This window comes from Pacificibacter marinus, from assembly GCF_900109555.1.
GTDB classification, from domain to species: Bacteria; Pseudomonadota; Alphaproteobacteria; order Rhodobacterales; family Rhodobacteraceae; genus Celeribacter; species Celeribacter marinus_C.
This window is the reverse complement of record NZ_FNZV01000010.1, coordinates 57,672-149,666: the sequence shown is the minus strand read 5'-3', so window position 1 is coordinate 149,666 and position 91,995 is coordinate 57,672. Positions and strand designations below refer to the sequence as shown.

The following is a 91,995-nucleotide window of genomic DNA, read 5'->3' as shown; positions in this document are numbered from 1 at the left end:
TCTGTCCGTCGTCAGGGTTTTTGGCACCAAAGGCGGCTTAAACTAAGAGAGAGTTCGGCTCATCTGGTTGGTTGCATTATGCGGCACGTTGTCTGTGATGCAAGCGTCGCGTTTCGAGCGTCTTTCGTTTGATCCTTTCCCTTTGTTGTAGAATGGCTTTGTCGCGTCCGAAGTAAACATCGGCGGGTGTGACGTTGTTGAGGCTCTCGTGATAGCGCTCATGATTGTAGTGGTCGACGAAGGCTTCGATCTGTGCTTCGAGGTCACCGGGCAAAAAATAGTTCTCCAGCAAGATGCGGTTTTTCAGAGTCTGGTGCCAACGCTCGATCTTGCCCTGAGTTTGCGGATGATAGGGGGCTCCGCGAGAATGCTTCATACCTTTGTCCTGTAGCCATTCTGCTAGGTCGCCAGAGACGTAGCTGGAGCCATTGTCGCTGAGTAACCGTGGCTTGTGGACGACGTGAACTTGGTCGCAGCCGGATGCTCGCAATGCGAGGTCAAGCGTGTCCGTTACGTCTTCAGCCCGCATGTTGGTGCAAAGCTTCCAGGAGACGATGTAGCGGCTGTAATCGTCGAGGACGGTGCTGAGATAGAACCAGCCCCATCCCAGAACTTTGATGTAGGTAAAGTCTGTCTGCCAGAGCTGATTGATCGCTGTGGTTTTGTCTTTGAACTCGCTGGCCGCTTTGATGACAATGAAAGCTGGGCTGGTGATCAGATCATGCGCCTTGAGGATCCGATACGTCGAAGCCTCTGATACAAAATAACTTTCTTTGTCAGTGAAGGTCACCGCCAGCTCTCGCGGTGACAACTCCGTCTCTTTCAACGCCAGTTTGACCATCTTGCGACGCACTTCGTCGGGAATGCGGTTCCAGACGTGCTTTGGCTTAGGGGATTGATCCTGCAACCCGGCCTCGCCGCGCTGCAGGTACCGATCGTACCAACGATAGAACGTGGTGCGGGGGATGCCCAATTTGGCCAGCGTTAGACGCGCCGACAGGTGGCTCTCTTCGACCAGGCGGATGATTTCTAACTTCTCATATGCAGGGTATCTCATTCGTGGTCGCCCCCACCGTCGAACATGCTTTTTTTAAGCAAGCGGAGTTCGAGCGTTTGTTCCGCCACAACTTCCTTCAGATCACGCGCTTCACGGCGCAGATCCTTCACTTCGTCAGTGTTCGCGGCACGTGCCGTATCACCAGCAAGCCGCTTCTTGCCAGCTTCCATGAAGTCCTTGGACCATTTATAATAGATGCCTTGGGAGATGCCCTCACGTCGGCACAGTTCAGCAATGCTGTCCTCGCCACGCAGCCCGTCCAGCACGATCCTGATCTTCTCTTCAGATGAATAGTGTTTGCGCGTGGCGCGCTTGATGTCTTTGACGATCTTCTCGCCGGGGCTCTTCGTTGTCTGTCTCATCGTCCACTCCTCAGTGGCTATGATGAACAACAAACACTCTCTTAGTAAATAACTCTATTTGGACCCATTGGCGCTGACGTCAGACAGTGTTTCCATCTGCGGCAGCTGCATGCATGACATCAAGGTCAGCTGCGCTTGCATCTTCAGATTTGGCTTGGCGCAAGGCTTTCCTCGCAGCTTTAAATTTTTGAATAGCAGCTTTTGCATCAGCCTCTGCGTCAACTTGAATGTCGGCATCATTTTGCACGGTAGCCATCGTGTCAGATGTCGTATCAGCTTGGGCTAATGCTAGCATTGGAGAAGTTGCAAAGGTTGCCGTCAAAACAAGGGCAAGTGTATAATTTTTTTTCATGAGGAGTATCCATGGAGTTAGATCAAAAGGCTGCACAAAACTATTAAAACCTGATTTTGGCCAACACTCAAGGGGTCGAGTTGGACTGAGCGCCGAATGGGAATCTAAGGGTTTACTGTCGATCATTTCGCCATAGATATTTGCCTGTGGGGTGAAGCCAAATCGCACTCGCTTGCATCACGCGTACAACGCCAGGCTGGCCGGCGACGCCCATGTGGGCAAAGATCTGTTTTGAGGTACTGCGTGCCGTCTCAAGCGTCCAATCCAATGTCTGGGCTGCGTCCGACAGGCTCAAGCCATCACACAACGCCGCCGCCAATCGTGCTTCGCTGCGGTTCAGATCAAAAGCAGTCATGATCCGTGACAGGGGCAGAGCGCCCGCCATTACATCGTGACGAACCCGCCCCACCAGAACGTCAATGCCAGCATGTTGTTCTGTCGTGAGGATCATTTGCACCCGTGGGGATGTGGAAAGCCACAGGCTGTGTGGATCAGCACTTCCATTTGCCATTGCGTTTAAGACGTCGCGCAAATTCCGCGCAGTCGTAGGGGCAAGACGCAGCCGCCCGTCGGCGCTCAGCTTAATGCCAGCCGCAACCTCAAGCCGTGCGGCCAAGCCCACAGCCATGGCTGTGACTTGACCTGTCGGGGCAAATAGAATCCACCCTGCGCCTAGATTGGCGCAAATTTGATGAGCAATATCTGCTTGCGCTCGGTCACGCGTGAGGCTCTGCCATCCGCGAACAGCAGGAGCGAGATAGGGCAGTAGATTGGACAGATGTTGCCCGTCTATTGCGCGAAAATCATCGGCGCGCCGTCTGAGGGTGAGTATGCCCCAAGCATCATTCCCATTTCTCCACCGTATGGCCCGCAGTGGAAAATCCAGTTTGAGATCGCTGGGAAAATCGGATTGGGAATACACGCGACTGGTGCGCATGCGATCACTTGCTGCGATGTCCACTGCGCCCAAATCATCGCCCACTTGCCAGTGCTGCACACGACCGTTTTCGATCAGGTGCAACTGTACAGTGTCTGCGTGGGTGATCTGGGCCAAAATTGTCAGGAAGCCGTTCCAGGTGTTTGGCCAGTTGTTTGGCCAATTTTGGGACCGCGCCGGATCTGGCTTGATCGCATTTTGCGTTCCCTCAGCTTGGCCAAGTGCTGCCGTAAACAGGGCTGTAAGAAGTTGGGTTTCGTCGGACATATAGGCTCATCTCTAGAATACCCCCCATATGGGGGGTGATTGGTACTGTAAGCAAGGGTAAATATGGACAACAGTTAATTCAGAAAATTTTAGAGAGGGCCTATGGCCAACAAAACCCTCACACACCTTCAGCGTTTGGAAGCCGAGAGCATCCACATCATGCGTGAAGTCGTCGCCGAGACAGAAAACCCAGTCATGCTTTACAGTGTTGGCAAGGACAGTGCTGTCATGTTGCATTTGGCGAAAAAAGCCTTTTACCCATCACCGCCGCCCTTTCCTTTGCTGCACGTAGATACAACTTGGAAATTCCAAGAAATGTACAAACTGCGCGACAAAGCGGCCAAAGATGCTGGCATGGAATTGTTGGTCTACCAAAACCCTGAAGCGCAAGAACGCGGAATCAACCCGTTTGATCACGGCAGCTTGCACACAGATATGTGGAAGACTGAGGGTCTAAAGCAGGCGCTTGATAAATACGGGTTCGATGCGGCCTTTGGTGGCGCGCGTCGTGACGAAGAAAAAGCACGAGCCAAAGAACGGGTGTTCTCATTTCGCTCTGCCAATCACCGTTGGGACCCAAAGAACCAGCGCGCTGAACTTTGGAACATCTACAACGCACGCAAAGCCAAGGGCGAAAGCGTTCGTGTTTTCCCGATTTCCAACTGGACCGAATTGGACATCTGGCAGTACATCCATCTGGAAGGGATCGAAATCGTTCCTTTATATATGTCTGCGATGCGCCCAACCGTGGTTCGTGATGGCTTGACAATTATGGTTGATGACGACCGCTTCCCGCTGAACGGCGAAGAGCCCGTGATGCGCTCTGTGCGGTTCCGGACCCTTGGGTGCTACCCGCTGACTGGCGCAGTGGAAAGCGAGGCGACAACGCTGCCCGAGATCATTCAGGAAATGCTTTTGACCACAACATCCGAGCGGCAGGGCCGCGCCATCGACCACGATCAAGCGGCCTCGATGGAGAAGAAAAAGCAGGAAGGCTATTTCTAAGCGCCCAGTGCGCCAGATATCGCCCTCCTTTTTCCCCTATTAGTTCAGGTGCCTATTCATGACGACCCCGGATCCTATCTATAAAACCGACGCTCTGATCGCTGAAAATATCGATCAATATCTCGAAACGCATCAGCACAAAACCATGCTGCGCTTTATCACCTGTGGGTCTGTCGATGACGGAAAATCCACGCTGATCGGGCGGCTTTTGTACGACTCTAAAATGATCTTTGAAGATCAACTTGCCACCTTGGAGGCGGACAGCAAACGCTCAGGCACCCAAGGCGAAGAGATCGACTTTGCCCTTTTGGTTGACGGTCTAGCGGCTGAACGCGAGCAAGGCATCACCATCGATGTAGCGTATCGTTTCTTTGCCACTGAAAAGCGTAAATTCATTGTGGCCGACACGCCGGGCCACGAGCAATACACACGCAACATGGTTACTGGTGCCTCGACGGCTGATCTGGCTGTAATCTTGATCGATGCGCGCAAAGGCATTTTGACCCAAACGCGTCGTCACAGCTATCTGGTGAAACTTCTGGGCATTCGCCACGTTGTTTTGGCTGTGAACAAGATGGATTTGGTCGATTACGATCAAGACACCTTTGACACGATCGTTTCTGATTACCGCACCTTTGCGGATAGCATCGGCATTGAAGAATTCACTGCGATCCCAATCTCGGGCTTCAAAGGCGACAACATCACGGCGCCGAGCGACAATACCGCTTGGTATAAAGGCACAGCCCTGTTGCCGCATTTGGAAACCGTCTCTGTTGAGGACAGTTTAGAGCAAGCGGAACCGTTCCGTATGCCTGTGCAATGGGTCAACCGCCCAAATCTTGATTTCCGTGGGTTTGCCGGTCTCATCGCCTCTGGCACTGTGCGCCCGGGTGATGAAGTGCGCGTGTTGCCATCAGGCAAAACTTCTACGATTGCCAAGATTGTCACCTTTGATGGTGATCGCGATATCGCCGTTGCGGGTGAATCTGTCACGCTGACGCTTGCTGATGAAATCGACTGTTCGCGTGGGCAAGTGATCGTGGCCTCAAAATCGCCGCTTGAGGTGGCTGATCAGTTCGAAACCACGCTGGTCTGGATGGATGAACAAGAGCTGGTTCCGGGGCGCGCATATTGGATGAAAATCGGTACACAAACCGTTTCAGCCACAGTGCAAGAGCCAAAATACGAAGTGAATGTGAACACGCAGGAACATCTTGCGTCTAAGACATTGGACCTGAATGCCATCGGCATTGCCAATATCACAACGGACCGTGAGATCCCTTTTGCAGCCTACAAAGAATCGCGTGATCTGGGTGGTTTTATCCTGATCGATAAGATCAGCAATCAAACGGTTGCCGCGGGGATGATCCACTTCTCGCTGCGTCGTGCGCAAAACGTCCATTGGCAAGCCACTGACCTTGGTCGCGACCACCATGCGTCGATGAAGCACCAAAAAGCTACCGTGCTTTGGCTCACAGGTTTGTCTGGCTCAGGCAAATCCACCATCGCCAACATCGTTGAGAAAAAATTGGCACGGATGAACCGCCACACCTTCTTGTTGGATGGTGACAACGTGCGTCACGGGTTAAACAAAGACCTAGGCTTTACCGAAGCGGACCGCGTGGAAAACATCCGCCGTGTTGGGGAAGTTGCCAAGTTAATGACCGATGCGGGTCTAATCGTGATCACCGCGTTTATCTCGCCCTTCCGCTCAGAACGCGACATGGTGCGTTCAATGATGCAGCCCGGTGAATTTGTCGAAGTCTTCGTGGACACACCTTTGGAAGTTGCCGAAAGCCGCGATGTGAAAGGGCTTTACGCAAAAGCGCGCGCTGGAGAGTTGAAAAACTTTACAGGCATCGACAGCCCTTATGAGCATCCTGAAGCACCAGATATGCACATCGACACCACAATTCTGTCACCAGAAGAGGCCGCAGACGCAATCATCGCACGCCTTATTCCGTAAGGCGCGCGCATTTCCGCCCCCCCACAGGAACCTTCGCCCATGTCGCCTGACCTCACTCGGATCGAGAGTTCCCACTTGTCACTGACTGTGTCCGCTTTGGGGGCGGAAATGCAAAGTCTGTGCGATCACGATGGTGACGAGTGGCTTTGGCAAGGGGACCCTGATGTTTGGGCAGGTCGTGCACCTGTTTTGTTTCCGATTGTTGGGCGCGCACCGGATGATTGTATAGCGATTGGGGACCATACAGCGCAAATGCAGCAGCATGGCTTTGCCCGCAGGTCACGCTTTCACTTAGAGCAGTCAAGCGCCAGCATGTGTCGTTATGTACTGACCGCAACGCAAGACACCCGCGCGCTTTATCCTTTCGATTTCAGTCTGTCGCTGACCTATTCACTCGATGGCCCCAAATTGACAGTCACGGCAGAAGTGAAAAATTGCAGCACAGATGATATGCCTTTTGGGTTCGGTTTCCATCCTGCGTTCAGCTGGCCTTTACCGGGGGGCGAGGGTCGCATGCATAGCGTGACATTGGCCAATGGTGCAGAGCCACTGATGGCCCGCTTGGAGACGGGGCTGTTGACCGAGAAACGACACCCTTCGCCTTTTGTAAACGGTATGCTGTCGCTAGAGGGAGGGCTTTTTAACGAAGATGCGATGATCTTTCCCCAAGGGGCTGGAACGGCGCTGTCTTACGGGATGGTAGATGGGCCATGTCTAAAGTTTCATTTTGAAAACTTGCCCAACCTTGCCTTATGGAGCAAACCCAAAGCGCCTTTTATTTGTGTCGAGCCGTGGCATGGAATGGCAGCAAAAATTGGGACAGATCGGCAAATATCGAAGCGTCCTTTTAGTATGATACTAAAGCCCACCGAAGCATCTCTTTTCAGCTATAGTGTTTGTGTGGCCACAGGTTAGAAGTAGGCATCCCGCCCAGTATAATCACCTCATAAGCCTAGTCTTGCCACATTTTTTGCATATGTTTCATAGAAAACTTATGCAACAGTCTGATGGCGTTAAATATCTTGGTGTTATCTAATAAAGGGTTAGTTCATGAAAATAGCTGTAGCAGGAATTGGGTATGTTGGATTATCCAATGCAGTTTTATTGGCTCAGCATCATGAAGTGACGGCCGTCGATATTTCAAAAGACCGTGTCGATCTTGTGAACGCACGCAAAAGCCCAATCGTAGACGTCGAACTTGAAGAATTCTTGACCAACCAGCCACTTAATTTAACGGCCACTTTGGATGGCGCGACAGCCTATAGAGATGCAGATTTTGTCATTGTTGCGACACCCACGAACTATAATGTAGACACCAATTACTTTGATACGTCCTTGGTTGAACGCGTGATCCAGCTGGTTATCTCGGTAAACGAAACAGCGACCATTGTGGTTAAATCTACGGTGCCCGTTGGCTTTATAAAGCGCATTCGAGACGAATATGATACTGACCAAGTAATCTTTAGTCCTGAATTTTTACGAGAAGGCCGTGCCCTTTACGACAACCTGCATCCCAGCCGTATCATTGTTGGTGAACAATCTGATCGTGCGCGCACCTTTGCCAACTTGCTGCTAGAAGGTGCGATCAAAAAAGACGTCGATGTATTGTTTACAAACGCTGATGAAGCCGAAGCAGTCAAACTGTTTGCCAACACCTATCTTGCCATGCGCGTCGCGTTTTTCAACGAGCTAGACAGCTACGCAATGGCAGGCGGTATGGACAGCAAGCAGATCATCGATGGCATCGGCTTAGACCCACGCATCGGCATGCATTACAACAACCCAAGCTTCGGTTATGGCGGCTACTGCCTTCCGAAAGACAGCCGCCAATTACTGGCAAATTATTCTGAAGTGCCGCAAAACCTGATCAGAGCGATCGTTGATGCCAACCGTACCCGCAAAGATTTTTTGTCCGATCAAGTTATTGCACGCAAACCCAAAGTCGTTGGTATCTACCGCTTGGTAATGAAAGCTGGCTCCGACAATTTTCGTCAGTCCTCCGTTCAAGGCATCATGAAACGCATCAAAGCTAAGGGCATAGAAGTCATTGTATATGAACCAGTGATGCGCGATTCTCATTTCTTTGGCTCGCGGGTGGTGAATGATCTGGCAGCGTTTAAAGTTGAGGCTGACGTGATTGTCGCAAACCGCGTCACCGATGATATTTCCGATATGAGCGATAAAATATTTACCCGCGACCTGTTTGGCGCGGATTGATTTAAGGGTCTTCTCAAATGCGTACTGCTCTTGTCACTGGTTCAGCTGGTTTTATTGGGTATTTTCTATGTCGCCGTCTGCTGGATGATGGATTCCGCGTTATCGGCATAGACTGCATGTCTGATTACTATGATGTAACGCTGAAAGAACGTCGTAATGCGCAGCTTTTACAATCCGAAAACTATCGCTTCATTCAAGATAAAGTCGAGACGCCTGATCTGCTAATGTCGCTATTCGCAGATGAAAAACCTGACGTAGTTGTGCATCTCGCCGCGCAGGCTGGCGTGCGATATTCGATTGAAAACCCGCGGTCCTATTTAGAAAGCAACATTATTGGCACGTTCGAATTACTTGAAGCTGCCCGTGCCTATCCGCCTCAACACATGATGCTGGCGTCGACCTCATCTGCCTTTGGGGCTAACACCCAAATGCCTTATGCGGAAACCGATAAAGCCGATCATCAAATGTCATTTTATGCGGCCACGAAAAAATCGACTGAAAACATGGCACATTCTTATGCACACTTATTTGACCTACCAATCACCATGTTTCGCTTTTTTACAGTTTACGGCCCTTGGGGGCGCCCAGACATGGCGCTATTCAAGTTCACTAAAGCCATTTTAGAAGACACACCAATCGACGTTTATAATCACGGCGATATGAAGCGCGACTTCACTTATGTCGAAGATCTCGTTCATGCCATTCGTCTACTCATCAACACGCCCCCTGTACGCCCCGCAGATGGCATCGTTCCCGAAGGGGATAGCTTGTCGCCTGTGGCACCACACCGTGTGGTTAATATAGGTAATTCATCCGCAGTTCAGCTCATCGACTTCATTGAAGCGATTGAAATCGCCACAGGAAAAACCGCCACGCGGAACCTCATGCCGATGCAAGCGGGGGATGTACCCGCGACTTGGGCCAACGCAAATCTTCTTAAATCCCTCACAGGATACAGCCCTAAAACGGGAGTCCTAGAAGGCGTCAAAAAGTTTGTCGACTGGTATCGTGAGTATTATCAAGCCTAGGGCATTGTTGGATCCCGTAAGGGCAGTGTTCCGCTCAGCACGTAGTGTTCCGATCTCATCCAGGAGTCGGATAACGATTGATCTAGGTTTTAAGGCCTCATTGATAATCTTTGCTAAAATAGGACCCGATCCAGTCGCTTTGGGCGTATTGCGGTCAAGCCCAGAATATTGGGGACAGGCGGCCCCTTCCCAAGAGTCTCTTTGAAAGCAAGCAACTTGGAAAAAGCAGACTTTTTAGTAGCTGTCCGCTGGGCACGGAACTTTACGATGCTGTGATGCTTCCCAAGAATGCTGCCCTCGCGTTGTATGTAAATAGAGTTCAAACTTCGGGAATGGCGCATAAAGCACTAACATCGTCTGGCTTTGTAGCGACGAAGTGCAAACAGATTGCAGAGTTTACTATATAGATTGTCGCCGTCCGCGTTTTTCAAACTGCACTGCAGAGCCGTACCACACATGTCCGCTTGATCTGACGCTATTAACCGATTTGCCTAGCTTTTGGCAATTTAGTTAATGAGAGAGAGGACACGTCACGTCGAGGGCCGGTATCGGCCACATGAGCTTTTACTGCCATTCATAGGCAATGGCAGAATTTAGCTCATCACGCATCGAGTCAAATAAGACTGCACGACTTCTTTTGTCTAAGTCGCCGATAAGAGGAAGGTAATATTGATTTTCGCATTCTCGTGGCGCGCAAAGTTATGCGCGCCACGCAATTTTATGTGCTTCCCTACAAATCCTTAAGCGTCTAGGTTTTCAACATTCAGTGCGTTGTCTTGAATGAACTCACGACGCGGCTCAACCACATCCCCCATCAGTTTTGTAAAGATGTCATCGGCCTCCGCAAAATCTTCGATCTTAACCTGTAACAAAGTGCGTGCTTCGGGGTCTAGAGTCGTTTCCCACAGCTGATCAGGGTTCATCTCGCCCAATCCTTTGTAGCGTTGCAAGGATAGACCTTTTTCGCCCTCTTCTAAGATTGCATTAAGCAAATCAATCGGCCCGTGAATAAGGCTAAACCGGTCCTTGCGCATCAACTGTGATGGATCATCATAAACACCAGATGTGGCTTGAACTTCTTGGTTAATCCGGCGCGCTTCACCGCCACGCAAGATCGCACCATCAAGAGTGCGAACCTCTTCAACACCGCGCAAAACGCGGGTCAAACGAATGCCCACATCTTGGGTCGGGCGACCTTTCCAGCCGCGCTCAAATTCTGGTGCAATCATATCAAGACGCTTGGCAATTATGTCGGCTGTGCCTTGCAAATCACCATCCACACGGCCGGGCTCAAATGCGCCAGCCAGAGCGGCTTGTTCAATGATATGACGTGGGTAATGCGTTGGAAATGCATCCAAAATACGTTTAAACGTCCGCGCCCCCTCAACCACACGCGCAAGGTCAGCACCGGCAATTTCTTCACCGGATTTCAAACGCAAGACAGCACCATCTGTGCCTTGCTGAATAAGATACTCATCCATCGCGGCTTGGTCTTTAAGGTAAACTTCGGATTTACCACGGGCCACTTTATACAACGGCGGCTGCGCAATATATAGGTGCCCAGCTTCGATCAAAGATGGCATTTGACGGAAGAAAAACGTCAAAAGAAGCGTCCGGATATGCGCGCCATCAACATCCGCATCGGTCATAATCACGATTTTATGGTAGCGCAATTTACCAAGATTGAACTCATCGCGCCCAATGCCGGTACCGAGCGCCATCACAAGGTTCCCAATTTCTTGAGATCCCAACATCCGATCAAACCGTGCGCGTTCAACGTTAAGAATTTTACCTTTGAGCGGCAAAATCGCCTGCGTTTGGCGATCACGCCCTGTTTGCGCAGACCCTCCAGCGGAATCACCCTCCACGAGGAAGACTTCGGTTTTAGACGGATCTTTTTCAGAACAATCTTTCAGCTTTCCAGCCAAGAAATTGACATCTAAAGCCGACTTGCGGCGCGTCAATTCACGGGCCTTGCGCGCAGCTTCACGGGCCATCGCGGCCTCGCAAATTTTGCCCACAATCATCTTGGCAATTTGCGGATTTTCATCAAACCATTCTGTGAGTTTTTCACCCACAAGATTTTCAACAGCGGGGCGTACCTCAGACGATACAAGTTTGTCTTTGGTTTGAGATGAGAATTTCGGGTCAGGTACTTTAACAGAAAGCACACAGGTCAGACCTTCGCGGGCGTCATCGCCTGTAAAGGTAATTTTCTCTTTCTTAGCAATCCCACTTTCTGCCGCATAGCGTGTCATCGTGCGTGTCAATGCGCCCCGAAAACCCGCTATATGCGTGCCGCCATCGCGCTGTGGAATGTTGTTGGTGAAGGGCAAAACGTTCTCGTGGTAGCTATCATTCCACCACATCGCGACCTCAACGCTAATGCCATCCTTTTCGCCCGTCACAAAGATTGGTTCAGGCATCAAGGGCGTCTTGGATCGATCCAGATATTTCACGAACTCCTTCACGCCACCATCATAGTACAGCTCAGTTTTCAAAGGCTCGGCGGGGCGCTCATCTTCGAGAATAATCCGCACGCCAGAGTTCAAAAACGCCAACTCGCGCAAGCGTTTTTCCAAGATCGAGAACTCATAATTAAGATTTGAAAACGTCGTGGTGGAGGCCAAAAAACGCACCTCGGTGCCTGTTTCGCCATTCGCGTCACCGACGACTTCAAGATGCTCGGCTGTCTCGCCGCGTTCAAAGCGCGCTTTATGCTCTTTGCCCTGACGCCAAACCCGAAGCTCCAGCCAATCAGACAAAGCGTTTACAACAGACACACCCACGCCGTGCAACCCGCCGGACACTTTATAAGAATTACTATCGAATTTACCGCCAGCGTGCAGCTGAGTCATGATAACTTCGGCCGCAGAGACGCCTTCTTCTTCATGCATATCCGTCGGAATACCACGTCCGTTGTCACGCACAGAAATCGAAGAATCCTTGTGGATTTTAACGGTCACATAATCTGCATGCCCAGCCAAAGCTTCATCAATGCCGTTGTCCACAACTTCGTAAACCATGTGGTGCAAGCCAGAGCCATCATCCGTGTCACCGATATACATACCAGGACGCTTGCGAACGGCCTCTAACCCTTTGAGAACCTTGATAGAACTTGCGCCATATTCTTCGGGCTGCTCTGGAGTATCGGACATGCGGACTTCCTTGTTTTTAATTAGCCTTTTTATACGGCAAAGCGGGGGGATTGTCACGCAAATGGCACAAATATCAGCATGACAACAAGCCAGAGTGCGCCGATTGAAAAGTGACGCGGAATGGTCTTGCCGCGCGCATGTCATCACAGGCAGATAGCCGCTTCAGACGGCCCAAATGGCGCGCGTTATACATGCTGCTTTACGGTCGAAATGCCGGCATCTTCGGCCACTTCAAAAGCGGCAGCGCGCGTCCCAAGCTCAGCGAACAATTCAGGCCCCGTGCCCGTCATAAAAGCTTGTGCGCCCAGTGCGCAAATCTCATCGTATAGGGCAGCGCGGCGACCACCGTCCAAATGCGCAGCGACCTCATCAAGTAAAAAAATCGGAGCAGCGCCAAAATCCTGCGCCAAGGCGCGGCCATTTGCCAAAATCAACGAAATCAACAACGCTTTTTGTTCACCTGTAGAACATTGATCTGCAGGCACGCCTTTGGCGGCGTAAATAGCGCCCAAATCAGCACGGTGCGGGCCAATCAACGTCCGTCCAGCCGAAAGATCACGCGGACGGTTGTCTTTAAATGCAGACAAAAGCGCCCCCTCGGTTTCGGGTAACGCAAATTGATCAGAGGCTCTGAGCGATAAGGATGCAACGGGAAAGGCTGTCTGCGCGCCATCTTGAGCCTCCTTGATGCGTTGCAACACAGTCAGTCGGTTTTGCATAATCGCCACACCAGAGGCGGCCATCTGCGTCTCAAGGGCGGCGTACCAGTGCGCATCCCGCACCATATCCTTGAGCAACCGATTGCGTTCGCGCATCGCCTTTTCATAGCTCAAGACAGCATCTGCGTGACGTGGCTCAAAAGACATCACCATACGGTCTAAAAAACGCCGCCGCCCCTCGGGTGCTTCGATCCAAAGACGGTCCATCGCCGGGATCAACCACACCACACGCGCAACGCGACCCAACGCCACTTGCGCTGCGGTTTTACCATCGATTTTGACCGTACGAGGCCCGCCGTTTTCGGACCATGTTTCAATGTCGTGGGTTTGATGCAGCGATTGCAATTCCGCGCTGACTTTCCAGCCAAGCTTTTCGGGTTTTCGCGCTATATCTTCCATGGCCGCGCGGCGCATACCACGCCCCGGCGACAGCAAAGACACCGCCTCTAGAATGTTGGTTTTACCCGCACCATTTGACCCCCAAATCGCAATAGGCCGCCCGTCCAATTCAAGACGTGCGGCCCGATGAGAGCGAAAATGAGACAGGGTTAAGTCTTCGATGAACAAAGACATCCCGTCTCTTTTCCTAATATAAAAGTATTTAGTATCAACGCGGTCGCGTCAAACACGCATTGGCATCACAACATAGACGGCAGAGGTATCATTGCCCTCACGCATCAAGGTTGGATCACCTGAAGAATTGAACATGAACACCGCATTTTCGCGATCCACTTGTGACGCGATTTCCAAAAGATATTTGGCGTTAAAGCCGATCTCAAGGCGTTCATCGTTATAGGCCACGGCCAATTCATCTTCGGCGGCACCGCTATCTGGTGCATTGACGGATAGAGTGAGTTTGTCATCTTCAAGTGTCAATTTCACAGCACGTGAGCGCTCGGAAGACACCGTTGCAACGCGGTCAACAGCTTTGGCGAATTCCGCCGCATCCACTTCGAGTTTGCGAGTGTTGCCTACAGGAATAACGCGCGTGTAATCGGGAAATGTGCCGTCGATGACTTTTGATGTAAGCGTTATATCTGGCGTCGCAAAACGAACTTTAGCCTCAGAGACCGACACCGCGATGATCATGTCATCATCTTCTAGAAGTTTACGCAACTCACCAACGGTTTTGCGTGGAACAATCACACCAGGCATTTCCAAAGCATTTTCTGGCAACGGAGCATCGATACGCGCCAAACGGTGACCATCTGTGGCCACGCAACGCAACACTTTGCCATCGTCGCCATCTGAAATGTGCATGTAAACACCATTCAGGTAGTACCGTGTTTCCTCGGTAGAGATCGCGAACTTGGATTTGTCGAACAAGCGGCGCAGCACGGGGGCTGGTACGGCAAAATTACAGTCATATTCGGACGTGGTCATTACTGGGAAATCTTCTTTGGGCAATGTAGCCAAAGAAAAATTGGATCGGCCCGCTTCGACAGTCAGACGTCCTGCGGTGCCATCATCAGCCAAGACGACCATCGCGCCATCGGGCAATTTGCGAACGATTTCGTGCAATGTCACAGCAGACACTGTTGTCGCGCCTGCACGTTCAACGATGCCTGCACATTTGTCGACAACTTCGATGTCTAAATCTGTCGCACGAAAGGATACTGTATTACCCTCGGCTTCGATCAGCACGTTTGCCAGAATTGGAATGGTGTTGCGACGTTCAACTACAGACTGCGCCTGCCCCACGGCTTTTAAAAGCGCGCCGCGTTCAATGCTAATTTTCATGCCACCCTCGTCTCGTTCATTGGCCGGATGGCAAGAATATATCATTCACCACCGCGTGCAAGATTTTGTTAATCGGACTGTGTTCACTCTTGGCCTGAGCGTCAAGAGCTGGCTGCACTGCGCACGCGTATAATCGCGGCAGTGCAGCAGGTGAGTCTCAGATTTATCGCTTTGCTTAGGCTTCAAGTGCCCGACGCAGCATTTCCACGTCTTCAAACATCTGACTGTCCGTTGTTTGCAGCTCTTCGATACGCCGCACGCCATGCATGACAGTGGTGTGATCGCGCCCACCAAAACGACGCCCGATTTCAGGCAAAGACCGTGACGTCAATTGTTTCGACAAGTACATCGCAACCTGACGCGGCCGTGCAATCACACGCACACGCTTGGGGCCAATCATATCAGACAGACGGATCGAGTAATGCTCAGACACACGGCGTTGAATTTCTTCGACCGTGACCTTGCGGTCAGAGGCTTTAAGAATATCGGCAAGACACTCTTGCGCCAGTTCCATCGTGATTTCGCGACCAACAAGTGACGCGAAAGCAAACAGGCGCATCAAAGCCCCTTCGAGCACGCGCACGTTGGTGGTGATACGATGTGCCAAGAATTCCAGAACGCCATCAGCAAAGACAAGGCCTTGATACTGCGCCCGATAGTTTTCAGCTTTGGTCTGCAGAATGCCTAACCGTAATTCGTAATCGGTTGGGTGCAGATCGACCACAAGACCGCACTGAAGTCGCGACTTGATACGATCTTCGAGGTCTTTGATTTCACCCGGAGCTCGGTCAGCAGAGATGATAATTTGTTTACCCTGGTCTACGAGCGCGTTGAACGTGTGAAAGAACTCTTCTTGGGTGCTGTCTTTACCTGCGATGAATTGCACATCATCGACCATAAGCACATCAACAGAGCGGAAAAGCTGTTTAAAATCCATCATTTGACGATCACGTAAGGCTTGGACAAACCGGTACATAAACTGTTCAGCGGATAGATAAAGCACACGCAGTTTCGGATCACGCACTTGGATTTCATGGGCAATCGCATGCATCAAGTGTGTTTTACCAAGGCCAACACCACCGTACAAAAACAGCGGATTGAACGTCACAGGGCCACCTTCGGCAACACGGCGCGCGGCAGCATGAGCCAACTCATTCGGCTTACCGACAACAAAGTTATCAAAAGTAAAGCGCGCATCAAGTGGTGCACCCGGTAGCTCTTCGACAGAGGGCCCTGACTCGGACGCAGCGCGAGCAATCGGAGCTGCTGCGGACGAATCAGAAGATGCGGCGCGCACGGTGTCAGCCGCGTTTACTGTCTCAACTTTGAATTCGACACGGGATGCAGGTACATCCAATGCCTTGAGGTGTTTCAAAATTTGATCCGAAAAATTACGGGCGACCCAGTTTGCCATAAAGCTTGTCGGCACCGAGAACAAAGCTACGCCATTGTCAACTTTTTGCAGTTGTAGCGGCTCGATCCAGTTGGCGTAATTGTTACGCCCTACAGTCTCGAGCAACTGTTGCTTAACACGTCCCCACGTATCGTTTTTCATATTCGTATTCGACCCAATTATAATTCTTTTTCATTATGTACCGGCATCAGAACCGACACATGAACTATGCTGCAACACACAGTCCAAGGCTCAACGCCTCAGGTCATCAAACTTCATACACGACGGCCAGAAATGAACCTGACCAGTCAGAACACACCCCTCACAGTGCATAGAGACTTGCCCAAAAGGGCACCTGTATAAACCACGCGTACAGCAAGACACACCTAGAGAATCCAGACAAACGAGAGTCTGGGCACACTGTGCCTAATGCTGTTCAACGTAAGTGGACATACCAGAATGATTACCACGCCAAAGCGGCATCATTTCTAGGCAGTCTGACAAAGAATACCCCTATTCTTTTGACCAGACGACACCAACACGAGAACCGAGGCAGCCTCAAGAAAACAAAGCTTGGTCGTTGCCAAAGCAGTCTTCTAAATCCGCATGGTTGGTGAATGTCCCCCCAAGACGACATGAATCGCATGATCAAACTAGCAACGAGCCACAGGCACACGCAACTGATCTTCGCGCTTGACTCTGTCTTTACCGAAGACGAATCTAAAAAGCCCCTTTTGCCCCTGCGTGACGTGTCTCAATTGCCGCAATTCGTGTTGAAATCAGTCCAAGAGAAACAGGGGATTGCGATTATATCCACAGATTTGGTAGCGGGCTTGACCGCAGCAGATTCGCTGCAGCGCCGCACTAAAATGGCTAAAAAACCCATAAAATAGCACAAAAAAAACGCACCCTAAGGCGCGTTTTTCAATCTATTCAAAGTCGTAAGACTTAGCCGAGCGCTTTAACACGCGCAGCAAGACGAGACACTTTACGAGATGCAGTATTCTTGTGCACGATACCTTTGGTCACGCCACGCATAAGCTCTGGCTGAGCCGCTTGCAGAGCTGTTTTTGCAGCAGCAGAATCGCCAGATTCGATTGCTTCTTCAACGCCGCGCAAGAATGTGCGGATGCGTGAACGGCGTGCTTTGTTAACTTCAGTGCGACGTTCAATTTGACGGGCGCGCTTTTTTGCTTGTGGTGAATTTGCCATGGTGTCTTTCCCTCTCTCGGGCTCAAATAAATTACGATTGCGCAATAGGCCCATGCCCAAAATCGGACAGGAAAGTCATAGCCTGAGCGGGCTCCACGCGCATGTAAGGAGGTCCCATAAGGGAGAATCGTTCAAAAGAAAAGCCTAAACCACCCTATTTATCGCGGAACTGCGGTGTGCGTTTTTCAAGAAAGGCTGTCATGCCTTCAGTTTGATCATCTGTGGCGAACAATCCATGGAACGACCTACGCTCAAACAGGAGGCCTTCAGCAAGCGTTGTTTCGTAAGCACGATTCACCGCCTCTTTTGCAGCCATCACAGACACAGCGCTTTTTTCAGCAATTTTATCAGCTGTGGCGATAGCATCATCCACAAGCTTCTTGGCGGGCACGATACGCGACACAAGCCCGCATCGCTCGGCCTCTTCGGCATTCATAAAGCGACCTGTTAGGTGCATTTCCATCGCTTTTGATTTGCCAACAAACCGCGTTAAACGCTGCGTTCCCCCCATGCCAGCCATGATACCAAGATTAATTTCAGGTTGGCCAAATTTCGCAGTGTCGGCCGCAATGATAAAATCGCACATCATCGCCAATTCGCAGCCTCCGCCCAGCGCGTAGCCAGACACAGCTGCGATGACTGGTTTACGCACAGCCGTTATAGCATTGGTTTCAGAGCCAAAAAAGTCAGTAAGTGCCATGTCGGAAAATGATTTATTTGACATTTCTTTGACATCAGCCCCTGCGGCAAACGCCTTTTCAGAACCGGTAATAACGATGGCCCGCACTTTCGGGTCCGCATCAGCCTTACCCAGCGCAGCTGCGAGTTCCCTCAACAGTTCAGAATTCAAAGCATTGAGCGCATCAGGGCGATTGAGTCGGATCAATTGCACACTGTTTTGAACATCGACGATAAGAGTTTTATAGGCCATGGTCGCTCCAAAGATCAGTTGGTTGTGCTAGGTTTAACAGGCCTTGAAATCTAATCAAATCAACTTTGGCAGCTTGGACAAAAGAATGTCGATCTGCCTGATTGTGTTATCCGCTCAACCACAGATGTACACTCTGGCGTCACACATGCGCCACCCTCTCGACCATACACACGAAAACTGTGCTGAAAATAACCGAGTTCGCCACCAGCCTGTCGAAAGTCCTTTAGCGATGATCCCCCCGCTTCAATCGCCTCAAGCAATATATCTCGAATGATCGGCACCAAAGGCACGATTGCGGATGGCTTAAGGTCTTTGGCCTTGGTCGCAGGATGGATACCAGCACGAAACAGCGCTTCGCACACATATATATTGCCAAGCCCCGCAATAAGCGATTGATCCAGCAAAGCTGTTTTAATGGGGGTGTTTTTCGTTTTCAATGCTGAGACCAAGTATGCCTCATGAAAGTCATTTCCCAAAGGTTCTGGGCCAATCTTGACCAACAAAGGATGCGCCTCAGCGGTCCCTGTGTCGAGCAAATCCATCGCACCAAAGCGACGCGGGTCATTAAACGCAACACGCGCGCCATTTTCCATATGAAAGACAACGTGATCATGTTTGATCAAGGCCGGATGCTCATGCACGAATTGCCCCAAAGGATCACCAGATACAGTCATGCGCCCGGACATACCTAGATGGATTAAAAGCGTCTCACCTGTATCAAGGTCCGCCAAAATGTATTTCGACCGCCTGCGCAGCTGTAGCACCCGCGCACCACTAATCCGCTCGGCCATCAGTTCAGGAAAAGGCCAACGTAAATCAGGGCGATTCACATCTGCCTGAGTGATCACAGCGCCCGTCATGCTGGGTTCTAGCCCGCGCCTAACTGTCTCAACCTCGGGTAATTCGGGCATTTTGCTGTCTCTTTGCTGGTGCTGGCGATTGTCACGCGCGATGTGAGGCCTATAAGAAGGATAAGTTTTGCAAAAGGTGCAAGGGAAATGACTCAGTCAAGCGAAAGCTCTAGCGATAAGACCACACATTTCGGGTTCAAAGATGTTGCCGAAGATCAAAAGGCCGGCATGGTTCATGAGGTCTTTACCAATGTCGCGTCAAAATATGATGTGATGAACGATGTGATGTCGATGGGCATCCACCGGGTGTGGAAAGACGCTATGATGGACTGGCTTGCACCGCGTCCACACCAACGCCTTTTGGACGTGGCTGGCGGCACAGGCGATGTTTCGTTTCGTTTTTTGAAACGTGCGCCTGGGGCGACTTCAATTGTGCTGGATATGACCGAATCTATGCTTGTTGAGGGCCGAAAGCGCGCTGAGGCCGCACAAATGGCATCCGACCTTTCTTGGGTGACAGGCGATGCGATGGCCCTACCCTTTGAAGACAATCAATTCGACGTCTACACAATTTCTTTTGGCATTCGAAATGTCACCCGCGTGAACGAGGCTTTGTCTGAGGCTTATCGTGTTTTAAAACCTGGCGGACGTCTGATGGTTTTGGAGTTCTCGCAATTACCGAATGCAGCGATGCAAAAAGCGTATGATCTGTATTCATTCAACGTCATTCCACGTATGGGTAAACTCATCGCCAATGATGCGGACAGCTATCAATATCTTGTAGAGAGTATCCGCAAATTCCCTGATCAAGAAACTTTTGCGGGCATGATTCGCACGGCGGGATTCACCAATGTCAGCTACCGCAACCTCAGCTTAGGTATCGCGGCGCTTCACACAGGTTGGAAGATTTAATGCGCGGGCCGCACAATATATGGCGCCTGATCCGTACAGGCGCGACGTTTGAACGCACAGGTGCGCTTAAAATTATTTTGGATGCAACAGACACCCCGCGCCCTTTGCAAATCGCTTTGCGAACTTTGGTGTGGCCATTCAAATGGTTGGGCATAAAAGGAGACGAGTCGCGTCCCCCTATCACCCGCGCCATCACGGCACTTGGGCCTGCCTATATAAAATTTGGCCAAATCCTGTCGACGCGCCCCGATGTGGTGGGTGATGAACTGTCGCAGCAATTGCAAATTCTGCAAGACAAACTGCCCCCCTTTCCACGAGATGTTGCCATTTCGGTAATCGAAACAGAACTCGGCTGTAAGCTAGATGATGTTTTTTCTGAATTCTCAGAACCCGTTGCTGCGGCGTCTATCGCGCAAGTGCACAAGGCCGTAAAACGCGAAACAGGCGAAGCAGTTGCCGTTAAAGTTTTGCGCCCAAATATTGGGCGTGCGTTTCGGAAAGATGTCGATGCGTTCTATTTTGCCGCATGGTTTATACAGCGATTTTTGCCATCTTCACGCCGCTTACGCCCCCAAGATGTGGTGGCGCACTTTGAGGGCGTAGTCTTAGGCGAACTTGATTTACGCCTCGAAAGCTCCTCTGCGGCAGAATTTTATGCAAACACCCAAGGTGACGAAGGGTTCTATGTGCCCAAGGTCGATTGGGCACTTTCCTCACGCAGTGTGATGACACTGGAATGGCTCGAGGGCATTACGGCCTCAAACATTCCGGCAATCAGCGCAGCAGGACACGACCGTGCAAAACTTGGACGTATCGTGCTGCAAATGTTTCTAAGCCATGCCTTGCGCGATGGTTTTTTTCACGCAGATATGCACCAAGGTAACCTTAAGATCATGCCAAACGGCGATGTCGCTGCGCTTGATTTTGGTATCATGGGTGTGCTCGATGCCTACACGCGTCGAGTCTATGCTGAGATTATTTTCGGCTTCATTCGCAAGGATTACCAGCGCATCGCAGAAGTGCACTTTGAAGCCGGCTATGTGCCTGCCGATCAAGATGTCGATGAATTTGCCCGCGCGTTACGCGCTGTCGGCGAACCTATTTTTGGAATGGACGCCACCCAAATTTCCATGGGCCGCGTAATGGCCTATTTGCTTGAGGTCACCGAACGTTTTGGCATGGCCACGCGCACGGAACTGATCTTGCTCCAACGTACAATGGTTGTCGTCGAAGGTGTCGCGCGGTCTCTTGACCCAAAAATCAACATCTGGGAAGTATCGCAGCCAGTGGTGGAAAGTTACATCAAAGAAAACATCGGCCCCAAAGCTTTGATGCGCGACCTTGGCCGCACTGCGATTGTGCTTTCGCGATTTGGGCCAAAGCTGCCACAAATTGCAGAAACGATTCTCATGGCGCAAACTCGGTCATCTGAGCCACAACCGTCGCGCATATCCCTAAGACAATCCGCATTGCTAGTAATTGGCGGAGGGCTTGCTGCTGGACTTGGTGCCGCTGTGGCACTGATACTTAGCTGAACTCAATCGCACCAGCAGTAGCATAGTCTGCCTCGCCTCGCCGCGCTTTCCATTGGCAATAACATGCCATACGCCAGCGATATAATGGTGCGAGCGCCTTAAAGCGGTCCGTAATTTTCTCATCACCATAGGCGGCCAGCAAGGCATCAATTTCATGGGTGTCCAAAGCTGTTGCCCCGTAAATAAAATGCATCGCACCTGACAACGCGATTGATAAGTCATGCACAGGATCACCAACGGCAGGACATTGCCAATCGACAAAGGTCACGCCGATGTCTGTGTTGATCGTATTTGCTGGCGTAGGATCGCCATGTAAAAAACACCCATACACCGACGCAAGATTAGGTACGTTGGGGACATGGGCACGCAGATATTTTGCACGCTGTGATCTATCCCCCTCAAGAAATGCCAAACCCTGCGTAAAAATAGCCTCGGGGGCACCGGACACCTGTCGAAGGCCATCGGTAGGGGTGTGCGTATGCAGGTGTGCCAACCCGGCGATCATTTGACTTGTTGCCTTTGACGAGATTTCCCCCGCGATAAAATCATAGACCAAGCAAGGACCATCATCCGTTTCAAAACGACCGCGGAACGGCGGCGACAAGCCTGTGCCAGAAAGAGCAATCAATACATTTTTTTCATCATCAATGTCATTAGAAAATAAAGGGTTAGATCGGTTTTTATCAAAAAACTTAAACACCATCTTCATATTCGGGAAATGACCTAAATAGACATGATTGGTTCTGCCACCTGAAAGTTTTTCCCAATGAGTAGATGCGCTAAGATGCGCCGCATTTGCGGCTTGAGCCAGTCCTTTAAGCTTTTCAGTCGTTCCAAGCACAGTACATCCCATTGCCCCCACGTTGTCTTAGTAACCTTACAGACCTGCAGTAATGAGATGCAATAGATTGGCCGAATCTAGGCCGGTTCTCGTAGCGCCGAAATATCCTGTGCGTCAACTTCAGCGCCCCCTTTCATCACGAGAACTGTATTGGTACCCTCCGCTCGGGCCTCAATAATATGGCCATATGCCTCAACCCCCATCGTGGATAAATATTCATCATGCGCAAAATTTTCTAGTTCAAACGTATAAGTACCTGATGGAAAAGGCTCACCATTATCATCAACTCCGGCCCATTCCACATAGTCCGATGTCGTTGGAACTTCGGATGTCTGCACCACAGTTCCTGTAGCATTGCGCACAATCAAAAAGGCCTGGTCCGCAGTCGACGCGGGCTCTGGCGCCAGCGTAATTGGCGCACCATCAAATTGAACAGACGCATCAGAGCGCGCCTCCATTCCAACCCAACCCGCAATTTGTGCCATACCAATAACCCCCATCTGAGCCCCCAAAGATTGCAGCAAGTCATTGGTTTGAACTTGCTGCTCTACACTTGAAAAAGTGGCCAATTGAACAGCGTAGTCAGAGGATTCGATAGGATTCAGGGGATCTTGATTTTGCATTTGAACCGTCAGCATTTTTAAAAAAGTTTCAAAATCAGAACTCAGTTCAGTATTTGAAGCAACGTTCTGTGCAGCGCTTGTGGAAGCGGCAGCTGAGGTTGTATTTGTGGTCGTCCCTTGGGTGGCACTGTAAACGGCAGTCATATCAATATTCCTTACATTTTGAGGTCAAGACCAGTTGGTCCATCCAAGTTAAGCCGAGCAAGGTGAGAGGGCTGCGCCACTTTTTCGGCAGCTTTTGTGATCTCGGCGCCATTTTCAGATTCTCCTGAACCAAATTTTTCAGATCGGTCCGTGTTGTCTTGAGATGCGTTCTGACTATCTTGCTGAAATTGAAAGCTGGCGCCTTCATATCCAAGATCAGAGAATTCTGCTAAAAGACTGTCAAGATTACGCCGCATGAACTCCAATGTGTCAGGACGTTCTGCAGCAACCACAACGTTCATCACCCCTGCTTCAGAGATCTGAAACGTTAATCTCACCTTGCCCAGTTCCTCGGGAGAAAGACTGATTTCAATCGGTCCATCTGGAAGTTGTCTTGCTACATCTGCAATTTGAGCGGCCAATCGCGCTGGTAGCTCAACTCGCGTGCTTTGAGTCAACTGGTCAGACTGGGAAATTTGATCCAATTGTGTAGATATTCCCGCACCCCCACCATACAAAGGCACGGTTTCCAAGCTTTGGGTTTTCATGCTGCTATCAACCTCGAACGGCTGCACATTGCCCTCGAATACACCCGAATAGGGGGCCATACTTCGCTCTGAAATGGTTGGCGTGGAGTTGGTATCAACACTGGTTCCGCTATGTGGCGTTGTGGTTACAGGCGCCACAGGACTATCCACCTGTGTGTCTTTAGAAACCACTAATTGGTCTTCTACATTACTTTGCGACAGTGATTGTTGCTCATTGCGTGAAGCCTGAATAGACATAGTTTTTGGTGCCATAGACGTCTGGCCAGGCAATGAAATATTTTGAGAGGCATCGATACGCGACTCAGTTAGGCCATTATCACTATAGCGACCGGCAGGAATAACCATCGCACTCAGCACCATAGCTTCAGAGACGATCTGTTGAGTAGTGCCCTTCACAGATTCACTAACAGGGAGAGCAAGATGGCCCCGCTGCACGCCCAGCGCCGACGCTGCATAACCCTGAGATTGCGCGCGCGTGTTAGTGTTTTCAACCAGCCCTGCGCCTACAAGGCGAACCACATCTAAGTTTTTAGCATCAGGCGTTGGAGCGATTACAATGTCAGGCTTCCCAAGCGTAGCCTGATTTTCGGCAAGTGCCACACCGTCAGCACCAAAAGCAACAGGTAGGCTAGATGCTGGTAGATTCAGTTCACTCGAGATATCGACATTTGATTTTATCCCAAAGTCTATCGATGGAGCGATCATATTATCAGGCAACTGATTCTGTTTGCTAGCGATATCCGTAACGACTTTACTCAATGTCACCAAAGGTGGCGCTATGATCATCGGATGTGCCACCACCAATGGCACTATGGAACCTGTAGACAGGTCACCACTTTCGACACTTTCTGACTGGGTTCCATCCTTTACGCCTACGGTCTCTTTATACGGTGCCTCTGGGCGCTTTGCGTTCGTGGTTTTAGTTTCCCCTTTTGAAGTAGAAAACTGGGCTGACACCAAATCAGTGCCTAAAACCACCTTTTCCAGAACATCGAGTGGGCTAGAGCTAATATCAGGCGAAACGTCAGGGTGGAGTTGAGGCGCTTCGTCAACAATATGCGTGTTCGAAACTATTGCCTCAGTCAAAATCTCCCCTAGTCCATAATCGGTCTGGCCCTCGAAAAGGGTGGCGCTTAAATTTGCTCCGCCTTCAGTACGCTGAGTAGAATCAACGTAAGTTTGAAAGTTTCGCGACACAGAAAACGACTCACTCGTCCCGTTAGGCACCTGTGTAGGTTCCTCTATCTGTGCGCCTGAAACCGCACCTGATGACTGTTGTAAATTTAAAATCTGCATGTCTTGTATCCGGAAATTCTTTCACCGATGCCCCATTATGTCTGGATAGAGTTACCGGTTCTTTACCAGTTTGCGATTATTCTAAAAAAAATTATTCGGACTGGGATGATACGGCGATGCAACTCACCACAGAATCATATGGCGTGAATGAAGCTCTCGTAAGGCCTCCAACACGAGACGACAAACTACGAGATGTCTCTGAAAAACTAGAAGCTACGTTTTTAGCTGAAATGCTTAAATCTGCCGGATTTGGAAAAAATCCAGATGCCTTTGGTGGCGGAGAAGGCGAAGATCAATTCGCATCTTTCTTAATCCAGGCGCACGCGGAAAAAATGGTTAAAGCTGGAGGCATCGGGCTCGCGGAACAGTTGTTTGAAGCCTTAAAGGAGCGCACTGATGGGGCTATTTAGTACGCTAAAACCGACCAAAGCGCTCACTCAACTCTTGGAAAAGGAGCATGATGCAATCATCGAAGCCGCATTTTCCACCTTGCCTCAAATCAGTGCATCCAAATTAATACTTATGCAATCTGTCGCTCGATCTTCTGCCACACCTCATGAGCTTGAAGTCCTCAAAAAATTGACGGAACGTAATAGAACGCTTTTACTTGCCTCTGCTCGTGGCCTGCAATCAGCGCGCAAACGACTCTCTATATTACGTGCCCCCAAGCCGATACTGCAAACGTACGGACCAAATGGAATCGTGTCCGATATTGGCAATAAGCCATTAACTATAAAGAAAAAAATATAGAGTTATGCCCAAATTTTGCCTCAAATCACACACAAAAACCATTATGCCTTAGGGAACTTTCAACCTTTAGGCAGCTATGTTCAGAGCGCACTCCGAGGGGTGGCACGGCAAACTGGAAACAGTCAGTCCGTAGATAGTCAGAATGACACACCTGAAATCGTCCGCGAGGACGGCTCACGTAAATCATGTGGCGTAAAACGCGCCTATATAGACCAAAGGAACATAAATTATGTCCAGCATTCTGACAAATAATGGCGCAATGGTTGCGCTTCAAACCCTTAAATCAATCAACACCCAGCTCGGCGACACACAAAACGTGATTTCCACAGGTAAATCGGTGTCATCTGCAAAAGATAATGCATCGATTTGGGCCATCTCAAAAGTAATGGAATCGGACGTTAAAGGCTTCAAAGGCATCTCCGACAGCCTGTCACTGGGGGAATCCACTCTTGCTGTTGCCGCAAGCGCCTCTGAGACGATTACCGATCTTCTGACTGACATTAAGGGCAAAATTGTTGCGGCTCAGGAAGAAAACGTGGACCGGACTAAAATCCAAACAGATATCTCGGCCTTGACGGATCAGATTAACTCAGTCGTCGGCGCAGCTCAGTTCAATGGTCTCAACCTGATCGACGGCACCTCAGCTGACGATATGAAAGTTTTGTCATCGCTTGATCGATCCTCTGATGGCTCCGTCTCAGCATCACATATTTCTGTTGAACGCCAAAGCCTATCGGTCACAACATCAGCAAGCGCACAAAGCTTCGGTACGACCGACGCCGCAGACGCAACAGCCGCCGCTGGATATATGTCTGGGACCACCGCAACGATCGCTGACGATGCTGCCTATGCTACAGGCACAAACATGACTTCGGTCGCGGACGGCGCAGATGAAACTATTACCGTTGGCTCGGTTGCCGCTGGCGTCAGCTACCAGCTTCAACTTAGCGACCTCAATATCAACGTCGTCGGTGGCGGCTCTGCTACGGGGGATCGCACTTTTGAATACGTTGCAGGCGCAGATGACAGTGCTCAAGACGTTGCAACCAACTTGAAAAACCAAATCAGCAGTTTTTTTGAGGCGGCCACTGACACTGGTGACTATACGGTCGCCTTAGGTGGCACCAACGGAAATGAGATTACCATTTCCAACGATTCAGGGACAGCAATCGACGTAGGTCAGCGCATTCAAACTGGCGGTACAGCAGGATCCTCTGCGGCATCGGGCGGTCTCGGTGCGTTGTCGACAATTGATGTAACCAGTGACGCGGGGGCCACCGGTGCGCTCTCAGCAATCGACGGCTTGATCAAGCAGTCTATCGACGCTGCAGCGGCCTTCGGTTCTGCTCAAGGTCGCGTCGAATCGCAATCTGATTTTGTTTCCACTCTGACGGACTCTTTAAAATCCGGTATTGGCTCTATGGTCGATGCAGACATGGAAGAAACCTCTGCCCGTTTGCAAGCCCTTCAGGTACAGCAACAGCTCGGTGTGCAATCTCTGTCGATGGCCAATCAAGCTCCACAATCAATCCTGTCGCTATTCCGTTAAGAGCAACTTTCCAAGCGACCTTGGGTCGCTTGGAAAACTCCGCGGCAAAAAACCGCATCTTAGATTACATTGTCACCGGAAGGATCCGACGTGAACGCTTTCGATATGGCCCGAACGGCCTACACCTCTCCTGCTGCTCCAATCCGTACCGATCGAGGCATAGAATACAGCGCTTTTGCAAAAATAACACATCAACTACGTGCGACAGCAGCTAAGAAAAAAACCTCTTTTCCGGAATTTGTCAAAGCCCTAAACGAAAATCGTAGGCTTTGGACTTTGCTTGCAGGCGATGTTGCATCACCCGACAACCAATTGCCTAAAGAACTTCGTGCTCAGATTTTTTACTTAGCCGAATTTACGCAAAAACATACCTCAGCCATCTTAAAAGGTAAGGCCGACGAGGTATCTCTAATAGATATAAACACATCAATCATGCGTGGCCTTCGCCGCGAAGGAGGCCATTAGTGAGTGGACTTGTCTTAAAACTTGGCCCCAAAGAACGGGTCTTAATAAATGGCGCAGTTATTGAAAATGGTGACCGTCGCTCTCGGTTATCGGTTGTAACGCCAAATGCAAATATTCTACGGTTACGGGATGCTATCCATCCCGAGGATGTCAACACGCCTGTACGCCGCATCTGCTACATTGCTCAACTCGTGTTGTCTGGGGATGCAGAACCAGACGACGCTCGCCTACAACTTATACGTGGCATCGAACAGCTTAGCCAAGTTTTAACTGACAACGATAGTAGGGGGTTTTTAAACGACGCCACAGATGCTGTGCGCGAAGATCAGTTTTATCAAGCACTAAAGGCGTTAAGAAGTTTGCTTCCACGTGAAGAAAGACTATTTTCCGCCTCGAGACCGCAGTGACCTTCCAACCCGTCGTTCCTTTAACTGGCTATTCTGGCTGGGCATTCCTCAACAGAACCATGGAGTCTCAGAAAGAGGCCTTTAATGAATCGTCGAATATAAGACGCGATACAGACTATTTCAAAGAAAATATTGGATCCATTGAGACGGCGGAAGACCTTATGTCGGATCGGCGCCTCCTATCCATCGCTCTTGGGGCATTCGGGCTCAATGAAGACATCGGCAACACTTATTTCATTCAAAAAGTACTAACGGACGGTACGGTTGATGATGATGCTCTTGCCAACAAATTGTCAGACAAAAGTTATTTAGAGTTCTCCAAAGCCTTTGGTTTTGGAGATTTCGGCAGCCCAAACACAACTCTGAGCGAATTCCCTGACAAAATTATTGCTAAGTATCAAGATACTCAATTCGAAATCGCAATCGGTGAACAAGATGATAGCATGAGGCTTGCACTGAATTTAGATCGAGAATTGGCGACAATCGCGAATAAAGGCACCTCTTCAAACGGAGCGTGGTATGGCGTAATGGGAAACACAGCAGTACGTACAGTATTCGAAACCGCGCTCGGTCTACCAACCTCTATTGGCAGCTTAGATCTTGAGCAGCAATTGACTGCGTTTAGAGAAAAGTCTGAAAGATATTTTGGAGATAGCGAGGTCTCTCAATTCGCAACCTCAGACAAACGCGAAGAATTGGTGAGATTATTTCTTGTAAGAAGCGAAATCACACAAGGCAACGTAGGAAATTCCGCCGCTCAAAATGCTTTGACGCTTTTATCGTCCTAACTTCTGAACCGCCCCGAGTTTACTAGAGAGTGTTTGGTTCAAATATTAGGCTGCATTTCATTGGCATTTATGGTTTCATAGAACATCTCGTCGCCACAAAAATTTGCACCCCATTCGACGGATGGATCACAGCGCAGCCACGATCTCAGCAATGCGTACTGCGGGTGTGTTTGCATCAAACCTGACCGTCACATCACCCTTCATCACATCAAGAATTACCGATGAGGCGGACGATGGGCAAGCCGCTTTCTACGCCTCAGGTTTTTCAATCTGCACTGGCACAAACTCCATGCCATCCAAGTTGGGCAAAACAAGCTTGCCCGTCCGCGCCATGCGCCGCCAATCCGAAGCGCTGCTGGGCCTCAAACCATATCGCTTGGCCACCCCACTCACTGTAGCGCCCTCAATCAGCGTTTCCGCAACGATTCGAGCCTTCAGTTCCAGAGGCCAACGACGCTTGCCATCTGTACTGCGTGGTATCCTTACGAGAAACTCGCTCAAAGCTTCCATAGAGGAACTCCCTTCAAATCTAAGAAGTGACCGAACGCATATCAACCGAGCATGCGGAATGTGGGGGCGAAGTAACGCTTACACCAATCGATCCATTTTTAGCGCCCCCCATTTGCTCTACCCTCTGCAAATTGGGCCATTTTGAGTTAGAGTTACTCCCTTAAGTTTCGCCTATTTCTACACAAATTCTCAGCCGTTCAAAACTTGCATCAATTGAATGCAACTCCGCTTCCGCCAGAAAGGCATCAAGCTTTGGCCAACATTCAATTGCTGCATCAATATTGGCATCGGAGCCCTGAGAATAAAGTCCAGCCTGAATCATCATTTCTGATCGATCAAAAGTCCCCATCAATTTACGGGCCTTAGCAAGCACTTCGTTTTCAGACGGACTGGCTGCTACTGGCAACGCGCGGGACACTGACCTTAACAAATCAATTGATGGAAAACGACCGCGCTCCGCGATCTTTCGATCAAGAACCACATGCCCATCAAGAACGCCGCGTAAAATATCAGCGATGGGTTCCTCCATATCTGATCCCGCGACGAGTACCGAGAAGACCGCCGTTATATCACCAGATTCGCCAACCCCAGGCCCAGCTCTTTCACAAAGAGACGTGATAAGATGTCCCGTCGACGGAGGATATCCCCTTAAGCTTCCAGTTTCGCCCATGGCCAAAGCAACTTCACGGTGCGCTTCCGCAAATCTTGTTATAGAATCCGCAAGAAACAAAACTTGGTGCCCCTTGTCACGAAAATGTTCTGCAACAGCCATAGCTGTCCAAGCGCACCTTCGACGTACCAAGGGAGATTGATCTGATGTCGCGGCCACAATCACAGCGCGCTTCATTCCCTCAGGCCCTAAAACCCGTTCTACAAATTCGCGCACTTCACGGCTACGCTCGCCAATCATAGCAATCACAACGATATCTGCCCGAAGACCTGTGGCCAGCTTGGCTAAAAGCGTCGATTTCCCAACGCCAGAACCAGCAAAAAGCCCAACCCGTTGCCCGCGCACAATAGGTAATAGTGTATTAAAGACCGCCAAGCCTGTTTCAAGACGCTCCCCCAAACCACGACGCTCTGTGGGACTCACTGACGTGCCCCGCAATGGACGATATTTACTGCCTCGGAATATTGGACGGTCGTCAATAGCATTCCCAAAAGGGTCAATCACACGGCCAATCCACGTATCATGCGGTGCAATTTCATTATTACCAACATGCGCAACGGGATCACCGATAGACAACCCATCAGCCCCACCATCAGGTAAAATAGTGATTGTTTGCTTTTCAAGTTGCAACACTTCACCCAGCCGCGCGGCTTTACCCTGGCCGATTTCGACTAAATCACCGGATGCAGCGATTTTGCTTAGGCCACTCACAACCAACACACCCTGTGCAACTTTAATGATGCGCCCCACGCTCTGGACCGGCTTTATTGTCGAAATTTCTGTTTTCAGTACGTCAAAACCAATACCAACCATATGTATCTCCCCATTCGACAACTCTTTCTAAAGGAATCAGGGTTAAGCCTTAGTTGACATAGATCGAGGGAGAAGCCCCGATGTTCCAAAAATTGGACATTTTCCAGATGGCGAGTGGCTTGGCGAAACATGCCAGCACCCGCCAAGAAGTTATCGCGAAGAATATCGCGAATGCCGATACACCAAAGTATCGTGCACAGGATGTTGCGTCTTTCAAAGAGACGTACAGAGGTGCCCCAACAGGAGCAGCTATGAAAAGCACCCGCGCCAGCCATTTTCATGGCGCTCAAGATGAAACAACCCCTATCAAATTCTCGGATACTGCAGGCCCCAGTTCGCCCAATGGCAACACAGTTGCGCTAGAGACAGAAATGATGAAGGCCACTGAAGTGCGTCATCAGCATGATCTCGCGATGTCAGTTTATAAAAGTTCCATGAATATCCTCAGAACCTCAATTGGTCGCAGATAGGAGTTATTTTATGAGTGATCTTTTCAACATCCTTTCGCTTTCATCCTCGGGCATGGCCGCACAGGCCAATCGCTTGCGCCATGTTTCAGAAAACATCGCCAACGCAGATACACCCGGATATCAGCGCAAAACAGCTTCGTTTGAACAAGTTATTGAACACGGCCAAAAAACAGGTGCGGTACAAAGTGGCCCTGTTGAGTTGGACCAAACACCAACCAAGCAAGTGTATGACCCAGGGCACCCAATGGCTGGCGAAGATGGTTTTTACAACGGCTCGAATGTTGAAATCATGATCGAAATTGCTGATGCCCGCGAAGCGCAGCGAAGCTATGAAGCTAACCTCAAAATGTTTGATCAAGCGCGACAAATGTCGACGTCGCTGCTTGAACTTCTACGCAGATAAAGGAGACCAGAATGGACATCCGATCCGCATATGCAGCCCAAGGCTACGCATCCACAAAACCAGCAACGGCCCCAAAACCAGAGGCAGGCTTCCAAGGAGCTGGAGGTAAAATTGCGCAGGCTGCGGGAACTTTTTCTGACACTCTGCAACAAGGCGAATCCATTGCGCAAGCCGCCATGACCGGTAACGCAGATAGCCAGGCTTTGGTGCAAGCATTGGCACAAACCGAACTCGCGGTAGAGGCCGCTGTCTCGGTTCGTGACAAAGTCGTCGAGGCCTATCAAGAAATTTTGCGGATGCCAGTGTAGTCATGGACGATTTGATTTTTTACGACACTTTGCGGCAAGCGCTTTGGATTTCTGTGGTGATTTCAACCCCGATCCTTGTCGTCGCACTCCTTGCGGGGGTTAGCATCGGCTTGGTCCAAGCTCTCACAAGCATCCAAGAAATGACACTCACCTTTGTACCAAAACTTGGTGCTATCCTGATCGTCTTTTGGATGACCATGGGCTTTATGACCGAAACCCTTAGTGCATTTTTCGTAGATCGTATCATTCCCTTGATCGGAGGCCTTTGATGGACAGCATAGGTTATACAGCCATCACGCGGCTGGCAGGTCTCAGTCGAGAAATGACTGCAATCGCAAATAATATCGCAAATAGTTCAACAACAGGATTTCGCAAAGAAGGCCTGATTTTTTCCGAACATATTTCCCGCCTAGAACCCGGGGAGGAATCTCTTTCAATGGCACAGGGCAATGTGCGCCACACCAATGAAAGCCAAGGCCCACTCACGCCAACCGGCGGCGCGTTTGACTTTGCGATCGAAGGGGATGGTTTTTTTCTCATCGAAACCCCAGACGGCGAAGCACTCACGCGCGCCGGTGCCTTTACACCAAATGAGGCAGGTGAACTCACAACACACGATGGGTATCGTTTGCTCGACAATGGTGGCGCGGCAATTTTCATTCCGCCAGATGCACAAAACATTTCCGCAGCAGCCGATGGCACTCTGTCTTCTGATGGCCAACCCATCGCGCAAATCGGACTTTATACGCCAACAGACCCAATCAGTTTAGACCGTACCAACGGCGTACGCTTTACCACGGATAGCGGGATTGAGCCCATTGAGGGCGCTGTAATTTTGCAAGGATATGTCGAAAGCTCAAACGTCAATGCCGTAACCGAAATAACACGCATGATTGATGTGCAGCATGCCTATGAGTTGAGCCAAACATTCATTGAAAAAGAGGACGAGCGTATTCGCTCGGTTCTCTCAACCCTTGGTCGATAAGGAGTACATAAGATGCGTGCCTTAAAAATTGCAGCGACTGGCATGAGCGCCCAACAAATGCGTGTGGAAACCATTTCGCAAAACCTCGCGAATATGAACACTACAGGCTACAACGCGCGCCGTGCCGAATTCGCCGACCTTCACTACCAACAAATGACACGGCCGGGGACCATCAATTCATCTGATGGCACAGTTCTTCCAACTGGCGTGCAACTTGGCCTCGGCGTGCGACCTTCTTCGGTTACGATTCAACTGGCACAGGGCGCATTATCTGCGACTGGCGGCGACTTAGATCTCGCTATCGAAGGTAAAGGGTATCTGGAAGTCACACTGCCCTCGGGCGATTCTGCGTATACACGCGATGGTGCCCTCAAGAGATCTGCTGACGGCTTGATAGTGACGTCCGATGGACACGGCGTCGTACCGGACATTGTCATTCCGGATGATGCAAAATCAATTTCAATCAATGCCCAAGGCGAAGTCTACGCTTACTTCAACGATCAAGTTCAACCTCAGTTACTTGGTCAATTTTCATTGGCAAACTTTACCAATGCCAAAGGCCTTGAAGCCATTGGATCAAATCTATTCTTAGAATCTGTCGCTTCAGGTCCCGCAATCGTCAACGAACCTGGGATCGATGGCACAGGCACGTTACGCCAAGGGTACCTCGAAGACAGCACCGTGGATGCCGTGCGCGAAGTCACTGAGCTGATTGAGGCTCAACGTGGCTATGAACTGAACGCCAAAGTGATCACCGCAGCCGACCAAATGCTGTCAGCGACAACACAAATCCGATGAAACATTTCATCTGCATAACTCTGGCCATGTTGATGTCCCCATATCATGTTTCAGCCGAAACAATCGTTGCTGCACGTACGATCCGCGCACAAACGATTTTAACCTCAAGCGACATGACCCTCATCCAAGGCGATGTTCCGGGGGGGCTGATTTCGACAGACGAAGCCATCGGGCTGGAGACAAGAGTTGTCTTATATTCTGGCCGTCCCATCATGGCGGGCGACATCGGGCCCGCAGCCATCATAGAGCGCAACCAAATCGTCAAACTCATTTATGCCATAGGCACGCTATCTATATCAGCCGATGCACGCGCCCTCGGTCGTGCCGGACCTGGCGATTTGTTGCGCGTCATGAACCTTACATCAAAATCAACAGTTTCCGGCATCGTTGGCTCCAACGGAGCAGTTTATGTCGGCGAACTTCCAAGATCATAATTAGGGATAGTATTATGCGGTTTTTCTCTCTTCTTCCCATGGCTATTTTGGCCAGTGGTTGCAGCAGTCTCGATCAAGTTGGACGCACGCCTGACTTTACACCAGTCAGCAACTCGGCAGAAACATCAGCCATGCTCAATCCATCTCTGCCTGAAGTGATTGCAAAAACCAGCCCTATCGATGGGGCATCCCTATGGACCGCATCACGCAAATCCCTTTTAGGAGACCGGCGAGCTATTGAACGTGGTGACATCATGACCGTGGTCATCGAAATCGATGATAGCGCAGAGTTTTCTAACAAATCTTCCCGCGGCAGGTCCGGAACAGAAACTGCGGGCATTCCATCCCTTCTCGGTATTCCACAGCGCATCGATGCAATATTACCAGAAGGCGCATCACTCTCTGAACTGGTCAGTGCAAGCGGGACATCTAGCTCGTCTGGCAATGGCTCTGTAACGCGGAATGAAAAGTTAGAACTGATGATTGCCGCGACCATAGTAGACGTGCTTCCCAACGGCGTTTTACACATCCAAGGGTCCCAAGAGGTACGCGTTAATTTCGAGATTCGAGAGTTGTTGGTTGAGGGGTATGTACGTCCTGAAGACATCTCTCGGCAAAACGAGATCACCTATGAAAAAATCGCAAGTGCGCGCATCTCTTATGGTGGTCGAGGGCAAATCACCCAAATGCAACAACCTCGATATGGTCAACAAATCGCTGATATTGTTCTTCCGTTTTAACAGAGGCTTATATGCTCAAAAAAATATTACCCATTTTACTCGCACTCATCGGCCTCGGAGCAGGAATAGGTGGCGGTATCGTACTTAGGCCAGACCAAGAGATCGTGGTAATCGACCCATGCGGCGATGTACCAGCGCACGACACTCATGAGGCAGAGGTATTAGAAGAGGGCGACGACGACGCATCATCTGAATTTGAATACGTGAAGTTGAACAATCAATTTGTGGTACCCGATTTGGACGATGGTCGCGTTGCTGCGATGGTTGTTTTGTCGCTCAGTTTGGAAGCAAAAACTGGGGCCCGTGAAGCAATTTATGCCCGGGAGCCTAAACTGCGAGATGCTTTTTTACAGGTCCTATTCGATCATGCAAATACAGGAGGCTTCAAAGGTGCCTTTACAGACAGCGGCACGATGAACACCCTGCGCACGGCCCTGACTGAAATCGCCCAGAAAACGATTGGAAATCAGATCAATGATGTGTTGGTAATCGATATCGTTCGACAAGATGTTAAATAAAAATAGCAAGTTATTGCGGTCCAACCATTTAGGGATGCAGGCCGTCCGTGAGGTGAATCTTATAGTTGACTGAAGCCTATACTATGTTGGGTCGTAGACTTACCGTTTGCTTTTGGCGTCGCTTTCAAGTGTTTTAAGAACCTCCGTGCGGCCAAAAGCATGCTTTGCAATAACAAGTTGATCTTCCCTCTTTTGTGCAATTCTGGCCAGATCGCTCATTATCGATCGTTTTTCACGCCCAGCCCAAATCTGCCACTTCACATCCATACCAGAAAGGGCTGCTTGCGAAATTTCAAAACCACCATTGTCTTTATGGTGCGTTTCCTCTTGAGCGATGGCCTTCAACCTTGCCAAAGGCACACTTTCTTCATGGGAAATTTCTGACAAGCGCACGAGTTCGGTGTTTAACTTCAATTCCGCCAATACCTGTAACTGTCGAATTTTAATTGAGGCTTCCGTCATGATCTCTTACCAAACCTTGCTTTCATTTTAATCCGCATAGATTCTGCAAACCGCACCGACGCCGCGACGGCCCTATAATGCTCAGGTAAAATTTCTTGTCCGATCTCAACTGTTGCGTAAAGCGCACGTGCTGTTGGCGGGTCCCTGTGAATGGGCACAGAATTTTCATTGGCAATTTCACGGATTTTGGCGGCAACCTCATCGACACCTTTTGCAACACAGACTGGCGCACCGCCCCGCATTCTATCCCACTTTAGTGCAACGGCATAATGGGTTGGATTAACGACAATAACATCAGCCGATGGCACATCTCCAAGCATCTGTTTAAGTGCAATTTCTTGACCTTTTTGACGCCTCTTTTGCTTCATATGAGGGTCGCCTTCTTGATCTTTAGACTCGTCGGTCATTTCCTTGCGAGACATACGGTGCTTACGTTGATGTTCGTTATGTTGAAATAAATAATCGACCCCGCCAATAGCCATTGAAATGACAAGGACGATGAGCATGAATCCCAAGCACAATTCCAGCAACATCACGGTGACCATTCCAGGGCTCAATGACATTGTCGCCAAGATAACGGGTATTTTTTTGACAAGATAAACACCCAAAACAATTGAATAAGTGCTCAGTTTAAAAAAGCTCTTTGCGAACTCAAACATCCCTTTTCGGCCGTATTTATTTTTAGCATTTGAAATGGGCGATATTTTATTGAGCTTTGGCTCAATTTTACTTGGGGCAAAAACCAATGACTGCGTGGCAATGATGGCAGTCAATGCAGCCAGCGCAGGCAATATGAACCAAGGCAGAAGCGCACTGAATACCCCCCGCATAGTCTCACCAGCCAGTACCGTGCCTGAACCTGAAAACCACTCCTCGGACAAGCTATCGGATTTTTCCAAAAGGCCTTGCAGAACCGTACCAAGCTGGATCAATGATGCGCCACCAAAGACAGCTCCGACACCAATAAAACCCATGTATGCCGCCGAGGTAATCAGGTCGACGGATTGAGGGATTTCGCCTTTTTTGCGAGCGTCATCTAATTTTTTTTGAGACGGTTCATATTGCTTGTCGTCGTCGCTTTCACCATCAGACATTACGATGCCCCAAACGGGTTAAACAGCAACAGGTCAAATCCCTTTCGCCAAATCTGAAGCAAAAGCGGCAGCGTAATAAACATCAACACCATGCCGCCAAGGGTGATCGCCGGGGCACCGACCATAGCAACCATCAATTGCGGCATAGCGCGATTGATGACTCCCAGCGCCACATTGTAAACTAAAGATGCAATCACAAATGGTGCAGACAATGAAAATGCCATCGAAAACCCAGATCTTATATGCTCCAATCCCCATTCGGAAAGTTCTCCGGCGCCGATAAACGTACCAACAGGGATGAATTTATATGACATGATCAAAATCTCAACGACACGCACATGAAGATCAAGCATAGCCGCGAGCGCCAAACCACCAACAAGCAATAAGTGCCCGACGACAGGCTGAGCATCGACAGCACCACCGCCAAACATCTGGGAAAGTGACGTTGACATGGCGATTATAGCCCCTGCCATTTCCAAAATGATCACGAAAATACGAAGCACCATTCCAACAGCTAGTCCTGCCAAAACCTCAGTCGCCAAAGCTCTGCTCATAATGCCCTGCTCCACCGCATAGGGCATAAGGTCTTCCGCAACAGCGGGCGTTACCACGATGGCAAAACAAAGCGCGAGAGCCAAGCGAACGCGTTGGGGAATACTACGTTCGCCAAATGCTGGCAGGACTGCCATCATCGCGCCAACACGCAAAAAAACCAAGAACCCAATCATCAACATATCTTGCGTTAATCCAAGGGTTGCAGGCAGCAAATCCATCATGCCGGCACCAGACCAACCAGAGCAGGACGTGCCTCTGTGCCAATCTCTTCAAAAGAAAACACTGGATTTTGAATACCTTGGGCCGCAAGAACCGTCTTTAAGAACTTGCGCCGCCGCGTTGATGTTACGATAGCGGGGTAGACGCCAGTTTCCCCTGCTTTCGCAATTTTGTCAGCCATAGATTTTGCCAATCTATTGAAATCCGTCGGAGGCAGCGCAACATCTGACTGACCTCTGTCTCCATCAATTTGATGCGCTGCAAATTTCGCTTCCCACTCTGGGGCCAATTGCAACAAAGGCAGCGTGCCATCTGGTCGTTTTATTTCGGAAATCAATTGAAACCCAAGCCTATGGCGAACGTGCTCACAAATAGATTCGGGAGTGGCATGCGCCCCTCTTGCTTCTGAAATCGCTTCCAAAATCAAAGATAGATTGCGAATGGAAACACGCTCTTCAAGTAAAAGTCGGAGTATAGACAGAAGCATATCCATAGGGACTTTGTCAGGCACCAAATCATCGAGTAAACGTTGATTAGATTCTGCCCGTGCTTTGTCAGTTAAATTTGTCATTTCATCAAGAAGACGACGCAAAGTCCGCATTGTGAGTAACCGTTGAAAATTGCGCTTAATGACTTCAAGCAGATGTGTCGCAAGCACCTCTGTTGGAGAAACAACGGTACACCCTAAAAGGGCCATTTCCTCTTTTTGATCATCCGAAACCCAGCGCGCAGGCGCGCCATAAACAGGTTCTTTGACATCTTCGCCAGCCGGGAATCCGGTTGTATCCCCTGAAAGCAGCGCCAAGGCCAAATCTGGGCGTAATTGATCACGTGCCTGCTCTACACCTTGAATGCGCACGACGTAACTTCCTGACGGGAGACTGGGATCATCCGTGAGCCTTATCTCAGGCAAAATGAGGCCAAAGACGGTAGCAACATGATTGCGCATATTTGTGATCCGAGCATCAAGACCCGTTTGCGGATCAAGGACCATGGCAACCAAATCTGGTGCGAATTCAACATGGATGTCATCAAGATCCAAGATATCTCCAAGAGACTCTTTTATGTCTTCTGCAGCTCGTTCGGGCGGATTCTGTGCTATCTTTGCATTTTCACGATCTTTGTTAGACACAAACCAACCAGCAGCCCCCAATGCCCCCGCGCCTAAGATGAAAGGCAAAAACGGCAAGCCAGGAACTAATGCGAACAGCCCCATCAAAACTGCCACTGTGATTAATGCTGGAGGATAGCGACCCAGCTGTTTGAATAAAGCCAAATCGACAGATCCACTTGCACCACCTTTTGCCAAGAGGAGTGCTGCGGCGATAGAAATAATGACAGATGGAATTTGACTAACAAGACCATCTCCAATTGTAAGAATTGCATAAGTTTCAAAGGCTTGTGATGCAGGCATTCCATGTACGGCGATACCAATAACCAGCCCCATAACGATATTCATCAATGTGATCAAAAGGCCAGCGACAGCATCACCTTTTACAAACTTTGATGCGCCATCAAGAGAACCAAAAAAAGTTGTTTCGGCCAACTCTCGTTCGCGGCGCTCCTTGGCTTCTTCATGGGATATCGCGCCAGCGGACATATCCGCATCGATGGCAAGCTGTTTCCCGGGCATGCCATCTAACGCAAACCGTGCGCCAACTTCAGCCATACGGCCCGCACCTTTGGTGATCACCATAAAATTAACGATGAGCAGGACGATGAAAACGACAAGCCCCAGCAGAACAGATCCCCCCATCACAAAACTAGCAAATCCTTCAATAACATTGCCGGCGGCACTTGTGCCTTTGTGACCCTGTCCAATAATGAGCTTTGTTGATGATACATTTAACGACAACCTGAGCATCAAACTGGCAAGAAGCACCGTAGGAAATACTGAAAAATCTAGAGGGCGCTCAATAAACAGCGTCACAGTAAATATCAAAATGGCGAGGGCAAAACTGGCCGCCAAACCAACATCCAGAACCCATGCTGGAACAGGTAAAATCATCATCACGATGACGGCCATCAGGGCGAGAGCCAGCAAAATAGTTGGCCGAAAAATAGACTGGAGTGTTAAGTTCATTGCCCACCGCATTTCTTTCAGATGTAGAACTCAGATTAAGTGATTTATGGTTTACAAGAGGTAACCAAAGCCTAGAGAATTCTAAATAATTCAGTCATGTAGCCGTGCACTCAAAAAGATATTCCAGCGGGTTTAAAAATAGCTTCGAACCAACGCACTAGAGATCAGGACCCAGCCATCCGAGACAACAAAAAATGCCAATTTAAAGGGCATTGAGACCACGGCTGGGGGCACCATCATCATACCCATCGACATCAAGATGGCCGCAACCACAAGGTCAATGATCAAGAACGGTAGGAATACCAAGAACCCTATTTGAAAAGCTCGTTCGATTTCCGACAAGAGAAAAGAAGGGACAAGGACAGACAAAGCGGCATTCTCTGTCACTGTGCCAACTTCATTGAGATCAGGCCGTAGCGCGGCCAAATGGTCGAATGTGGATGGATCAATACGATTTGCCATAAAGCCTCGAAATGGTTCCATAACCAAAGGAAATGCAGTTTCAACTTCGATTTCACCGTTGATGAGTGGCTCAATACCCATTTCCCAACTTTGGTTGAAAACCGGCTCCATAACAAAGTAGGTCAAAAAGAGCGCCAGACTCACAATAAGCATATTAGGGGGCGCCTGCTGTAGCCCCAAAGCTTGGCGTAATATTGACAGGACAGTCACTATGAATGGGAAGCAGGTCACCATAACCGCCAACCCAGGAACGAGACTAAGAACCGTAATAAGCAACATAAATTGAATTGAACGGTTTGCAATCGAGCCCCCTTCCCCAAAGGAAATGGACAAGTCTTGCGCGACTACCGGCTCAACAAAAATCATGGTTAATGCAGTGAGCACAAAAATGGTTACAAACTGTCGCAAAGGTTAAAGTCCGTCTTTGAGGTCAACGACTTGGGTCAAGCGCACCGCAAGCTGCCCTGCGTTCTCACCATCCATTTCTTGAAGTTCTCCGCGAGCAATAAGTTTGTCACCGATGTAAAGTTCAACAGGGTCTTCGATTCTACGATCTAAAGCCAAAACACTATCACTTTGAAGTTTGAGCAAATCTTTGATCAAGGGGCGCGCACGGCCAACAGAAATTGTGATTTCAATCGGAACCTGAGTGAATGGGTTTTTTTGACTATTTTCTAGCCCTTGGAGTTCATCCATGTTTCATGGCCTCTTCATTAAGTTCATAAATCGACTTGATGGCATTGCCGATACGTTCAATCGCGCTATCCATGTCTATTTTCTTTTCGAGTTCCCCCATGCGCAGATAAACTTGACCATCAGCCAAAGAGGGTTCTTCTAAGATTTCCAATGGAATAGTTAAGGAAGTATCAACCAACGCTTCAATTGCGGCACGACCAGACGGTGCAACAACGATTTGCACCGGCGTGTCTGATACTTCTTCAGCAAAAGGAAGGAGTTCTTCTAAAACTGTTTGCCCAAGCGTCTCAGAGACCAATCGCGGCAAAACCTTTGAAACAATCTCTGTCAAAAGAGGCTCAAGCGCCTTCATGACATGCAATTTAGCTTCATGGAACGTAAAGCCCAAATCCTGCAAATTTCGTGCGAAATCTGCTCCAACCCGACTTTGGTCTTCCATCTGACTTTGCGCCGCATCATCCCACCCAGCTTTGTAACCCTGCTCGTATGCGGCCATGCGATTTGCTTCAATTTCAGCGGGGGCTGGACCTTGAACGACAGGCGGCTCTAGAGATGTTTTCTGACGCGACGTGCTGTGTTTTTCAGAAATTCCAAAGTCTTCTAATGGGAACAAATGTTTCACTAAACACCTTCCTCAGCATCTTCCATCCAGCCCCGGAGAATTTCAACCGTCTCTTCTTGCCGATCCTCGATAAGCTTTTTCAACCTTTTCACAGGATCTGTGGAAATTCCGAAATCATCATCTCCAAAGTCAAAATCTGAAACGACACCCAATGTAGGAAGCCCAAATTCTCCGCTGTCAATTTCACCAGTAAGCGCAGGAGGTCCTCCCCCCATATTCGGCAACTCTGCGACTGGAATTGTTTGTGGTATTGGGGATGTTGTGCTGCTGCCTGGCGCAGGTAGCCCTACTGACGGCAAGGGTGCAGGGAGTTCAATGTTAGAGGATGCAAAAATTGGGCGAACAACAAAAACCCCCAAAACAACCGTCACCAAAGAAAGAAAAGCAAGCTGGATCATTGTCATGACATTAAGATCAGACATGGAGAATAGCGAGCTTTGCACAACAGTGCCCTCGATCACAACGGGCTGAAACTCCATTGTTTTAATGGTAATGATGTCACCCCGTGCCTCATCAAAACCAACAGTGGACGCCACGAGTTCGCGCAGCGCCTCAAGTTCAGTGTCTGAGCGAGGCTCCCACAAAACATCCTGTGTATCAGCATTCGGGCTGCGTATACCGTCGACAAGAACTGCAACTGTGAGCCGTTTGATGGCACCAGGGCCACGCTGCAGTTCTCGACGCGTTTCAGACACCTCATAATTTATACGCTCGCGTACCTCACTGTTATTTGAACTTGAATCACCACTATTGGCCCCATCGCCGTCTGGTAAATTAGATGCAACGGTAACCGCACTGCCGCGACTATCCGTAGAAGACGTGCTATTCTCTTCGGTTTCGGTGCTGATTGCGACACGCCCATCTGGATCGAACTTTGTCTCGATGATCGATTCGATATCAGTTTCATTTTCAACCGAAACTTCGACGACCGCACGTCCAGCACCGACACGCGCCTCAAGGAGACGTTCTATATTTTGCCGCAATTCCTTTTCACGATCGGTTCCTTGCGCAGCCCCTGATTCGGAATCGTCACCAGAAATAACAACTCCATTTCGCCCATCTATAACCGAGACATCTTCAGCAGACAGACCCGCAACCGCAGAAGCAATAAGATATCTAAGCGATTTTGCGCGTTCAGATGAAACCGCACCAGAATTGGTTGTCACGGTCACTGATGCTGTGGCTGCAATTTGACGTTTAAAGGGCTGAGAAGATGGGTTCGCAATGTGAACGCGCGCAGTTTGGATTTGCGGGGACGAGACAATTGTCCGCGCCAACTCCCCCTCCTTTGCGCGCCAATATGCGGCGTCAAACATTTGAGACGTTGTGCCAAACCCAGTCAAAGAATCCAAAAGCTCATACCCACTAGACGAATTTGCAGGCAAACCATCCGACGCTAAGGTCATGCGCAACTCGTCACGCTGTGAACTGGCAACAAAAATTGCGCCACCTCGAATTTCATATGTCACTCCACGCGCTTCTAGTGCTTGCACCACTTCACCCGCAGTGCTGGCATCGAGCCCCGAATATAAAAGCGTCATTGATGGCGTTGTCGCAATGCGTGACAGCCCAATGATGGCAGCGAACATAAAAAGGGTCGCACCAATCACAATGATTCGGCGTTTTGGCTCTAAATTTAGCCAGACAGAAAGAATCTGCTGCAAGACGTCACTCCTTGGATGTGTGGGCTTCTGCCCTCGTCGTTGCCTTAAGATTGATCGAACAGCCTTAATAATCGGTTAGCTAACTTCAGGTTAAAACAGAATCGACGAAGAAATTGGTGGATAAACCTATGGCTGACGAAGAACAGCTTGAAGAAGACACAACGAAAAAATCCAAACTACCGCTGATTGTTGGCGTGGCGTTAATGCTGGTGCTAGGGGGGGGCGGTTTTTTTGCTGTGTACTCAGGTCTGTTGCTCACCCCACCGCACGATTCAACGGAAGAAGATCTTGCCATGCTAGAAGAGGAAGCCTTGGAACCATTGCCCGACGTCGCATTTGTTCCAATTGAGCCGCTGATCATCAACCTACCTAACTCGAGTTCAGGCAACCGACACCTCCGGTTTCAAGCCCAAATAGAAGTGCCTTCTGCATATGAAAAGGAAGTCGAAAGTCTTTTGCCGCGTATCATAGACGTTTTGAACGGCTACTTGAGGGCAGTGGATATTTCAGAGTTAGAAAGCCCTGCCGCATTGATTCGGTTGCGCGCCCAGATGCTGCGCAGGCTGCAAATCGTTGCAGGTGAAGGCCGCATCAAAGACGTTCTAATCATGGAATTTGTCATCAACTAGGAGGCGAAAATGAAACTCATCGCGGATATTTTAATGATTGCGGGTACATTTTCTGTCGCCGTGTATTGTATCGTTTTGGCCAAACGCCTGAGTCGCTTCACCGACCTTGAAAAGGGAGTTGGAGGTGCCATTGCTGTTCTGTCAGCACAAGTGGACGATATGACCAAAATGCTGACGAAAGCTCAAAAAACCGCAGCGGGGTCTGCTGCAAATCTGGAAAATTTGACGTCACGTGCAGAAGATGCAGCCAAGCGACTGGAGTTGTTGATGGCTTCAATGCATGATCTTCCACCACCGCCAAAGCGCGAAGCACCTCAAGCCCCTGTTGCATCTGCTGAAACAAATCCAAAAAGCGAGAATAGCTCTCCAGAAACACTATTCCTAAGTCGACGCTCCCAAGTGGAGGCCGCTGAATGAAACGTGAAAAAACGCACAAGCCTATAAAACGCTCTGGACGCGGGGCACTCCTAATTTTAGCCATTGTATTTTTGATGTCAGCTGGGGCGCGCCTGATATCAGGAACCGGGGCAGCGATCGCGCGTGAAATTTCACAACTTGCCCCCTCCCCTGACAACATAACTCCCAACAATCAAGGCGAGCTATGTGAACCCGATTCCGTCATGACAACACTTCTAGAGAGCTTAAGAAAGCGTGAAGATATCATCGTAGAACAAGAAATGATGATGGCACAAAAAATGAAAAAACTAGACTTAGCGCGTACTGAATTCATGCAAAACCTTGCTTCTCTTCAGCAAGCTGAAAAGCATCTGGCAGCAACAATGGCTGCATCCAGTACCGCCGCACAAGATGATCTAAATAAGCTCACAGCCGTGTACGAAAGCATGAAACCTAAAGATGCTGCCGCTCTCTTTGAGCAAATGTCCCCGGACTTTGCAGCAGGCTTTTTGGGGCTCATGCGGCCAGACGTAGCAGCATCTGTTTTAGCCGGACTTAAACCAGAAACCGCCTACACGATTTCCGTCATTCTGGCTGGCCGCAACGCAAATGCGCCCAGCGAATAACGTCAGGCAATTGTTAATGCAGATGTGCCAATGTGGCAGAAAACATATTTATAGACAGAGGCATACAATATGATCGGCATCGTTGGTATTCTCATCATCTTTGTGATGGTTTTCGGAGGCTATATTGCTGCGGGAGGGAAAATGGGCCTTATTCTCAAAGCGCTGCCCTTTGAATTTATGATGATTGGGGGGGCCGCCGCGGGTGCCTTTGTGATCTCCAATGATATGTCTGGGATTAAACACACCATGAAAGACATGGGAAAAGTCTTTAAGGGACCCAAATGGAAACCAGAGGACTATAAAGACTTACTCTGTTTGCTTTTCGAACTGATACGGCTCGCTCGACAAAATCCTGTGGGCTTAGAAGAGCACATTGAAGCCCCTGAAAACTCGTCCATTTTCAGTAAGTATCCGAAAATACTTTCTGACAAAGAAGCCATTGCTCTTACCTGCGATACTCTGCGCTCAGCGTCAATGAACTATGACGATCCACACCAAGTGGAAGAGGTGCTTGAAAAGCGAATGGAGGCGAACCTCCACCATGCACTACACTCCCCCCACGCAATGGCCGCCATTGGTGACGGACTTCCTGCATTGGGTATTGTTGCGGCTGTTCTTGGTGTGATTAAAACGATGGCATCTATCGATCAACCTCCAGAAATATTAGGGAAAATGATTGGTGGTGCGCTCGTAGGTACATTTTTGGGCGTATTTCTCGCCTATGGTTTTGCAGGCCCATTTGCCGCGAAAATGAAATCTGTCATTGAAGAAGATGCCCACTTTTATCAACTTGTACGAGAAGTATTGGTGGCCAACCTACACAATCACGCAACAAATATTTGCATTGAAGTAGGTCGCCAAAACACTCCGGGGCATTATCGCCCAAGCTTTTCGGAACTTGAAGAGGCTCTCAAAGACGTTAAATCGGACGCAGCATGATACTTACTTTCCTATTTATTGTATTATCCTTGCTTCCCACACTTCTGAGCGCCGCCACCATCAACGTAATCTCTGGCGAACACGCTGACTTTTCACGCTTAGTTTTGCAGTTTCCAGAAGAAACCAAATGGGACATTGGGAAGTTTGAGGGGGGGTATGCCCTCAGTACATCTTCTAAGGACATTACATACAGTATAGATCAAGTATTTGATTTTATTCCCAAAAAACGTATCTTAAAATTGGAAGCATTTTCAGATGGTGGTTTGAAAATATACACTCAAACTGAACTGCATCTTGATGCATTTGAGCTACGAGCAGGCCGGCTTGTCATTGATATAAAAGATGGAATTCCTTCGGAAAATTCAAAATTTGAGATCCCCTTCTCACCAATGAAAAAAGATATCCAATTTGAACAACCAGATACTATTACAGTGAATGCGAGCGACGCGATGGAGAATGGCCAACCATCTGAGGAAAGTTCACCCTCAAAAGCCACCAATCTGTCCATAATTGATAGCATACCGCCCTTGCTTCCTAATATGATGAATCTACCTGCTCAAGAGCTTGCGGAAAACGTATATTTCTCTCCTCTGATCGATCCCTTAAATGAGCCAAATTTCCGTGTCTTGGAAATGGAAGAAGCGCTCTTTAGTCAAATTGGGCGTGCAGTTTCTCAAGGATTACTACAGGCTGACCTTCCAGATACGGAGCAGGTCATTGAGGCAGCAAAACTGCCAACAACTGCTAGAACGCCAAATATAGAACCCATATCTCCAAGGGCTCCACATGACGTTGAAGTCTACGACACTACACATATACGCGTGCAAACCTCTGTAGATAGAGACCGCACAAATTCATCACATGATAACAGTATTGAAGCGGAATCATGTCCACCTACAAACTTGCTCGCCATTGAAAAATGGGGCGAACCACCGAGCGACGGGGTTATTTTATCTGATTTTCGCAGTCAGGCTATCGGCGAGTTCGACCAACCAATTGTGGAAGGGGTTGAAAACCTGGCCAAGTATTACCTCTATCTTTCATTTGGAGCAGAAGCCAAATCTGTGCTCGACGAGTTTGGAGTTTTTGTCAAACATGCCGAATTATTCAGACTCATAGCGGATGTGATGGATGACGGATATAGTGACAGGCCAGATTTATTGGCCCAATATGCTAATTGCTCAGGTGCCACTGGTTTCTTTGCGGCTATGTCACAACAGAAATTTAAACCCCAACGAGATCATGATAATCTTGAAGTCGCAGCATATTTTTCAAGCCTACCATTGCATTTAAGACAACATCTGGGGCCAAGGCTTTCTGAGAGGTTCCTATCAGCAAATGCAATCCAAACCGCGAAATTGATTCAACATGCGGTCTCACGAGCTGAAGGTATACATGGAGATGCATATGAATTACTTACTGCAGAAATGCGACTCTTTGATGGGAATATCAATGAAGCAGTTGAAATATTAGACGTAATATCCAGTCAAGATGGTACTGTTTCTGCTGATGCCCTCATACGTGCGATCGAAATTCGCGCTGCCCAAAATATGAAAATTGATCCAGAGACCGCAGAGCTTGCGGCAATTCTAGCTATTGAGCATCGCGGATCACCTCTTGAAGAGGCCCTCACTCGCGCATCCATTACAGCTCAGATTTACTCTGCAAACCCAGACCGCGCTCTCGCTACACTTGCGCACAAAAATACAATGTCACTTTTACCTCCGGCTGTGCAGAAAGAATTGACCAATGAGGCGGCAGTTGAAATCGTATCATCATTCGCCGATATTGCGTTCGCCAAGGAAGCTGTATTCTTGCTAGAAACAAATGCAAATAAACAGTTAACTGATAGTTCAAAAATTCAAATAGCTGATCGCATGATGCATATTGGGTTTTCAGACCTTGCTTTAAAATTTTTAAACATTGAGGGAGATCTTGATGATCAAACGCGCGTAATTTTAGGAAAAATTGCACGATCGCAGCGGCGTGACAATGAGGCTCTTAGTTATCTTATCAATATAATAGACCAACCCGAGGTAGCCAGAATTCGTGCCGAAATCTATTTAGACCTAAATATGCCCCAGAAATCTGCAAAAGAGTTTCAACTAGCAAGCCAGCTTGAGGCCGCCAATAATGCGAATTTAATTTCGGAAAACTGGGATGCGCTTTCCTCATCAACGGATAAAAGTCTCGCGTCACTTGCTGACCTCATAAAAGGCGCAAAGCCAAGTGAAATTTCAGAAGAAATTACTATCTCAAAAGCGCAAGAACTTCTAAAATACAGCCAATCATCTCGCACTCTTTTTGAAAATATATTAAATTAAAGTCAATGACTGCGCCTTATAAAAAAGATGTAATGAAGTGAACCTGTTTTTTAGAACAGTTTAGCGGCTTAGCTAAGGGGCATCAGGATTGTGTTCATGCCGCCTTTTGAGATTGTTCTGTGTCCAATAATGCGTCGTCTTGGGATCCGAGAGCGTAATGGGCCTGTCGCGCTTTAGTGTCGCCCCAAGTAGCTCGTTTAAGCCACCTTCCTTTTCGAAAGCGACTGGGCTTTTCCAGCCCAGTGCTAAATAGCGGCGGCGCGGATTATAAAATCCATTGATGTATTCCGCTGACCAGCGCTATGAGAGGAGAAGATGGCCATCTCAGCCTTCCATGTATCCCGCCAGATCAGCTCCGCCTTGATGGTTTTGAAGAACATCTCAACAGCAACGTTGTCATAGCGATTTCCCTTGCCGCTCATGGATGAGCTGAGCCCCATGTTGGCGCAAGACATTCTGATAGTCGTATGAGTAATATTGACTGCCACGACCGGTATGATGCCCTTTGCCGGTGAGCGGAATGCAATCGCCATCGTTGAGTGCCTTGATCACAAGATCACGCTTCATCCGATTGCTGACCATTGGCACGGCAGGGTTATGCGTAGCATGATCCCGAGAGAGACCCAACCAATGACGCGCCGAGAATGAAGGCCCAAGATCACAACCAGATAGAGCCAGCCTTCACGCGTCCAGATATGGGCTCTTTAATTGATCGTCTACGCTCGTTGATATTGTCGCTTGTATCGGCCACCAGAAAGTTTTTTCGAAGTCATCTCATTTGGTGCTTCATCTCAACATCCAAGTTGTTGACGTCCCGAAGGTGATATTCGCGGTGCATAATGCTCGTACAGTAGATCGCTCGGGGTTTATCGATTGCCTGCTGCTGTGGCCGGTACGACAACTTTTGAGGGCACGTATATTACGGCTTGCTTTTAGTTTTAGACCTCCTTTGCTTCAAATTTGGCGCCATCTTTCCAAATAGCGTGCATGATCAAGGCAATTTTTCTGGCCAGCGCCACCACCGCCTTTTTATGGCTGGTGCGCGCGTTCAAAGCCATCGCCCAATCTTTAAGCACCTGACCCAGACCGGATTTCACGCGACACAGTAGGCTATTGGCCGCTCATACAAAGCTGCGATCAAACTAGGTGAAAACCCTTGTTCGTCGCAAAAATCTTTTCATTCCTTTAATATCTAACGTGAAAGCTAGGACTAGAAACACATTTCCTACATCTACAACCAATGATCCAAACTATAATATGATCACGAAAAGGCCCGCTATTAAGCGAGGCCTTTTCAGTTTTCAAATGTTTATTTTAACTTTTGAGCGAGCCATCGCCATGCCCGGATAGACCGCCAGAGACTTCCTCAGTCGCTTCGTCAGACAAATCTTCTGGCAAGATCAGATTCAAAACGATAGCAATCACAGCAGCAGGCAAAAGACCGGATGTCATCAAGACGCGCAATGTGTCTGGCAAATATTGAACTGCTTTCGGTTCCAATTGCAATCCAAGGCCAACCGACAAGGCTATTGCAAAGATCACCATGTTACGACGGTTCCACTTTACATCCGACAACATTGAAATACCTGCGGCCACAACCATACCAAACATCACGATCACTCCGCCGCCCAACACTTCGATCGGAACAGTACGAATAACGGCACCAACCTTTGGGATAAGCCCACAAATAATCAAGAAGATTGCACCGATAGTCACAACATGGCGTGACATAACGCCAGTCATCGCGATAAGACCAACATTCTGACTAAAAGATGTATTTGGAAAGCCACCAAAGACACCGGCAATTGCCGTTCCAGCACCATCCGCATAGGTCGCGCCTTGAATTTCTTTATCTGTAGCCTCACGACCAGCACCACCTTTGGTGATACCAGATACATCCCCTACTGTTTCAACAGCAGAAACAAACGCCATCAGACAAAACCCAACAATCGCAGCAAAACTCATTTCAAAGCCATACTTAAAAGGCATGGGCATTTGGAAAACCGCCGCGCGACTCCAACTTGTGGCTATACCATCAAGAGTAACCATGCCCATGATCATCGCATAGAAATACCCAACAATAATGCCAATCACTACAGCAGACACTGCCAACATCCCGCGAGCATAAAACTTCAATGCTAATGTAACAAAGACCACAACCAAAGCTGCAGACCAGTTCAAAAGCGAACCATATTCTGGGCTATTGATCGCAGGAACCCCACCAGCGGCATATTGAATGCCAACTTTCACCAATGCCAAACCGATCATCGTCACCACGAGCCCCGTTACCAATGGAGGCAAGGCGAAACGAATTTTACCAATTACAGTCCCCAACAACATATGGAACAAGCCGCCAATGACGACACCTCCGAAAAGTGCGGGAAGTGCTTCAACGCCCTTGCCAGCAACTAACGGAATCATAATCGGAATAAACGCGAAGGACGTTCCTTGAACGATTGGCAGACGCGCGCCGACAGGGCCCATACCGATTGTTTGAAATAGCGTAGCGATCCCCGCAAACAACATCGACATCTGAATAAGATACGTCATATCAGGGAACCCTTGCGCCCCAGCATCAGATCCAAACCCAAACCCTGCAGCGCCAGCAATAATAATGGCAGGTGTAACGTTAGATACGAACATCGCCAAAACATGCTGGATGCCCAAAGGAATAGCACGGTGAAGTGCCGGTGTGAAATTAGGATCGCGGAGTTGTTCCGGCGTCCCGATCGAAGTCTTTGACATTGTGTTAGGTCCCTATCGTTGGAAAAATCAACCAGTCTTAATTGCTGGTGTATTCGTGCTTGGTCTTGATGATAAACGGCGTCTCGAACCAGTGCTCCTCCAAATTTGGCCCCTCACCGATCCGGTCAACAACTGCGAACAGCCCAGGAGCATGAAGCGGCGTAAGAACACCGTGCCAAGTGCCACGATTGTAGCTTACCCCTTGGCCTGCTGCGGTCAAGAACGCCCTTGGCACCCCTGGAGCACCATTTACATCAGGTGCAACAATCACAACGAATGCATCAAAATTCATCGGCAAGAATGCTTGTGTTCCTTCGGGATGACGCTCCATCATATCCAAATAAATCGGAAAACTGCGCGGCGTTGCTTTGAAAATGCTGATGCCTGCCGCACCGTTGACGATGTCGATGGTCGCTCGGTGGTGGTAACGCTCGCACATCCCTTGATTGATCATTTTGTCCGGCGCGCCGGATGTATCTAAGACATCACCGTATGGCGCAAAGGCTGCCGCAGTCAGCGGCTCAATGTAAATATTTTGGCTCATCAGGTCATTTTTTCGATCAGTCGCAATTCAGCAATCCGCTCAACTTGCTTGCAAGCTTCTGCAAATTCAACATCACGCGGGTGATCTAAGCGGCGCTGAAAAGCCGCCAGAATTGATGATTTTGTGTGATCGCGTACTGCAATAATAAAGGGAAAGCCAAACTTTGACGTATAGGCATTGTTCAGCTCGGTGAAGCGAGCGCGCTCAATATCAGTCAAAGCATCCAAGCCAGCCGCGGCCTGTTCGGCCGTTGAGTCAGCGGTCAATCGTTTAGCTGCTGCGAGTTTACCCGCCAAATCAGGGTGGGCAGTCAAAACACTTAAGCGCTGCACCTCAGATGCTGAGCGGAACACCCGCGCCAATGCCTGATGGATACCTTGAGCTGTATCATGGGTCGGCCCAAGATCGAGCGCATGCGCTTTTTTTGCAATCCATGGGCTGTGTTCAAATATTCCGCCAAAGTTTGAGACAAATGTGTCGAGATCCATTGTGGACGGTTGTATTTTTTTTGTTGCGGGATGCTCTTGCGCCCAGTGTTCAGCAATCTGCAGCCGCGTTGCAAACCATACATCTTGGTGAGATTTAAAATACTCAATAACACGCCGCAAAGCAGCCGCGCGACCAGGGCGCCCAATCAAACGACAATGCAGCCCAATCGACAATATTTTAGATGCACCATTCGCACCCTCTTCATAGAGCATGTCAAAACTGTCTTTTAGATAGCTTTCAAATTGATCGCCGTTGGTGAAACCCGCTTGGATAGAAAAGCGCATATCATTGCAATCCATCGTATACGGGACAATCAACTGATCACGCCCATCAAACGTCATCCAATAGGGTAAATCATCAGCATAGCTGTCAGCGACATAGGTAAACTGACCCGTTTCAGTGGCCAAACGCACGGTATTGTTAGAGCATCGACCTGTATACCAACCGCGTGGAGGCTCACCCGTAACCTCAGTGTGAAGACGGATGGCTTGAGCAATCTGTGCCCGCTCTTCGTCTTCAGGCATATCTTTATGTTCAACCCATTTGAGACCATGACTGGCAATTTCCCAACCTGAGTGTTGCATCGCTTTGACTTGTTCAGGTGCGCGCGCAAGCGCTGTCGCCACACCGTAAACAGTCACCGGAAGATCGCTTAGTAGTCGGTGAACCCGCCAAAAACCTGCGCGCGATCCATATTCATAGATCGTCTCCATATTCCAATGACGCTGATTTGGCCAAGGTTGCGCGCCAGTAATTTCGGATAGGAACGCTTCCGACGCCCCATCACCATGCAGGATGTTGTTTTCCCCACCTTCTTCGTAATTCAAAACAATTTGAACAGCGATCTTTGCCCCATTTGGCCAATGTGCCACTGGGGGGGTCGCTCCGTATCCGGTCATATCACGTGGGTAGCGCTTCACAGTGTGTTTCCTTTTTGGAGTTAGGTAATATTATTCCAAAATAATAGATTTCTTTTTCAAAAAAAACGCGAAAGAGCATATAGACAGCCAAGATTTGCTGCAATGTAAGTCAACAGTCTATAAGTATTTAATATATCAAGAGGACACACCATGGCCGGATATCTTACGACGCATGTTTTAGACACAGCGCGCGGTTGCCCTGCAGAGGGAATTAAAATCAATTTATTTCAAATAGATGGCGACATACGGTCACATATCAAAACACTTAAAACAAACGCAGACGGCAGAACAGACGAGCAAATTTTACCAACGGATGCGTTTGAGGTTGGCACTTATGAGCTGCTTTTTCATGCAGGTGATTATCTTGACGCAATAGGCATACCGCCAGAAAATCCACGCTTTCTTGACCTGATCCCCATTAGGTTCGGCATGTCACTAGACACACATTATCATGTTCCGCTTCTTTTATCACCTTTCGGGTACTCAACTTATCGCGGTAGTTGAGCTGCTGCGCACAACTGCGCTGATACGGTCAATCATAAAATCCATGAATAATCTGGTTTTTGGATCTTGCCCTTTACGATGAGTAAATAAGCAAGCCATCTGAATTGACTCCGGCGGGTTTTGCACAGCAACCGGTATCAAGTATCCTTTGGCGATATACTCAGACACTTCGAAAATCGGCTTCATAGCAATGCCATGTCCGCCCAAAGCCCAATCTGTTAAAACATCTCCATCGTCGGACTCGTAACGCCCTGCTATCCGATATTTTTTAGCCCCATTAGCTGTTATCAAAGGCCATTGAAATTCTGTGGCCCCAGGAAAACGCAGGCTCAAACATTCGTGATTGTCTGCAATCAGCGCATCACCAGACTTTGGGTTGCCTCGCTTTGCAATGTAATCAGGCGAAGCACACAAAACGCGCTCAACATCTGCAATTTTCCTAATTCGTAGATTACTATCCTCAGGTTGGCCAAGGAAAAATGCCAGATCAAGGCCCTCAGTCGTCAGATCCACCTTGCGATCGGTTAAGCGCAACCTCACTTTGACTTCAGGATATGCGGCCAAAAAAGCGGGGACCTGTGGGGCAATCAATCGACGCCCCACACCCAAAGGGGCCGCAACAAACAAAGACCCCTTTGGATTCTCTGTGATATTCACAACCTGAGCTTCTGCGCGCCCCACAGATTCCAACACCTCGCATGCGCCTTGATAAAATGCCTGCCCCTGCTCTGTTGGTGTTAGACTGCGTGTTGTGCGCTGAAAAAGGCGAACACTCAAATGATCTTCAAGTTGTGAAATGCGCGAAGATGTAACTGCTGGCGAAATACGCAAATCTCGCCCTGCTGCAGACATACTGCCCAATTCATAGACACGAACAAACGTGCGGATATTATCAAGATAGGACATTGTTTTGTTTTTTTTGATACTGTTTGATTTTTTGCAGTAATAGCAGAAGAATAACATGTCGCATAGGGTGACATAAAACATGAATCTTAGGAGATATATCATGTATGATCTGGCTGTAATCTGGGATTGGATTTCGTTCTCAGTTCGCTGGCTACATGTCGTCACTGCGATGGCATGGATCGGTGCGTCATTTTTCTTTATTGCACTAGACTTAGGTTTGAAAAAAGTGCCCGACATGCCAGTCGGTGTGCGAGGGGAAGAGTGGCACGTTCATGGCGGTGGATTTTATCAGATTCAGAAATATCTCGTTGCACCTGAGAACATGCCTGAACATCTGATCTGGCATAAATGGCAAAGCTACATCACATGGGTATCAGGTGCCGCATTGTTAATGATTGTTTACTGGGTTGGCGGCGAGCTATTTTTGCTTGATCCAACCAAAACCCAGCTTTCTCTATGGCAGGGCATCTTGATATCTGGCGGGTCGTTGACCATTGGGTGGCTAGCCTATGATGCCTTGTGTAAATCCAAACTTGGAAACCAACCGACACTGCTAATGCTTTTGCTCTTTGTCATTCTTGTTGTGATGTCATGGGGATACAATCAAATTTTCACAGGGCGCGCAGCCCTACTCCATCTTGGTGCATTCACCGCGACGATCATGACAGCTAATGTATTCCTGCAAATCATGCCCAACCAGCGTATCGTCGTCGCTGATCTGAAAGCGGGACGCACCCCTGACGCGAAATATGGTAAAATTGCTAAGCTACGCTCAACGCATAACAACTATCTGACCTTGCCGGTGGTTTTTTTGATGCTGTCCAACCACTATCCACTCGCATTCGGCACTGAGTACACTTGGATCATTGCCAGTCTCATCTTTTTGACAGGTGTAACGATCCGCCACTACTTTAATACAATGCACGCAACCGGTGCAGGCCCACACTGGACTTGGGCAATTACCATAATATTGATTATTATTATTGCTTGGCTTTCCTCTGTCCGCCCAACAGAAACATTGGAAACGGCTGAGTCTCGCGCGCTTACGCCATACGAGCAAAAGTTTACATCCGTTTCAGGATTTCAGGATGCATACGACGTAGTGACTGGAAATTGTTCGATGTGCCATGCGAGAGAGCCTGCTTGGGGAAATATGAAGTGGGCGCCAAAGGGCGTTTATCTAGAGACACCTAGTGACGTTGCGCTACATGCTAGTCAAATCTACCTACACGCTGGCCTAAGTCACGCGATGCCACCACCCAATGCTATTCAGATGGACGAAAAGGACCGCGAAACTATCGTTGCTTGGGTGCGCCAAGTACGCGCAGGTGAATAAGACAGCCTAGCCGTTGCTTCAATTAACACGCGAAGTGTAGGGCTATCTCACTATAAATTCAGCATGAAGCGCGCCAGCGGCTTTAATACTTTTAAGAATATCTATCATATCTCTCGGAGACACACCCAGCGCATTCAAACCTGCAATAACCTCAGACAGCGATGTCCCTTCTCGAACTTCAGCAAGTCCTATCCCAGGCTCTTCTTCAATAGCGGCACGAGTTCTAGGTACAATGACCGTTCCACCCTCCGAAAATGGGTTGGGCTGAACAACGAGAGGCTCTTCTTCAATTCTAAGCGTCAAGTTTCCTTGGCTCACCGCCACTCTAGACACTCGGACATCTTCCCCCATCACAATAGTTCCAGATCTTTGATCAACGATCACACGCGCCTTGCGTTCAGGTTCAACAGAAATATTTTCGACACGACCAAGCGCGTGGGCAGGGGAAAGTTCTCTAGTTGCCTTAATGTCCAACACAACAGTACCAGCATCAAGCATGCGCGAGACAACGCGGCCAAAGTTGTTGTTGATTGCAACCTCAATGCGCTCTGCCGTAGTAAAGTCTGGATTTCTCAATGCAAGACGGATTGATTTCAACTGCGTAAAATCAAATTCGATTTCTCGTTCAATTCTTGCACCTGATGGAATCACGCCAGCCGTTGGAACACCCTGTGTCACAGTTGCACCATCACCTTCAGCGGATGCTCCACCTGCTATGATTGTGCCCTGTGCAACTGCATAAATTTGACCATCCGGTGCATTCATCGGTGTCATGATCAATGTTCCACCAAGCAAGCTTTTAGCATCGCCAATCGCTGAAATCGTTACATCGATTTGTGAGCCTATTCTGGCAAAAGGTGGGAGCGTCGCAGTTACAAACACGGCAGCAACATTTTTGGGACGAAATTGCTCTCCCGAAACATTCACACCCAGCCTCTCAAGGATATTGGACATTATTTCTTCTGTAAAAGGCGCATTTCGAATGCCATCTCCCGTCCCGTTTAGGCCGACAACCAAGCCGTAACCAACCAGATCATTGCCACGCACCCCATCGAATTCAACCAAATCCTTAATACGAATAGGTGAGGCAAATGATACGTTTGCAATCAAAGTACAGAGCGCGACTGACAGTAAAATTTTAAGCATTAAAGGTAATCCGATAGTTTCATGCGAGATAATCGTGCCGTTATTGTATAGATCATCTCCAATTGCGCTTGGGTTTGCGCGAGGAACGCCGCAGAGTCATAAACATCGGCCGAGACAATTTCAGATTTTGCCATTTCCAATACATACCCTTCGGCGGAATTTGCCATTTTTACTTCACTGATTGTATTTTCAATGGTTCCGACATGCGCGCGCGCAGTGGTAATCGCAACTTCTGAAGACATTAAAGTTTCGCTAGCCGATCGTAGCATCAAACGTTGCTCAGACAGATCACCTTCCAATATGCCCTCGTTCACAAGCGATGCGAGCACAAGCCCCTTAAGCGTATCACGAATTGATTGATCATCTGCTTTGATATCAATGGCGGCACGTTGATTTTCATTGAGCGCGAATGGAGTAAGATCGTTTTGGGACCCTAAATACCCATTTGTTTCGAAACCGCCCCCTACCGCATTAAACCAGTCATCCACGACAGTTATGACACCTGCGGCATCTACTTCGCCCAACACGAGAGCCTCAATTTCCGCCATCATTTCATTAGAACTGGCTAATGGAGCTGATCCAGTTGCAGCCCCCCCCATAAGCGCGCGTCCACCCACTCGAGTGTTCAGTACCGAAACAACAGAATCAAGTTTACCGCGCGCGTCTCTGGCCATCACACCAATTGTCATGGGTTGATCCATGTCTGACACAGCTAAAAGATTAGCCGAAGCATCTGAAATTTGGTCTGAAACTGCCCCCAAAACCGATTGCAATGAGGATGTAAAAAGTTCGGCCTCCGTAACGGCAGAGGAGTATGCCCCCAGTGATCGGATCGATCTTTCGAGAGAAGCAAGAGGCGTAAAGTCCCCTGAAACGGCTTCTCGCAAATCACTTTTCTGACCACTTGCAACCTCGTAGTTATAGCGTTCTAAATTCTGTTTTACTTGTGATGTTAACCGCATGTTTTTAAGTGAAGATGCAAGATCTCCGTAAGAAATACTATTCATCAGAGCATTCCAATAAGTTGATTAAGTAGCGTATCGATGGTTTGAATCACTTTGGCATTTGCGGCATAGCTTTGCTCAATCAAAATAAGCTGCTGCATCTCAAAATCAGTGTCGACACCTGCTTCAAGTTCAATGGTTTTCAAGCTTTCTTGACGTGCTGCGGAAAAGCTCATCCCAGTTTCCAAATTTAAAAGATCGCCCTCAACCAAAGAATAGAAATCCGCAGATAGGTTTGCGGCACTTCTCTCAACTGTCGTAAAATCTCCAGAGACGACCACACGTGATTTTTGCAACGCTTCTGTCATCGCTATCAAAAGAGTTGAATCCCCTTGTTCGCCTTCAATCACAGCGCCTAGACCGTCCCGTATTTTCCACAAATCACCTGACTGATCTGGATCGATGAGGGCGTTGACACTCAATCGATTTGCAAGCGCTTCTTCATTTAAGGGGTCCAAAATAGTGCCACTGTCAGTGAACAAACCTGCGGCAGCAATGCCTAAGGTGGGGTCAACATCGGTTGTTTGAAATCTCTCAATAAGATCACGCGCAACAGCATCAAGTTTAACCTGTGCACTTGGAATCAATTGATCACGAACCTCAAAAAGCCCAGCCAAACTCCCCCCCGCAATCGCACCTTTATCGGCATTTGTGGAAACTGCTTGCCCATTAATCGTCAATCCAGAAAGGATACCACTTACGACCGTCATATCAGGGGTAATCGTTGCAACTGGCGTAAATTCTATTGTGGCCGCTTTGGAATCTATCAAAATTGCGCCACCAGGACTGTACAAGGAGACTGCCTGGTTCTCACGACTGATTTCTTTGACAGGTATAATTTTCGAAATTTTATCGATAACTTGTTGTCGCTGATCCAAAAGAGAGTTTGAATCATAACCGGATGATACGCTTTGCTGAATGGCTACGTTGAGATCCACGACTTGCTGCAAAGACGATTGCAACAAGTCAACAGTATTGCCTATATCTTTATCTGCAGTCATGCGAGAGGACATAAGTGAATCCGCCGCGGAGTTAATTTTTTCTGCGAGGTTTTGGGCTGAATACAAAACAGACTGTAAACGAGATTCCGATTCAGGCCGACTCGCCGCCTCAATTAGGCTTTTCTCTAATGATACGATTTGACCTGTAATAGAGCCAGCCTCATCAGCTTGCCCCATTGCATGCGCAAAACCATCGAGAAAACCTGTGCGCGATTGTGCCAATGCCACTTCGCCATCTGCAATCCTACGTTCCCCGGTCGTCACGGGATCTGTATGACGCGCAATTCCAACAACCGTTACTCCAGCGCCAAACCGACCCAAGTTCTGAGACGAAAGTTCGATATCGCGACGACTGTATCCTTCAGTCATCGCGTTTGAGACATTCGACGAGACAACACCCGCAGCCCGAGATACTGCGTTTAAGCCCGAAAGGGCATTTGAGAGAGCACTTCCCATACTCATGATCGTGATCTCCTTTCCCTAAGGGCCATTTTAGCGGTTAACGTTTAATGTTTGTTGTTTCTTGCAGCATTTCATCAACAGTTTGGATGACTTTGGCGTTGGATGAGTAAGCCCGCTGGGTCTGGATCAAGTCGGTCAATTCGGATGCAACATCTGTTGTTGAGCTTTCGCGAGAATATCCACTAACAGCCCCGGTCGGACCATCGCCAGCATCCCAAAGGAAGAACGATCCTGAACTTGGAGAGACTTGGTAAGCTTGACCGCTGAGAGAGGTCAGGCCGTTATAATTCGGCACATCTACAATGGGAATTTGATAGATGGTTCTCGTGAACCCCGTGTCATATGTTGCTGTCATGTAGCCGTTTTCGTCCACCTCAACAGACGTAAGGTTGCCCACGGGAGAGCCATCTTTGGTGATTGAGGTTGGCGAAAAACTGTCAGATAATTGGGTCAGGCCATTGGTGTCACCCAATTGACCGATGGAAACGTCCATCGAACCGCCATCGACCTCAAGAGAAAGCACGCCCGTACCAGATGCATAGGAAGAGGTCGCGGGGTTGTTTGTTGTTGGGGTAACAGAAAACAATGTCCCGCCCTGCTCACGCGTGTCGTCAAATACAAGCGTATATTCACCGACAGTGGCACCGCCAGATGCTGAATCGGACATTGTCATTGTCCAAGTATTGTCAAGCGTCGCAGAAGGAGAAAAGATAAGATCTATGGATTCAGATGTGCCGAGATTGCCAAAGTACTCTACGGATAACGGGTAGTCGCCATCTGCATCCTCGGCCGGTAGGTTTACACCCAAATTCATTTCCGTGGTCGGATCGCCGGCTGTTTGGTTTGCGTTGATGACAACGGGCTCCAGGTCTGTGACTGTATCCCTTGCATATGTTGCGATTGAGCCATCCGCGTCAGCAGGCCACCCAAGAAGAACAAGGCCTGAGTCTGTCTTTAGAACACCGCTTTCATCTGTGTGGAAAGACCCTGTCGTAGTCATCATCATAGGCTCATCACCGGTATTATCGATGGATTCTACAGTGGTAACTGGCAGCATACCTCGTCCGGAGATGGCGAGATCGGTTGCATTTGAAGTTGAGACAAGTGCGCCACTTTCTTGGATCAACCGTGTCGTTGAGGCCAAAACACCACCTGCGGAATAGACGCCTGAGCCCTGATTTCCTGTTAGAACAAGGGCAGAAAACTCTGTTTCGGCTTGTTTGTATCCGTAGGTTCCAGAGTTTGCGATATTATCTGAGATTGTTGCGAGGCGAGTGGCGTTGGCGCTAAGGCCAGCCACACCTGCACTAAGAGAGGATGATAGAGACATAGGTAGCGCCTTTCTGGTGCTAGGTTCAGAAATATTGACCCCAAAATGCACAGCTTCCCTTAACAGGCGACTAACATCTAAAAACTGATCTAATTCTTCCGCACTTTATTTCTGAGCAAAATAATCTCAACACGGTTGTTTCGAGCTGCCATCGGGTTGCGCACAGCGGGTTGTCGGTCAGCGTATCCTGTGACCCTTTGGACGCGAACGGGCTGCACTCCGCTTTTCTCTAATATTTTTCGAATTTGATCAGCGCGGTTTGTTGAGAGATTCCAGACCGGATTATCAACAACTACAAGAGGTTCCGAGCGTACATACCCTGTGACGGCCATATCATTCTTCACCACAGAAAGAGCGCGCGCCATCATTTCAACCAGCATGATTGTCACCAATTCCGGTTCGGTTTTACGTGGTGTAAAAAGGGGTTCATCTTTGAGGTCAAACAGCTCGATGATAAGCCCTTCATCCGTCACGCGGGTCACAATGTGACGCATCGCTTCACTTGCAGCCATGCTTTCTCCGCTGAATGCCGTGAAGAGTTCTTGGACTTCAGAGAATCCCTTGGCGTCTGCAGCTTTGACGGCATCTTCGACAGATGTCTCGTCGCTGGACGATGATTCTGCTGTTACCGCCTGCGAGGTTGCAGCGCCGGTTCCATTTTGCGCCAATGTTTCTTCGGTAAAAACGGAATCACCACCAAAGGTGCCATCCCCGCCGCCCGAAATTCTATTCACGGGAATGGTCGGATTAAAATAATCCGCTATGCCCTTACGCTGCTTTTCAGTTGTTGCGTTCAACAGCCACATCAAAAGAAAGAATGCCATCATGGCCGTCACGAAATCCGCGTAAGCCACTTTCCAAGCACCGCCGTGGTGACCACCACCGCCGACGACTTTCTTTCTTTTAATGATTATTGGCGCGTTGCCTTTAGCACTCATGCCACCACCTCATTTAGTCACCCGAGATGATGAATACCAAAGAGGTGTTGATGCTGGATTAACTGTTAAAATACGCGCTATTTTTATAGCTTTTATGCAGCGTCCTGTGGGGAATTAAACCCCGCAAGAAAGATCATATTTCGACCTATATCACCGAAACATTCGCTGTAGTGATGACCCCTTATCGCGCACAGGTTTGCGCGTGTATATTTTGAACCTATGTTCTGTTTCGCAAGAGTTCCACACTGGGTCGCCGATGACATCGGTCACACAATAGAAGCCAAAATAATGGATTCAAGAGATGCAAAACACAACGCTAGCTGTGTCAGCTATTTGTCAGGATCTTCGTTACTTTCGAGCTCAATAATATCCGCATCAGACACTTCGGACTGGTCCGTTAAATTGGCAACCACTTCAGCATCCTCGGTTTGTGCAGCTGCATCACTCGAGGCACCCACAATCATTGGTAACATCTCAGTTCCCGAAGGCATGGACACCTCAGAATGCGGTGGAGTACGCCAACTCAACGTGTCGAAAGCAGCGCAATTGTCACAAACTGGCGTCCAAATAGCATGAACAGTTTGGCACTTATCACAGATCCACTGCGGCCCGCGCGGCGCGGTCAGTGCACGGGTCAACCAACCACGCACCACAACATCTTCAGCCCCTTCGCCCCGCTCAATCGCTGCCATCAAAGTCATCGATCTTGCTGTTGGGTCAGATTTAATCAGTTCCCCCAATGCACGACGTGCGGCAGGAAAATCTTCTGCTGCAATCTGAAGTTCTGTCATCAGCATTTTAGTCTCGGGATGGTCCAGCTTGGCACTCACCAAACCTGTAAACCGTTTGATCCGTGCCGCAGGTGTCTCATCCGGTGCGATACGTGCAAACGCGGCTGCAAGATCGGGATGAGGCTGTGCATCCCAAGCTTTTTTCAAAACCTTTGTCGCAGGACGTGCTTTACCTTGGCGCGTGTATTCGTCAGCTGCCATCACCGCAGCAGGGATTAAGTCAGGGGATTTTTTATTAGCTTCGATTGCTGCTTCTTGCGCTTCAAGTGTTGCGCCCTTTTCAAAAATGCCCTTCGCTTCGGACAAAGCCAAAACAGCATCACGGCGCTTGTGAACATCACGCGGAATGGCTCCATGTTTCAGCTTAGCTGCTAGCGTATTGCGTGCGGCTGCCCAATCTTTTTTACCAGCCTGTAATTGCAAAAGCGTATCTTGCGTCTCAACATGCTTGGGTTTGATGGCAAATGCCTTTTCCGCCAATTTCAAAGCAGTCTCAGTATCACCCTCGGCCAGCTTTTGTTTCATAATCCCACGCACGCCCACAAACCGCGTACGGTCATCGGCAACAAGGCGTCTATAGACCTCTTGCGCCTTACGTTTATCGCCGGTCATTTCCGCCGCTTGGGCTGTCAAAAGATTAGTCAACTCGGGCTTACCTAAGTATTTTTCAGCCTTTGACGCTTTTGCCATCGCAACGCGGCCCTCACCAGAAGCCAAAGCCATCATACCCTCAGCCATCGCTTCGAACCCTTTACGTTCACGATTACGATGAAAGTAACGTGACAGGGCAGTTTCGTCCCCCAACAGGAACTTGATGAACGCGATGCACAAGCCAACGAGTTTCAACAACACCCAAGCCGCAACCAATAAAACCACGATGGCGATGACAACTTTTATCGGCGACAAGCTAATTTTGAACCCCATAAAGGCAATATCCATACTGCCCTCGCTGTCCATCAAGAACATTCCGCCGAACGCCAATGCAGCAACAAGAACAACAAAGAAAACGATTTTTACCAGTGACCAAAGCATGAGAACGCCTTTCTATTGAGCAAGCATTGCGGAGAGTGCATTTGTAACATCAAGACGGGTTTGCGCATGCGCCACCCAATCGGCCATCGCAGCTTGCCCCACATCGGGAAGTGTCGAAATTTCGGTTAAAGCAATTTGCAGATCATTATCTCGAATGGCTTGCTGTGCACGCGATATGATCGCATCTGGCGACATACCATCCTGCGGCGTCAAAGATCTGAGTCCAAGCTGCGTTCTTAAAAATCGATCCATCCAACCTTGGTTTTCCGAGCCCGATTTCGCCGTTTCAACAATCGCCAAATCTGCAGCACCTTCAAACTCTGTAGAAATTTCTTGCAGTGTGGGAATGCCTGTAGTTGCTGAGCTGCGCACTACGTTAGGAACGTCCATATCCAAATTGGCCAATACTGCTGCGTAAGGCTGCCCTGTTGTAATCGCTTCTTGAAGGCGCGCAGCGGCAGATGCATTGGCTGCATTGGCCTCTTCATTTTCAGCAGCGACTTTAGCCTCTTTCAATCGCGCAACTTCGCTATTCAGCAAAGACTGCATTTCTTGCAATTGTCGCTCATAAGCTGCGGTTGCTTCTGGCGACACAATTGCTTCAGCAACCGGTGCAGCCTCAACAGCAGTTAGACGTTGCTCAATTGCAGCCAATGCAGATTCAATTGGCGCAACTGTAGCACTCAAATCAATCTCGGCGATTTTGTCATCCACCGATATCACGGCATCAATGCTGTTTTGGCGCACCATCTCAATAGCATCAGACATCTGGGCGCTTTGTGTTTGCGTCTCGGCCAACGCGCCCTCAAGCGCAGTCAAACGTTCCTGCAATTCGGTCGTGTTTGCACCAGGGAAAGGCCACCCTTCCGGCTTTAAAAAATTGGCCCCTGCAAACCCAAGACCGACACATACGACACCGCCCAAAAGCAACGGGAAAAACCCTTTTTTATGAACAGATGCTTGGTATGGAACTGAATTCACAGTATCGGCCTCGACAACATCAGGTGTTAAATCTTCTGACGCATCGCTCGAAGCCAAATCATCAGCCTTGGCGTCAGCTTCAAGAATATCGGTTTTGTTGACTTTGTCGGCATCAACATCCAATTCGACCTGAACCGTTTCAGCGTCAGTCACATCAATTTCAGATCTGTCTTCAGTTTCGACGACATCAGTCACCACTGTATCCTTTGGAGATTTCTTTGACTGTGCCACAGGTAAACCTTTCGAATCCAAACCAACATTGTGTCTTTATGTCATGAACCTAATCTGTCTCAAAACGACCCTCAAGTCATTCAACTCATCTGCGACGCAATGGCCGCCATCATTGCCTCTGAATTAGGTGCTTGAGCCAAGATGATACGATGTGGATTTGACCCAAACCAACCACTTGCCGCCACCTTAGATATAGCAACAACAATAATCTCACCTTCAAAACTGCGCAGGTTTTGAGAAATAATACGAGCAGATCGCGCAGAATATACGGGCACACAAATCATTTTGAGCTGCGCCAATTCATACTGAACCTCTAGTGAAAATGCGCAAGCCTCTTGTCGGTACACAATACTTGATTCGACCTCTAATCCAGCCAAATTCAAATCTTTTTCCAAATCTCCATGTATATGCTCACCGCGCAAATAAAGCAGTTTTGAAAAACCGGACTGTTGCGCCAATGTCACCAAATCACGAGAGGTCCCCCCTGCAGATATTGCCTGTAAGCCAACCTGTGTCGCCGCTTCAGCCGTGGCATCCCCAACACAAAGGGCAACATCCGCAACAGCAGATTTTACTGCCGCGGGCACTCCGTGCTTTGAGGTCAAAATATATGCGTCGAAGTGATCCTTATGGGCCTTAAATGGTACAAATGTGATCGTAATGGCCGGCGCAACGATAACATGTGCGCCTTTGTTTTGAGCCAACAACGCGCGCCGCAGCACTTCTGCGTCATTTTTGGGCCGAGATATAAGAACTGTTGTTGGCAAACTGAACCTCAGCATTGTGTGAGTGTTGCCTCAGTGTTACCTCCCAATGAGAGATGAAACAACGCTTAGTGGTTTTTTGAGTTTTTCTTAGGCCCGCCACAGTATGAAAGGCAAATTATGACTGGAGTTGCTGTCCTTGGTGCGGGTGCATTCGGAACTGCTCTTGCAATTTCTCTGAGTGCGGTTCGGAACGATGTCGTGCTTTGGGCGCGCGCAAAAGATCAAATTGCCAAAATGTCATTGGATCGGACAAATGCAAAACGCCTGCCTAATTGTCACCTGCCTGCAAATTTAAAACTGACATCTGACTTACAACGCGCCTGCGCCGCTGACATCATTCTTATTTCGACGCCAATGCAAAAGTTATCCGAATTTGCGCAGGAAAACCGTACGCTTTTGGCCGGAAAGATATTGGTATCTTGCTGTAAAGGTGTCGACCTTGAAACAGGCCAAGGCCCCGTTGAGTTGCTTGAACGCATTGTGCCAGATGCACGAATTGCCATCTTATCAGGTCCCTCTTTTGCGATAGATATAGCTGAAGGCTTGCCAACAGCACTCACGATTGCAAGCAAAGACGAAGCCCTCGTGTCAGATTTACAAGCCACCCTCGCCACCAATAATATTCGACTTTATTCTAGTTTAGACCCTATTGGCGTAGAATTTGGCGGAGCGTTAAAAAATGTCATGGCCATAGCTTGCGGTATCGCTATAGGTGCTGGTCTTGGCGAAAGTGCGCGTGCGGCATTGATGACGCGCGGCAATATTGAAATGCAGCGCCTTGCCAGCGCGCTTGGAGCACATCCTAAAACTTTATCAGGACTATCTGGATTTGGGGATTTGGTTTTGACCTGCACCTCAACGAAATCTCGTAATTTTTCTCATGGCATTAAACTTGGCCGTGGCGAGCCGATAGACCCAAGTATCACCGTCGAAGGTGTTGCGACGGCCCATGCCGCCGCAAAACTTGCTGCCCAGCGCGGTGTGGATATGCCCATAACAAATGTCGTACGTGACATTCTGAATTCTTCAATCACAATAAACGAAGCGGTTGAGCTGTTGCTCTCACGGCCGCTCAAAAGGGAGTAAACTATGAAATTCGCAGTTATTTGTACCGATAAAGCTGGTGCACTTCAAATCCGGCTCGACACTCGTGCCGAACATTTGGCCTATATTGAGCAAACTGGTATCGTGACGCAAGCTGGCCCATTTCTAAATGACGCAGGCGAAATGTGCGGATCGCTTGTCATTCTCGAAGTCGATGATTTAGCCGCAGCTCAAGCTTGGGCTGACAATGATCCCTACGCCAAAGCAGGTTTGTTTGAGAATGTTTCTGTGCAGGCTTGGAAGCGCGTAATCAGCACATGAACTATTGGTTGTTCAAATCTGAATCCGAAGTTTGGTCATGGGATCAACAGGTTGCCAAAGGTGATATCGGTGAAGAATGGGATGGCGTGCGCAGTTACCAAGCTCGTAATATTATGCGTGAAATGCAGTTGGGCGATCTTGGGTTTTTCTATCATTCACGCGCTGAAAAAGAAATCGTTGGCATCATCGAGGTCTGTGCATTGGCGCACCCAGACAGCTCAACCGATGATGAGCGTTGGGAATGCGTCGATATCAAAGCAGTGCGTCCCTTTGTGAAACCCGTGACTTTGGCAACCTGCAAGGCAGATCCTAGATTAGCGGACATGGTTTTAGTGAACAACTCACGCCTATCTGTCCAACCCGTTAGTCCGGAAGAATGGACCATCGTTTGTGAACTTGGCGCAACAGACCCTTAGTCAGTTATTTCAAATCTATTTGGCACGGCTTAATTATTATGAGCCAACTGAAATTGAACGGATAGATTTAGGGATTGGACATGAAAAAGCCGCCTCAAGATAAACTGAGGCGGCATTATTTTAGCTGTAAACAGCTTCTTTACCGAAATGTTTAACCAGCAAGTAGTAGAAAACAGCGCGGTATTTATTGCGCTCGGATTTGCCATAGGTTTCAATGGTCGCGTTGATCGCATCCATCAACTCAGGACCATCCGCCAAACCAAGTTTTTTGATCAAAAAGTTAGCCTTAACTGTTTCAAGCTCAGACGCTTGACTGCCTGCAACTGTAGAGGCGTCAGCGTTGTAAATAGCTGGGCCACAACCGATCGTTACTTTAGTCAAAAGAGCCATATCTGGCTCCATGCCGCATTTGGTTTTGAGATCATCTGCATATTGAGCGATAAGATCGTCACGTTTTCCCATTGGAATTCTCCTGCCTATTTCTGGCCCTTTGGCCGGTTTCAAAAGCCTCATCTTGGGCTTGATGCAAGGGTAGAGTCTAATGGTGCCAACACAAAGGGAATTTTTTACGACTACTCCCCATAAATAAAGGGCCATCGCTTGGATGGCCCTTATCATTAGATTTTGAAATGATAATTAGTAACGGTAGTGTTCGGGCTTAAATGGTCCCTCAACGGTCACGCCAATGTAATCAGCTTGCTCTTTCGACAGCTCAGACAACCGCACGCCGATACGTGCAAGGTGCAAACGCGCAACTTTTTCATCAAGGTGCTTGGGCAAAATATAGACGTCATTCTTATACGCCTTGCCATTTGTCCAAAGCTCCATTTGTGCCAAAACTTGGTTGGTGAAAGACGCAGACATCACGAATGATGGGTGCCCCGTGGCATTGCCAAGGTTCAACAAGCGCCCCTCGGACAAAAGAATGATACGCGAACCAGAGGGCATTTCGATCATATCCACTTGGTCTTTGATGTTCGTCCATTTGTGGTTTTTCAGCGCGGCAACTTGGATTTCATTGTCAAAGTGACCGATATTACCAACAATCGCCATGTCTTTCATTTCGCGCATGTGCTCGATACGAATAATATCTTTATTACCTGTGGTGGTAATGAACACGTCAGCGGTGGACACAACATCCTCTAAACGCACGACCTCAAAACCGTCCATCGCCGCTTGAAGCGCACAGATTGGATCGATTTCAGTTACTTTGACCCGCGCACCAGCTCCGCTGAGAGAGGCCGCTGAGCCTTTGCCAACATCGCCGTAACCACACACAACAGCAACTTTACCAGCCATCATTGTATCGGTTGCACGGCGAATGCCATCAACAAGGCTTTCTTTACACCCATATTTATTGTCGAACTTAGACTTCGTCACAGAGTCGTTGACGTTGATCGCAGGGAAAGGCAATTGTCCTTTCTTGACCAGATCATAGAGACGATGCACGCCTGTTGTTGTTTCCTCGGAAACGCCAACAATCTGGTCACGCATCTGGGTGAACCAGCCTGGGGTTTCCGCCATTCGTTTTTTGATCTGTGCGAAAACTGCGATTTCTTCTTCTGAAGTTGGCACATCAAGCAATTCAGGCTCGCCATTTTCAACACGCGCACCGAGCAAAATGTACAGCGTCGCATCCCCACCATCATCCAAAATCAGATTCGGGCCATCTGCAAATTGGAACGAACGATCCAGGTAATCCCAGTGCTCTTCCAAAGACTGACCTTTGATTGCAAACACAGGCACACCGCTTTGCGCAATAGCCGCCGCCGCATGGTCTTGGGTCGAGAAAATATTGCAAGACGCCCAGCGCACATCCGCCCCAAGGACAACCAATGTTTCGATCAACACAGCCGTTTGAATGGTCATATGCAAAGAGCCGACAATGCGCGAGCCTTTGAGGGGCTTGGTTTCCCCGAACTCATCGCGCAGCGCCATAAGGCCCGGCATCTCGGTTTCAGCGATATTGAGTTCCTTGCGGCCAAATTCGGCCAGCGCGATATCTTTGACGATGTAGTCGGCCATGAGTGCGGCTCCTTGAGAATAACTGTGAGGTTGGTTACCACCTCATATACGCGCTTACAACGCAATGAGATTGATTTGAGGTTAAACCTAAGACGAATTATAGACGATAAAAGTGGTTCAAACAGGAATAAATCATGGCACAAGCACGGGCATGGCAACGAATGCTTTCAGGACGCAGGCTTGATCTGTTGGACCCAACGCCAATGGATATCGAGATTGAAGACATTGCACACGGACTTGCTTTTGTGGCGCGCTGGAATGGCCAAACTCGTGGAGACTGGGCTTATTCCGTCGCTGAACACTCTGTATTGGTTGAACAAATTTTTCGTTCGCTCTACCCGAGCGAGCCGATCAAATGGCAATTGGCAGCGCTTTTGCATGATGCGCCAGAATATGTAATCGGAGATATGATTTCGCCTGTAAAGGCCGCCATCGGCCCTGATTATAGTGAGCTTGATGATCGCTTAACCGCAGCCATTCACATCAGATTTGGGTTGCCTGCCAAAATCCCGCAAGCAGTTAAGCGCAAAATCAAAAAGGCTGACAAGGTGTCGGCTTGGCTTGAGGCCACGCAGATTGCTGGATTTTCAGAAACAGAAAGCACCAAGCTATTTGGCAAGCAAAATGAGGCGCTTGTGCAAAACCTGCGCATCCATCTGCGCCCCCCAGTTCACGCACGCAATGCATTTACGACACGACATACTGAATTGATGGCACAACTATGACCCTTCACATTCGCAAAGCTGGCACAATGGATTCTCGTGCCATGGCAGAGCTGCTGAATGCAATCATCTCAAAAGGTGGCTCCACGGCTTATGTGGAACAGGTGACTGGGCATGAATTGGCAGAATGGATGTCCATCCCTAACGCCATTTGGCATCTTGCAGAGAATACTAAAGGGCAAATATTGGGGTTTCAATGGATCGAAGAGCACCCTGATTTACCCAAAGATATCACAAACATTGCAACCTTTGTGCGCGTTGGTGATACGGGATTGGGGGTTGGGTCAGCTTTGTTCAAAGCGACATGTGATGCGGCCCGAAAAAACGGCTATCGATCCATTGATGCGGTCATTCGCGCGGACAATGAAAGTGGGCTGTCCTATTATCAAAGCCGTGGGTTCGAGACCTTAAAGCAGATCAAAGACGTGCGCTTGAATGACGGCACTTTGGTCGACAAAATTCAAAAACGCTACGCTCTGCACCGATAAAGTGTGGATGTGATAAAGCAATCGGTTACTTGGGTGAACGCTTTGCTAAAATCCGTTGCAAGGTTCTGCGATGCATATTCAAACGCCGCGCCGTTTCAGATACGTTGCGATCACACAATTCATACACACGTTGAATATGCTCCCAACGCACACGATCTGCAGACATCGGGTTTTCAGGTGGGGGCGGCAAATCATCGCCAGTGGCCAACAAGGCACTGGTGATATCATTGGCATCCGCAGGTTTCGACAGATAATCAGTAGCACCTATCTTCACAGCTGCCACAGCCGTCGCAATCGCGCCGTAACCGGTCAAAACCACAATGCGACTATCCGGGCGTTTAGCGCGTAGCACTTCGACCACATCCAAACCATTGCCATCCTCAAGACGTAAATCTACGACAGCGTAAGCGGGCGGTCGCGCCGTTGAAATTGCTTTGCCTGCCGCGACAGAGCCTGCCATTTCAACCTCAAAGCCGCGCTTTTCCATTGCCCGCGTTAGGCGGCGCAAAAACGGTTCGTCGTCATCCACAAGCAACAGTGACTTGTCTTCGCCGATGTCCAATTTCTCTGTTGGCATAGCAACATCCTTTAACCATCATCGCCCAAACGCTTTAGCGTGTTCTAAACACTAATGCGCCGAGGCCCATTGTCAAATTTTACTCTACGGCGTCGATAAAGCAGGCCACGGTTTCAGCCATCTTTTCCGGTGAATCGTCACGCTTGAAAAAGTCCACGAACCCAATGTCAGGCATCACAAAATACGTCTGTGTGGAATGATCCATCAGGTAGTATTCTGGATCGCCATCAACCTGTTTTTGAAAGTATGTTTTATAGGCTTTTGACGCAGCTTTCGTTTGCTCAAGTGAACCAGTCAGGCCAATCATATTGTCATGAAAAAGGCTGGTGAACTCTTTCATAACCTCGGGTGTGTCGCGCTCTGGATCGATCGAAATAAAGGCCGTCTGAGTGTCGTAGCCTTGCTCATCCAAAATACGCTGCGCATCGGCATTGCGCATATTGTCGAGCGGGCAAACATCAGGACAAAACGTATACCCAAAGTACAAGATCGTCGGCTTAGTGATCACATCGACGTCCGTCACCGTGACGCCATCTTCATTCACAAGCTCAAAAGGCCCTCCAATCGTGCTTCCCGCCACGGCCCCATTTGAGCAACTGGCAAAAGCATCATCAGATTTAGAGCCAAAAGCATAATAAGCCGTGCCAGCCAAAAGGGCAGCAATTGCGATGGCAGATGTATATGCGACGATACGAGTCATGGAATATTCCTTTTTCAGCTGCGCATTGATCGGATGGACAGCCCAGACTAACAAGGGATGAAGTGACGCAGTAGGAGAAATAGTTTGCCAACCGCCCATATTGCAGAAGACATCATCACCAAGCAGCGCCGATCTAACTGGATACGCTTGCGCACTTTAGTATGGCTCAGATGGATTGCCATTGTAGGTCAAATCGTAACAATTACTGTCGCGACACTATTTTTGGATTTTCAGTTGGCCCTTGGTGGCTTTTCTGTCGTCATCGGCGCATCCATTATCGTCAACGTTTTTGCTGCCTTTGTATACCCTGAAAACATGCGGCTGTCTGAACGTGGTACAACATTGATGCTGCTGTTCGATATCACCCAGCTGTCAGCGATGCTCTATTTGTCGGGCGGCCTAAGCAACCCCTTTGCATTGCTTATTTTAGTGCCAGTCACCATCTCAGCCACGGCACTACGGCCTGCGCCGGCGCTTGCCATAGGTGGCTTGACAATTATATTTGTCACGTTAGTCGCGCTCATGAATGTGCCTTTATTAGATGCACGCGGCGTTGCCATGGTGCTGCCTGAAATTTTCATTCTTGGTAACTGGGCTGGCATTGTGATTGGCGTTGCTTTCCTTGGGGTATTCGCATGGAAAATCACTTCTGAAATCCACACAATGTCCGAAGCTTTGCTTGCCACGCAAATGGCACTTGGCAGAGAGCAAAAGCTCACCGATCTGGGTGGTGTTGTTGCGGCCGCAGCACATGAGCTTGGCACCCCCTTGGCGACGATTAAGTTGGTGAGCGCTGAATTGATTGACGATCTCGAAGATCACGAAGATTTGCGAGCCGACGCACAGCTTATCCATGAACAAGCTGACAGATGTCGAGATATTTTGCGCTCAATGGGGCGCAGCGGTAAAAACGATCTGCATCTACAAATCGCGCCACTGCAAGCCCTTGTTGAAGAGGCTGCAGACCCGCATATGTCGCGTGGAAAAACAGTACTTATCGAAGCGTTTGCTGGCGAAGGCAGCACCGATCAACCCCATGTTTATCGTCATCCTGAAATGATTCATGGATTGCGCAACCTTGTACAAAACGCAGTCGATTTTTCGAAATCTACCGTGTGGATTGACATCGCTTGGACGGCTGAAACAATCAGTATTCGGATCATTGATGATGGAACTGGCTTCCCTGCCTCGGTGATTGGCAAAATCGGTGATCCATTTATGCGCCGCCATAGACCCGAGATTGATGTTGAAACGCGCCCTGCCTATGAAGGCATGGGTCTTGGACTGTTTATCGCCAAAACTCTGCTGGAACGCACCGGTGCAGAGATTTCATTTGCAAATGGATCAGACCCCCAAGATCAATATTTGCACGCGGGCCGGCGCTCTGGTGCGATTGTCGAATTGTTATGGCAGGCAGATCGCATTGCTGTTTCAAAAGAAGAACAAACCAAGGCTTTAGGAGAAAACTTGCCCTTTGATCATTGAAATGGTGCTGCTTTAACCACGCATTAACCTAAATTTTGAACAGTCAGTTTCACCACTTCCGCTCGAGATAGGGGATTCTCATGACTGTCGAAACTATCATCACACTTTCAATTTTGTGCCTGGGCGCACTATGCATGGCATTCATCACTTTGTATGCGCTCGCTTTGCTCGGTGAGCGCAAATCAACAGCCACTTCCATCACGTTTGATGCTGAAGACAATGATATTATCTTTCTCTTTGATGGCGAAACTCTAATCAATGCAACGCAATCAGCGCGCAACGTTCTAAACGCCGCCGCAGATATCGGGTCAGATTGGTCGAAACTTTTAAGCGCTCTTATTCACCGGTTTCCTAGCTTTCAAACCGAAATTGACGATCTGGTTGAGCGCGGCAATATGGACATAGAATCTCGGGATGGGTCCGCGGTTTTGCGGTGCGAATGGCGCAATGGTCTTGCCCGCTTGTCTTTACTTGATATGGAAAACGCACAAAGTCATATCGAGATGGATTACCACTCTTTGGCCGCGATGGAACAAGAACTAAAGACCCTACGCGCCACTTCTGAACATGTCCCTTTTTTGGTTTGGCGCGAACTCAACGATGGCACCGTAAGCTGGGCCAATTCCGCTTATGTTACATTGGCAGATGCACAGTTGCCGCTAGGTAAAATTCCAAGCTGGCCACCAATTGCCCTTTTCGACACCAAACAACTCTTTGCAACGACACCTGGCGATTTTAAACGTCTCGCTTTGCCAAACGATACAAACGCTGATCATCCTTATGAAGTCTTTCCTATGCCAACAGGCGGTGACACATTATACACCGCGATTCCTGCTGACAGAACCGTTCGGGCGGAAAAAGCTCTGCGAGAATTTCGCCAAACTCTCACAAAAACCTTTGCGCACTTGACCATCGGCTTGGCAATTTTTGACCGAAAGAGGAACCTCACACTCTTTAATCCAGCCCTACTTAGCTTGACAAATTTGCCTGTTGATTTTTTGTCTAATAGACCCGCATTGACAGCGTTTTTGGACCGTCTGCGCGATATGAAAATGATGCCAGAACCCAAAGATTATAAGTCATGGCGTCAAGAAATTTCTGCACTCGAGGCTGCGGCAAAGGTTGGAACCTACGAAGAGATTTGGTCGTTGCATGGTGGCGTCACCTACCGCGTCTTTGGCCGTCCGCACCCCGATGGGGCCATAGCTTTCTTATTCGAAGACATAAGTGCCGAAATGTCACTAACTCGACGATTTCGTGCGGAAATTGAAACCAGCCAGGCTGTTTTTGATTCGCTTTCAGAAGCCATTGCAGTTTTTGCCAACGACGGCACACTCCTTATGGCCAACAACGCCTATACATCTCTATGGGGATCAGAAGGAACCAAGGATCTGCACGGCACGGGTGTTCTTGATGCAACCCGTATTTGGCATTCAAAATGTGCGCCGACCCCAATTTGGGCAGATGTACGTGACTTTGTAAGTTGTATGGAAAAGCGCACTGAGTGGAATAATTCTGTACGCCTTTGGGATGGTCGACGCCTAAATTGCCGTTTTGCACCACTTGCTGGCGGTCAAACACTTGCTGGATTTTCGCCCGAAATCACCACTTTTCAAACGCGCATCAAATCACAACCTCAGGCCGATCCTCGCTTTGTTGAAATGTGATCTCTCTTGCCTCTGCCTCTAGGGCCTTTAAAGTCAGCGCATGACAGAGCGCACCCAACTTCTTAACGAATTTCTTTCCAACTCAATATGGCATTCCGCCCAGCGCACTGCGCTTGCGGGCGATGCTTCATTGCGGCGGTACGAGCGACTTTTTGATCCAACTTCTGGTCGCCGCGCAATTCTAATGGATGCCTCTCCCGAGAAGGGCGAAGACGTCAGGCCTTTTCTTAAAGTTGCTGCTTACTTGCGTGAAAACAACTTATCTGCGCCACAGATTTATGAGGCCGACGAAAAAGATGGGTTTTTGGTGCTTGAAGATTTCGGGCATGATTTATTTGATGTGGTCTGCGATACGGATCCGCAAAAAGAAATCGAAATTTATGCTGCGGCGGTGGATGCCTTAGCAGTCTTAGCCCTCGCCCCACCGCTCAAGGGCGCAATCGACTTTCAACCAACAATGCTGGACCTCGCACTTTCAAGTTTCAAATGGTATGCAGAGCCCGCTAGCGGCTACGCGCTTTCAAACGCCAAAGCGGAATGCGCCGCAGCTTTAGCGCCGCTCATAGACTCGCTCGGCGCAGGCCAAGTCACCATTTTACGTGATTTCCATGCACAGAATTTACTATGGCTTCCAAATCGGCCAACCCCTAAAAATGTTGGCATGTTGGATTTTCAAGACGCTATGCTTGGACACCCAGCTTATGATCTTATATCACTCACGACCGATGCGCGGCGCGATGTGTCACCTAACGTGCAGCGCATGTGCATCAATAGATTTGCAACCCAACTCGATTTGGACCCCGTTAAGTTTGCCCGGGATGCAGCCATTTGTTCTGTACAGCGCAACTTGCGCATTTTGACGATTTTTGGTCGCATGTCTTTGTACTTCAAAAAGCCTCATTACGTTGATTTGATCCCGCGCGTTTGGGGACATCTGATGAAAGATTTAGCCCACCCCGATCTTGAAGCTTTGGCAAAAGTGATCAAAACAACGGTCCCCGCGCCGAGCACAGACATTTTAAAAAGGTTAAAAGAGCAATGCGGCACTGTCTCGACACTGTAATGTTTTTTTGCGCTGGTCGTGGCACGCGCATGGGCACCCTCACCCAACATCAACCCAAACCAATGGTCAACGTTGCAGGGCGCCCACTGATAGATCATGCTATGGACGCCATGGAAGGTGTCGAAAGGCGATTTGCCAATCTACATTACCTGCCAAATACTCTAGAAAAATACCTAAGTTTAGCTAGGTTCGAGACTATATTCGAACAAGACCTTCTAGAAACAGGTGGTGGATTAAAACATGCTTTGCCACGTATAAATCGCAGTGAAATATTCACGATGAACACCGATTCAGCATGGTCTGGCCCCAAACCTGCACAGTGGCTTGCACAGCATTGGCAGCCCGATATCATGGATGGCTTGCTCCTACTTGTCCCCAAAGTGCGCGCGATTGGACACAAAGGCATAGGCGACTTTATTACACGTCAAGATGGCACGGTTGTGCGTGGTGCAGGCGATATTTATTGCGGACTGCAAATCATCAAAACGCAGTATATTCAACAAAGGCCAGAAACACATTTCTCGCTTAATCTAGTGTGGGAAGATCTTTTGGCACGCGGCACATTATTTGGCGCACCCTACCCTGGCCAGTGGTGCGACGTGGGATACCCTGATGCAATTCCACTTGCTGAAACAATGCTGGAGGCCTGAAATATGTTCCAAAAAACAAGCACTCCGCGCGTTTACGGCCTGCCTTGCGGTGTTCGGTTCCCGTTTGCCCTGAAAGAAGGTCTGCTTGAACGTCTTAAATCGCAATCACCAGATGAATTAGCGAGGGTCGAAATATTTGTGAACTCATCACGCGTACGCACAGATTTAAAACTGGCATTTGACGATGGACGTACGCAATTTTTGCCCAAGATACGACTTATCACTGAACTTGGCAGAGACATTGCCGCACGGGATGTCGTGCAAGGTGTGTCGGGCCTGCGCAGGCGGCTTGAGTTATCACAACTTGTTGCGGGTTTTTTAGATCAAGAACCTGACTTTGCAGCACGCGCATCAATCTATGACCTTGCAGATAGCCTAGCCGCATTGCTTGCAGAAATGCATGATGAAGGCGTATCTCCCGCTGATTTAGATACGATCAATATTGAAGATACATCCGGCCACTGGACACGTGCACGTCGCTTTATGTCGATCATCTCTGATTTCTTTGATCCAACACAAGACCAACCCCCCATGCCAGAAGCGCGCCTTAAAATGGTTGTCGACCTATTGGGCGAAACATGGGCACGCACCCCACCAACACACCCCATCATCGTCGCGGGATCGACAGGGTCACGCGGCACAACGTCTGCGTTTATGAAACTGGTCGCAAGCCTTCCGCAAGGTTCAGTTATATTGCCTGGTTTTGACTTTGATGTCACTGAAGATACATGGCAAAAAATCGATGAGTCCGAGGCCTACGAACACCCTCAAGCACGATTTTCAAACTTTGCCAAAGCTGTTGGAATTTCACCGAAATCAGTTGAAAACTGGACCCCTTCAGTAACCGCAAATGAGAGTCGAAATAGACTTATTTCATTGGCTTTACGCCCTGCCCCTGTCACAGATCAATGGATGACTGAAGGGCCTAATTTCAAGAATATTGACACTGCTTGCGATGATATCACCCTGATCGAAGCACCCGATGCGCGCAGTGAAGCCGTGAGTATCGCGCTTGCGCTGCGAAAAGCCGCACAAGACGGGCAAAAAGCAGCTCTGATCACACCAGATCGCGCGCTAGCACGCCATGTCACAGCGGTTCTTGATCGCTGGAATATTGCACCCGATGACAGTGCAGGTATTCCACTCAATCAAACCCCACCTGGGCGCTTGTTGCGACATGTATCTGGACAACTTGGGCGCGCTGTTTCGTCTGAGCAGCTTTTAGTCTTGCTTAAACATCCACTAGTAGCGCGCGGGTCATATGACCAAGAAAGTATCCGTGGGTTTCATCTATTGTGGACACGTAAACTAGAAAAACACCTACGCCGTTATGGGCCTGCATTTCCCGCCCGTGAAGATTTACTAAACTGGTCGCAAAGGCCCTCAGAGACTGGATCTATAGATGCGGATCTGGTCATATGGGCCATCTGGGTATCTGACATTATTGAAAAGCTGCAAGACACAGGCACTCAACATTTGTCGGATCATTTAGACCACGTAATTGAACTGGCTGAAACATTGGTCAGCGGGCCACAATCAACCGATCCGCGCGAACTATGGTCCCATTCCGCAGGACGCGAGGCATTGCGTGTTGTCACCGACTTGCAAGCAGAGGCGCAGCACGGCGGCGTAATGACGACCCATGAATTTGGAGCCCTGTTCAACGCTATTGTGGGGCGAGGTTTGGCCCGTGACCCTTCGCCAAAACACCCAGACATTTTGATTTGGGGAACACTTGAAGCTCGTGCACAAGGGGCTGAATTGGTGATTTTAGGCGGGTTGAATGAAACAGTTTGGCCCGCATCCCCTACCCCCGATCCATGGTTTAGTCGCGATATGCGCAAGCAGGTTGGTCTTTTACCACCAGAACAACAAATTGGCCTCGCCGCGCATGATTTTCAACAAGCTGTTGGTGCAAAATCGGTAATTTTATCGCGTGCAAAACGCAATGCTGAAGCGGAAACAGTAACCTCGCGCTGGTTGATTCGCCTCACAAACCTTTTAGCAGGCATGTCTCCACAAGGTGCCGATGCTCTATCGCAAATGCGCGCACGCGGAGATGTTTTCGTTGAAATGGCCCGCATTCTTGAGCGCCCATCGGCCAGTGTACCAATGGCGCAGCGCCCAAGCCCTCGCCCACCCACAGCAGCGCGCCCTAGGCAGCTTTCTGTGACGCGCGTTGAAACACTTGTACGCGATCCGTATCAAATTTATGCCAGCCGCGTGCTTCGGCTTAATAAACTGAATCCACTCACACAATCGGCAGACCCGCGAGACCGGGGCACTGCGTTTCACAAAGTTATGGAAGAATTCGTGGCGCACACACGCGACGAGACCACACAAGAGGCCGCGGCACGTCTCATCGCCACAGCCGAGCGCGTGCTTGAGGAAACGGTTTTATGGCCGGCAGCGCGGCGCGTTTGGTTGGGGCGTCTCAAAAAAATCGCACTCCCGTTGGTAGTTCGTGAAGCTGAAAATCGCACAAAAGGCACTCCTATCGCCACAGAAATAAAGGGCGCATTTCACTTTAAAGATATCGATTTTTCTTTGACATGTGAGGCAGACCGCATCGATGAAACCGCTGCTGGAGACTACATTATTTACGATTACAAAACAGGATCTCCGCCGTCTAAAAAACAAACTGAAACGCTAAATATGCAACTGCATCTTGAAGCAATTATACTTGAAAATAGTGGATTTTCAGGCCTGAATACTGGTCGTGTTTGCGAAGTCGCCTATTTGGGACTGGATGGAAATACAAAAGAAACGCGCCTGCCCTTGTTTCCCGGCGACACGATGAAAGTCGAAGAAAGATTTCGAGAACTCATTCGAAATTATGACGATCCAAAGCAAGGTTATACGTCACGACGTATCGTACAAAGCGTTTCATTTACGGGTGATTTTGACCACCTAGCGCGGGTTGGTGAATGGGCCGAAAGCGACCCACCCAGTCCGGAGGATGTACAATGATACCCCTTGATGATGCAACGCGCAGACAAATTTCTGCGGCAAAACCCGACAGCTCCACTTGGGTGTCCGCCAATGCAGGATCAGGTAAAACAAAGGTACTGACAGACCGAGTAGCACGGCTGTTATTGGCCGGAACACCACCACAACATATTTTGTGTCTGACCTATACCAAGGCAGCCGCTTCAGAGATGCAAAATCGCCTGTTCAAACGACTGGGCGCTTGGGCGATGATGCCTGACGACACGTTGGCTGCCGAGTTAAAATCACTAGCGCCAGACGCGGCACTCACAGATGAAGAAATGCGTCACGCTCGAACGCTTTTTGCCCGCGCAGTTGAAACCCCTGGTGGATTAAAAATCCAAACGATCCACTCGTTTTGCGGCGCGTTGCTACGACGCTTTCCGCTTGAGGCTGGGGTTTCACCGCAGTTCAAGGAACTTGATGAACGCGAGACCAATGGCATTTTGTCTGAAGCGCTCGATGAGCTGGCCTTAGGTGATGGGCGCGACGAAATTGATGCAATTGCGATGTACATCGCAGGTCAAAATGACATTGATCCGCTTCATTTAGCTCAACAAATTGTACGCAAACGAGAAAGTTTTGCCGCCAAGCCAAGCTCCGATGACATTTGGAATTGGTTTGATCTTCCTTCTGGCTTTAACGAACAAGATATACTTGAATCCGTTTTTATGGGTAACGAAGATCACGGGCTGATCAGTGCCGCAACCGCGATGGAAAGCTCACCCAACAAAACCGATGTGACAGGAGCAACTTTATTACGTGGTTTCATCGGCGCAACGCCGTCTGTCGAACTTTTACAGGCCATGAGCGCAGTGTTTTTGGTCAAGACAGGTGAGAACCAAGGCTTATCCAAATTCGGTCGATCCCATGGCGGCCTGCCAACCAAAAAATGCACGACGATTGAACCTGATGCACTGGGGAAACTGGCTGATTTGATGGAACGCGTGGCACATGCCATACCGCAACTCCGAGCCCTACAATCTGCTAAAAAAACTGCAGCCTTGCATCGCTTTGCATCCGCAGTTTTACAGCCATACACAGATACGAAAACACGGCTTGGCTTGTTGGATTTCGATGACTTGGTGCAAAAGGCGCGTGATTTATTATCTATTTCCAGCGTAGCTCAATGGGTTTTGTTTCGCCTTGATGGTGGCATAGACCACATTTTGGTGGATGAAGCACAAGACACCAGCCCCGACCAGTGGATCGTAATCCGCCTGCTCGCAGAAGAATTCACAGTTGGCGCAGGGGCGCGCCCAGATGTTGCGCGAACCATCTTTGTTGTTGGTGATAAAAAGCAGTCGATTTATTCATTCCAAGGCGCAGCCCCTGACGCATTTGACGATATGAAAGAACACTTCAAAGCGCGTCTGGGTGATGCTGGAACCGCGCTACAAGACATCGCTTTGGAGCACTCTTTTCGCTCTTCGCCTGCCATTTTAACACTCACCGATCAAACTTTTTCACAAACTGGCGGACATGGTGTTGGCGGTGAAACACATCATATTGCCTTTTTTGACACCACGCCAGGACGGGTTGATCAATGGCCGCTGGTTGAGCCTGAAGAAACAGACCCAGAGCCCGACGATTGGGAGAATCCAAAAGATCTGCTTGCGCCAGAACATCACAGCCTCAGGCTCGCAGGAATGATCGCGCGTAACGTTAAATCCATGATCGAAACAGGGTCTATTCCACGTAAAGGTGATGCAGACACCAATATTGAACCCGGTGATATTCTCATTTTGGTGCGCAACCGATCAGGCCTATTTTATCCTATGATCCGTGCGCTCAAAAAATTATCCCTGCCTGTAGCAGGTGCTGATCAGCTGGTTTTGAACGATGAGTTGGCAGTCAAGGATATGACATCTCTTTTGGCGTTTTTGTCACTCCAAGACGATGATCTTGCCTTGGCTGAAGCGCTAAAATCACCGCTTTTTGGTTGGTCAGAACAAGATTTGTACTCACTCGCCCACAACCGCACCGCCGTCACACTGTGGCGTGAATTACGCGATAAACAAGCACACTGGCCAACCACTTTTCAAATTTTGGATGACCTTCGCAGTACATCAGATTTTTTGCGGCCATATGATTTGATTCAACGAATTTTAGTGCGTCATGGTGGGCGTCAAAAATTTTTGGCCCGCCTTGGGAATGAAGCCGAAGATGGTCTTGATGCACTTTTGCATCAAGCACTTCACTATGAATCCACTCAACCCCCCAGCCTAACAGGATTTATCAGCTGGCTTGGCGCCGAAAAAATCAAACTCAAACGTGTACTTGATGAATCATCAAATTTAATCCGCGTGATGACCGTGCATGGCTCCAAAGGGCTTGAGGCCCCAATCGTAATTTTGCCCGATACCTTGCGTGAACCCAAAGAACCACTGGATGAACTTGTTGATCTTGGTCCCAATAAAACTGTTTGGAAATCAAGCAAAGACAGAAATCCTGAACAGATAAAACAGTCTCTAACTCAGCTCAAAACTAAAAATGATGAAGAAGAACGTCGACTATTGTATGTCGCAATGACGCGAGCAGAAAACTGGTTGATTGTGGCCGGTGCAGGCAAAACGAAAAAGGACACTGAGTGTTGGTATAAGCTCGTCGAAGATGGAATGCGGGCAGCGGATGCGGCAGAGCAAGCATTCCCCAGCGGCCTTGGTAAGCGCTTTTCGCATGGCAATTGGCCAGAGCGCATTACAAAAGAAATCAAAACGACCCAAACACATTCGCAACTGCCAAATTGGGCACAAACGTCCGCAATCGCAACACCGGATCAAGCAAAATTCATCTCTCCTTCGGATTTAGGGGGGGCAAAAGCACTGGCAGGCGGACCATCTGCACGCGACGAAGAAACCGCAATGCGCTACGGCAGTCAACTGCATCTTTTGCTCGAACATCTGCCAAATCACGCGCAAGAATCGTGGTTTGACATCGCCACATCACTTTTATCATCTGGTGAATTATTTGCGACTCTCGCTGAATTAGACACACTATTGGCAGAAGTTTCGCACGTTATCAGTCAAACTTATGATTGGCCGGTTTTTGGTGCTCACTCTTTAGCAGAGGTTCCCTTTACGGGCACCCTGCCTACACTCAACAATCAGTCTGTACATGGCATTATTGATCGATTGATTGTCCAAGGCGACAGTATTCGCATCGTAGACTTTAAATCGAATGAGATCGTGCCCCAAACACCTACTGCAGTGCCAGAAGGCTTATTGCGTCAAATGGGGGCCTATTATGAAATCTGCAAAGCGATCTACCCCGATAAAAACATCGAAATTGCTATTCTCTGGACTCGCACTGCGACGCTAATGCCACTAACGCACGATATGGTGATGTCGGCCTTACGCCGCGCCACTACATCTTGACCCTTGAGGGCAGGGCACCTAGGTTCTGAACAACACAAAATTAGGAGATATCAAATGGCCACAGTCGCAGTCACAGATGCAACTTTCGAAGCCGACGTTCTAAAGTCCGACGTCCCCGTTATCGTAGATTTTTGGGCGGAATGGTGTGGCCCATGTAAGCAAATTGGCCCAGCACTCGAAGAGTTGTCCGCTGAATTTGAAGGCAAAGTCAAAATCGTCAAAGTCAACATTGATGAAAACCCGAATTCCCCAGCGCAATTTGGCGTTCGGTCTATTCCAGCACTTTTCATGGTAAAAGACGGCGAAGTTGTATCCAACAAAGTTGGCGCAGCCCCCAAAACAGTTATTTCAAGCTGGATCTCTGAAAGCATCTAAGCATTAGCTGTAAAAATATGAAAAGGGGTGCCATTGGTGCCCCTTTTTTGTGAGTATTGCCCCCATTGGTTGCACCTGATCCGACGCATCCACATATATTAGACTTCATTGAGAGGACAAATCATGACTAATGATCAATTCCCAGGCTGGCACGGCACAACCATTATTGGTGTGCGGCGCGGCAATGAGGTCGTCATTGCTGGCGACGGGCAGGTGAGCCTTGGGCAAACTGTTATCAAAGGCACCGCTCGCAAAGTGCGGCGTCTAAAACCCGGCGGGCATGAAGTTGTTGCTGGTTTTGCTGGCTCGACCGCAGATGCATTTACCTTGCTTGAGCGTCTTGAGGCCAAACTTGAAGCCACACCAGGTCAATTAGCGCGCGCGAGTGTGGAATTGGCAAAAGATTGGCGTACAGACAAATATTTGCAAAAACTCGAAGCGATGCTGATCGTCACCGATGGCACCGAACTTTTGGTCATCACTGGTGCTGGCGATGTTTTGGAGCCTGAGCATGATGTTGCAGCTATCGGATCAGGTGGAAACTTCGCACTGGCAGCTGCGCGCGGTCTAATGTCCACCGATAAATCTGCAGAAGAAATCGCCCGTGAAGCCATGGCAATTGCCGCAGATATTTGTGTTTACACCAACGGAAAACTAACCGTGGAGACCATTCGAAAATGACAGACCTAACCCCACGCGAAATCGTTTCTGAACTGGATCGCTTTATCATCGGCCAAAACGATGCCAAACGCGCTGTTGCTGTTGCCTTGCGCAATCGCTGGCGCCGCAAGCAGCTTTCTGATGATTTGCGAGATGAGGTTTACCCGAAAAATATCTTAATGATCGGACCAACAGGCGTTGGCAAAACGGAAATTTCGCGCCGTCTTGCCAAACTTGCGCGCGCACCGTTTATAAAAGTCGAAGCAACAAAGTTCACCGAAGTAGGCTATGTTGGTCGCGATGTTGAGCAAATCGTGCGCGATCTGGTAGACACTGCGATTGCACAGACCCGTGAATACATGCGCGAAGATGTGAAAGCCAAAGCGCGTCAAGCCGCTGAAAATCGCGTGATTGAAGCAATTGCTGGAACAGATGCTCGCGAACAGACCCGTGAGATGTTTCGCAAGAAATTGAAAGCCGGCCTGCTCGACGACACTGAGATTGAGTTGGAAATGCAAGATACCTCATCACCAATGGGCGGGTTTGAAGTTCCCGGTCAGCCGCAAGCGGGCGGAATGATGAACCTTGGTGATATTTTCGGAAAAGCTTTTGCGGGCCGCACAGTGCGCAAGAAAATCAAAGTGTCTGAAAGCTACGATCTTTTGATTTCGGAAGAAGCAGACAAACTTTTGGATGATGAAACCGTGACCCGCGCCGCACTGGATTCTGTTGAACAAGATGGCATCGTTTTCTTAGATGAGATCGATAAAGTCTGTGCCCGCGCTGATGCACGCGGTGCAGATGTTTCACGTGAAGGCGTACAGCGCGATCTACTGCCTTTGATCGAGGGCACAACCGTGTCCACAAAACATGGCTCTGTGAAAACAGACCATATTTTGTTTATCGCCTCAGGGGCATTTCATGTAGCAAAACCATCAGATTTGCTGCCGGAACTACAAGGGCGTTTGCCTATTCGTGTTGAATTACAAGCCCTTGGCGAAGGTGATTTCGTACGAATTTTGACTGAAACGGACAATGCGCTCACGTTGCAATACACAGCCTTGATGGGCACAGAAGATGTGACAGTGACGTTCACTGAAGACGGGATCAGGGCTATTGCGTCAGTTGCAGCCGAGGTCAATACGAGCGTTGAAAACATCGGCGCTCGGCGGCTTTATACAATCCTAGAGCGCGTCTTTGAAGAACTGTCTTTTGCTGCACCAGATCGCGCTGGAGATGCTGTAATTGTCGACGCAGCCTATGTACAAGCCAGCGTAGGTGACATGGCGCAAACCGCTGATGTTAGCCGCTTTATGCTATAGACTATAATTGCACATGGCTTTTGCTGCGTCGATTTGCCCTTTCATTTTTGGATGCAGGGCGTACACGAGCGTATGAGCTATGTGCAATTCATTTATCAAAATATTCGTTGGCTTTCCGTTGGTTTTTTGCTGTGCCTGACTTCTTCGTACGGACAAACTTATTTCATATCGATTTTTGCTGGCGAAATTCGGACTGAATTCGGACTAAGTCACACAGCTTGGGGTTGGATTTACTCTGCAGGCACCATGGCGTCTGCCGCTTTGATGGTCTGGGCTGGAACACTTACAGACAGATTTCGTGTGCGCGTTTTGGCACCCATAATTTTGACGCTCTTGGCCGTTGCTTGTTTGGCGATGGCCGCAGCGCCAACTGCACTGTCGTTGGTGTTCGTGATTTTTGCTTTGCGCTTTACAGGCCAAGGCATGACGTTTCACATTTCAATGGTTGGTATGGCCCGCTGGTTTCAGGCCACACGTGGGCGCGCATTATCAATAGCGTCACTTGGTTTGGCAGTGGGTAACGCTGTTTTGCCGCTTATTTTCGTGTCCTTGATGTTCTATTTTAGCTGGCGTCAACTTTGGCTCATAGCTGCCGTTCTATCTATCTTTTTAGTACCGCTGATCATCTCGCTTTTACGTGAAGAGCGCACCCCACAATCCATTTCAAAATCCAGCACTGCAGTCGGCATGAACGGCATTCATTGGACTCGTGGCGCGATGTTGAAACATTGGCTTTTTTGGATGTGCTTGCCACTCCTGCTTGGACCGCCAATTTGGGGGACATCCATGTTCTTTCAACAGGTGTCATATGTCGATCTAAAAGGATGGGATCTTTTTGATTTTGTAGCACTATTCCCATTAATGACACTTGGCTCTGTGACGTTTAATTTTCTGTCTGGTATGGCCGTAGACAAATGGGGGGCAGGGCGCATTCTGCCGCTCATGCTAATCCCCTTTGGTATTGGTTTTATCATGTTGGCACTGTCAACCACCCTGACCATGGCGAGCTTTTCCCTGATCGTCGTCGGCATAGGCATGGGCTCGCAAGGCCCTGTTGCTGGTGCATTTTGGGCGGAAAGCTATGGCACAAAAAATATAGGCGCCATAAAAGCAACCGCCGCCGCATTTATGGTGTTTGGTTCAGCTATTGGACCAGGTGTGTCAGGCGCTTTAATTGATAAAGGGGTCGATATGCAGGACCAGTTGGTGGGCTATGGCATCTACATTTTTGCGTCAGCTGTTTTGGCATATTTCGCAACGCAGCGCGCGCAGGCGCTTTTACCCACTACGACGCAGATAGACATAGTAAGCACCTGAGCCCCCATGGGACAGGTGCGCCTCTGTCACCTGCATCACCATAAGGCGCAGCGGACCTGAACGCAGCCAATCTGGCGTTTGATGCTTCAAAACACCGACACGTGTAGGAATGGGGCCACCCTGATCGCGATCTTTGCCTTTGCCTGTGATCACAAGCACAAGCCTAAGCCCGCGCGCATGCGAAGAGGCAATAAAGTTTGTCAGGGCAGGCTGAGCTTGCGCCAGTGTCATTCCATGCAAATCGATCCGCGCTTCTGGCGCCAACTTACCACGCCGCATTTTACCATACTTTTTACGGTCCATTTGCAACGGAGCTTGCATAATTTGATTAGAAATAGACGGCATCAAATTGTTACGAGGGAGTGGCTTTTTGGCCTTTGCCCCCAAGGTGAATTCGCGGATTTGTTGTTTAAGTGGCGGGGCAGTTGGCGTGCGCTCGATAGCTTTTGACAGGGTAGGCGACGCGTCTTTAGACAACCGAGGCTTAGTATCAGGACGCAAAGGGATGGCGGTTTTCTTTACCTCATCCCACAACGAACGATCTTCATCGCTCAGTGTTCCTTTGCGCCAGCGTGTCATTGTTCACTCTTTTCCTCAAGACCATATGCCAATTGGATCGGCATCAAAACAATCATGCGACCAGTATCGCGAATTCTGCCAGCAACGTCACCCGCCTGATCGCCAGTACCGTAAAAAATATCAGCGCGCTGCGCACCTTTGATGGCAGACCCTGTATCTTGCGCAATCATCAGACGACGCAGGGGAGCTTGACCATCTTTTTCAACCCAAACGGGCGCGCCCAATGTGACAAATCCGGGATCAACGGCAATGCTGCGCATCGGCGTAATTGAGCGGCTCATCGCACCGATAGGACCTGCTGAAGCCTTTAATCTTTTACGCTCTTTGAAGAACACATAGGAAGGATTTGAGTACAAAAGCGACTGACCTTCAATCGGATTACGCTTGACCCAATTTTTGATCACCTGCGCGGAAACCTGATGTTCAGTATAAACGCCGCGCCGCACCAATTCTTGCCCGATAGAGCTATAGTTATGTCCATTATGTCCAGCATAACCGACGCGAATGGTTGTCCCGTTGGTCAACTTTATCCTGCCAGATCCTTGGACTTGTAAAAAGAATAGCTCAACTGCGTTATCGACCCAAGCAATCTCAAGGCCACGATTAGACAGCGCGCCTTGGCCAATGTCTTGCCGGGTAAAATACGGAGATCGCACAGCACGATCGCGCGGCATTGCATAAACGGGGTGGCGGTAAGTTGGCGTTCGAACCCGTGACCCTGACAGTTCTGGTTCAAAATAGCCCGTGAACAACGGTGGCGCGGTATCTTCGATCAACACAGGGCGAAAAAACAATTCAAAGAATGTTTTAGCATTGCTTTGCTGTTGAGCGAGGGCGCAGACTTGTGGCCATTCACGGCCTTTAATTCGGTCGCAGGTGTTTAAAAATACTTCAAGCGCGTCTTGGTGTGTGTCGCTTTCCCAGCCTAGCAAGTCGGAAAAAGAAAGTATTCTCGCCATAGGCCCATCCTCGCTTTGAGCAGAGGCCGACAGGGCCAGCACGACTGCAAACGCAGTTCCCACCAGCCCCCTAAGCGTCATGCCCCAGTTGCAACCAACTGCCAATTGGGATCATTGCTGCCCATTTCACGTGCAAAAGACCAAATATCTTTTTGGCGTTTGATTTTGTTTGGATCGCCTTCAACAATAGCGCCAGCCGCATCACGAACCACAGAAGTGATTTCAGAAACAAACCGCAATTTGATTTCTTCTTCATTGGCGGCTTCGTCCAACTCGACATCAATGATTTGCGACTCATGCAAACCAATGAATTGCGCTTCAACTGTCAGACCAGCCTCTTTGCGACTGTCGATGACCGACTGAAATGCTTCTTCAACGTCGTCAGAAATAAAGTCAGACACATTGGACAAATCGCCATTTTCAAAGGCCATCAAAATCATTTCATAGGCCGCACTCGCACCTGTCAAAAACTCAGCCACGCTAAAATCTGGTTCGGCCCGCTTGAGCGTCATCAAATTTTCTGCAGCTCGAGAATTTTCAGGAACATTATCGATTATATCGTGGTCTGGACCACCTTCGATCACTTCAAACTTACGTTTAACTGTGTCGTTTGTCGCAATTGGATCAACCCGAGGCTGTTCATATCCATCACGCGTGCCAAGAATATTGCGCAAGCGCAAAACCAAAAAAACTGCTATTCCGGCCAGAACCAGAAGGGAGACTAGTGAACTTCCCATCGAAACCTCTTTTCCAACGAAGCGTAGTAAAACACGCTCTTTGACACTATGTAGGTTGTCGGTGGTATCAAGTCCACCAGTCCGAAGAAATTGAAGGGGTCCCCTATGTGGTTATTTGCAATTTTTGTCGCCGTTCCTGTGATTGAAATCGCTCTGTTTATTCAGGTGGGAGGATTTATTGGTCTGCTACCAGCGCTATTTATCGTCATTCTGACAGCGTTTTTGGGCACTTATTTGGTCCGCCGGCAAGGAGCCATCGCCCTATCTCAATTGCGATCCTCGTTTGGGGAATTGCGCGATCCAAGCGAACCGTTAGCCCATGGGGCTATGATTTTATTTTCTGGCGCCTTGCTATTAACCCCTGGTTTTTTCACTGATGCGGTTGGTTTTTTGCTTTTGGTGCCCGCATTTCGCACGAAAATGTTTGCCGAAATGCAAAAGCGTGTGAAGTTTCAAAGCTTCAGTACAGGCAACGCATCTGGTTTTAACGCACAAGGACCGCGCTCTACACAAGATTCTGAGGTCATAGATGGTGAATGGGAAACAATTTCTCCTAAGGATATCGAGAATAATGATCCATCAGGCTGGACACGCCATTGAGCCGACTTTTCCAACCTGATACAAAGCCTCAACTTTAGATTTTATGAGGACAAAACACATGGCTGAAAATGATACGGCGGCGGAACAACCCGTAGAACAAGTCAAAATGCAAATTCTTGGCCAATTCGTCCGAGATATGTCTTTTGAAAATATTCTTGCCCAAAAAGGTCTTAAAACTGAAGGCCGTCCAAACATCTCTGTCCAGGTCGCACTTGACGCAAAAAAACGTGATGGTGCTGAAAACCAATTTGAAATCGCTCTCAAACTGAACGTGAAGTCCGAGACTGAAAACTCAAGCGAAACTTTGTTCATGCTTGAACTTGATTATGCCGGTATTTTCCATATTGAAAATGTACCAGAAGCACAAATGCACCCATTCTTGATGATTGAATGCCCCCGCATGCTGTTCCCGTTTGCGCGTCGCATCGTTCATGATTTGACACGCGATGGTGGTTTTCCGCCGCTGAACCTCGACAACATCGATTTTGTGCAGCTGTACCGCCAAGACATCCAACGTCGTGCAGAAGCGCAACAAGCAGAAAGCCTGCCAAACTAACATCATTAATCGTTAAGTTTTGACCACAAAGCGCCGTCGCCCATTGCCTCAACAAAGGCTGCATGGTCGGCGGCTTCTTTGTCTGTAAGGCGTGATGGCAAAGCAATAGGGCGTCTTGACGGGCGCCATTGTTGAGCTTGGGCTATAGTGTTGGCTTTAGCGTCATCTTTTGGCTCTGGCGCAAGCACAAGATCCGGCTGCCGCCCCCCGATCAGTTCAAGATACACTTCAGCCAAGATTTCAGAATCTAGCAAAGCGCCGTGCAAAGAGCGGTTTGAGTTATCGATGTGAAACCGACGGCATAGCGCATCCAGCGTTGCAGGCGAGCCGGGGAATTTTTTGCGTGCAATCGCCAAGGTATCAAGTGCTTGCTCCCATGGGATTTGTCGTAAGCCTGCAGTTTTAAGCTCAGCGTTCAAAAACTTTATATCAAAGGCAGCGTTGTGGATCACAAGCGTGCTATCGCCAATAAAATCCAAGAAAGCTTGCGCAACATCTTTGAAAACAGGCTTATCAAGCAATGTCACCTCATCCGCTCTAGCGGGGCGGGGTGGCTCAAGAATGTCAGGGCCAATACCGTGCACACCAAAAGCCCCAGCGGGCATCGTGCGTCTTGGGTTGATGTACTGGTGATACGTGCGACCTGTGGCAAGATGGTTGTCGAGCTCAATGGCACCGATTTCAACCAAACGGTCCCCTGTCAACGGATCAAACCCTGTGGTTTCGGTATCAAGAACGATTTCACGCACGTGGTGTCTCCTGTGGGGTATTTTCTTGAATATGTTTCAGTATGCTTTGCACAGCGGCTTCTGCTTTTTCAAGCGAAGTTGTATCTATCACAAAATCTGCACCAGCACGTTTTGCAGCATCGGGAACTTGTTTTGCCAAAATTGTTTCGAACTGCGCCTCTGTCATATTGGGCCGCGCAAGGACGCGTTGTCGCTGAATCTCTGCCGGCGCTGAAACGACGACAACATAATCTACGGTCTTGAACAAGCCAGTTTCAAATAACAAAGGTACATCAAGAACAACGATTTGAGCTGGATTAGTATCTATAAAGACTTGCCTGTCTTGTGCCACAAGGGGATGAATAATTGACTCGATCTGACTCAAACCATTTGGTGTGTCATTCAGCCAAACCTTAAGTGCCTGACGATCCACAGCACCATTTTTAGTCGCTTCGGGGCAAATTTTTGAAATCTCTGAAATCGCGACTTTATCGTTAGAATACAGCCTATGAACTGTGCAGTCCGCATCCCAAACAGGTATTCCAGCCGCCAGAAACATCTTGGCAGTTGTGGTTTTTCCCATACCTATTGAGCCGGTTAAACCAATCACGATTGGTTTAGTTTTAGTCATTGCGACAACAAAACTTGACGCGTTTCCTCGTCAATCTCTGGACGTACACCAAACCAACGTTCAAACCCTGGGGCAGCTTGATGCAACAGCATTCCAAGCCCATCCACAGTCTGACAACCATTTTGTTTCGCCTTTTCAAGAAAATCAGTTCGCAAAGGTGTGTAAACCAAGTCTGTAACAACAGCCTTAGGCGACAAAGCATCCAACGGGACTTTGAACTCGGGTTTACCAACCATACCAAGCGACGTGGTGTTGACCACAGTCATCGCACCATCCAGCATAGTGCCAGCCTGCACCCATTCGACCACAGTAATCTTGGACCCAAATTCCGCTTTGAGAACATCAGCACGCAAACTGGTACGGTTGGACAAGCGAATTTCTGTCACACCAACATCAAGCAACGACGCG

The 91,995-nt window shown here is 49.0% G+C and carries 91 protein-coding genes and 1 pseudogene (1 of these 92 cut by a window edge); 46 read left to right on the top strand and 46 right to left on the bottom strand.

What is annotated here, in order from left to right:
• Positions 1-76: 76 nt before the first annotated feature.
• The 3 genes from BM025_RS13485 to BM025_RS13475 all read right to left on the bottom strand — a co-directional run bounded on the left by BM025_RS13485 (position 77) and on the right by BM025_RS13475 (position 2,975).
• Positions 77-1,419 (bottom strand): IS3 family transposase gene (locus BM025_RS13485; protein ID WP_090875375.1). Its coding sequence is split into 2 segments (ribosomal slippage): positions 77-1,092 and positions 1,092-1,419, totalling 1,344 coding nucleotides; the frame shifts between segments, so codons are not numbered across the junction.
• A 79-nt stretch (positions 1,420-1,498) separates the two neighbouring features.
• Positions 1,499-1,771 (bottom strand): hypothetical protein, encoded by a 273-nt coding sequence (locus BM025_RS13480; RefSeq protein ID WP_085849640.1) that lies wholly within the window; start codon positions 1,769-1,771, stop codon positions 1,499-1,501.
• 112 nt (positions 1,772-1,883) lie between these two features.
• Complete coding sequence (locus BM025_RS13475; protein WP_085849641.1) at positions 1,884-2,975, bottom strand: helix-turn-helix transcriptional regulator; 1,092 nt, start codon at positions 2,973-2,975, stop codon at positions 1,884-1,886.
• 102 nt (positions 2,976-3,077) lie between these two features.
• On the opposite strand from BM025_RS13475, the gene cysD reads away from it, so the two are divergent.
• The 5 genes from cysD to BM025_RS13450 all read left to right on the top strand — a co-directional run bounded on the left by cysD (position 3,078) and on the right by BM025_RS13450 (position 9,191).
• Positions 3,078-3,980 (top strand): sulfate adenylyltransferase subunit CysD, encoded by a 903-nt coding sequence (gene cysD / locus BM025_RS13470; RefSeq protein ID WP_085849642.1) that lies wholly within the window; start codon positions 3,078-3,080, stop codon positions 3,978-3,980.
• 58 nt (positions 3,981-4,038) lie between these two features.
• Positions 4,039-5,946 carry a sulfate adenylyltransferase subunit CysN gene (gene cysN / locus BM025_RS13465; RefSeq protein WP_085849643.1) on the top strand — a complete coding sequence of 636 codons (1,908 nt, stop codon included), beginning with the start codon at positions 4,039-4,041 and terminating at the stop codon, positions 5,944-5,946.
• Positions 5,947-5,985: 39 nt separating this feature from the next.
• Positions 5,986-6,861 (top strand): aldose 1-epimerase family protein, encoded by an 876-nt coding sequence (locus BM025_RS13460; RefSeq protein ID WP_085849644.1) that lies wholly within the window; start codon positions 5,986-5,988, stop codon positions 6,859-6,861.
• A gap of 135 nt (positions 6,862-6,996) precedes the next feature.
• Entirely contained in the window at positions 6,997-8,163 is a 1,167-nt protein-coding gene (locus tag BM025_RS13455; RefSeq protein ID WP_085849645.1) for a nucleotide sugar dehydrogenase, read from the top strand.
• A 17-nt stretch (positions 8,164-8,180) separates the two neighbouring features.
• Positions 8,181-9,191: an NAD-dependent epimerase/dehydratase family protein gene (locus BM025_RS13450; protein ID WP_085849646.1), complete on the top strand. Its 1,011-nt coding sequence runs from the start codon at positions 8,181-8,183 to the stop codon at positions 9,189-9,191.
• A gap of 740 nt (positions 9,192-9,931) precedes the next feature.
• On the opposite strand, the gene gyrB is transcribed toward BM025_RS13450, so the two are convergent.
• The 7 genes from gyrB to mutM form a co-directional block, all read right to left on the bottom strand.
• Positions 9,932-12,349, bottom strand: a complete 2,418-nt coding sequence (gene gyrB / locus BM025_RS13445) for a DNA topoisomerase (ATP-hydrolyzing) subunit B (RefSeq protein ID WP_085849647.1) — start codon at positions 12,347-12,349, stop codon at positions 9,932-9,934.
• Positions 12,350-12,534: 185 nt separating this feature from the next.
• Positions 12,535-13,641, bottom strand: a complete 1,107-nt coding sequence (gene recF, locus BM025_RS13440; RefSeq protein ID WP_085849648.1) for a DNA replication/repair protein RecF — start codon at positions 13,639-13,641, stop codon at positions 12,535-12,537.
• A 48-nt stretch (positions 13,642-13,689) separates the two neighbouring features.
• A complete protein-coding gene (gene dnaN, locus BM025_RS13435) occupies positions 13,690-14,808 on the bottom strand; it encodes a DNA polymerase III subunit beta (RefSeq protein WP_085849649.1) in 1,119 nt (372 codons plus the stop codon).
• Between the two features lie 175 nt (positions 14,809-14,983).
• On the bottom strand, positions 14,984-16,363 hold the full coding sequence (gene dnaA, locus BM025_RS13430) for a chromosomal replication initiator protein DnaA (protein WP_085849650.1): 1,380 nt from the start codon (positions 16,361-16,363) through the stop codon (positions 14,984-14,986).
• A 786-nt stretch (positions 16,364-17,149) separates the two neighbouring features.
• Positions 17,150-17,413, bottom strand: a complete 264-nt coding sequence (gene rpsT / locus BM025_RS13420; RefSeq protein WP_085849652.1) for a 30S ribosomal protein S20 — start codon at positions 17,411-17,413, stop codon at positions 17,150-17,152.
• 154 nt (positions 17,414-17,567) lie between these two features.
• A complete protein-coding gene (locus BM025_RS13415) occupies positions 17,568-18,344 on the bottom strand; it encodes an enoyl-CoA hydratase (RefSeq protein WP_085849653.1) in 777 nt (258 codons plus the stop codon).
• A 59-nt stretch (positions 18,345-18,403) separates the two neighbouring features.
• Positions 18,404-19,255: a bifunctional DNA-formamidopyrimidine glycosylase/DNA-(apurinic or apyrimidinic site) lyase gene (gene mutM / locus BM025_RS13410; protein ID WP_085849654.1), complete on the bottom strand. Its 852-nt coding sequence runs from the start codon at positions 19,253-19,255 to the stop codon at positions 18,404-18,406.
• 87 nt (positions 19,256-19,342) lie between these two features.
• Between mutM and ubiE the strand changes: the two genes are divergently transcribed.
• Complete coding sequence (gene ubiE / locus BM025_RS13405) at positions 19,343-20,107, top strand: bifunctional demethylmenaquinone methyltransferase/2-methoxy-6-polyprenyl-1,4-benzoquinol methylase UbiE (RefSeq protein ID WP_085849655.1); 765 nt, start codon at positions 19,343-19,345, stop codon at positions 20,105-20,107.
• Positions 20,107-21,642, top strand: coding sequence for a 2-polyprenylphenol 6-hydroxylase (ubiB, locus tag BM025_RS13400; RefSeq protein WP_085849656.1), 1,536 nt, complete (start codon positions 20,107-20,109; stop codon positions 21,640-21,642). The genes ubiE and ubiB overlap by 1 nt, the downstream gene beginning before the upstream one ends.
• Here ubiB and BM025_RS13395 read toward each other — a convergent pair.
• The 3 genes from BM025_RS13395 to fliK form a co-directional block, all read right to left on the bottom strand.
• The gene (locus BM025_RS13395; protein WP_170842197.1) at positions 21,635-22,483 is read right to left on the bottom strand and encodes an aminoglycoside phosphotransferase family protein; all 849 of its coding nucleotides are present in this window, start codon (positions 22,481-22,483) and stop codon (positions 21,635-21,637) included. The genes ubiB and BM025_RS13395 overlap by 8 nt on opposite strands.
• Before the next feature lie 77 nt (positions 22,484-22,560).
• The gene (locus BM025_RS13390) at positions 22,561-23,250 is read right to left on the bottom strand and encodes a flagellar hook capping FlgD N-terminal domain-containing protein (RefSeq protein WP_085849658.1); all 690 of its coding nucleotides are present in this window, start codon (positions 23,248-23,250) and stop codon (positions 22,561-22,563) included.
• Between the two features lie 11 nt (positions 23,251-23,261).
• Positions 23,262-25,094: a flagellar hook-length control protein FliK gene (gene fliK, locus BM025_RS13385; protein ID WP_085849659.1), complete on the bottom strand. Its 1,833-nt coding sequence runs from the start codon at positions 25,092-25,094 to the stop codon at positions 23,262-23,264.
• A gap of 116 nt (positions 25,095-25,210) precedes the next feature.
• Between fliK and BM025_RS13380 the strand changes: the two genes are divergently transcribed.
• The 6 genes from BM025_RS13380 to BM025_RS13355 all read left to right on the top strand — a co-directional run bounded on the left by BM025_RS13380 (position 25,211) and on the right by BM025_RS13355 (position 29,053).
• The gene (locus tag BM025_RS13380; protein ID WP_085849660.1) at positions 25,211-25,504 is read left to right on the top strand and encodes a rod-binding protein; all 294 of its coding nucleotides are present in this window, start codon (positions 25,211-25,213) and stop codon (positions 25,502-25,504) included.
• Entirely contained in the window at positions 25,491-25,844 is a 354-nt protein-coding gene (locus BM025_RS13375; protein ID WP_085849661.1) for a hypothetical protein, read from the top strand. The genes BM025_RS13380 and BM025_RS13375 overlap by 14 nt, the downstream gene beginning before the upstream one ends.
• A gap of 229 nt (positions 25,845-26,073) precedes the next feature.
• Positions 26,074-27,393, top strand: a complete 1,320-nt coding sequence (locus BM025_RS13370; RefSeq protein WP_085849662.1) for a flagellin — start codon at positions 26,074-26,076, stop codon at positions 27,391-27,393.
• A gap of 90 nt (positions 27,394-27,483) precedes the next feature.
• Entirely contained in the window at positions 27,484-27,858 is a 375-nt protein-coding gene (gene flaF, locus BM025_RS13365) for a flagellar biosynthesis regulator FlaF (RefSeq protein ID WP_244515735.1), read from the top strand.
• A complete protein-coding gene (gene flbT / locus BM025_RS13360) occupies positions 27,858-28,265 on the top strand; it encodes a flagellar biosynthesis repressor FlbT (protein ID WP_085849663.1) in 408 nt (135 codons plus the stop codon). Before flaF ends, flbT begins: the two co-directional genes overlap by 1 nt.
• A complete protein-coding gene (locus BM025_RS13355) occupies positions 28,262-29,053 on the top strand; it encodes a DUF1217 domain-containing protein (protein ID WP_085849664.1) in 792 nt (263 codons plus the stop codon). Before flbT ends, BM025_RS13355 begins: the two co-directional genes overlap by 4 nt.
• Positions 29,054-29,302: 249 nt before the next feature.
• Here BM025_RS13355 and BM025_RS13350 read toward each other — a convergent pair whose 3' ends face one another.
• Together BM025_RS13350 and BM025_RS13345 are read right to left on the bottom strand one after the other, a co-directional pair.
• Positions 29,303-29,563, bottom strand: coding sequence for a transposase (locus BM025_RS13350; RefSeq protein ID WP_139204579.1), 261 nt, complete (start codon positions 29,561-29,563; stop codon positions 29,303-29,305).
• A gap of 160 nt (positions 29,564-29,723) precedes the next feature.
• Positions 29,724-31,046 carry a FliI/YscN family ATPase gene (locus BM025_RS13345; RefSeq protein ID WP_085849665.1) on the bottom strand — a complete coding sequence of 441 codons (1,323 nt, stop codon included), beginning with the start codon at positions 31,044-31,046 and terminating at the stop codon, positions 29,724-29,726.
• Between the two features lie 80 nt (positions 31,047-31,126).
• Here BM025_RS13345 and BM025_RS13340 point away from each other — a divergent pair, with 80 nt between their 5' ends.
• From BM025_RS13340 to BM025_RS13300, 9 genes are read left to right on the top strand one after another with little or no spacing between them, the layout of a single operon-like run.
• Positions 31,127-31,516, top strand: a complete 390-nt coding sequence (locus BM025_RS13340) for a FlgB family protein (RefSeq protein WP_085849666.1) — start codon at positions 31,127-31,129, stop codon at positions 31,514-31,516.
• A gap of 10 nt (positions 31,517-31,526) precedes the next feature.
• Positions 31,527-31,919 (top strand): flagellar basal body rod protein FlgC, encoded by a 393-nt coding sequence (flgC, locus tag BM025_RS13335; protein ID WP_085849667.1) that lies wholly within the window; start codon positions 31,527-31,529, stop codon positions 31,917-31,919.
• An 11-nt stretch (positions 31,920-31,930) separates the two neighbouring features.
• The gene (gene fliE / locus BM025_RS13330; protein WP_085849668.1) at positions 31,931-32,227 is read left to right on the top strand and encodes a flagellar hook-basal body complex protein FliE; all 297 of its coding nucleotides are present in this window, start codon (positions 31,931-31,933) and stop codon (positions 32,225-32,227) included.
• A 2-nt stretch (positions 32,228-32,229) separates the two neighbouring features.
• Positions 32,230-32,496 (top strand): flagellar biosynthetic protein FliQ, encoded by a 267-nt coding sequence (locus tag BM025_RS13325; protein ID WP_085849669.1) that lies wholly within the window; start codon positions 32,230-32,232, stop codon positions 32,494-32,496.
• Complete coding sequence (locus BM025_RS13320; RefSeq protein WP_085849670.1) at positions 32,496-33,212, top strand: flagellar hook-basal body complex protein; 717 nt, start codon at positions 32,496-32,498, stop codon at positions 33,210-33,212. Before BM025_RS13325 ends, BM025_RS13320 begins: the two co-directional genes overlap by 1 nt.
• Positions 33,213-33,224: 12 nt before the next feature.
• Positions 33,225-34,010: a flagellar basal-body rod protein FlgG gene (gene flgG, locus BM025_RS13315; protein WP_085849671.1), complete on the top strand. Its 786-nt coding sequence runs from the start codon at positions 33,225-33,227 to the stop codon at positions 34,008-34,010.
• Positions 34,011-34,042: 32 nt separating this feature from the next.
• Entirely contained in the window at positions 34,043-34,444 is a 402-nt protein-coding gene (gene flgA, locus BM025_RS13310) for a flagellar basal body P-ring formation chaperone FlgA (protein WP_244515730.1), read from the top strand.
• A 14-nt stretch (positions 34,445-34,458) separates the two neighbouring features.
• Positions 34,459-35,184, top strand: a complete 726-nt coding sequence (gene flgH / locus BM025_RS13305) for a flagellar basal body L-ring protein FlgH (RefSeq protein ID WP_085849673.1) — start codon at positions 34,459-34,461, stop codon at positions 35,182-35,184.
• Positions 35,185-35,195: 11 nt separating this feature from the next.
• A complete protein-coding gene (locus BM025_RS13300) occupies positions 35,196-35,702 on the top strand; it encodes a flagellar basal body-associated FliL family protein (protein ID WP_085849674.1) in 507 nt (168 codons plus the stop codon).
• A gap of 99 nt (positions 35,703-35,801) precedes the next feature.
• Here the strand turns inward: BM025_RS13300 and BM025_RS13295 are convergent, their stop codons facing one another.
• The 8 genes from BM025_RS13295 to fliF all read right to left on the bottom strand — a co-directional run bounded on the left by BM025_RS13295 (position 35,802) and on the right by fliF (position 43,559).
• Positions 35,802-36,164: a hypothetical protein gene (locus tag BM025_RS13295; RefSeq protein ID WP_085849675.1), complete on the bottom strand. Its 363-nt coding sequence runs from the start codon at positions 36,162-36,164 to the stop codon at positions 35,802-35,804.
• Positions 36,161-37,258, bottom strand: a complete 1,098-nt coding sequence (locus BM025_RS13290) for an EscU/YscU/HrcU family type III secretion system export apparatus switch protein (protein ID WP_085849676.1) — start codon at positions 37,256-37,258, stop codon at positions 36,161-36,163. The genes BM025_RS13295 and BM025_RS13290 overlap by 4 nt, the downstream gene beginning before the upstream one ends.
• Positions 37,258-38,034, bottom strand: a complete 777-nt coding sequence (locus tag BM025_RS13285) for a flagellar biosynthetic protein FliR (RefSeq protein WP_085849677.1) — start codon at positions 38,032-38,034, stop codon at positions 37,258-37,260. Before BM025_RS13285 ends, BM025_RS13290 begins: the two co-directional genes overlap by 1 nt.
• Positions 38,031-40,115, bottom strand: a complete 2,085-nt coding sequence (flhA, locus tag BM025_RS13280) for a flagellar biosynthesis protein FlhA (protein WP_085849678.1) — start codon at positions 40,113-40,115, stop codon at positions 38,031-38,033. The genes BM025_RS13285 and flhA overlap by 4 nt, the downstream gene beginning before the upstream one ends.
• Positions 40,116-40,247: 132 nt before the next feature.
• Positions 40,248-40,943, bottom strand: coding sequence for a flagellar type III secretion system pore protein FliP (gene fliP, locus BM025_RS13275; RefSeq protein ID WP_085849679.1), 696 nt, complete (start codon positions 40,941-40,943; stop codon positions 40,248-40,250).
• 45 nt (positions 40,944-40,988) lie between these two features.
• On the bottom strand, positions 40,989-41,273 hold the full coding sequence (locus BM025_RS13270) for a FliM/FliN family flagellar motor switch protein (protein ID WP_085849680.1): 285 nt from the start codon (positions 41,271-41,273) through the stop codon (positions 40,989-40,991).
• The gene (locus BM025_RS13265; RefSeq protein WP_085849681.1) at positions 41,266-41,895 is read right to left on the bottom strand and encodes a FliH/SctL family protein; all 630 of its coding nucleotides are present in this window, start codon (positions 41,893-41,895) and stop codon (positions 41,266-41,268) included. Before BM025_RS13265 ends, BM025_RS13270 begins: the two co-directional genes overlap by 8 nt.
• Positions 41,895-43,559 carry a flagellar basal-body MS-ring/collar protein FliF gene (fliF, locus tag BM025_RS13260; protein WP_085849682.1) on the bottom strand — a complete coding sequence of 555 codons (1,665 nt, stop codon included), beginning with the start codon at positions 43,557-43,559 and terminating at the stop codon, positions 41,895-41,897. Before fliF ends, BM025_RS13265 begins: the two co-directional genes overlap by 1 nt.
• Positions 43,560-43,687: 128 nt before the next feature.
• Here fliF and BM025_RS13255 point away from each other — a divergent pair, with 128 nt between their 5' ends.
• From BM025_RS13255 to BM025_RS13235, 5 genes are all read left to right on the top strand, one after another.
• Positions 43,688-44,188, top strand: a complete 501-nt coding sequence (locus BM025_RS13255) for a flagellar basal body-associated FliL family protein (protein WP_085849683.1) — start codon at positions 43,688-43,690, stop codon at positions 44,186-44,188.
• Positions 44,189-44,197: 9 nt separating this feature from the next.
• Complete coding sequence (locus BM025_RS13250) at positions 44,198-44,605, top strand: hypothetical protein (protein WP_085849684.1); 408 nt, start codon at positions 44,198-44,200, stop codon at positions 44,603-44,605.
• Positions 44,602-45,210 carry a MotE family protein gene (locus BM025_RS13245; protein WP_085849685.1) on the top strand — a complete coding sequence of 203 codons (609 nt, stop codon included), beginning with the start codon at positions 44,602-44,604 and terminating at the stop codon, positions 45,208-45,210. Before BM025_RS13250 ends, BM025_RS13245 begins: the two co-directional genes overlap by 4 nt.
• Positions 45,211-45,279: 69 nt before the next feature.
• A complete protein-coding gene (gene motA, locus BM025_RS13240; protein WP_085849686.1) occupies positions 45,280-46,149 on the top strand; it encodes a flagellar motor stator protein MotA in 870 nt (289 codons plus the stop codon).
• A complete protein-coding gene (locus BM025_RS13235) occupies positions 46,146-48,473 on the top strand; it encodes a hypothetical protein (RefSeq protein WP_085849687.1) in 2,328 nt (775 codons plus the stop codon). The genes motA and BM025_RS13235 overlap by 4 nt, the downstream gene beginning before the upstream one ends.
• 207 nt (positions 48,474-48,680) lie before the next feature.
• Here the strand turns inward: BM025_RS13235 and BM025_RS19370 are convergent.
• The 4 genes and pseudogenes from BM025_RS19370 to puuE all read right to left on the bottom strand — a co-directional run.
• Positions 48,681-49,171: pseudogene (locus tag BM025_RS19370) on the bottom strand (DDE-type integrase/transposase/recombinase); the annotation flags it as partial.
• 616 nt (positions 49,172-49,787) lie between these two features.
• Positions 49,788-51,218, bottom strand: coding sequence for a uracil-xanthine permease family protein (locus BM025_RS13225; protein WP_085849688.1), 1,431 nt, complete (start codon positions 51,216-51,218; stop codon positions 49,788-49,790).
• A gap of 37 nt (positions 51,219-51,255) precedes the next feature.
• Complete coding sequence (locus BM025_RS13220; RefSeq protein WP_085849689.1) at positions 51,256-51,762, bottom strand: ureidoglycolate lyase; 507 nt, start codon at positions 51,760-51,762, stop codon at positions 51,256-51,258.
• Entirely contained in the window at positions 51,762-53,171 is a 1,410-nt protein-coding gene (puuE, locus tag BM025_RS13215; RefSeq protein ID WP_085849690.1) for an allantoinase PuuE, read from the bottom strand. The genes BM025_RS13220 and puuE overlap by 1 nt, the downstream gene beginning before the upstream one ends.
• 150 nt (positions 53,172-53,321) lie before the next feature.
• On the opposite strand from puuE, the gene uraH reads away from it, so the two are divergent.
• Positions 53,322-53,675: a hydroxyisourate hydrolase gene (uraH, locus tag BM025_RS13210; RefSeq protein ID WP_085849691.1), complete on the top strand. Its 354-nt coding sequence runs from the start codon at positions 53,322-53,324 to the stop codon at positions 53,673-53,675.
• Here the strand turns inward: uraH and BM025_RS13205 are convergent.
• A complete protein-coding gene (locus BM025_RS13205; RefSeq protein ID WP_085849802.1) occupies positions 53,655-54,581 on the bottom strand; it encodes a LysR family transcriptional regulator in 927 nt (308 codons plus the stop codon). The genes uraH and BM025_RS13205 overlap by 21 nt on opposite strands.
• Before the next feature lie 100 nt (positions 54,582-54,681).
• On the opposite strand from BM025_RS13205, the gene BM025_RS13200 reads away from it, so the two are divergent.
• The gene (locus BM025_RS13200) at positions 54,682-55,917 is read left to right on the top strand and encodes a urate hydroxylase PuuD (protein WP_085849692.1); all 1,236 of its coding nucleotides are present in this window, start codon (positions 54,682-54,684) and stop codon (positions 55,915-55,917) included.
• A 42-nt stretch (positions 55,918-55,959) separates the two neighbouring features.
• Here the strand turns inward: BM025_RS13200 and BM025_RS13195 are convergent, their stop codons facing one another.
• The 8 genes from BM025_RS13195 to BM025_RS13160 form a co-directional block, all read right to left on the bottom strand.
• Positions 55,960-57,063 carry a flagellar basal body P-ring protein FlgI gene (locus BM025_RS13195; RefSeq protein ID WP_085849693.1) on the bottom strand — a complete coding sequence of 368 codons (1,104 nt, stop codon included), beginning with the start codon at positions 57,061-57,063 and terminating at the stop codon, positions 55,960-55,962.
• Positions 57,063-58,070, bottom strand: a complete 1,008-nt coding sequence (locus tag BM025_RS13190; protein WP_085849694.1) for a flagellin — start codon at positions 58,068-58,070, stop codon at positions 57,063-57,065. The genes BM025_RS13195 and BM025_RS13190 overlap by 1 nt, the downstream gene beginning before the upstream one ends.
• Positions 58,070-59,524: a flagellar hook-associated protein FlgK gene (gene flgK / locus BM025_RS13185; protein ID WP_244515739.1), complete on the bottom strand. Its 1,455-nt coding sequence runs from the start codon at positions 59,522-59,524 to the stop codon at positions 58,070-58,072. Before flgK ends, BM025_RS13190 begins: the two co-directional genes overlap by 1 nt.
• A gap of 43 nt (positions 59,525-59,567) precedes the next feature.
• Positions 59,568-60,860, bottom strand: a complete 1,293-nt coding sequence (locus tag BM025_RS13180; RefSeq protein WP_085849696.1) for a flagellar hook protein FlgE — start codon at positions 60,858-60,860, stop codon at positions 59,568-59,570.
• A gap of 89 nt (positions 60,861-60,949) precedes the next feature.
• Positions 60,950-61,798: a flagellar motor protein MotB gene (locus tag BM025_RS13175; protein WP_085849697.1), complete on the bottom strand. Its 849-nt coding sequence runs from the start codon at positions 61,796-61,798 to the stop codon at positions 60,950-60,952.
• A gap of 329 nt (positions 61,799-62,127) precedes the next feature.
• On the bottom strand, positions 62,128-63,621 hold the full coding sequence (locus tag BM025_RS13170; RefSeq protein ID WP_085849698.1) for a heme biosynthesis protein HemY: 1,494 nt from the start codon (positions 63,619-63,621) through the stop codon (positions 62,128-62,130).
• A 12-nt stretch (positions 63,622-63,633) separates the two neighbouring features.
• Complete coding sequence (locus BM025_RS13165) at positions 63,634-64,797, bottom strand: COG4223 family protein (protein WP_085849699.1); 1,164 nt, start codon at positions 64,795-64,797, stop codon at positions 63,634-63,636.
• Between the two features lie 116 nt (positions 64,798-64,913).
• Positions 64,914-65,615: a uroporphyrinogen-III synthase gene (locus BM025_RS13160; protein ID WP_085849700.1), complete on the bottom strand. Its 702-nt coding sequence runs from the start codon at positions 65,613-65,615 to the stop codon at positions 64,914-64,916.
• Between the two features lie 102 nt (positions 65,616-65,717).
• Here BM025_RS13160 and BM025_RS13155 point away from each other — a divergent pair, with 102 nt between their 5' ends.
• Genes BM025_RS13155 through BM025_RS13145 form a run of 3 tightly spaced genes read left to right on the top strand, consistent with a single transcriptional unit; the run spans position 65,718 to position 67,381 of the window.
• Positions 65,718-66,686, top strand: a complete 969-nt coding sequence (locus BM025_RS13155) for an NAD(P)H-dependent glycerol-3-phosphate dehydrogenase (RefSeq protein ID WP_085849701.1) — start codon at positions 65,718-65,720, stop codon at positions 66,684-66,686.
• 3 nt (positions 66,687-66,689) lie between these two features.
• The gene (locus BM025_RS13150) at positions 66,690-66,965 is read left to right on the top strand and encodes a YciI family protein (RefSeq protein ID WP_085849702.1); all 276 of its coding nucleotides are present in this window, start codon (positions 66,690-66,692) and stop codon (positions 66,963-66,965) included.
• A complete protein-coding gene (locus tag BM025_RS13145; protein WP_085849703.1) occupies positions 66,962-67,381 on the top strand; it encodes an EVE domain-containing protein in 420 nt (139 codons plus the stop codon). The genes BM025_RS13150 and BM025_RS13145 overlap by 4 nt, the downstream gene beginning before the upstream one ends.
• Before the next feature lie 120 nt (positions 67,382-67,501).
• Here BM025_RS13145 and BM025_RS13140 read toward each other — a convergent pair whose 3' ends face one another.
• Together BM025_RS13140 and ahcY are read right to left on the bottom strand one after the other, a co-directional pair.
• Positions 67,502-67,843, bottom strand: a complete 342-nt coding sequence (locus BM025_RS13140; protein WP_085849704.1) for a DUF2853 family protein — start codon at positions 67,841-67,843, stop codon at positions 67,502-67,504.
• A 174-nt stretch (positions 67,844-68,017) separates the two neighbouring features.
• Positions 68,018-69,406: an adenosylhomocysteinase gene (ahcY, locus tag BM025_RS13135; protein WP_085849705.1), complete on the bottom strand. Its 1,389-nt coding sequence runs from the start codon at positions 69,404-69,406 to the stop codon at positions 68,018-68,020.
• 134 nt (positions 69,407-69,540) lie between these two features.
• Between ahcY and BM025_RS13130 the strand changes: the two genes are divergently transcribed.
• Together BM025_RS13130 and BM025_RS13125 are read left to right on the top strand one after the other, a co-directional pair.
• Positions 69,541-70,131 carry an HD domain-containing protein gene (locus tag BM025_RS13130; RefSeq protein ID WP_085849706.1) on the top strand — a complete coding sequence of 197 codons (591 nt, stop codon included), beginning with the start codon at positions 69,541-69,543 and terminating at the stop codon, positions 70,129-70,131.
• Positions 70,128-70,616: a GNAT family N-acetyltransferase gene (locus BM025_RS13125; protein ID WP_085849707.1), complete on the top strand. Its 489-nt coding sequence runs from the start codon at positions 70,128-70,130 to the stop codon at positions 70,614-70,616. Before BM025_RS13130 ends, BM025_RS13125 begins: the two co-directional genes overlap by 4 nt.
• 25 nt (positions 70,617-70,641) lie before the next feature.
• Here BM025_RS13125 and BM025_RS13120 read toward each other — a convergent pair whose 3' ends face one another.
• Positions 70,642-71,193, bottom strand: coding sequence for an ActR/PrrA/RegA family redox response regulator transcription factor (locus tag BM025_RS13120; RefSeq protein ID WP_085849708.1), 552 nt, complete (start codon positions 71,191-71,193; stop codon positions 70,642-70,644).
• Between the two features lie 79 nt (positions 71,194-71,272).
• Positions 71,273-71,893 carry an SCO family protein gene (locus BM025_RS13115; protein WP_085849709.1) on the bottom strand — a complete coding sequence of 207 codons (621 nt, stop codon included), beginning with the start codon at positions 71,891-71,893 and terminating at the stop codon, positions 71,273-71,275.
• An 84-nt stretch (positions 71,894-71,977) separates the two neighbouring features.
• On the opposite strand from BM025_RS13115, the gene regB reads away from it, so the two are divergent.
• The 10 genes from regB (at position 71,978) to BM025_RS13065 (ending at position 86,797) form a co-directional block, all read left to right on the top strand.
• A complete protein-coding gene (gene regB / locus BM025_RS13110) occupies positions 71,978-73,378 on the top strand; it encodes a sensor histidine kinase RegB (RefSeq protein WP_085849710.1) in 1,401 nt (466 codons plus the stop codon).
• Between the two features lie 80 nt (positions 73,379-73,458).
• A complete protein-coding gene (locus BM025_RS13105) occupies positions 73,459-75,045 on the top strand; it encodes a PAS-domain containing protein (protein ID WP_085849711.1) in 1,587 nt (528 codons plus the stop codon).
• A 40-nt stretch (positions 75,046-75,085) separates the two neighbouring features.
• Positions 75,086-76,108, top strand: coding sequence for an aminoglycoside phosphotransferase family protein (locus BM025_RS13100; RefSeq protein WP_085849712.1), 1,023 nt, complete (start codon positions 75,086-75,088; stop codon positions 76,106-76,108).
• Positions 76,084-76,758 carry a nucleotidyltransferase family protein gene (locus BM025_RS13095; RefSeq protein ID WP_085849713.1) on the top strand — a complete coding sequence of 225 codons (675 nt, stop codon included), beginning with the start codon at positions 76,084-76,086 and terminating at the stop codon, positions 76,756-76,758. The genes BM025_RS13100 and BM025_RS13095 overlap by 25 nt, the downstream gene beginning before the upstream one ends.
• Positions 76,759-76,761: 3 nt before the next feature.
• The gene (gene addB, locus BM025_RS13090; protein WP_085849714.1) at positions 76,762-79,728 is read left to right on the top strand and encodes a double-strand break repair protein AddB; all 2,967 of its coding nucleotides are present in this window, start codon (positions 76,762-76,764) and stop codon (positions 79,726-79,728) included.
• Entirely contained in the window at positions 79,725-83,123 is a 3,399-nt protein-coding gene (addA, locus tag BM025_RS13085; RefSeq protein WP_085849715.1) for a double-strand break repair helicase AddA, read from the top strand. Before addB ends, addA begins: the two co-directional genes overlap by 4 nt.
• Positions 83,124-83,177: 54 nt before the next feature.
• On the top strand, positions 83,178-83,498 hold the full coding sequence (gene trxA / locus BM025_RS13080; protein ID WP_085849716.1) for a thioredoxin: 321 nt from the start codon (positions 83,178-83,180) through the stop codon (positions 83,496-83,498).
• Between the two features lie 123 nt (positions 83,499-83,621).
• On the top strand, positions 83,622-84,179 hold the full coding sequence (gene hslV, locus BM025_RS13075; RefSeq protein ID WP_085849717.1) for an ATP-dependent protease subunit HslV: 558 nt from the start codon (positions 83,622-83,624) through the stop codon (positions 84,177-84,179).
• Positions 84,176-85,480: an ATP-dependent protease ATPase subunit HslU gene (gene hslU, locus BM025_RS13070; protein WP_085849718.1), complete on the top strand. Its 1,305-nt coding sequence runs from the start codon at positions 84,176-84,178 to the stop codon at positions 85,478-85,480. Before hslV ends, hslU begins: the two co-directional genes overlap by 4 nt.
• Positions 85,481-85,552: 72 nt before the next feature.
• Entirely contained in the window at positions 85,553-86,797 is a 1,245-nt protein-coding gene (locus BM025_RS13065; RefSeq protein ID WP_085849719.1) for an MFS transporter, read from the top strand.
• On the opposite strand, the gene BM025_RS13060 is transcribed toward BM025_RS13065, so the two are convergent.
• Genes BM025_RS13060 through BM025_RS13050 form a run of 3 tightly spaced genes read right to left on the bottom strand, consistent with a single transcriptional unit; the run spans position 86,759 to position 89,072 of the window.
• Positions 86,759-87,376 carry a Smr/MutS family protein gene (locus BM025_RS13060; protein WP_085849720.1) on the bottom strand — a complete coding sequence of 206 codons (618 nt, stop codon included), beginning with the start codon at positions 87,374-87,376 and terminating at the stop codon, positions 86,759-86,761. The two genes, BM025_RS13065 and BM025_RS13060, sit on opposite strands and share 39 nt — an antisense overlap.
• Entirely contained in the window at positions 87,373-88,416 is a 1,044-nt protein-coding gene (gene mltA, locus BM025_RS13055; protein ID WP_085849721.1) for a murein transglycosylase A, read from the bottom strand. Before mltA ends, BM025_RS13060 begins: the two co-directional genes overlap by 4 nt.
• On the bottom strand, positions 88,413-89,072 hold the full coding sequence (locus BM025_RS13050; RefSeq protein WP_085849722.1) for a Tim44/TimA family putative adaptor protein: 660 nt from the start codon (positions 89,070-89,072) through the stop codon (positions 88,413-88,415). Before BM025_RS13050 ends, mltA begins: the two co-directional genes overlap by 4 nt.
• 105 nt (positions 89,073-89,177) lie before the next feature.
• Here BM025_RS13050 and BM025_RS13045 point away from each other — a divergent pair, with 105 nt between their 5' ends.
• Positions 89,178-89,672 carry an FxsA family protein gene (locus BM025_RS13045; protein WP_085849723.1) on the top strand — a complete coding sequence of 165 codons (495 nt, stop codon included), beginning with the start codon at positions 89,178-89,180 and terminating at the stop codon, positions 89,670-89,672.
• A gap of 58 nt (positions 89,673-89,730) precedes the next feature.
• Positions 89,731-90,228 carry a protein-export chaperone SecB gene (secB, locus tag BM025_RS13040; protein ID WP_085849724.1) on the top strand — a complete coding sequence of 166 codons (498 nt, stop codon included), beginning with the start codon at positions 89,731-89,733 and terminating at the stop codon, positions 90,226-90,228.
• A 5-nt stretch (positions 90,229-90,233) separates the two neighbouring features.
• Here secB and dnaQ read toward each other — a convergent pair whose 3' ends face one another.
• The 3 genes in view from dnaQ to BM025_RS13025 are tightly spaced (each overlapping or abutting the next) and all read right to left on the bottom strand, a layout consistent with a single transcriptional unit that may run on beyond the window.
• Positions 90,234-90,977, bottom strand: a complete 744-nt coding sequence (gene dnaQ / locus BM025_RS13035; RefSeq protein WP_085849725.1) for a DNA polymerase III subunit epsilon — start codon at positions 90,975-90,977, stop codon at positions 90,234-90,236.
• Complete coding sequence (gene coaE, locus BM025_RS13030) at positions 90,970-91,587, bottom strand: dephospho-CoA kinase (protein ID WP_085849726.1); 618 nt, start codon at positions 91,585-91,587, stop codon at positions 90,970-90,972. Before coaE ends, dnaQ begins: the two co-directional genes overlap by 8 nt.
• Positions 91,584-91,995, bottom strand: partial view of a shikimate dehydrogenase gene (locus BM025_RS13025; protein WP_085849727.1) — the final stretch only. It continues 419 nt past the right edge of the window; the window shows 412 of its 831 coding nt (coding positions 420-831); its start codon lies beyond the right edge, outside the window — the gene reads right to left on this strand; it ends in the stop codon at positions 91,584-91,586. The genes coaE and BM025_RS13025 overlap by 4 nt, the downstream gene beginning before the upstream one ends.

Coding starts and splice junctions, on each gene's coding strand:
- BM025_RS13480 (WP_085849640.1), bottom strand. CDS start 1,771: ATGAAAAAAAATTATACACTTGCCCTTGTTTTGACGGCAACCTTTGCA.
- BM025_RS13475 (WP_085849641.1), bottom strand. CDS start 2,975: ATGTCCGACGAAACCCAACTTCTTACAGCCCTGTTTACGGCAGCACTT.
- cysD (WP_085849642.1), top strand. CDS start 3,078: ATGGCCAACAAAACCCTCACACACCTTCAGCGTTTGGAAGCCGAGAGC.
- cysN (WP_085849643.1), top strand. CDS start 4,039: ATGACGACCCCGGATCCTATCTATAAAACCGACGCTCTGATCGCTGAA.
- BM025_RS13460 (WP_085849644.1), top strand. CDS start 5,986: ATGTCGCCTGACCTCACTCGGATCGAGAGTTCCCACTTGTCACTGACT.
- BM025_RS13455 (WP_085849645.1), top strand. CDS start 6,997: ATGAAAATAGCTGTAGCAGGAATTGGGTATGTTGGATTATCCAATGCA.
- BM025_RS13450 (WP_085849646.1), top strand. CDS start 8,181: ATGCGTACTGCTCTTGTCACTGGTTCAGCTGGTTTTATTGGGTATTTT.
- gyrB (WP_085849647.1), bottom strand. CDS start 12,349: ATGTCCGATACTCCAGAGCAGCCCGAAGAATATGGCGCAAGTTCTATC.
- recF (WP_085849648.1), bottom strand. CDS start 13,641: ATGTCTTTGTTCATCGAAGACTTAACCCTGTCTCATTTTCGCTCTCAT.
- dnaN (WP_085849649.1), bottom strand. CDS start 14,808: ATGAAAATTAGCATTGAACGCGGCGCGCTTTTAAAAGCCGTGGGGCAG.
- dnaA (WP_085849650.1), bottom strand. CDS start 16,363: ATGAAAAACGATACGTGGGGACGTGTTAAGCAACAGTTGCTCGAGACT.
- rpsT (WP_085849652.1), bottom strand. CDS start 17,413: ATGGCAAATTCACCACAAGCAAAAAAGCGCGCCCGTCAAATTGAACGT.
- BM025_RS13415 (WP_085849653.1), bottom strand. CDS start 18,344: ATGGCCTATAAAACTCTTATCGTCGATGTTCAAAACAGTGTGCAATTG.
- mutM (WP_085849654.1), bottom strand. CDS start 19,255: ATGCCCGAATTACCCGAGGTTGAGACAGTTAGGCGCGGGCTAGAACCC.
- ubiE (WP_085849655.1), top strand. CDS start 19,343: ATGACTCAGTCAAGCGAAAGCTCTAGCGATAAGACCACACATTTCGGG.
- ubiB (WP_085849656.1), top strand. CDS start 20,107: ATGCGCGGGCCGCACAATATATGGCGCCTGATCCGTACAGGCGCGACG.
- BM025_RS13390 (WP_085849658.1), bottom strand. CDS start 23,250: ATGACTGCCGTTTACAGTGCCACCCAAGGGACGACCACAAATACAACC.
- fliK (WP_085849659.1), bottom strand. CDS start 25,094: ATGCAGATTTTAAATTTACAACAGTCATCAGGTGCGGTTTCAGGCGCA.
- BM025_RS13380 (WP_085849660.1), top strand. CDS start 25,211: ATGCAACTCACCACAGAATCATATGGCGTGAATGAAGCTCTCGTAAGG.
- BM025_RS13375 (WP_085849661.1), top strand. CDS start 25,491: ATGGGGCTATTTAGTACGCTAAAACCGACCAAAGCGCTCACTCAACTC.
- BM025_RS13370 (WP_085849662.1), top strand. CDS start 26,074: ATGTCCAGCATTCTGACAAATAATGGCGCAATGGTTGCGCTTCAAACC.
- BM025_RS13350 (WP_139204579.1), bottom strand. CDS start 29,563: ATGGAAGCTTTGAGCGAGTTTCTCGTAAGGATACCACGCAGTACAGAT.
- BM025_RS13345 (WP_085849665.1), bottom strand. CDS start 31,046: ATGGTTGGTATTGGTTTTGACGTACTGAAAACAGAAATTTCGACAATA.
- BM025_RS13340 (WP_085849666.1), top strand. CDS start 31,127: ATGTTCCAAAAATTGGACATTTTCCAGATGGCGAGTGGCTTGGCGAAA.
- flgC (WP_085849667.1), top strand. CDS start 31,527: ATGAGTGATCTTTTCAACATCCTTTCGCTTTCATCCTCGGGCATGGCC.
- fliE (WP_085849668.1), top strand. CDS start 31,931: ATGGACATCCGATCCGCATATGCAGCCCAAGGCTACGCATCCACAAAA.
- BM025_RS13325 (WP_085849669.1), top strand. CDS start 32,230: ATGGACGATTTGATTTTTTACGACACTTTGCGGCAAGCGCTTTGGATT.
- BM025_RS13320 (WP_085849670.1), top strand. CDS start 32,496: ATGGACAGCATAGGTTATACAGCCATCACGCGGCTGGCAGGTCTCAGT.
- flgG (WP_085849671.1), top strand. CDS start 33,225: ATGCGTGCCTTAAAAATTGCAGCGACTGGCATGAGCGCCCAACAAATG.
- flgA (WP_244515730.1), top strand. CDS start 34,043: ATGTCCCCATATCATGTTTCAGCCGAAACAATCGTTGCTGCACGTACG.
- flgH (WP_085849673.1), top strand. CDS start 34,459: ATGCGGTTTTTCTCTCTTCTTCCCATGGCTATTTTGGCCAGTGGTTGC.
- BM025_RS13300 (WP_085849674.1), top strand. CDS start 35,196: ATGCTCAAAAAAATATTACCCATTTTACTCGCACTCATCGGCCTCGGA.
- BM025_RS13295 (WP_085849675.1), bottom strand. CDS start 36,164: ATGACGGAAGCCTCAATTAAAATTCGACAGTTACAGGTATTGGCGGAA.
- BM025_RS13290 (WP_085849676.1), bottom strand. CDS start 37,258: ATGTCTGATGGTGAAAGCGACGACGACAAGCAATATGAACCGTCTCAA.
- BM025_RS13285 (WP_085849677.1), bottom strand. CDS start 38,034: ATGATGGATTTGCTGCCTGCAACCCTTGGATTAACGCAAGATATGTTG.
- flhA (WP_085849678.1), bottom strand. CDS start 40,115: ATGAACTTAACACTCCAGTCTATTTTTCGGCCAACTATTTTGCTGGCT.
- fliP (WP_085849679.1), bottom strand. CDS start 40,943: ATGATTTTTGTTGAGCCGGTAGTCGCGCAAGACTTGTCCATTTCCTTT.
- BM025_RS13270 (WP_085849680.1), bottom strand. CDS start 41,273: ATGGATGAACTCCAAGGGCTAGAAAATAGTCAAAAAAACCCATTCACT.
- BM025_RS13255 (WP_085849683.1), top strand. CDS start 43,688: ATGGCTGACGAAGAACAGCTTGAAGAAGACACAACGAAAAAATCCAAA.
- BM025_RS13250 (WP_085849684.1), top strand. CDS start 44,198: ATGAAACTCATCGCGGATATTTTAATGATTGCGGGTACATTTTCTGTC.
- BM025_RS13245 (WP_085849685.1), top strand. CDS start 44,602: ATGAAACGTGAAAAAACGCACAAGCCTATAAAACGCTCTGGACGCGGG.
- motA (WP_085849686.1), top strand. CDS start 45,280: ATGATCGGCATCGTTGGTATTCTCATCATCTTTGTGATGGTTTTCGGA.
- BM025_RS13235 (WP_085849687.1), top strand. CDS start 46,146: ATGATACTTACTTTCCTATTTATTGTATTATCCTTGCTTCCCACACTT.
- BM025_RS13225 (WP_085849688.1), bottom strand. CDS start 51,218: ATGTCAAAGACTTCGATCGGGACGCCGGAACAACTCCGCGATCCTAAT.
- BM025_RS13220 (WP_085849689.1), bottom strand. CDS start 51,762: ATGAGCCAAAATATTTACATTGAGCCGCTGACTGCGGCAGCCTTTGCG.
- uraH (WP_085849691.1), top strand. CDS start 53,322: ATGGCCGGATATCTTACGACGCATGTTTTAGACACAGCGCGCGGTTGC.
- BM025_RS13205 (WP_085849802.1), bottom strand. CDS start 54,581: ATGTCCTATCTTGATAATATCCGCACGTTTGTTCGTGTCTATGAATTG.
- BM025_RS13200 (WP_085849692.1), top strand. CDS start 54,682: ATGTATGATCTGGCTGTAATCTGGGATTGGATTTCGTTCTCAGTTCGC.
- BM025_RS13195 (WP_085849693.1), bottom strand. CDS start 57,063: ATGCTTAAAATTTTACTGTCAGTCGCGCTCTGTACTTTGATTGCAAAC.
- BM025_RS13190 (WP_085849694.1), bottom strand. CDS start 58,070: ATGAATAGTATTTCTTACGGAGATCTTGCATCTTCACTTAAAAACATG.
- flgK (WP_244515739.1), bottom strand. CDS start 59,524: ATGGGAAGTGCTCTCTCAAATGCCCTTTCGGGCTTAAACGCAGTATCT.
- BM025_RS13180 (WP_085849696.1), bottom strand. CDS start 60,860: ATGTCTCTATCATCCTCTCTTAGTGCAGGTGTGGCTGGCCTTAGCGCC.
- BM025_RS13175 (WP_085849697.1), bottom strand. CDS start 61,798: ATGAGTGCTAAAGGCAACGCGCCAATAATCATTAAAAGAAAGAAAGTC.
- BM025_RS13170 (WP_085849698.1), bottom strand. CDS start 63,621: ATGCTTTGGTCACTGGTAAAAATCGTTTTCTTTGTTGTTCTTGTTGCT.
- BM025_RS13160 (WP_085849700.1), bottom strand. CDS start 65,615: ATGCTGAGGTTCAGTTTGCCAACAACAGTTCTTATATCTCGGCCCAAA.
- BM025_RS13155 (WP_085849701.1), top strand. CDS start 65,718: ATGACTGGAGTTGCTGTCCTTGGTGCGGGTGCATTCGGAACTGCTCTT.
- BM025_RS13150 (WP_085849702.1), top strand. CDS start 66,690: ATGAAATTCGCAGTTATTTGTACCGATAAAGCTGGTGCACTTCAAATC.
- BM025_RS13145 (WP_085849703.1), top strand. CDS start 66,962: ATGAACTATTGGTTGTTCAAATCTGAATCCGAAGTTTGGTCATGGGAT.
- BM025_RS13140 (WP_085849704.1), bottom strand. CDS start 67,843: ATGGGAAAACGTGACGATCTTATCGCTCAATATGCAGATGATCTCAAA.
- ahcY (WP_085849705.1), bottom strand. CDS start 69,406: ATGGCCGACTACATCGTCAAAGATATCGCGCTGGCCGAATTTGGCCGC.
- BM025_RS13130 (WP_085849706.1), top strand. CDS start 69,541: ATGGCACAAGCACGGGCATGGCAACGAATGCTTTCAGGACGCAGGCTT.
- BM025_RS13125 (WP_085849707.1), top strand. CDS start 70,128: ATGACCCTTCACATTCGCAAAGCTGGCACAATGGATTCTCGTGCCATG.
- BM025_RS13120 (WP_085849708.1), bottom strand. CDS start 71,193: ATGCCAACAGAGAAATTGGACATCGGCGAAGACAAGTCACTGTTGCTT.
- BM025_RS13115 (WP_085849709.1), bottom strand. CDS start 71,893: ATGACTCGTATCGTCGCATATACATCTGCCATCGCAATTGCTGCCCTT.
- BM025_RS13105 (WP_085849711.1), top strand. CDS start 73,459: ATGACTGTCGAAACTATCATCACACTTTCAATTTTGTGCCTGGGCGCA.
- BM025_RS13100 (WP_085849712.1), top strand. CDS start 75,086: ATGACAGAGCGCACCCAACTTCTTAACGAATTTCTTTCCAACTCAATA.
- BM025_RS13095 (WP_085849713.1), top strand. CDS start 76,084: ATGCGGCACTGTCTCGACACTGTAATGTTTTTTTGCGCTGGTCGTGGC.
- addB (WP_085849714.1), top strand. CDS start 76,762: ATGTTCCAAAAAACAAGCACTCCGCGCGTTTACGGCCTGCCTTGCGGT.
- addA (WP_085849715.1), top strand. CDS start 79,725: ATGATACCCCTTGATGATGCAACGCGCAGACAAATTTCTGCGGCAAAA.
- trxA (WP_085849716.1), top strand. CDS start 83,178: ATGGCCACAGTCGCAGTCACAGATGCAACTTTCGAAGCCGACGTTCTA.
- hslV (WP_085849717.1), top strand. CDS start 83,622: ATGACTAATGATCAATTCCCAGGCTGGCACGGCACAACCATTATTGGT.
- hslU (WP_085849718.1), top strand. CDS start 84,176: ATGACAGACCTAACCCCACGCGAAATCGTTTCTGAACTGGATCGCTTT.
- BM025_RS13065 (WP_085849719.1), top strand. CDS start 85,553: ATGAGCTATGTGCAATTCATTTATCAAAATATTCGTTGGCTTTCCGTT.
- BM025_RS13060 (WP_085849720.1), bottom strand. CDS start 87,376: ATGACACGCTGGCGCAAAGGAACACTGAGCGATGAAGATCGTTCGTTG.
- mltA (WP_085849721.1), bottom strand. CDS start 88,416: ATGACGCTTAGGGGGCTGGTGGGAACTGCGTTTGCAGTCGTGCTGGCC.
- BM025_RS13050 (WP_085849722.1), bottom strand. CDS start 89,072: ATGGGAAGTTCACTAGTCTCCCTTCTGGTTCTGGCCGGAATAGCAGTT.
- BM025_RS13045 (WP_085849723.1), top strand. CDS start 89,178: ATGTGGTTATTTGCAATTTTTGTCGCCGTTCCTGTGATTGAAATCGCT.
- secB (WP_085849724.1), top strand. CDS start 89,731: ATGGCTGAAAATGATACGGCGGCGGAACAACCCGTAGAACAAGTCAAA.
- coaE (WP_085849726.1), bottom strand. CDS start 91,587: ATGACTAAAACTAAACCAATCGTGATTGGTTTAACCGGCTCAATAGGT.